The sequence below is a fragment of the Mesorhizobium sp. WSM3873 genome, assembly GCF_001672445.1.
GTDB lineage: Bacteria > Pseudomonadota > Alphaproteobacteria > Rhizobiales > Rhizobiaceae > Mesorhizobium.
The window spans coordinates 53,029-136,152 of sequence record NZ_LYTM01000011.1; the positions used below are offsets into that span (position 1 = coordinate 53,029).

An 83,124-nucleotide genomic window follows, 5' to 3' on the forward strand; every position below is an offset into this window, starting at 1 on the left:
TGTCATCTGCCTGCAGGGTGGCAAGGAAGCGGAGGCCGACAAGGTCTGGAACTATGCTTGCCGCAACCCGATCACCGAAGCGCTCTATCATTCCGTGCTGGCCGGCGAGCCTTGGCCAGATGACCCGCCGCCGGTTTCGAAGGAGCACAACCTCCCGGCTAAGACAGGCGATCTGCACAAAGACCTGACCCTGGAACTGGCGGCCGAGAAGGAAACGGTCGAGGGCTTCCTCAAAAGGCCGATCAGCACGCAGGAGCAGGCCGATCAGGCGGGCGTCTGGGCAAAGCGGCTCTCCGGCATCGCGAACAGGGCGGACGAACAATTCACCGTCGAGAAGCGCCCTTGGCTCGATGGCGGCAACGCCGTCGATGACAAATGGCGCGATCTGCGCACCGATTCCAAGGACCTGGCCAAGAAGCTGAAAAAGCATGGTGAGGCGTGGCTGAAAGAACTGGACCGCCTGGAGCAGGAGCGTCAGCGCAAGGCTCGCGAGGATGCCGATCGCATACGGCGCGAAGCAGAGGCGGCTCAGCAGCGGGCGGCCGACGCCGCGCGCGCGGCCGAGGAGAAGAAGGCCCAGCGCGAAGCCGACACTTCACCCGGCCTCGCATCTTCGTTCGCGCAGGAGAGCGAGCAGGAGGCCCGGCGGCTCGAAGCCGAGGCGGAGGCCAAGCGGCTGAACGATCGCGCAGCGGAAGCTGCGCGCGAGGCTCAAGCCCGTCCGGTCTTCGCCGGCAGGACCGGCGCCAAGATGTCCCTGCACACCTATTGGGTCGCGAACATCACCGACTACGACGCGCTGCTCATTGCGTTGAAAGACGAGCCTGAGGTCCGGGAGGCGGTCGAGAAGATCGCCGGCCGCATCGCGCGCAACAAAGACGCCGCCCTGCCGGCCGGCATGGAGCGGGTCCCAGACAAGAGGGCAGCATGACCGACCAGAAGATCGTCGCCGTGAAATTCGGCGAGAGCGACAAGACTTACGACTATTTCGCCGGCGCCTTCGACGTGGCTGTCGGCTCCCGCGTCATAGTGCCTGTTCGCGGACGCGAGACGTCCGTCACGGTCGCGGAGATCAAGGATCATTCCGACGCCGCCAACACAGCCATCCTCGCAATCGACGTGCGCACCGACGAGCAGCGCGCCGCCAAGCATCCGAACGGCCGGCACCAGTGGTCGCCCGACGGCACGCTGCTCGACGAGAACGGGAACCGGTCGATTTTCGACGACGTGGACAAATAGCCATGAGCTTGGTCCGCGTTGCCATCATCATTTTCTGGCTTCCCGTGATGATCAGCGCCGCTTGCAGACGGCTCTTCCGCGAAGTCCCCGCCGCCTTCTGGTTCGCCTGGAATGACATGCGCATCGAGCAGGATGAGATGCGCCGGACCTGGCGCGCCAACAGCTTCAACCCCGAGGATTGGAAATGAACGAACGGGCTCAGTTACCGGCCCTTATGGTCGGCGGCGCAATCAGCGCCATCATCCCTCAGTCGATCGAGGAAACGTGGCGTCTCGCCACCATGATCGTCGAGGCCGGTCTGGCGCCACAGGCGCTTGTCGGTCGCGAGCCGGCTGAGGATGCCGGCGACGACGCCTGGAAGCGTTGGGGCAAGAAGGGCACCAGCGCCGTGGCCATCGTCATCATGTCCGGCGCGGAGCTCGGCCTACCGCCCATGGTGGCGCTGCGCAGCTTTACCGTCATCGGCGGCAAGCCGGCGCTTTACGGCGACGGACTGATCAACGTCGTTCGAAAGTCGGGCAGAGCGAAATCGGTCGAGCTGGGCTATCTGCGCGATGCGACGAAAGAGGCGCTCCTCAATCTCGGCCTGCACAAGGATGTGGTTGCCCAGATGAACACCGTCGACGAGCGCACCATCGGCTGGTGCAAGGCGGTGCGGTCCGACACAGGGGAAATGAAGGTCGAGGCCTATTCGGTCGCGGATGCCAAGCAAGCCGGCCTCTGGGACGAACGCCCGACCCGTCGCGGCAAGGTCTGGAAAAACAACCAGCATGTGTGGGACGACGTGCCTAACGATTCCTCCTGGTTCCGCCACCCCAAGCGGATGAAGCAATGGCGCGCAGCTGGCTTCTGCCTGCGCGAGCTATTCGGCGACGTTCTTGGCGGCGTGCGAGATGAGTTCGAGGCCCGCGAGATCGCCGGCGATCTGATCGAGCACCACGACGACGAGCCGGCACCCAGGGTCAGGCTCACCCCGCCATCGCCGCCACCGGTGCCCAGCCTCGACGCCGTCGACCCTATCCCCGAGAACGGGTTCGACAAGGATGTCGAGGGCATGCACGACGGCGCAGAAGCCGCCGAGGAGGAGCAACCAGCGGCCTTCGACTACGGCAAGTTCTTCGAGGATTTCCAGATCGCCCTTCAAGGTGCGAAGTCGACCGCGGCCGTGGAGGAAATCTGGACCGAGTTCGACGTCGAGGCTCAATTCCACGACGACGAGAGCAGTCGCCAGCTGGCCGACAAGATCAAGGCGCGGCGGCTCGCTGCGCTCACTCCGCCGAGCGCGGGCTGATCATGGCCGGCCGGATCGCAATCCTTCCCGACCACGGCGCCCCGGTGCTCGGTCCGCCGGAGAACTGGCGGCCGCGCGCGCTGAGCGTCCGCGAGAAGCTTGAGATCGTCGTGCGCCAAGGGGGCAAAGAGCCCAGCGGCGCGCGGCTCAACCCGCTCGACGGTGTTCAGTTCGATCACGATCCGGCGCTGCAGCGGCGGCGCTGGGACCCGGAAGCGCATGACACCGTCCCGCCATCGTGCGCCCTCGAGTTCATCGTGGCCCTGAACAAGCCGACGCATGGCGTCAAAACCCCGGTCGACCAGCGCGAGATCGCGAAGACAAAGCGACTCGAGGGGCGCACTGGAAAGGGCAAGCGGAAACGGAAGATGCCGAGCCGGCCCTTCCCGAAGCTCCAAAGAGGTTTCCGATGAAGCGCGCCAGCTACGCCGAGCTCGTCGTCACGCCTGGGGTGGTCTTCATCGCGGACCGCTGCCGGCCGGACCTGCCCAGCATGACCAACGATGCCGAGCGCGTCGTCGAGCAAAAGGCGAGCTGCGGCTTCATACCCTTTACCCCTGACCAAAACGAGGAGACTGACCCATGCCTAACGAAGTAGCGCATCCCCCCAGGATTTCGGACCTCCAACTGCGCATCGCCCAGGCGCAGACGCAGGCGAAGATAGATTTGCTGGAGCGCGCCAACGAATCCCTGACGTCCCAGCTGACGGCGATCTTCGACGGCATCGGTCGCAATGAGCAGGTCGAGCTGATCTATCCGAACGGCGAGGTGGTGCTGATCACCAAGGCGCGGCCTCGCAGAGGCGAAGGCGGCGAGTGATGCCGATCATCTCCGTCTATATCGACGAACTGACCGCAGCTCGCATGAGTGCCATTTCGGCCGAGAAAGGCCGGTCGGTCGATGACCTGGCAGAGTGCGCGATGTCCGAAGCCGCGCTCGACTATTTCCGGCTTGCGCCGACCGGCTCGGATCCTGGTCGCGCCGACGGCGGCGCGAACATCATCACCACGCACACCAACATCGCGGGCACCTGATGAGCACGTTCTTCCTGGCCGCCGGCTTCATCATCATGCTCAGCGCTTGCGGCCGGCGCGCCTACCTCGATTTCACCGGTCGATGGGTGCCGATCGAGGGATGTGTCTTCGGCGCGATAGTCGCGTTCATCGGCGCGCTGCTGATCCTGATAGGTATTTTGCTGGCGGCGGCGCCGTGATGGAAGCTGCAACTGGACATGTCCAAATGCAAATGAGCCCCGACGAGGCGCTGACGAAGCTCTATGATCTGCTGACGGGGAAGAACGCGCCGAAGCCGGGAAGCTTCACCAGCCTCAACGAGGACCAGAAGCGGGAATATTTCCGCCTCGCCCGGCGGCGTAGCCGGGCCAGGGTGCGCGCCGCCCCGTCGGTCGCTGCCACCGCAGCCAACATCAATCAGGCGTTCGCCGACGCGGCGCTGATGATCCTCGCCACCGACGCGCCCGGCGCCCACCAGGTGCGTAAGGTGCTGCAGACGATCTTCGAGCAGCGGCCGGGTGTCCCAATCTCGGTCGAGAACAGGGCCAAGCAAGGCAAACTGAAACCCAAACTGATCGCCAGGAGCGAGTGATGGTCGACCTTCCGAAGCTGGCTCTCTCGGTGCGCCAGCCATGGGCGCATTGCCTCATGATGGGCTGGAAGCCGGTAGAGAACCGATCCTGGCGTGCTGGCAATCCAGGCCTGAATTTCCGCGGCGATTTCGCAATCCACGCCTCGACCGGCATGACGCGCGACGAATATGCGGACTGCGCTGATCTCTGCCAGTCTCTCGGTTTCCAATGCCCGCCGCCGGCCGAGCTCGAGCGCGGCGGGATCGTCGGTGTCGGCACCATTGTCGACATCGTGACCCAGTTCGACAGCCCGTGGTTTTTCGGTCCGAAGGGGCTCGTGATCGCTGACGCGTGTCCGGTCGAATTCATCCCAGTCGGCGGACAGCTCGGGTTTTTCGATTGGAAGCGCCTCGTCCCATTCGCCAAGAATGGCAAGCCCGTCGTGCCGGCTAAATGGATGCTGGCGCAAGCGCCCAAGGCTGCCACCTCAACGTCGCCTCTCGACACGCAAGGATCGCTCTTATGAGGCCATCACCTAGAAGTGAAGCAGTCCACGCAAAACGTGCACAGACAACATGGCCGAGCACGGATACTCCGAGGTTTCTTGGAGGATCTTACGAGATGCTTTTGTCCATTAGACATTGCATCGCTGCCGACCAAGGCCGTCTTTAGTAGCCCATTGATCGTTCGAAGCCAGTGCCACCGGAACCGATCCGAATTGAACAGTTTTGGGATAAGAACCCGCTGGTTTTGCCATGGATGGAGCAATTCCTTCCGATAAACCGCATGTGGCAAGACGCGTTTGCAAACTTATTTTGGACATTTATCGTAACCTGTGTCGGTTTGGCGCTGTTGTACTTTGTGTTCCCCAATAACGTCGTCACTGGAATAATGTGCGTATTGCCCGGCGGGTATCTGCTGGGAAGCTTTAATAAGCGAATGTCTCGTGCGCAGGCGAAATTCTTCCAAGCCAAGAGAGGCCAGGGAAGAACTGGCAAGGCCAGCGATGCAAGTAGCCCGAACGAGGTCAGATCCGACAGCCAAGCTGCCGATCAACGAATTCCATGAAATCCTACATCATCAACCTGGACCGCAGCCCCGGCAGGATGCAACGGATGGCGGACCGTCTGAACTCTATCGGAGCGGACTTCGAACGCGTTCCGGCGGTGGACGGACGTCTGCTTAGCGACGCCGAGATTTCGGACGTCCACAAGCCCGCCGCTGGCGCGGCTGCGATGACGCCAGAAGAAGTGGGATGCTTCCTGAGCCACCGCAAATGCTGGGAGCGGATCGTGTCAGGGCCGGACGCCTACGGCTGCGTTTTCGAAGACGACATGTTGATAGCGAAGCAAGCGGCCCCGTTTCTAGGTGAGAACACCTCGTGGATTCCCAAGGATGCCGACATCATCAAGATCGAGGCGGTTCCCGTCAGAGTTTGGCTCGACAGCTCTGTGTCTGCCCTACCCGGCGCCTTCAAACTTGCGCTTCTGCGGAGCTTTTCATTTGGGTCCGGCGGATACATCCTCTCGCGGGCAACGGCTGAGCGCCTTTTAGCGCTGACGAGAGTATTCTCGGATGCGGTCGACCATGCGAAGTTCAACCCCGCCTGTGGAATAGCCGGCAGCCTTAAATCCTATCAGATGATCCCGGCCCTTAGCATTCAAACACAGTGCTTCTATCCGAAAGGGTCCAGCCTGATCGAGCTGCCGGCGCTCGCCGTGCACAGCGATCCTCGCTTTCCCGGGAACCTGATGGAGAAGCCGTGGCTGGAGCGAAAGGTCTTGCAGGCGCTCCGTCGGCTGGGACACAGGTTGCGCCGGCATTGGCGAACCGAGGTCCTGTTTGCCGATCAAACAGGTGCTTTCTGCACCAAGACCTAGGAAAATTAAACCACCTTTTTGCTTGACTTCACTGTAACCAAAATGGTTACACTAAGAACCGATTTGGTAGCAAAGAGAAGCAGCATGAGCAGTTTGCCAGCAGTAGTCGTCGCCGGTCTAGGTCGCTGCTACCCCGGCATGATGAGATTCGATCTCGTCGAGACGCCGGCACCAATCGGGCACGCGCGCCCGTTACCAAGTCGATCCGAGGCGATCTGACCTCGACGACATGACCCCCGCCACGGAGAGTAGCATGGAAGACAAGAACTACATCGAGCTAACGGCCTCGATCGTCTCGGCCTATGTCGGAAATAACCCGGTGCCGGCCGCTCAACTGCCCGACCTGATCGCCAGCGTGAACGCCGCTGTGCGCAAGCTCGACGACCCGGCGGTCGTCAACGCGACCCCGCCGAAGGAGCCGGCGGTCAACCCCAAGAAGTCGATCCATCCCGATTTCATCATCTGCCTGGAAAATGGATTGAAGTTCAAATCGCTCAAGCGGCACTTGATGACTGACCACGGCCTGACGCCCGACGCCTACCGCGCGAAGTGGGGCCTGCCGTCGGATTACCCGATGGTGGCGGCGAATTATTCCGCCACGCGGTCGCGGCTAGCGAAAGCCTCTGGCCTCGGCCGCCATCCCAAGGCGCCGCCGATCCGCACCAAAGCGCCCGCGCGCCGCACCTTCCAGTAGGCGCACCATGAAAGTCGCCGCCGTCATTGAGCGACTTGCGAAGGGCGATTCCCTGCGCCTCGGCTTCTCCAGTGGCCAGAGGCGGTGGTGGTTCGAATGTCCTTATCAGGCCGTGCCCGAGCATGTCGTTCACTCGGCGGTGCGCGACGGGGCTGTCGCCGTCATTGAGGCGGGCGACAGCCTCTTCGGCTTCAAGGGAAATTCGCAGACCTGGTTGGTCGAGGAGGCCACCGATGGCGTTCACCGCTGATCAAGTCGAGAACCTGGCCCACAATCAAACGTGCGGCCACCTCCACCCCTTCACCTGCCCGAACCGCGGCGACGGCGAACACCGGGAGGCCTATGGCGACACGGGCGCGCTGGTGGCGACGGTGCGCGGCTGGATTTGCCCCTTCTGCGATTACACCCAGGATTGGGCGCACCATGGCATGCTCGCCGGCAAGGTGCCGAACCCGTTCCCGTTGCCCGGCCTTTCCCATCCAAGGTCGAAATGATGCTCGGCGATTCATGGGCCGGCTACGACGCCTGGAAGACCGAGCCGCCCGATTGGGTGATGCCCTTCCACACCCGTCGCTACGCCGACAAAACCCGTTGGCGCATGCACCGCGACCTCGGCCGTCATCCGTTCTTCGACGGCGACGAGTCCGAATACGAATACCTCTGCGAGGAATGGGACGAGCTGGCGCTCATCGATGCGCACGAGCGCGAGCCCGAGGAAGAAGATTTCGAGGAGATGGCTGCCGCGACCGGGAAGAGCGCATGAATGACCTTCCGCCCGAAGTGCTGACCGTGTCGCAGACGCCGGAATACTGGTCGTCGCTTTTTCGCGACAAAGGGTTGCGCATGTCCGCCAGGTCGTTGCGCGAGAAGGCGATCAAGACGGGGCTCTGCTACTGTGTCGACAGGCAGGTGCTGATCTCGCCGCGGCAGATCGATGAGTTGTTTTTGTGGAGTAAAGCGTCATGCCGCTCACGATCTATAAGCGCGGCCGGTTCTGGTGGCTCACCGGCACAGTCCCAACCCGGCAAGGCGAGCAACGCGTACACGAGAGCACGGGCGAAACTGACGAAGGCAAAGCGAACAAGGTCCGCCTGAATCGCGAGCTGCGCGCCCAGGAAGAGATCGACCTCGACCCGAAGGACCGCTTCACCTTCGCTCAGGCGGTTGAGTTCTACCTCGACGCCGGCAAAGACGAGCGCTTCATCCTAGAATTGCTTGAGCACTTCAAGGAGACCAGGATCTCCGACATGAGGGGCTCGGATGTGCGCGCCGCCGCGAAAGCGATCTATCCGAAAGCGGTCTACACGACCTGGAACCGCCAGGTGGTGATCCCGGCCCGCGCCGTCATCAACTTCGCCGCCGACGAGGGCAAATGCCGCGAGGTGCTGATCAAGGGCTTCTCGAAGAAGGATCGCGACGTCAAGGTTTCGACCGCGCCGCCCAAGCGCGCCGTCGATCGCTCTTACATCGACGATTTCCGTGAGGCGAGTGACGATCCCCGCCTCAGTGCCTTAATGCTGTTCATATTCCAGACCGGCGCCCGCATCTCAGACGCGATCAAGCTCGAAGACGATTCCCCCGACGTCGACCTGGTGAACAGGAAAGTGATCTTCCGCGACATGAAGAACGGCGAGGATGGTGAGGCGGACCTCACCGTTGAAATGGTCTATGAAATCCAGCAGCTCCGGGAATGGAAGCGGGAAAGGTTGGCGTCATGGGAGGCGCGCACTCCCTGGGGGAAAAATAGGCGAGGTGGCCCGCGCCATAGCGGGCGAGGCGCCAAGAAACCCAATAACCGGCTCTTCGGCTTCATGACCCGCTTTCTGCGCAAGGATATTATGCGTATCTGCGAAAAGGCCGGCATCCCCTATCTCGGCACCCATCAACCAGGCCGCCACAGCTTCGCGACCGAGATGATCGTGATGAACGGCGTCGATGTTGCCACCACGGCCCTCAAGGGCCGCTGGAAGACGAAGAAGCTCCTCGTCGAGAACTACATCCACGCCAAGAAGGGCAAGGGCGTCATCGACAAGGTTTTCGGAAAGAAGAAGGCTCGACGGCCGGCGAATGGCGACAGCGAGACGAAAAGCGGTGTCGCTTCAAAGAAGCGGTCGACGGCATCGTAACCAGACCGAACCAGATTGGCACCGAGACCTTACACCAGTCGAAAACGATGGGTCTGGCAACGATATGAATTTGCTTGGGAAAACGGCGCGGTTACAGTTTGGCCTCTCCCTTACCAAGGGAGTGCTCTACCACTGAGCTACCGCAGCCTGCGATGGCGGCGCTTCTGCCATAACGAACCGGCAAGCGCAAGGCCAAGAAAACCTTAAAACGACGCATGCCTTCGTGCGAAATCGCTGCGCGGTTTTCCCGCGGCATGTGTCGAATGCCGCGGCTGTGGAAGCCGCTTGCGAGCAGGCTTCAATGACACGGCGGCGCCACAATGTTAGCTATGCCTGAACCACAGCCGGCTATCCGCCGGCGAGGACCGGCGATGAACGACAAGGCAAATCCGCCGAAAAAACGCGATGGCGAGCGCAAGGACCGGCTGGCCGAGGCGCTGCGTGCCAACCTGCAGAAGCGCAAGGCGCAGGCCCGTTCGCGGCGGGATGGCAATCCCGACGATCGGCCGGAAGGATGGCCGACTGCTGGAAAAATGCACAAGGACTAACCGAAATCAGCCACACTGGGCGATCACACTCGGTCCACAGATGGGGAAATCCTATTTCTTGAACCGCACCGGCCGATAGTCTAGAGCCGGATATACTCAACCGATTGAAACCGGCCCGTCCGGGCCGAGGGGACGTTCTTTCATGGATCGCATCAGAATTGTCGGCGGCAATAAGCTTGCCGGAAGCATTCCGATTTCGGGCGCCAAGAACGCGGCGCTGCCGCTGATGATCGCCTCGCTGCTCACCGACGACACGCTGACGCTCGAAAACGTGCCGCATCTGGCCGATGTCGAGCAACTGATCCGCATCCTCGGCAATCACGGCGTCGACTATTCCGTCAACGGCCGGCGCGAGAAGCAGCAGGAGGGCTATTCGCGCACCATCAATTTCTCCGCCCGCAACATCGTCGACACCACCGCGCCCTACGAGCTGGTGTCCAAGATGCGCGCCTCCTTCTGGGTTATCGGCCCGCTGCTTGCCCGCATGGGTGAGGCCAAGGTGTCGCTGCCGGGCGGCTGCGCCATCGGCACGCGCCCGGTCGACCTCTTCCTCGAAGGCCTGCAGGCGCTGGACGCCGAGCTCGACGTCGACAACGGCTATGTCGTCGCCAAAACCAAGAACGGTCGTCTCCACGGCAACCGCTACGTGTTCCCGAAAGTGTCGGTCGGCGCCACCCATGTGCTGATGATGGCGGCCTCACTCGCCAAGGGCGAGACGGTACTCGAAAACGCCGCCCGCGAGCCGGAAATCGTCAATCTCGCCGAATGCCTGATCGCCATGGGCGCCAAGATCCACGGCGCCGGCACCTCCACCATCACCATCGAGGGCGTCGAGGCGCTGTCGGGGGCGCGCGTGCGCGTCATTCCCGATCGCATCGAGACCGGAACCTATGCCATGGCGGTGGCGATGACCGGCGGCGACGTGGTGCTGGAAGGCGCGCGCCCCGACCTGTTGCAGAGCGCGCTCGACGTCATTGCCGAGACCGGCGCCGAGATCACGCCGACCAATGCCGGCATCCGCGTCAAGCGCAACGGCGCCGGCATCGCACCGGTGGATGTGACGACCGCGCCCTTCCCCGCCTTCCCGACCGACCTGCAGGCGCAGTTCATGGGCCTGATGACGATGGCGAAGGGCAAGTCGCGCATCACCGAGACGATCTTCGAGAACCGCTTCATGCATGTGCAGGAGCTTGCCCGCCTCGGCGCCCACATTACGCTGTCCGGCCAGACGGCGATCGTCGACGGCGTCGCCAAGCTGAAGGGCGCGCCGGTCATGGCGACCGACCTGCGCGCCTCGGTGTCGCTGGTCATCGCAGGCCTTGCCGCCGAAGGCGAAACCACCGTCAACCGGGTCTACCACCTCGACCGCGGTTTCGAGCGCCTGGAGGAGAAGCTTTCCGGCTGCGGCGCGGTGATCGAGCGGATTTCGGGCTGACAAAGCGCCTCGGTTGCGCAGAGCGGAAAGACCGCATAACAGAAGATTGACTAATCAACCTTCAGGTGCGCATTCCGCATGGCCCTCAAGCTCATCGCGCTCGACGACCAGGATCTGAGCATCATCTCGGCCCACGTCCAGGACGCCGTGATGAAGGTCTCCGACCTCGAATACCTGCCGGCGGCCAAACGTTTCGTGCTGACCATGAACCGCTTCGTCTGGGAGGCGAGGTCCGGCTTCTTCCGCCAGCACAATGAACGGCGCCAGTGCGTGCTGCATTTCGACCGCGTGCTGGGCGCCAAGACCAGCGGCATCGCCCGCGACAAGCCGGCGGAGATACTGTCGCTCTTGGCGGTCAGCTTCGTCGCATTCAGCAAGCCGGCCGGCATCATCGAGCTGGTTTTTTCCGGAGGCGGCACGATCATGCTCGACGTCGAGTGCATCGAGGCGCGGCTCGCCGATGTCGGCGGCTCCTGGGAAGCCACCTCGCGCCCGGTTCACAGGACCTGAGCACCGACGATGGCCATCACGCTTAGCCAAACCGACGCCGATTTCGAGCTCCGTTTTTCGGCATTCCTCACCACCAAGCGCGAAGTGTCGGCCGACGTCGAAGCGGTGGTGCGCGACATCGTCGCGCGCGTGCGCGCCGCAGGCGACAAGGCGCTCATCGACTACACGCTGAAATTCGACAGGGCCGATCTCAACAGGCTCGGCATCGCCGTCTCCAGGGCCGACATCGAAAAGGCATACGCCGCGGCCGACCCAGCCACAGTCGCGGCGCTCGAATTCGCACGCGACCGCATCCGCTCCCATCACGAGCGGCAGAAGCCGAAAGACGACCGCTACACGGACGCCGCCGGCGTCGAGCTCGGCTCGCTCTGGACCGCGATCGATGCCGTGGGACTCTATGTGCCCGGCGGCACAGCGAGCTATCCGAGCTCGGTGCTGATGAACGCGGTGCCGGCCAAGGTCGCCGGAGTCGAGCGCATCGTGATCGTGGTGCCGGCCTCGGGCGGTGTCATCAATCCGTTGGTTCTGGTTGCGGCCGACCTTGCCGGCGTCTCCGAGATCTACCGCGTCGGCGGCGCGCAAGCCGTCGCCGCGCTCGCCTACGGCACCGAGACGATCCGGCCGGTCGCCAAGATCGTCGGGCCGGGCAATGCCTATGTCGCGGCAGCCAAGCGCCAGGTGTTCGGCAGCGTCGGCATCGACATGATTGCCGGGCCGTCGGAAGTGCTGGTTGTGGCAGACGCGGACAACGATCCGGACTGGATCGCCGCCGATCTGCTGGCGCAAGCCGAGCATGACGCGTCGGCGCAGTCGATCCTCATCACCGACAATGCCGAATTCGGCACGGCGGTGGAGCAGGCGGTCGAGCGCCAGTTGAAGAGCCTGCCGCGCGCCGCGACGGCCGCGTCGAGCTGGCGCGATTTCGGCGCCGTGATCCTGGTGCCGACGATCGAGGCTTCGCTGCCGCTGGTCGACCGCATCGCGGCCGAGCATGTCGAGCTCGCCTTCGACGACGCCGAGAACTTCCTCGCCGGGATGCGCAATGCCGGCGCCGTCTTCCTCGGCCGCCACACGCCGGAAGTCATCGGCGATTATGTCGGCGGCTCCAACCACGTGCTGCCGACCGCGCGCTCGGCGCGCTTCTCGTCTGGTTTGTCCGTGCTCGATTTCGTCAAGCGCACGTCGATCCTGAAGCTCGGCCCGGAGCAGCTCAAGGCGCTGGCGCCGGCGGCCATCGCGCTCGCCAAGGCGGAAGGGCTCGACGCCCATGCACGATCGGTGGCGATCAGGCTGAACATGTAGCGATGTCCGGCCACCACCAAAACCGCGACAGGCTGATCGACGTCGAGCTCGACGAATCGATCGGGCGTTCGACGCCCGATGTCGAGCATGAGCGGGCAGTGGCGATCTTCGACCTGATCGAGGAAAACAGTTTCCGGCCGGTCAACGACGATGGCGCCGGCCCATACAGGCTGAAGCTGTCGCTGGCCGAGTCGCGCCTGGTGTTCGCCGTCAGCCGCCAGAATGGCGCCGATGTGGTTACCCACATCCTGTCGCTGACGCCGCTTAGGCGTATCGTCAAGGATTACTATCTGATCTGCGAAAGCTATTATGAGGCGATCCGCTCCTCAACGCCCAGCCATATCGAGGCAATCGACATGGGCCGGCGCGGCCTGCACAATGAGGGCTCGCAGACACTGATGGACCGGCTCGCCGGCAAGATCGAGATCGACTTCGACACGGCGCGCCGGTTGTTCACGCTCGTCTGCGTGCTGCACTGGCGGGGGTAGTCCTGGCCGCGCTGCCGCATTCGCTTCTTTTTGTGTGCGGCATGAATGCCGTGCGCTCGCCGATGGCCGAGCAACTGGCGCGGCGGATGCTGCCCGCCACCACTTTCGTCGCCTCGGCCGGCGTGCGCAGCGGCGAGCGCGACCCCTTCGTCGACGCCGTGCTTGCCGAAGAGGGTCTCACGCTCGGCGAGCGGCAGCCGAGGACGCTTGACGAGCTGGAAGACGATTATTTCGACCTGATCGTGACGCTGGCGCCGGAAGCGCATCACGCCGCGCTCGAGCTTACCCGCTCGCTCGCCGTCGAGGTCGAGTACTGGCCGATGCCGGACCCGACCGACACCGGCGGCACGCGCGAGCATATCATGGCCGCCTATCGCGATGTTCGAGAGCGGCTGAAGACGCGCATAAGCCGGCGTTTCTTGCTTCCGGAAGCAAAAAACGCGACGGATTAAGCATGTTCACAAGCGGGCGATTATCATATAGGTTCCGCCGCAAATTCCGGCTGGAGTCGGACGAGTTCAGGTCTGTTCGACCTGAAATCGTCCGGCTCCAGATCAAGAGTAGAGCATGATGTCGTCCGAAAACCGCTTCACACTTTTCGGCATCATGCTCTAAGCCCCGGAACCGCCATCCAAGCAAAGGTATCGAATGCCGAAGGAAGAAGTCCTCGAATTTCCGGGCGTGGTCACGGAACTGCTGCCCAATGCGATGTTCCGGGTGAAGCTCGAAAACGAGCACGAAATCATCGCCCACACGGCCGGCCGCATGCGCAAGAACCGCATCCGCGTGCTGACCGGCGACAAGGTCCTGGTCGAAATGACGCCTTACGACCTGACCAAGGGCCGCATCACCTACCGCTTCAAGTAACAATTCGGCGCGAACCGCGATGAGCATTCTGCAGAAGCTCGTGCTTGCCTCGGGTTCGCCGCGTCGCATCGAGCTGTTGCAGCAGGCCGGCATCGAACCGGACCGCGTGCTGCCCGCCGATGTCGACGAGACGCCGCTGCGCGCCGAGCATCCGCGCTCGCTGGCGAAGCGCCTTTCCAAGGACAAGGCCGAGAAGGCGTTCGCCTCGCTGAAAAGCGAGGAAGACTATGCGCCGGCTTTCATCCTGGCCGCCGACACGGTGGTGGCGGTGGGACGGCGCATCCTGCCCAAGGCCGAGACGATCGACGACGCGGTGAACTGCCTCGGCCTGCTTTCCGGCCGCTCGCACCGGGTCTATTCCGGCATCTGCCTGATCACGCCGGGCGGCAAGCTCAGGCAGCGGCTGGTGGAGACCAGGGTGCGCTTCAAGCGACTGCCGCGCGAGGAGATCGACGCCTATGTCGCGTCGGGCGAATGGCGCGGCAAGGCCGGCGGCTATGCCGTGCAAGGCCTCGCCGGCTCCTTCGTCGTCAAGCTGGTCGGCTCCTACACCAATGTGGTCGGCCTGCCGCTCTACGAAAGTATCGCACTGCTGTCCGGCGAGGGCTTCAAGCCGCACAAGAACTGGCACGTCGCGCGGCCATGACCCCGGACGAAAAGGTCACGCCGCTGAGGCCGAAGCGCCCCTGCCCCGAATGCGGCAAGCCTTCGGTGCGGGAGCACTATCCGTTCTGCTCGACACGCTGCAAGGACATCGACCTCAATCGCTGGCTGAAAGGCGCCTACGTCATTCCCGGCCGCGACGACGCAGAGGAAGAAGACGGAGGCCCCAAGCAAGGCCCTTCGTCCACAGACGAGCAGTGAAGGCCCGTAGCAATACGCCGTTTCCCGGCGATTTTTCTTTATCAACACCTAAGCGCTGGACAGGGCGAATTCCCGTGCTATAACCCACGCGCTTTCGAGGGGGGCGCCACCCGGCGCTTCCGTGAAACCCGGCGGACGATCCCGTTAGCCGGCGCAGGCCCAGATAGCTCAGTTGGTAGAGCAGCGGACTGAAAATCCGCGTGTCGGTGGTTCGAATCCGCCTCTGGGCACCATCACCCTCTTCTCCCCGCATTCGCTTTCGCCGAAGCTTCTACGCTGCAGCAAGCAGCTGGTGTTGGCGATCTTTTTGCTAGCGATGGCGCAATTTGTCGGGATTAGGAGCGCTGCGCTGGAGCTGTTACGGCTGCACGCTTGCCAGCCGGTTTAGCCGTGCCCAGGTTCTTCGAGCTTTTCCAGTCTCGCGGACAGCCGGTCAAGGTCAGTTGTGCCCTGGCCGAAAAGGCTCATGGCCCTCATGGCGACCAACTGGCGGTCTTCCTCGCTTTCAAGTCCATGCCTTGAACAATAGCGATGGACAGCTTTTGAGAGGATTTCAAGTTGGGTGGAATCCAAAACACCATGCAGGGACATGCGTGCCTCCTGGCCAGGGGCGAAAGCACGATACCGCTTTCAAGCGTCCGCTTGCCTCACTACTCGGTACGAACGACAAAGGGGTGATACGCCTCTCCGGCAAGTCGCGCGCTAACAAATGAGGCCGTGATGAAAATCGCGCCTGAGCGGTTACGTCTTCTTGAGAAGGCGCGCCTGCCCAAGACGCGAAGCTGCGTCGATGCTGATCAAGTCAATGAGCTCGCGTGCTTGGCTGCGGGGATGCCGGTCCCGCGTGGCTGAAATCGCACCCGAAATTCCTTTTCGGTCTGCGACATTCCAGCAATCAAAGAGTTCTCAAGATGAAAATCGGGTTCGCGAGCCCCGGCGGCCCGGCTCGCTTGTCATGTGACAGCCATCATGGAGCCAAGAATATCAATCGGCACTTCGCGAACGTTTTCTCCGCTCCAGGCTTTTCGCCTTTCGGCGAGCGATTCTGAGTTCGCCAAGCGTCGGCTGCCACCACCCTCTCGATCGTTCCGCTGACCCGGCAGGACGCCGCGCCGGCCATGTCTTGATCAGTTCAGCCAAGGTCGGCGGCCGCCACCTCGCCCAAACGGCGCCGAAGCCGGTCTCCATCGACTGTGGGTAGAACGGCGCCGGCTCAGAGGGGTGAGCGAGCTCGCCTGAAATCCCGGTGAAGACAACAATGTCATACTGCACCGTCGCCACGGCGCGACCGAGCGGAGGCAGGTCTTCGGCTGGAACCGGATAGCGCCGGCGCCTGCGTTCGGCATGGCGCAGCCTGGCGGCCTTGTGCTCATCGGAGTGTTTACCAGCCTCCCGTCGGCGTTTCCTCTCCTCCGGCTCGGCGCGCTGGGCGGCTCTTTCGATGCTTGGCCAACGGCGCCGCAGCTCCTCATAAGCGCGAAAAGGCACCCGCCAGACCCGCAGTTCGTCGTCCCAACTCGCCCATGGAACCGCTCGCAGTTCCTCCAGCACGGTCTTCGAATAAGGCGTGCGAATGCGCAGGTCGTCCGCGACTTCCAGATAGTGGCTCGACAGTGGATCGAAGGCGAAGGCATCCCGCCCCTTACTGTCGTCATGGGCTGCGCGAGCCGCTGTCTCCTGTGCCAGCCAGCGCTCGATCCGCCGCGCCGCCGTTTTTCCGGGCACGAACCAGCTCCTGCGCTCGTCGCTCCACCTCGCGCGCGGAAACGCAAGCTGGAACCGCTCAACTGCCGCTCGATCGTACGCGAAGCGCGCTTCGGCACCAGGAGGCTTCTGCGGTTCGGAAGGGGCTTCGGATTTTTCCATCGGATTGCGCTCGCTGGCTCTGCTCGCAAGGAACGCCGCGCAAGTTCCTTGGGTTCAAGCCACACAGCGGAGACAAGCCGAACTGCTCGAGGAGCCGCGCGCTGAAACCTTCCCGGCATTCGACGGTTAATCCGGATCAGGAGAGGTCAGCCCATGGCGAGACGACGTGATGCAGATGAAACAGCGGCGAGCCGGCCCAGAAGGCCACGTTCGCGCCCGCTGAAAGGCGAAGAAACGGAAGTGAACCATATTGTGGAAACGCAAAACATCTCGCCGGCCCAGGCGCGGGAGCTGGTGCGGCGCCACGGAAACGATTGGCGCAAGATCGATGAGGCCGCCAAATCCTACAAGAAAGACAGCTAGTATTCCAAACCGAGTATCGGGGTGACTGCCCGGAGAGATCATCGGCCAAGATAACCGGATGACCAGGATCGCTACTTTCAACGTAAATGGCGTCAATGGGCGATTGCCGGTCCTCCTGAAATGGCTTGGCGAAACCGGCTATGACATCGTCTGCCTGCAGGAGCTCAAGACATCCGATGAGAAGTTCCCTGCCGAGGCGATCCGGCAGGCTGGTTACTGCGCCGTCTGGCATGGGCAGAAATCTTACAACGGCGTAGCGATTCTGGCCCGTGGGAAACAGCCGCAGGAGCGCAGGCGCGGACTGCCAGGCGACCCGGACGATACGCACAGCCGCTACATCGAGGCCGAGGTGGATGGGCTGGTGATCGGCTGCATCTATCTGCCGAACGGCAATCCCGCGCCTGGACCTAAATTCGATTACAAGCTGGCGTGGTTCCAGCGTTTGATCAGCTATTCCCAGACCTTGCTTAAAGAGGAAACGGTCCTGTGCGGCGATTACAACGTGGTGCCAACCCCGATTGATGCGGTGGTGCCGGCGCGCTGGTTGGGCGATGCAGTGTTTTTCCCGCAGAGTCGTGACGCTTACGCCGATTTGCTGAAGATGGGCTGGACGGATGCGGTTCGGCAGATCCATCCCGAGAAGGGGGTCTACACCTACTGGAACTTCTCCTACCGGGGCGGTTATGACCGGAGCTCCGGCCTGCGAATGGACCATCTCCTGATCAGTCCGGCACTTTCAAACCGGCTGCGAGGGGCGGGCGTCGATGCTGCGGTAAGAGCTTTGGAAAGGCCAAGCGATCATGCCCCGGCGTGGATCGAGCTGACCTGGCCTGGAAAGCTCGACTGAGGTTCCGATGGCCTGCCCAGGAGCGGCATCAGCCCGAGCGTATCACGCCGGGCTCATCGGTCTGTTCGTGTGCTTGTCCGACAGCTTGGGGCGCGGCCACAAGGTCCTGGAATCCGATCGTGGCGACCAGATACCCCGCTTCGTCGTAGATTCTCGTAACCCACGATGTCGGGTCGACGCCTTCGACAATCCCATCGAGCATCGCCTCCTTGGCCGCGCGTTTCGCCTCGGCCTTGGCGGCATCCAAATTTTCCATGTCGACCTGGATGGCCGGCTGCGCCGTACTTTCGATGAACTCAAAACGGAACTTCGGCATTGGTTTCTCCATTCGGCGCCGCCGGGAGCGGATCGGGCGGGCTCTCAATCTTGCCGTTGCTGGAAGTTTCGTCTCCGAGCACTGTTTCCGCGATGTATTGCTTGAGATCGCCGACTTCGTCGCCGATATCCTCAGCCAGTATTCCCAGGCCTTCGGCATCGGCGATGCATTGTTCGGCGAGCTTCTCGGCGGCGATTTCGGCCGGGATTGCAGCTGCGGCTTCCGCCTTGTGCTCGTCGATCCATTCCCCGACGAAATGTGCGGTCTTGTTCACGATGATATCCGGTTCCTGAGCGGAAACCGTGTCAGCGTCAGTTGACTTCGTGTCCATGTCTAAACCCGCCCTCTAGGATCCTTCTTCAACGCCGATTGCCTGCGAAGGATGCAGGCGTTGGTCGAAAGTTGTTATAGCTTCAGGCTTGCACTTCAGACTCCTGGCTCAAGGCTGGAACCTGCGTCAGGATCAACAGTTCTTGAGCATGGCAAATCACCCGATAACGAGTTTCCTCACCTCAATCGGCACTTTATCGTCCCGTCCCGCCGCATTCCTGGTGCTGCTGGCCCACGCAGCACTGTGTGTCGTTTTCGATCGGCAAAGTCTGAATTGGTATGGGGCGGCCACCCTGGCGCCTCCAGCGGGCGCGTGAAAGGTGAGATTTGGTCGGAACCGGCGGAGGCTGCTCAGCAGCCTCAAGTATTTGGCCGTCGCGCTTGTCGCCAGTCTGGTCACGCTGCTCGCGATCAACCTGATTCCGGAGACCCGTGTCATCCGCACCATCGTGCCGCACCGTTTCGATGCGGCAGATCCGCAATTCGCAAGGAGCATGAGCAGCTATTCGCAGGGGCAGATGTTCGAGGCGAACGCCGTGCAGACCCTCGTCAACGGCGACGAGATTTTTCCCGCCATGCTGCAAGCGATCCGTTCGGCCCGAAAGACCATCAACATGGAAACCTACATCTATTGGTCGGGCTCGGTCGGCTACGAGTTCGCCACGTCTTTGGCTGCGAAAGCCCGAGAGGGTGTCGAAGTGCGCGTACTCGTCGATTGGCTTGGCAGTCTTCCCTTCGATGAGAAGCTGATCCAAATCATGACGAGTGCTGGCGTTCGGTTCGAGCGCTATCGGCCGATCCACTGGTACACGCTCGACCGCGTCAACAACCGAACGCATCGCAAGCTGCTCATTGTGGACGGGCGGGTCGCCTTCACAGGCGGGGTCGGCATCGCGGACGACTGGCTGGGAGATGCGCGCAACCCCAATGAGTGGCGCGACACGCACTACCAGATCGAAGGGCCTGCTGTGCCCGGGTTCCAGGCGGCCTTCGCCGAGAACTGGCTGGAAACAGTGGGCGAGACGTTGCAGGGCGAGAACTTCTACCTGCCGCCCGAAGCCGCGGGTGCGCTCCGTGCCCAGCTGATCCTTTCTTCGCAGCCGAACGGCTCCGAAAACATGGAGCTGATGATGCTGGCCGCCATAGCCGCGGCCAAAGACCACCTGCGCATCGGCATGGCCTATTTCGTCCCGGACGACATCGCCCTGCAGCAGATATTGGACGCCAGAAAAAGGGGCGTCGCCGTCGACGTGATCGTTCCCAATTCCCTGACGGATGTTCCGATCGTCCGCAAAGCTTCGCGCTATTTCTGGGGCAAATTGCTCGAGGCCGGGGTGCGGATCTACGAGTTTCAGCCCACGATGTATCACCCCAAACTGCTGATCGTGGACGACGTCTGGGCGAGCTTCGGTTCCACCAACCTGGACCAGCGGTCTTTGCGTTTGAACGATGAGGCCACGCTCAACGTCTATGGCAAGGAATTCGCACGAACGCAGATCGACTTGTTCAACGAAGATCTGAAGCGCTCGAGGCAGATCAGCCTTGCCGAATGGAGATCGCGTCCCATGCGCGAAAAGTTCACCGATTGGCTGGCCAGCACGCTCCACGCGCAGCTCTAGTCAGCCCATGGAGCCGAACGCAAACACCAGCCGCTGCTTGTCTCTTCGGCCGCCCGTCACCCAGATCGGCGGAGTTGCCAACCCACCCCAGGTGAGCCAGGGTCGGCCGCCACGGGGCGGCTCTTGACGCCGAAAATCGCGCTTCCAATATTTCACCTCAGCGCCGCCGGCACATGCCCAATACCTTGCTGAGCATCTGTTTGGCCTGCCGGCGATTGGCGCATCAAGCGGAGGAAGGTCATGGGCCCAAATGTCTTCGGGGAGCCCGTTGGGGGTGCTTTGATTTCTCGGCAAAGCGACAACTGTGGTCACGACCACGGCGCGGCAGAACCAGGCGCAATGAGCACTGATGTGTTCGCTGAACCTGTCCTTGTTGATGACGTGCCATTCGGCGTGAGGAAAATCCGTTGCGCGATGGACGCCATCGAATTCCTGGAGGAGTGGCCGTTCGAGAAGCGGTGCCGCCTGCACGGTTTGGCCAGCGACGCTTGCTGCGCGGCATATGATGGCCGCGGGCCGGTCGCCGCGGCCAGGAAAGTGTTCGTCAGCTGGGCGATCCAGACCGGGATTTGCGCGAGCGCGCCTTGCCTCGAGCTCGACGCCGCCGAGGCAGCGGATCAAGTCACAGGCAGTGGCACGTCCTGATGAGGAAGAACACGCCGACCCCATAGGGAAGCAACAAAAGCAGCAGGGCCAGCCAGTAACCGGGCTGTGCGATCGGCGCGAAATCTGAACGAAGCTGCTCCATTGCCCGTCCAACGCAGGGCGGCACAGCTGGTTCCTCTACTGCACATGTCGCAAGACCAAGCAGCCGCGTACCTCCTGCTGTTGACGGCTGCAGCGATCGAGGAACGCTGGCCGCCTCCCAGGAGCGGTGATGGCACCGCCAGATCCTTGGTGCTGTTGGGCCGGACTTCGATATGGATGCACCTGCCACACGCAATTCTTGCAGTCCCTTTCTGGGCAGCAGGAACAAAGGGGCTCGTTGTCCGTTCGGTTTCGCGCAGCAAGAGCAGGATCAGCTTGCAGAACGGCGAGACCGGAGTTTCTGCCGCCAGATTTCTGTTTTCCCTTGTTGTCCGCGTTGAACAAGGTGTTCCGAAGCGCCATGCATTTCCGCCAGTGTCCGTCGGCCGCTCTTGGCCTCCTGCTCTTGGCCATCGCGGTGCTGCCGTACGATCCCGCTTGGGCGCAAGCGCCCTGCCCGACCGATCACGACAAACTGCTGTCGGCCTTGAAGGCCAATGTCAAGGCGAGTGGCGGGCCGGCAAATGGCGGCTTCGAGACCAATGAATGGGCCGCGATCGTTGCCCGTGACGGTACGGTCTGCGCCGTCGCCTTCAGCGGCCCTACCGTGGACGCGCAATGGCCCGGCAGCCGGCTGGTCGCGGCGGAGAAGGCCAACACGGCCAACGGGCTCAGCCTCGCGAATATGGCCCTGTCGACCGCCAATCTTTATGCCGGGGTGCAACCAGGCGGGCCGCTGTTCGGCCTGCAGGCCACCAACCCCGTCAATCAGGCGGCGGCTTACGCCGGCGACGCCAAGACATTCGGCAGCCCCAATGACCCGCTGATCGGCAAACCCATCGGAGGCGTGGTGGTGTTCGGCGGAGGCCTGGCCCTGTACGACGGCAAGGCGATCGTCGGCGGCCTCGGGGTCAGCGGCGATTCCTCCTGCGCCGACCACAACGTCGCCTGGCGCGTCCGCGCAGCGCTCGGCCTCGACAAGGTTCCGGCAGGCGTCAATCCCAATCGCAAGGACGCCATCATCTATGACCTCGACCCAGGCGGCAAAAGCGCATCCGGCTGGGGTCATCCGCTTTGCGCCGGGCGCGAGGCCGACATAGCGGCGGAACTGGGCGCCAGCGTCGGAGGCTCGGTCCCGAAATGAAGGCAGCGCGACAGCTGACGGCGAGGTGTGCGCAGTCCGGACGCGCTCGCCTCACCCGGGCTGCGCGGCAATATGCGGGATTAAGCATTGTTGGGGCGATGATGCTGGCCTGTCTCCCAGTTCTGATGGCCGCCTCGGAGTCGCCCTCGACGCCTGCGATCTCGCCGCCGGCCTCCGCCGCCCCGCCCGACGACGGCCAATGGACGATGCCAGCCAAGAACTACGCCTCGACCCGCTATAGCGAGCTCGCGGAAATCAATGCAGGCAACGTCAAGAACCTGCAGGTCGCCTTCACCTTCTCGACCGGCGTGAACAAGGGCCAGGAAGCGGCACCGCTGGTGGTCGGCAGCACGATGTATATCGTGACGCCCTTTCCCAACATCGTCTACGCGCTCGACCTCTCCAAACCTGGCGCACCGATCAAGTGGAAATACGAACCCAATCCCGAGCCCGCGGCACAAGGGGTGGCGTGCTGCGACGTCGTCAATCGCGGCGCCGCCTTCGCCGACGGGCGCATCTTCTTCAACACGCTGGACGGCCACACGATAGCGCTCGATGCGAACTCCGGCCAGCCGATCTGGAACACCCATATCGGCAACATCAATGTCGGCGAGACCCTCACCATGGCGCCGCTGGTGGTGAAGGGCAAAGTGCTCGTCGGCAATTCGGGCGGCGAGATGGGCGTACGCGGCTGGGTCAAGGCGCTCGACGCCGGCGATGGCCATGTCGTATGGACGGCTTTCAGCACGGGTCCCGACAAGGAGGTGCTGATCGGCCCGGATTTCAAGCCGCATTACGACATGGACAAGGGCAAGGACCTTGGTGTGACGACATGGCCGCCGGAGGCCTGGAAGATCGGGGGCGGCAATATGTGGGGCTGGATCTCCTATGATCCCGATCTCAATCTGATCTTCCACGGCACCGGCAATCCAGGCCCCTGGAACCCTGACCTGCGCCCCGGCGACAACAAATGGACATCGGGCATTTTTGCCCGCGATCCCGATACCGGAGCGGCTAAATGGTTCTATCAGTGGACGCCGCACGATCTGCACGACTATGACGGCATCAATGAGCAGATCCTGCTCGACATGAACTGGCAGGGCAAGCCGCGCAAGGTGCTGGTCCGGCCGGAGCGCAACGGCTATCTCTACGTCCTTGATCGCACCACCGGCGAGGTCCTGTCCGCAAAACCCTATGGCCCCGTCAACTCCAGCAAGGGTGTGGATCTCAACACGGGCAGGCTGATGGCAAACCCGGACAAGAAGACCGGGACCGGCAAGGTCGTCCGCGACATCTGCCCGACCGCCTCGGGGCTCAAGGACTGGCAGCCTTCCGCCTTCTCGCCGAAGACGGGCCTGCTCTACATCCCGCACAACAATCTGTGCATGGACGAACAAGGCGTCGAGGTGAACTACATCGCCGGCACACCCTATGTCGGAATGAACGTGCGCATGATCCCGGGCCCCGGCGGCAATCGGGGCGCCTTCACTGCCTGGGACATTGCCGCAGAGAAACCGGCCTGGAGCCTCAAGGAAAACTTCCCGGTATGGAGCGGCGCGGTCGTAACCGCCGGCGATATCGTCTTCTACGGAACCATGGAAGGCTGGTTCAAGGCCGTCAGCGCGAAGACCGGCGAACTGCTTTGGCAGTTCAAGACCTCCTCCGGCATCATCGGCCAGCCGGTTACTTATCGCGGCCCCGACGGACACCAATATGTCGCGATCCTGTCCGGCGTCGGCGGCTGGGCCGGCGCCATCGTCTCGGGCGATCTCGACCCGCGCGATGCCACTGCTGCGCTCGGTTTCGTCAACGCGATGAAGGACTTGAAAAACGTGACAACGGCGGGAGGCACGCTCTATGTGTTCCGACTGCCTTGATGCATTCAAACCGACGGCACTGGCGAAAAGATCCTCCCTGCGGGCCCTCGTGGCCGGTCTCGTCGCGTTGGTCTGGCTGGTTCTGGCCGGCGCGGCGGATGCGCGGGAACTGCGCGCCTGCGCCGATCCCAACAACATGCCGTTCTCCGACGCCAGCGGCGAAGGCTTCGAGAACAAGATCGCCGAGATCGTTGCGGCCGACCTTGGCGCCAAGCTTACCTACACCTGGTGGGCGCAGCGCCGTGGCTTCGTTCGCAACACGCTGAAAGCGGGGCTTTGCGATCTGGTGCTCGGAACGCCGGCAAATGTCGAAATGCTGCGCACCACCTCGCCCTATTACAGATCCTCCTACGTCTTTGTCGCACGACAGGATGGGCCGGACGTAACGTCCTTTGACGATCCACGGCTGCGCGACATGCGCATCGGCGTGCAGCTTATCGGCGATGACGGCGCCAATTCGCCGCCGGTCCAGGCGCTTGGCCGTCGCGGCATTGTCGGACATCTCGTCGGCTACCCGGTCTACGGCGACTATTCCGCTCCCAACCCCGCGGCGCGCATCGTCGAAGCTGTCGCGAGCGGCGAGGTCGACGTCGCCGTGGTCTGGGGCCCGCTCGCCGGTTACTTCGCTACGAAGCAAAAGGTGCCGCTCCGGATCACGCCGGTCACACCTCGCATCGATGGACCGCAACTGCCGCTGATGTACGACATCTCGATGGGCGTTCGGCGCGAGGACGATCGACTGCGCGGCGATGTGAATAGCGCGCTCGCCAGGCACAAGGCCGAGATCGACGCGGTTCTGACGCAATATGGCGTTCCGCTTCTCGACATCGCCGGGAGCCCGGTGCGATGAGGCTGGGTTTCGCGACGCTGCTGTCCGTGACGCTCGCCTTGGCGGCATGCCAGCGCGAGGAGCGGGACACGCGCCCGCAATCTTCGCTCGGCTCCGGCGGGCAGCCCACGCCCGTGACTACGCTGGAACCTGGCGGCCAAAGGCCCTCCCCCAGCAACAACAAGGCGGCGAGCTTCGAGGCGAACGCCTTTCATCTCAGCGAGGGCAAGCGCCTGTTCGGCTGGTTCAACTGTTCGGGATGCCACGCCAATGGCGGCGGCGGCATGGGCCCGGCGCTGATGGACCAGAAATGGATCTATGGCAGCTCGATGGAAAGCATTCACGCCACCATCCGCGACGGACGTCCGAACGGGATGCCGAGCTTCCGCAACAAGATCCCCGACGATCAGATCTGGGAACTGGCGGCCTTCGTGCGTTCGCTAAGCGGCAACGCGCCCTCTTCCGCTGCGCCACAGCGAAATGACGACATGATGCCCCATCCGTCGGAAAACCGCATGCCGGATGCCGCCACGCTGGGGAAGTCGCCGTGAAAGGCCTCGCCTCGATGGCGTTTGCCGCGGCAAGCGTCCTTTCTCTCCAGGGATGCGCGGGCTGGCAATCGGCCCTCGACCCGAAAGGCCCCGCGGCGAACGAGTTGGCATGGCTGATCTGGTTCTTCATAGGGCTTTGCTCGGTAGTGTGGGTGCTGGTGATGATCGCTCTCGCCGCACCGCTGTTGATGCGGCCACCCAGGCGCACCGAGCCGCTGATGCTCGACGCCAGCGCCGACCATCGCAAATTGCGCGTTGTGGTCATCGCTGTCGGGCTGACCGCAGCGACGCTGGTCGGGCTGACCCTGCTCAGCTTCTTGGCCAACAGGACGCTTGCGGCAATCGGCTCGAAAGCTGCGCTCACCATTCGGGTGACCGGGCACCAGTGGTGGTGGGAGGTGCGCTATGAGGATGCCACGCCGAGCCGCATCCTGACGACGGCGAACGAAATCCACATCCCCGCCGGCGAGCCGGTGCGGCTTCTTCTGACCTCGACCGATGTGATCCATTCCTTCTGGATCCCAAGTCTGGCCGGCAAGCTCGACCTCGTCCCCGGTCACATGAACGTGCTGGATATCAAGGCGGACAAGCCCGGAACCTATCGCGGCCAGTGCGCCGAGTTCTGCGGCGCGCAGCATGCGAACATGGGCACCTTTATCATCGCCGAGCCGCGGGCAAAGTTCGACGCCTGGTGGAACGACCAGCTGCAGCCGGCCGCAGCCCCGACGGGCGACGAGGCGAAGGCGGGCGCGGACTTGTTTCTCAAGCGTCCCTGCGTGATGTGCCACAAGATCGGCGGCACGCCCGCGGGCGGAACGGTCGCTCCGGATCTCACCCATATTGCCAGCCGGCAAACACTTGCCGCGGGAACCTTGACGATGAGCCGCGGCAATCTCGCCGCCTGGATAGCCGATCCGCAAGGCATCAAGCCCGGCTCCCACATGCCGGTGGTCGAGCTCAATGGTGACGAGCTCAACGCGATCGTCGCCTATCTCGAGGGCCTGAAATGAGCAGCGCGGATCTGACTAGCGAACGCGACCTGCCGCCGGAACGCGAGGCGACTGCCAAGGGCGACGTCGCCCCCGAACGTGATGGGCCGCGCGACACCGGCATGGACGATGCCAGCCTTCACCGCTGGCTCGCGCGCACATGGCGGACGCCGCCCGGCATCATCGGCGCGCTGTCCAGCGTCGATCACAAGGTCGTCGCAAGGCGCTATCTGATCACGGCATTCGGGTTTCTGTGCCTGGGCGGGCTGAACGCCGTCGCCATGCGCATCCAGCTTTCGGGGCCGCAACGGGGCCTGATCGGGCCGGACCTCTACAACCAGCTGTTCACGATGCATGGCGTAACCATGATGTTCCTGTTTGCCGTGCCCATCGTGCAGGCGACCGGCATCTATCTGGTGCCGCTGATGGTCGGCAGCCGCAACATCGCCTTTCCGCGCCTGAACGCGTTCAGTTACTGGATTTATGTCTCGGGGGGCCTCTTCGCCTGGGTGTCCTTCGCCCTTGCAATGGCGCCGGATGTCGGCTGGTTCGCCTATGTGCCGCTGTCAGGTCCCGAATTCAGTCCCGGCAAGCGCGCCGACGTGTGGGCGCAGATGATCACCTATACCGAGGTCTCATCGCTGGCGGTCGCCGTCGCGACCATCGTCACCGTACTCAAGCAGCGTGCGCCAGGCATGTCGCTGGACAAGATCCCGCTCTATGTCTGGGCGTTGCTGGTGACCTCATTCGTCGTCGTCTTCGCCATGCCGGCGGTGATGATCACCTCGACCTTCCTGATCCTCGACCGGCTGGTCGGAACGCATATTTTCAATCCAGCGGAGGGCGGCGATGCCCTGCTGTTCCAGCACCTGTTCTGGTTCTTCGGTCACCCCGAGGTCTACATCATCTTCCTGCCGGCGACAGGCATGGTCTCCGCGATCATCCCCGCTTTCGCTCGACGGCCGGCATTCGGCCATCTGGGGCTGGTCCTGTCGTTGATCGCGGTCGGCTTCCTGTCGTTCGGTCTCTGGGTCCACCACATGTTCGCGACGGGATTGCCGAAGCTCGGTGCAAGCTTCTTCACGGCATCCAGCATGTTGATCGCCATTCCCAACGGCGTGCAGATCTTTTGCTGGCTAGCGACCTTGTGGGACGGCAGACCGGTGATCCGCACGCCGTTGCTCTTCGTCTTCGGTTTCTTCTTCATCTTCGTCATCGGCGGTCTCACCGGTGTCATGCTGGCCTCGGTGCCGCTCGACCTGCAGGTGCACGACACCTATTTCGTCGTAGCGCATTTCCACTATGTGCTGATCGGCGGCTCGGTTTTCCCACTGCTGGGTGCCGCCTATTTCTGGTTCCCCAAGATCACCGGCCGCATGATGAGCGAGCGCCTCGGACGCTGGCATTTCTGGCTGGCCTTCATCGGCTTCAACGCGGCCTTCTTCCCGATGCACCTTGTCGGCCTGTGGGGCATGCCGCGCAGGGTCTATACCTATCCGGCCGAGCTTGGCTGGGGGAACATCAACCTGTTCATCACCGGCGGCGCGGTGCTCTTCTTCCTGAGCTTCGTGCTGTTCACCTTCAACCTCGTGCATGGCGCCTTGAAAGGCGCGCCGGCCGGCGACAATCCCTGGGATGCCGGCACGCTGGAATGGGCCACGTCTTCGCCGCCTCCAAGCTATAATTTCGCGCGCATTCCAATCGTCACGAATGTCGAGCCGCTCTGGGCCGAACGCGAGGCCCTTCCCGTCGCCACCGGCCTTCGCGTCGATGTGCGCGAGCTCCTCATCTCGACGGTGGCGGAAGCGCATCCCGATATCCGCGAGAAATCGGCGACGCCGTCGATCTGGCCCTTGTTCGCTGCGATCGCTGTCGGCGGCACCTTTCTGTATTCGATCTTCACGCCCTGGGCGATCGTCTGGGGCACCGCGCCGATCGCGATCACCCTGATCGGCTGGTTCTGGCCGAAAGATACGCCGGAGGACGAGGAATGAAGCAGCGTCCCGCCGCCGATCTGTCGGGCCTGCCAAGCTTCGGGGTTGGTCCGCGCAGCCCGACCTGGTGGGGTACGCTCGGTTTCATGGCGTTGGAAGGAATGGGCTTTGCGCTGGCGGCCGGCGCTTATCTGTATCTGGCGACCTTGTGGCCCAACTGGCGTCTGAGCGCCCCGGAGCCCAACCATTTGCCGGGAACGATCGTGACGCTGCTTCTTGTCGTCAGCCTGGTGCCGAACCACATCCTCAACCGCTACGCCAAGCAATGCGCGATCGGGCCGGTGCGGATCGGCATGGTGGTGATGTCGCTGCTCGGCAGCGCGCCGCTCATCGTGCGCTGGTTCGAGTTTCCGGCCCTGAACATCTATTGGGACACCAACGCTTATGGCTCGATGCTCTGGGTGCTGCTCGGGCTGCACACCATCCATCTGATCACCGATGTCGGCGACACGATCGTTCTGACAGTGCTGATGTTCACGCGCCACGCCTATAGCGGCCGGCGTTTCGGCGACGTCGGCGACAACGTCTTCTACTGGGATTTCGTGGTCTTGACCTGGATCCCGATCTATCTGCTCATCTACTGGGTCCCGAGGCTAGGCTGATGCGCGCGCTGCGTTTGGGAACGTCCTGGGGTGGTCTTGTGTCGGGGCCTCTGGCCTGGGCCATCTCTACGCAGCTGAATTACGCGCTGGTGCCCTGGCAATGTAATCGCCAGGTCCCGGTCGTGCTTCCCGTCGCACTGGTGCTCGCGGTGTTTTCGCTCCTCGGCGGCGCCCTATCGTGGCAGGCAAAGCGGCAAGGCGGCGCCGCCTTCAAACCGGAGCGTACACGCAGCACCGAGCGATTCATCGCTGGTCTCGGCATGCTTTCGGCTTTGCTGTTTGCCCTCGTCATCGTCATGCAGGGCAGCGCCGCGCTCATCCTCGACGAGTGCCTGCGATGAGCTTCGACGCGTTCTTCTCGACCTCGATCTGCTACGGCGCCGGCGCGCCCGAGGCCGGGTGGACGCTTGCGCTTCCCATCACGCTTCCGCTGGCCGCGCTTGCGCTCATCTATGCGACCGGCGCCAACCGGCTGTGGCGCCGCAGCAGCCGAGGCCGACCAGAGCGGATACGACAAACCTTGCTGTTCGTCGCAGGGTGGTGCGTGCTGACGGGAGCGCTGGTCAGCCCGATCCATGCGCTCGGCGAGCGGGTCTTTGCCGCTCACATGATCGAGCACGAGCTGCTTATGGCGCTGGCGGCTCCGCTGCTGGTTGCAGCCCGCCCCGGCGCGGCCCTGGTATGGGCATTACCGGTCGCGTTTCGGCAGAGAACGGGAAGGCTCACGCATGGCAAGATGCTGCAGGCGGTCTGGGCCTTCGCCAGCCGCCCTCTCAACGCAACAATCATCCACGCGATCGCCATCTGGATCTGGCACATCCCGTTCCTGTTCGAGGCAGCCCTGCAGCGGGGCGTGCTGCACTATACCCAGCATGCGAGCTTCCTCGGCACTGCCTTGCTGTTCTGGTGGGCGCTTCTGCCCCGTTCCGGTCGGCAGCAGGCCTATGGCAGCGCTGTCATGCATCTCTTCTTCACCTCGATGCACACCGGCCTGCTCGGCGTGCTGCTGCTGCTGTCGCCCAAACTCTGGTATCCGGAAAATGCCGGTGGCGCAGCGCTGTGGGGTTTAAGCCCGATCGAGGACCAGCAGCTTGCGGGTCTGGTGATGTGGGTTCCGGCTGGCCTGATCTATGGCGGAGCCGCTTTGCTGCTCGCCGGCCTCTGGATAAGCAAGAGCGGAACCAGGGAGGCGACGCATGCGCTCCGATCTGGCTAGACTGATCGCCGGCGCCCTCGCCGCCATGATCGTAGTTGCCGTAGCCGTCGCCGCCGTGGCCCTATGGGCCGACCGGCGTGATCGTGTCCGGCACGAGTCGGATGCGGCAACCGGCGGCGTGGGCGCGCGCGCCATTCCGATCATGACCGCGAACGGCTGCTCCGGCTGCCATACGATCCCTGGCGTGCCGGGCGCGCAAGGTCAGGTCGGCCCGCGCCTCGACGCCAGCCTCGCCGGCCGGGTCATTATCGGCGGCGTGCTGGCGAACAATCCGGAGAACCTGATCCGCTGGATACGCGGCGCCAGAGAGATTAATCCGCACACCGCCATGCCATCGACGAGGATCACCGAGCAGCAGGCGCGTGATATCGCGGCCTATCTCTATGCTTTGAAATGATTGAACCCCGCCGCGTCGGAACCCGGGCTGTCACGCAACCTTCGACAGGACGCTGATATCGCATCTGGCGAGGCCATATCGCCAGCGATGGTTCGTCGCCGCGACACGGCTCTGATAAAAAAGCGTTAGCTGTTCGCCCTCGATCATGACGGTCGAGTGACCGTTTTCTCCTGGCCCGCCTGGATCAAGAACCGGACCGATCGAAACGTAGGGTCCGGTAACCTCGGCGGCGATGGCGAAAAACACGCGTTGTCGGCTTCCTCGCGCTCCCCGCGGAAGGAAGCACGTGGCGTTGAGAAGCACGCGGCCATCGGGGAGCTCGACCAGTTGGGCGCCTTCGATCCCCCACTCGTAGTCGGGATCATCGCGCGTATTGTGGTGTGGGATCTCACTATGGTCGAGGATCCTGCCCAGCCGCTTCCAAGGTCCGAACCACGAGTCCGACTGGCTGCGCGCCAGGTAGACATCGGGTTGCGGCACACGACTGAATTTCGGCATGCCGGAATAGACGATGTAGCGCTTGCCGCCGATGATCGCCGGATGCGGATCATAGATCCCATCTTCGTCCGTGCCAGGGATCGACAGGATTGCCGGGTTGAGCACCACCCAGTTGAAGCCATCATTCGACACCGCGTGCTCACAGCGGCCGCCGGACTTCATGAACTCGGTCTGGATGAACATGTGGAAGACGCCGAGCTCGTAGACAACACCGGGCGCGGCAACGCCCGATCCTGTGACAGGAAGCTCGATGGGCTCGTGCTCCGTCCAGGGACCATGCAGCTCCGGCGCGGTTGCGTGAAGTATCTTCCAGCTCTCGGTTGTTACCGTGCCGCTCGAGCCGAAGACGTGCCAAAGCCTGCCGTCAAAGACGGGGCATGGATCCTTGAGATCATCCACCGCCTGCGGATGGAAGAGCGGGAACACATTCGTCTCGAACTCGATCTTCATCACTTGCCCCAGCAATTGCCGGCCGTTTGAGGCTCGTTTGGCTCCGGTCCAGGCGAATCGTTGGAGCCGTCGAACAGCTTAGCTGCCCATGCTACCGAAATACGGCCACCGAGTGACCGTCCCCAGGAACCTGCGTGCGAATCTTGGCTCCACCTCCCAAAGGGGCAGCAGCACCGCGGCGTGATCCTTCGCCGCTTTAACGGTTCGCGGCTGGAACAAGTTATTCGACGGAAAGTTAGACGGAAAGGTGGATCTCGTCTCCGCTGCCTGCGATTAACAAATGTTAATCGCAATATAATCTCGGCTGCCACTAGGGAAAATTTGTATGGACGCGGCAATAAGAATACCAACTCGCAGAAAAGCCACGAAGACGCAAGACTTGCTGATATGCTTCTCTCATTTACGATGGAATTTTGTCTATCAGCGTCCACAACATATTCTTACCTTGGCCGCGAAGGAACATGAGATTATCTATTTCGAGGAACCTGTTTTCGAGGAGCGCTCGCATCCCTCGATGCGTTTCTCAGAGGTGGCGCCGGCAATTCGGGTCGCGACTCCTCTGCTTCCAACTGGCACAAGCCCGGCCAGAGCTGATGCCGTGCAGCGCAAATATCTCGACCGGATCATCGCTACGACGCCGCACACTAACCTGACCGCCTGGTACTACACGCCCATGGCCCTACGCTTCAGCGCGCACATCAATTGCGATGTCTGCGTCTATGACTGCATGGACGAACTTTCGGCGTTCAAGAATGCGCCAACCGAGCTGGCCATGATGGAGCGAGCGCTCTTCGGGCGCGCCGACGTGGTCTTCACCGGCGGCTTGAGCCTCTTTGAAGCGAAGCGCTGCCAGCACCGTGCCATCTATCCGTTTCCGAGCAGCATCGACGTCAGCCACTTCCACAAGGCAAGGACACCCGGCAAGGACCCTGCCGATCAATTCGGCATTCCTCATCCACGGGTGGGCTTCGTCGGCGTCATCGACGAGCGCCTCGACATCGATCTCGTGGCCCAGGCCTCCAAGGCGATGCCAGACGTGCATTTCGTCATGCTCGGTCCGGTGGTCAAGATCGACCCGAGCAGCCTGCCGACAGCGGACAATCTGCATTGGCTCGGCGGGAAAGGCTATGCCGACCTTCCAGATTATCTGCGCCACTGGGACGCCGGCTGGATGCCGTTCGCGCTCAACGAGGCCACTCGCTTCATCAGCCCGACAAAAACGCCTGAGTTCCTCGCCGCTGGCCTGCCGGTGGTCTCAACAGCAATCGTCGATGTTGTGCGAACCTACGGCGCAGCCGGGCTCGTCGACATAGTGGACGCCGAGGACGTCGACACCAAGCTGCGATCCGTCCTTACCCAATCGCGCGAGGCGCGGCTTCAGCAGGTCGATGCCTATCTCGCGGACATGTCCTGGAAGCGCACATGGAATGGCATGGCCGCTCACATCAGGAACGCCAGTGCTCGGAAAAAGGTCGTCCCGTTCCGCAGGAGCGCCTGACCATGTTCGACTGGCTGATCGTCGGCGCCGGCTTCGCCGGCAGCGTTCTCGCCGAACGGATTGCCTCGCAGCGGGGAGAAAGCGTTCTCCTCATCGATCGCCGCAATCACATCGGTGGCAACGCCTATGACTGCTACGACGAAGCAGGCATCCTCATCCACCGCTACGGGCCGCACATATTCCATACAAATGCGCGGTCCATCGTGGATTATCTGTCACACTTCACGACATGGCGGCCGTATGAACATCGTGTGCTGGCGGCGGTCGACGGAATGCTTCTCCCGATCCCCATCAATCTCGATACGATCAACCGCCTCTATGGTCTCGATTTGGATCCGGTGGAACTGGAAGACTTCTTCGCGTCTCGCCGCGAGACCATCGAGGAAGTCCACACGGCCGAGGACGTCGTGGTCAGCACTGTCGGACGGGAACTCTATGAGAAATTCTTCCGCGGCTACACCAGGAAGCAATGGGGCGTAGACCCCTCCCAGCTCAGCAAATCGGTAACCGCCCGGGTTCCGACCAGGACCAACCGCGACGACCGCTACTTCGGCGACAGCTTCCAGCACATGCCCGCGAACGGGTACACGCGCATGTTCGAGCGCATGCTCAACCATCCCAATATCAAGATCATGCTGCAGACCGATTATCGTGAGGTCCGGGACCGGATTCCGTTCCGCAAGCTGATCTACACCGGCCCTGTCGACGAATTCTTCGACTGGAGACTTGGCCGCCTGCCGTATCGCTCACTGCGTTTCGAGCACGTGACCGTCGAATGCGAACAGTTCCAGCCGGTCGCTGTGGTCAACTATCCGCAAACGGAGGACTTCACCCGGATCACCGAGTACAAGCATCTGACCGGCCAGAAGAACGCCCGGACAAGCCTCACCTATGAATACCCGACCGACATTGGCGATCCGTATTACCCGGTGCCCCGGCCGGAAAACGAAGCGCTCTACAAGCAATATGAAGCCTTGTCCGCCAGTCGCCCGGATGTCTGGTTTGTCGGACGCCTTGCGACGTACCGCTATTACAATATGGACCAGGTCGTGGGTCAGGCTCTGGCTACTTTCGCCCGCATTCAGAAGACGGTCCCAATTGGAGGCGCCTTGCAGCCGGCAATGGCTGTGCCGGGCTAAAGCCGCTTGCTACTCCGGCATGCAAGGCTGCGTGGATCGAGAAAGCTTCTCAAACAGCCTCTGCTGCCTCGCCAGTTCATCGGCCATCGGCTGACGGGTGCGACGCGATCCATCCGCATGGATGACGGAGAAAAGGCCAACTTCGGCGTGGCGTGAATTGTCCCATCCCGGGTAAGCCGTGATCGGATAAAGGCAGATTCCCTCCACCGGCGCGCCTTGGCTCACGGCGTCCCGCACCTCGTCGCACACATAGTGAAGCCATGCCGGGCCCCCCGATCCCTCCGCACCGGTCTCCGCAATGTACATCGGCTGTCGGTAGCGCTGGGCGACCTCGACGAGCATTTCCGACAGAGCCCGGTATTCGTGATGCCCCATCGGGATTGTTGGCCCGTGCAGGTACCACTGATTGTGCGGATAGAAATTCAGACCGATGACATCGATGAGATCTTCGCTGCCCCCAAGCTGCGGCTCGACGCGCCCCATCAGCATGTCGTACGCTTCGAACTGTCCCTGTCGGACTTTTTCAGCCGCCCGCATCTCCGCGCGGCTTCGATCGCGCGGCGCGATGTGAATAAGCGGCTCGGCCCAGATGAACCGGCATTCTGGATCCGCTTGGCGCATGGCTCGTATGCCTTGCACGGCAGCCTTGACGAGGTGGCGTTTGAACCAACCCCTTCGCCTTGGGCCGGCCGGTGAAAAATAGCCCACTTCGACTGCCCAGGCGAAGAACGATATCTCGTTGATCGGGCAGACGAGCGCAGGCTTCCCGCTGACGGCCCGATGCAACCGGACAGCTTCCGCTGCGAAATCGGCATAGCGCTCGATCAGCTCCGTCCCGCCCTGGTCAAGATAATCGGGGGTTCCGTAGTGAAAGACATCCCAGATGACCTGAACGCCGGCGAGATTTGCCGCTTCGATCATCGGCGCCCAACTCGACCAATCGTACACGCCCGGCGCCTTCTCGATCAGGTGCCAGCGTAGCCCGTCACGAACAGTTCTGAGGCCAAGGTTCGCGCAGCCGCGATAGTCGCGTTCTGCGTGAGAATCATGGCCAGTCGCCCGCACGAGATCGAGACGCACGCCATCCTTTCGCCGGTGCGAGGAGCATTCGAAACCGCCCATGAAAAAACTGTCGAATGTGACCGCGCTGGCAGCCGGATTCACGTTTGGGCTAACGGCTTGCGGCACATTCCTACTCCTTGCATTGGCCGGCACGGTCGACCAACGGCCGAAACCCTCTTTGGGTTGGGCAAATTCTTCGTTCTTGCCGCGTGCTGAACGGCGTTCAGCCCAGCGTGATCTCCTGATCGTTCACAACCTCGGCCAGCCGACTGAGGAAACTCACGAGGCCGACTTCCGGATCGTCGTTGTCGCCTGTGAGCACGGAGATACCCCAACGCCCCAGCACGGCTTCTTCGACAGGGTCCCGGCTCGCCATGAAAATGAATGACGGCGGCCGATCCGCCTCGTAGCCCGATCGATTCCATGTCTGCCAAAGCCGATGCAACAGCAGCCGGATGTTCAGGTCCGACAAGCTATAGCCGACGAACAGAACCGTGCTGCCGAGCGCATCGGAACGAAATCGCACATCGAGCGGCGAATCGAAGGATAGCCGATCGAGATAGTCCGTTTCCGTAAGGACCAGCGAGGAATCGTCATCGAAGTCGCCGTGGAATTTCACGATGCACGCGACGTCCCGGCGAGCCTTCGAGACATCCCGAGCATTGGCCACCTTCACGTATGCGCGGCCGTGTATCTCAAAGGCGACTTCGAGGTTCCGGTCATAGTTGGTGGTGTAGATCACCGGAAAATCCAGCGCGACGATCAGACGATGCAGTTCGGACTCCCGAATCTTCTCCCTCGTCACGGTCCAGTGCCTGTCCATCCAACTGCGCAACGGCCCGATGCTGCCATGCTTGATCCGGTAATACTCGGCCAGGGTTTGGAAGCGATCACGCGGTCTCGCCCCATCCAGGCCGAGTTCGCTCGCCATGCGTTCAATCAGCTTCTCCCAGGAAGGCAGCCCCACGCTCATCGAAACACCAGCTCCGACAAAGAGCACCGCATTGCGCTCTCGGATCGCTTTTGCGAGTGGAATAATCGGGTCCTCGTTCATTGCCGAAGCTGAGCGGGCTGCCGCGGGCGGCGCATGACGCATAACTTCCGAACCCGAAGGTGGATGAAGTGTTCCCCGCTCAGCCGCGAAAATCTAGAAGACCGCCGATACTCCCGGTCGGTCTCGGCAAGGTCTCGGAGCTGCCATCGAGCAAGGCAAAGCAGAGACGGACGGGCTGGCTTCGGTCCCTCTCAGCATCGGCGGATCGCGAGCGCGACATCGGTCGCGAACGGTGGCACCTCCAGCTTCAACCTACCGTCCGCTTGCGCCCGCCATTCCGCCGCTTGCGTGCCGGCCGCAGTATCCCAGCCGACTATGCGGTAGCTACCCGGAGCCAGCCCAGGCAGGTCGATCATGACGGGCTCGGTTTGCACGTCGGCCTGCAGCATGCCGTTGGGCCCGATCGTTTCGCGGTGCACCAACCAGGCCACCGCCTGGGCATCGTCGCCGCAGGCTACCGCCGCGACATCGGGGCGGGAAACCCGCACCCGGCCGCAGAGATGGACACGTCGGAACCGACTCCAGTCGATCAGCGGCAGGAAACCCGCCAGCGAGCGCTGCGCCCGCCGCATGCCGGGTGTGAGCACATGCGGCGTGCGGTTCGGCCAGCGCATGCCGCCACCGGCACCGCCGGCAGCCAGGTGCGCCCATTGCATATGGCGGAAATATTCGTCGTCGAACGGCTCCGGCAGCGTGATCTTCTTGTCCTTGAAGGTATGGATCGGGCCATGTTCGCTGTCGAGGAACGGCCGGCCATCGCGAGTTTCGGCCAGGGCCTCGCCGACGATCCGCCCCAGGCCGAGCGCCGGGGCCACTGTGTCGCGGGGATGATCGATCGTGCCTTCCTCGTAGATGTGGAGGGAGGCGAAGTCGAGATCCGGATGCCGGAAGATAGGTTCGCGGAGCGGCATGTGCGCCCGCCAGCGAAGCTCCGGTCCGAAGAGCGAAACCGTTTGCGGGTGGGAGCGGCCGTAGAGCGAAATCTCCAGCCGGCGAACAAAAGCACCGAGATCGTGGATGAAGTCGCCGAAATAGTCGGCGCTGCCTTCGGCCTGCTCGGGATGGATCTCGTTCCAGAGGTCCCAAGCGAAGAGCGCGCCGCTGCCGCCCCATCTGCGCACCGCGAATTCCAGCCTTGCCTTGATGGCGCGGCGCGTGGCCGTGCAGACCAGAAAGCGCGAGGGCTGATCCAGCACGCCGCCGTTCCTCTGATTATAGGGGTGATGACGCCAGTGCCGCCACTGCCAAAATGTATCGAACGGGGTGAGCAGTATTCTCAAACCGTGCTTTTCACAGAGACGAAAAAGATCGTCCCACAGCCGCACGATAGCAGGAACGAAGCGACCGAGCGGCCGCTCGAAGTAGCGGTGGCGGACCTGAGCATATTCCAGCATCAGCCTGAGGCAGGTGACGCCGCTTTGCTTAAGCCAGCGGAGGTGAGCCTCCACGCCGGCTATGTCCTTGCGCCGGAACAGCCCATTTAGCTCAGGCCAGCTTATAGCGTCATTCTGCCCGATCGGCATCCACGGCTCGCCGTCCTCAGTGGCGAAATATGAGCCGGCCACTGTGATCCACTGCAGACCCGCGGACCGCACAGCGAGTAAGCGCTCCGCGTCACTGGTCGTGCTGTCCGTTAATCCCGTGTTGTCCAAGTGGCTTTCCGGTATTCCCCAAGGCACTCCAAACTGTCTCAGGGGAAAAATGTTCACCGGCGCCGGCGCAAAAATCGCAGCCCGCCCGGGCCTCATCGCCGAGAGAATGGCCCGTTATTAAAGAATGGCCAGCTGATCTGCTCCAGCTTCGTTCGACTGAAAACCCTAGCTAGGATCCGCTCGCCGCCATCCCGGCCGTAGGGGCCTGGGCAGGCCACCGAAAGCCAACCAGGTCAAGTCATAGCGACGAGTAGAGATTCGCCAGCGGGATCTCGCCAACCAGGAAGGCCGGCTTCAGGCGATCCTCTGCTGAAGCTGCGGCATGTCTTCGCTCTTCCGCAGACCCGTTGCGACGACCGACACCCGAAACTTTCCGGCCAACGCCTGGTCGAAGATGGCGCCGACGATAATGTCGGCGTCGGCGTCGACCTCTTCCCGTATCCGTGTCGCGGCTTCGTCGACCTCGAAGAGCGTCATGTCCGTGCCGCCGCAGATCGATACCAGCAGGCCTCTGGCGCCCGTCATGGAAGCCTCATCGAGCAGCGGGTTGGCGATTGCTGCCTCGGCCGCCGTCCTTGCGCGGCCCTCCCCCGAGGCTTCACCGGTTCCCATCATCGCCCGGCCCATGTCCCGCATCACCGACTTCACGTCGGCAAAATCGAGATTGATCAGGCCTTCCTTCACGATGAGATCCGTGATGCAGCCGACACCGGCGTAGAGAACACGGTCCGCCATAGCGAAGGCATCGGCAAATGTCGTCCTGGCGTCGGCGACCCTGAAAAGGTTCTGGTTGGGGATAACGATCACGGTGTCGGCGCTTTCGCGAAGGCGTTCTATGCCCTCTTCGGCTGCCTGGGACCTGCGGTTGCCCTCGAACGTGAAAGGCTTGGTAACGACGGCCACCGTCAAAATGCCGGCATCGCGCGCCGCACGCGCAATGACGGGCGCGGCGCCAGTCCCGGTGCCGCCGCCCATGCCCGCCGTGATAAAGCACATGTGCGTTCCCGCGAGATGATCCATGATCTCGTCGATGGATTCCTCGGCGGCCGCGCTGCCGACGTGGGGGAGAGATCCGGCGCCCAAGCCCTCGGTCACATGCGCACCCAACTGGATCAGCCGCGGCGACTTCGACATGGTGAGCGCCTGGGCGTCGGTATTGGCGACGACGAACTCGACCCCCTGCAGGCCTTCAGCGATCATGTTGTTGACGGCGTTTCCGCCAGCGCCGCCGACCCCGACAACGGTGATCTTAGGTCTCATCTCCAGGATTTCCGGCTTGGCAGTCATTGTGATCTCTCTACGGGACGCAGTGGCTGCGCCAGAGCAACTAGCAAACGAATCAGATGGTCCCGCCAAGATCAGGGAATCAGAGGACAGGCCTCGCCGCAAGGTCAAGCTGAGGGCGTCAAATCGCAAGTTTGCTTCAGGAGCGCCATGGTTCCCGAGCGCAACCCTGCGTGAACCGGTGCCGGTGCGGGGGGCGACGAAAGACAAATGGTTCAGTCGAAGCAGCCCGCGTCCTCTTCCCTGAGATACGTCCGGGCCGCTTCGGACCTTCGCGCGGCCAGCTGCCCTGAGGACCGCGATCCGTCGCAAGCAGAGCCGGAGACGTCCTGCTCACGAGGTTGATAAATCCCGCCGGTTCTCTAAGTTCGCCTTGGGGCACCTTGACTTCGCGCTGGTCCGGCAAATGATCGGACTTAGGCGCAAGAACGGTAATTCGTCGATGACAAGCGCGGTGTCGGGCACCTTGGCGGCCCTTTTGTGCTTTCTGGCCCTGACCGCTGCTGCTCCACGTGCGTTCGCCCAGCAACCGACCGTGCAGCCGGCCGGAGCGATCAAGCCGGACGAGAAGATAACCGAAATCAAGATAGGCTATTTACGGGCCTACGCGCCGCGCCTGACGCTTTCCCTGCTGGACGCCCCGCCGCGTGACGAAGGTGTCGCCGGCGCCAATGTCGCCATTGGCGACAACAACACCATGGGCAAGTTCATCAAGCAGAAATTCAGCCTCGATGTCACCGAGATAAAACCGGAAGCCGACGCGGTTCAGGCATTCAACGCGTTGATTGCCAAAGGCGAACGCTATGTCCTCGCGGACCTCTCGGCCAAGCAGCTGCTGTCGATCGCCGACATCGCCCGCGACAAGGGCGTGCTGATCTTCAACGTGGGCGCCACCGACGACAGACTGCGCGAGGAGGACTGCCGCATAAACGTCTTCCACATCGCGCCGACGCGAAGCATGCTCGCCGACGCTCTGGCGCAGTATCTGATGGTGAAGAAATGGCCGAACTGGGTGCTGCTCTACGGCTCGCATGACGAGGACCGCCTCTATGCCGACGCGTTGCGCCGCTCGGCAGCCCGCTTCGGCGGGCAGATCGTCGCGGAGAAGGAATTCAAGGATACCGGGACGGCGCGCCGCACTGACACCGGAGCCACGCAGATACAGCAACAGATTTCGGTATTCACGCAGGACCTGCCGGAGCATGACGTGCTGCTTGTGGCCGATGAAAGCGAGGTGTTCGGGAGCTACGTGCCCTACCGCAGCTGGACGCCGCGGCTCGTCGCAGGCACGGCCGGTCTTGTGGCATCGTCGTGGCATCCCGCGAGTGAACAGTGGGGCGGCATTCAAATGCAAAATCGCTTCCTGAAGACAGCAGGCCGGCGAATGATGTCCAAGGACATGTCGGCCTGGACGGCCGTGCGGGCCGTCGGCGAAGCCACTACGCGCACCAATGGCGACGATCCGAAAAAGATCAGCGATTACATCCGCTCGGACGACTTCTCGGTCGCCGCCTTCAAGGGACAGAAGCTGACCTTCCGCAAATGGAACCTCCAGCTTCGCCAGCCGATCCTGCTTGGCGATGCCACATCGGTCGTCTCGACATCTCCCCAGGAGGGCTATCTCCACCAGGTCTCCGAGCTCGACACCCTCGGCATCGATCAGCCGGAAACGAAATGCGTTCTCAAGTAGCGCCGATCGGGAGGAATTCGTGCAGAGCCGAGCTTGCATACTCGCCATTCTCGCAACCGGCGTCATGGCCGACCCGGCATCGGCCTACACGGCCTACGTCTCAAACGAGAAGGACAATACGATCACCGTCGTCGACACGGCGACGATGCAGGTGGTCAAGACCGTCGACGTCGGCCAGAGACCGCGCGGCATCACCATCTCGCACGACGGCAAGTTCATCTATTTGTGCGCCAGCGACGACAATACGATCCAAATCATCGATACCAGGACGCTGCAGGTCGTCGGCACGCTGCCCTCCGGCGACGATCCCGAATTGTTCGTGCTTCCGCCCGACGGCAAGACGCTCTATGTCGCCAACGAAAACGACAATCTGGTCACCGCGATCGACCTCGACAGCAAGCAAGTCACGTCCGAGATCCCGGTCGGCGTGGAACCCGAAGGCATGGCCGTCAGCCCCGACGGCAAGACCCTGGTCAACACCTCGGAGACCACCAGCATGGCGCATTTCATCGACACCGAGAGCCATGAGGTAACCGACAACGTGCTGGTCGACACGCGCCCGCGCTTCGCCGCGTTCAAGCCCGACGGCTCGCAGGTCTGGGTCAGTGCCGAGATCGGCGGCACCGTCAGCGTCATCGACAACGCCAAGCGCCAGGTCGTGAAGAGGATCAATTTCGCGATTCCCGGACTGCGGGCCGAAACCATCCAGCCGGTCGGCATCGCCATCAGCGCCGGCGGGAAGAAGGCTTATGTCGCGCTCGGCCCGGCGAACCACGTCGCAGTGATCAACACCGAAACCTACGAGGTGGAAAAATACATCCTCGTCGGACAGCGCGTCTGGCATCTGGACTTCACCCCCGATCAGAAGACACTGATTACAACGAACGGCAATTCCAACGACATCACTTTCATCGATACGGCGACCGAGGAGCCGGTTCAGTCGGTCACCGTGGGTCAGCAGCCGTGGGGGGTGGTCATATCGCCCAAATAGAAAAGCAGCCGGAAGATTAGGCCATGAAGCCGGGCCAAAGACGTCGAGCGCGCTAGATAAGCACCCTCAAGGAGCATCCATGCAGCATGCGAGGACGGCGAAAACGGGGAACGGAGCGGCGGCACTCGATGTCGCCGGCGTCAGCCATTCCTATGGCCCGAAGCGGGCGCTCAACGACGTCTCGTTCTCGATCGCGCCGGCGACTTTCACCGCCCTTCTCGGTCTCAACGGCGCCGGCAAGACGACCCTGTTCTCGCTGATCAGTCACCTCTACGACACGCGCCAAGGATCGATCCGCGTCTTCGGCCATGACGTCAGCCGTGCGTCCGGCGAGGCGCTCAGGCGGGTCGGCATCGTGTTCCAGGCACGCACGCTCGACCTCGACCTGAGCGTATACCAGAACCTCTCCTATCACGCCTCGCTGCACGGCATCGGACGGCACGAAGCCCGACAGCGCATTGCAGCGCTGATCGAGAGAGTCGACATGCAAGGCCGTGAGCATGACAAGGCTCGCAGCCTTTCCGGCGGCCAGATGCGGCGCATCGAGATCGCCCGGGCGCTGCTCCATCGCCCGTCCCTGCTGCTGCTCGACGAGGCGACGGTGGGTCTCGACATCCAGTCGCGCGCGGGCATTCTCGCCACCATCCGCAAGCTGGTCGAAACCGAGGGCATCGGCGTGCTTTGGGCCACCCACCTGATCGACGAGGTTGAAGACGGCGACCATGTCGTCGTGCTGCGGCAAGGTGACCTGGTCGCCAAAGGCAAAGTGGCCGACGTGGTCCAAGCGAGTGGCGCCGCGTCGATCCGCGACGCCTTTTCCAAACTCAGCCGCGGCGAAGCAGCCGGCCAGGCGGAGATCTCGCCATGAGCACTCCCGCAATGCCGGAAAAGGTCGCACCCGTCACGCCGGTGAAGTTCGGCGCGTTCGGCTTTCGTCACTACCTCATCTGCCTCAAAGGCGTCGTCGTGCGGGAAGGGCTGCGCTTCCTGCACCAGCGCGAGCGCTTCATCTCGTCGCTGGTGCGACCGCTCGTCTGGCTGTTCATTTTTGCCGCCGGGTTCCGGCAGGTGCTCGGTGTCTCGATCATCCCGCCCTACAAGACCTACGTGCTCTACGAGGTCTACATCACGCCGGGCTTGTGCGGCATGATCCTGCTGTTCTCGGGCATGCAGTCTTCGCTGTCGATGGTCTATGACCGTGAGATGGGCAATATGCGCATCCTGCTGGTCAGCCCATTTCCCCGCTGGTATCTGCTGGTGTCGAAGATGCTCGCCGGCGTTTCCGTTTCGATCGCGCAGGTTTATGCCTTTCTGATCGTTGCCTGGTTCTGGGGCGTCAAGGCGCCGCCGCTCGGTTACCTATGCGTGCTGCCGGCCCTGTTCCTGTCGGGGATGATGCTTTGCGCGCTCGGCATGCTTTTGTCCTCGATGATCAAGCAGCTCGAGAACTTCGCCGGGATCATGAACTTCGTCATCTTTCCCGGCTATTTCGCGTCGCCGGCGCTCTACCCATTATGGCGCATCCAGGAAGCGAGCCCGCTGCTTTACAAGCTCTGCCTCGCCAACCCCTTTACTTATGCCGTCGAGCTGATCCGCTTCGCCTTCTACGGGCAGGTCGATTGGGTGTCGCTGGGCGTCGTCGCCGGCTGCACGCTGCTGTTTCTCGGGGGCGCCATCATCGCTTATGACCCTTCGCGCGGCCTGATAACACGCAAGCAAGGCACGGGAGGAAACGGTTGATGGAACGGATGAGCCTGGTTCGCAGTGGTTGCGGCTGTCATGCTCATGCCCCACGGCGCCATGGCCGCGAAGTCGCCGGGGTGAGCTTGATCGAACGGGAGAGAGACGAAGCTAAGGAACTGATCCCTGAGCTAGGCAGTTGTGTTTTGTTCCTGTGTTTTTTGGCTGTTTGAGAACCCAGCGTTTCATTTGTCCGTTTGTGAGGTGATGGATGAGCCATCGCATTGCCCGCAGTGGCGCCAATGAGGACCGGTCCCTTCGGGCTGGCTAAAGAGGAGAATGCAATGAAGAAGAAGAGCTGGAAGAAACCGACGATGTGCCAGGTTGCCGCGGGCTTCGAGATTTCGCGGTATCTGCCTGCTGAAACGCCTCCCAGGAAGTAGGCCGCAGAGCTGCGTGGCCCTGGCTGCGGGGGCATGCATCCCCTTGCCGCTTGAGGTCGTCGAGACGGGGGCTGCCGCGGGAAGCGCGGGCGCGAAGCCGTTTGCCACCGAGAATTTGGCGTCGGTCAAATGGGCCGCAGAGCAGGCATCGCAATGCGCGTGAAGATCATAGGATCGGCGGCGGGAGGCGGCTTTCCGCAATGGAACTGCAACTATCGCCTGAGCCGCTCGGCTCGGAGCGGCATGGCCGGCGTGCATTCGCGGACCCAGTCGTCCATTGCCGTATCGGCTGACGGGACAGGCTGGGTTCTGTTCAACGCGTCGCCCGACATTGGCCGGCAGATTGCACAAACGCCCGAACTGCAGCCCGCGGCCGATGCGCCGCTGCGCTCGACGCCCATCCGCGCGGTCGTGCTGACGAATGGCGACGTCGACCATGTCGCCGGCCTGCTCAGCCTGCGGGAGCGGCAGCCCTTCGCAATCTATGCAACGGCACAGGTGCTGGCGACGCTGGCGGCGAATTCGATCTTCAACGTTCTCGATCCGGCGATCGTGCCGCGCCGCCTTCTGGCGCCAACGGAGGAACTGGCGATCTGCAACGCGGACGGCCAGCAGACCGGCGTGGTCGTCGACGCCTTTCCCGTGCCCGGCAAGATCGCGCTATATCTCGAGCAAAGATGCGATCCAAGTGCCGATTTCAGCTCCGACACGGGCGACACGATCGGCGTGCATATCAGCGGGGCTGGAAGTCGCGCCGCTGTCTTCTACATTCCCGGCTGCGCGGGCATAGATGCCGCCCTGCGCACGCGTCTGGCGGACGCCGCCTGCCTTCTGTTCGACGGCACAGTCTATACAGACGACGAGATGATCCTCGCCGGCGTCGGCCAGAAGACCGGTGCGCGCATGGGGCACATCGCAATGTCTGGAGAAGCGGGTTCGATCGCCGCCTTGGTCGATGTGAGGATCGGCCGCCGCGTCTTCGTCCACATCAACAATACCAATCCTGTTCTCGACGAGAGTTCCGCCGAACACGCGGCGGTCAGAGCGGCTGGCTGGGAGATCGGGAGCGACGGAATGGAGATCGAACTTTGAGCGACTTCCACGACGCGGCGCGACATGGTCTGTCCAAGAGCGAGCTCGAGGCCGTGCTGCGGCAGGTCGGCGCCGAGCGTTATCACAACCGCCATCCCTTTCATCACAGGATGACCAGTGGCGTGCTGACGAAGGCCGAAATGCAGGCCTGGGCACTCAACCGCTACTGCTACCAGGCCGTCATTCCGCGCAAGGACGCCGTGATCCTGGCACATGCCGAGGATCCGGCGTTTCGCGCCGCCTGGCGCAAACGCATCGAGGATCACGACGGCGAGGACGGCTGGAGCGGCGGCATCGCGCGCTGGCTGCATCTGGCGACCTCGCTCGGGCTCGATGCCGAAGCCGTCAAGAGCGAAAGGCTGGCGCTGCCGGCGACCCGCTTCGCCGTCGGCGCCTATCTTTCCTTCTGCACGAACCGCACGCTGCTCGAGGCGGTGGCATCGTCGCTGACCGAGATGTTCTCGCCGATCATCATCGGCGAGCGAGTGCCGGCGATGCTGGCCAAATACGACTACATCACCGAGGACACGCTGGCCTATTTCAGCCGGCGGCCGGAACAGGCAACGCGCGACGCCGACTTCGCCCTCGCCTATGTGCTGGGCCACGCCGACACGGCCGAGCGCCAGCAGCAGGCGATCGATGCGCTGGTGTTCAAATGCGATATATTGTGGGCCATGCTCGATGCGCTTCAACATGCCTATGGCGCGCCGGGAAACGTCCCTCCGGGCGCCTTCCAGCCGGAGGCAACCCGATGATGGCGCTGCGCGAGAGAGCCATCGTCTCCTTGCAATCGATGCCATCGCTGCCGAGGCACGTGCGTATACAATACGATCCCGTGCGGCAGGCCTTCGCCGTGCTTTCGCCGGAGAGGGTATTCTGGCCGAACGATATCAGTCTCGACATATTGCGCCGCTGCGACGGGCGGTCCACCGTCGGCTACATCATCGCTGGTCTTGCGGCCGATTACGATGCTGAACAGAAGGCCGTAGCGGCCGATGTCATCGCCTTCCTCCAGGAATGGTCGGACAAGCTGCTGGTGAAGCTATGAGCGAGCCGCTTCTGCCTCCGATCGGCATGCTGGCGGAACTGACGCATCGCTGCCCGCTGCAGTGCCCTTATTGCTCCAATCCGCTCGAATTGCTCAAGGCCAATCGTGAGCTCGACACCCAGACCTGGCTCGATCTTTTCTCGCAGGCCGCCGATCTCGGCGTTCTGCAGGTGCATCTGTCTGGCGGCGAGCCGACGCTGCGCCGCGATCTCGAGCAATTGATCGCCGGGCTTTCGGCGCGCGGTGTCTACACCAACCTCATCACCGCCGGCATCAACATTGCCGAGGGCCGGATCGCGGCCTTTGCCGAAGCCGGGCTCGACCACCTGCAGCTGAGCTTCCAGGGCGCCCGCCCGGCGACGACCGACCGTATCGGCAAACACAGCGGCAGCCACGAAAAGAAGCTGGAGACGGCACGCCGCGCCCGCGCGGCCGGGTTGCCGCTCACCATCAATGCGCCGATCCATCGCCACAACATCGAGGAAGTGCCGGAATTCATCGACCTGGCTCTTTCGCTGGACGCCGAGCGGCTCGAGATCGCCAATGTGCAGTATGCCGGCTGGGCGCTGGCCAATCGCAATACGCTGATGCCCGAACGCGCCGCGGTCGAACGGCAGGCGGAGATCGTCGCGGCGGCGCAAGCACGGCTTGCCGGCGTCATCAACATCGATTTCGTCCCGCCGGACTATTTCGCCGTCTATCCCAAGCCGTGCATGGGCGGCTGGGCGCGCGACGCCTTCATGGTGACGCCCGACGGCACGGTGCTGCCATGCCATGCCGCGCAGACCATTCCTGCGCTCCGCTTCGAGCGTTTCGGAGAGCGCTCGCTGGCCGAGATCTGGGCCGATTCACCGGCATTCAATGCCTTTCGCGGTACCGAATGGATGCTGGAGCCGTGCCGAAGCTGCGAGCGGCGCGAGATCGATTGGGGCGGCTGCAGATGTCAAGCGATGGCGATTGCCGGCGATGCCGCCGCAACGGATCCGGTCTGCATCAAATCGCCGATCCATGCCCGGGTGGGCATGCTCACCGATGAAACGCGGCGCGCCGCGGCAGACAGTGCGGCGGGCGAACCCTTCATTTACCGTCGGATAGGAGCTGTGGCGGAGCTCGCCTGACCGTCTTCCCCTAAGTGGTCCCCAATAGGATAGAACCGGAATTCGGCATGGCGGGATTTGTGCGAAAGCGCGTCGCCTGAATCCGTTCCAGCGCGACGCGCTTTAGAGAGGGTCGAGGCGCAGTTTGTCCCGGGCGATCTTCCAGGCGGATTCGACGTGGCGCCGTGCCGCGGCTTCCGCCTCCTGCGGCTTACGCGCCCGGATCGCATCCATAATCGCGTTCATCTCGGCGATCGCCGGCTCGCGACGGTTTGCCGAGGCGATCGTCATCGAACGCAGCTGGTTGATGCGCACATTCAACCCGCTGACGATCTCCCAGGCGACACGCTTGTCCGCAGCCTCGAAAAGCGCTTCGTAGAACTTCGTCGTCGCGCGCATCACCGCCGGCGGCTTGCCCGAGGCCCAGGCCTCGAAGAGCTCGCCGAGGGCGTGCTCCAGTACTGCCAGTTGGCCATTGGTGGCCGATTGCGCGCAGGCGCGCGCCGCGATGCCCTCGAGCAAAGCCCTGAGCTCATAGATCTCGTCGGTGCGGCCGATATCCGGTTTGGCCACAGCCGGACCATGCCCGGGGATCATCTGCACAAGGCCTTCAGCCTCCAGCTGCCGCAGAACCTCGCGCACAACCGATCGGCTGACTCCAAGCTGGTCGCAAAGCGGCCGCTCGACCAGCCTTTCGCCGGGCTGGAAGTGAAAATCCATTATAGCCTCGCGCATGCGCTCGAGCGCCAATGTTCTCAAGGTCTTGGCGCTGCGATCGATGCGAAGCGTGTCGTCGTGCATGTCTCTGCTCCTTGCCCGCCACGAAAACAGATTCCATGGCCGGTTGACAAGGTATTTGGCGCTCCATAGTATGGTATACCATAAGACGATAGAGGAAATGAGCACTTTCTCAGGCGCCACCCAACAGAGGTTTCCATGCAGCCGGCCATTCGCAAGATCGTCACCTACAGCGAGAACACGCTGATCGAAGGCGGCAAGGCAGCACCCAGGCCGCTGCGCCTGATCGGCGTCGCCGCCGTGCTGACGAACCCCTGGGCGGGTCGCGGCTTCATCGAGGATCTTTCGCCCGAGATCCGCGCCTTTGCGCCGGTGCTTGGAGAAACCCTGACCCGCGAGATCGTTGCCGCAGCCGGCTCGGCCGAGGCGATCGAGGGCTACGGCAAGGCCGCGATCTGCGGCACGTCGGGCGAGATCGAGCATGCCTCGGCGCTGATCCACACGCTGCATTTCGGCAATCATTATCGCCGCGCCGTCGGCGCCAAGACCTATCTCGCCTTCACCAATCTGCGCGGCGGGCCGAATACACCGATCATGATCCCGCTGATGGACAAGAACGACGAGGGCCGCCGCTCGCATTATCTGACCGTGCATTTCCAGATCGGCGACGCCCCGGCGCCGGACGAGTTGGTCGTGGCGCTCGGTGCTTCGATCGGCGGCCGTCCTCACCATCGCATCGGCGACCGCTATCAGGACCTCAAGGAAGTGGGCGACCTGCATGGTTGACGCCCCGCTTGATTGGACCCGGGCCACCGCGCCCGACGGCACCAGCTTCATCCGCGCCGGATCGGGCGCGCCGGTGCTGTTCATCCACGGCGTCGGCATGAACGCGACGATCTGGCAGCCGCAGATCGAGCGAATGGCGGATCATTGGGACGTCATCGCCATCGACATGCTTGGGCACGGCCGCTCGCCGCTGCCGCCGCAGGATCCGGAACTCGCCGACTATGCCGCGCAGGCGATCCGGCTGCTCGATCATCTCGGCCTCGACAAGGTTTCCGTCATCGGTCACTCGATGGGGGCTTTGGTCGCGCAGGAACTCGCGCTGCTAGCGCCGGAGCGCATCCGCAGTGTCGTTTCGCTCAACGCCGTGTTCCGGCGTCCGCCTGAACTCGCCGAAGCCGTGCGCGAGCGCGCGGCGGCGCTCACCGGCCACGGCGATGCGGCGGGGGTCGCCCAGACCATCGCCCGCTGGTTCGGCGATCCGGTTCCGGCCGAGCTCACGGCGGCGGCCGGGAAGGCGGCGGCAGCGTTGAGCGAGGTCGATCCCGAAGGCTACGCCCGCACCTATCGCCTGTTCGCCCGTGCCGACGGCGACCACGCCGAGCGCCTGCAGACCCTGGCCATGCCGGCCCTGTTCATCACCGGCTCCGAGGACAAGAACTCCTCGCCGGCAATGTCGGCCGCCATGGCCAGGCTCGCGCCGCATGGCCGCTGCACCGTTCTCGCCGGCCAAAGGCACATGATGGCGGTGGCAGCACCGGATCTCACCTCACGATGCATCGCCGAGTTCCTGAACGAAGGTGAAAGCCTGGAGCAAGGAGCAGCAGCGGACGCCAGCTTCGACAGCGGCGAGTTCCGGCGTGCGCTCGGCTCCTTCCTGACCGGCGTCACCATCGTCACCACGATCGGCGCGGAAGGCGAGCCGCGCGGGTTCACCGCCAACTCGTTCACATCGGTGTCGCTTGATCCGCCGCTGGTGCTGGTCTGCATCGCCCACAAGGCGCTCGGTCATCCGGTGTTCGCGACATCGAAGAGCTTCGCCATCAACATTTTGAACGAGACCCAGAAAGCGGCCTCCGGCATCTTCGCCTCCAAGGCAGCGGATAAATTCGCGTCGGTCGACTGGCGCCCGGGGAAGACCGGCAGTCCGGTTCTCGACGGCTCGGTCGCAACCTTCGACTGCGATCTGGAGCGGTTGGTCGAGGCGGGCGACCATTCGATCCTGATCGGCCGCGTCCGCGACTTCCAGCACAATTCCTCGCAGCCTCTCGGCTATTGCCGCGGCGCCTACATCACGCCCGGGCTCAGTCAGGAGGCGCTGGCCGCCGCCCAGCCCGGCACCGATGTCGGCGCCATCCTCGAAAACGGCGGCCGTATCCTGTTCCTGGAAACGCCAGACGGCTTCCTCGAACTGCCGCGCGGCCGGGGGCTGGGCTCGGCAAGCGACGGCAAGAGCCTCAACGGGCTTCTGGCCGCAAAGGCCATCGAGGCCCAGCTCGGCTTCCTCTTCGCCGTATGGGACGACGCGGGCAATCCCTCGCGCACCCATGTTTACTATCGCGGTACCTTCGACGTGCCGGCTTCCAGCGATCGAGTCATCCGGCTGATCGACATCGACGCGATCGACGGCTTGAAGATCGCCGATCCGGCCATCCGCTCGATGCTCACCCGCTATGTGCGCGAATGCACTGAAGACGCATTCGGCGTCTATGTCGGCAACGAGGTCGAAGGCGAGGTAAGGCCGCTCGCCAGGACCGCCGCCCTCAATATAGGTGACCAGGGATGAAGTTCTCGCTCTTCGTGCATATGGAACGCTCGGATCTCGCCAAGCCGCATTCGGAGTTGTTGCGCGAGCTGGGTGAGCTGGTCCTACTGGCGGAACAGGCGGGCTTCGAGACCGCCTGGATCGGCGAGCATCACGGGATGGAGTTCACCATCTCGCCCAATCCGTTCATCAACATCGCCTATCTTGCGGCCAAGACCAGCCGCATCCGCCTCGGCACCGGAACCATCATCGCGCCCTTCTGGCACCCGATCAAGCTTGCCGGCGAGGCGGCGATGACCGACGTGATTGCCGGCGGCCGGCTCGACATCGGCATCGCCCGGGGCGCCTACAGCTACGAATATCAGCGCGTCTTCCCCGGGCTCGATGCCTGGGGCGCCGGGCAGCGCATGCGCGAGATCATTCCGGCGATCCGAGGTCTCTGGGACGGCGACTACGAGCACTCCGGCGAATTCTGGCAGTTCCCGCCAACCACCTCCTCTCCCAAGCCCCTGCAAAAACCCTACCCGCCGATCTGGGTGGCGGCGCGCGATCCGAACTCGCACGACTTCGCTGTCGCCAACGGATGCAAGGTCCAAGTGACGCCACTGGCGTCCGGCGACGATGAGGTTGCAAGCCTGATGCAGCGGTTTAACGACGCCTGCGCCGCGCATCCTGAAATCCCGCGTCCGGAAATCATGCTCTTGATGCACACGTTCGTCGCCGAGGACGCCGCCGATGCCGATCGGCTGAGCCAGGATCTGTCGAACTTCTACTGCCAGTTCGGCGCCTGGTTCCAGAACAAGAAGCCGGTGCACCAGGGCATTTTGGAACCGCTGAGCGCCGAAGAGATCGCGGCCATGCCGCAATACGCGCCGGACAAGATGCGCCAGAACCTGGTGATCGGCGAGGCGCACGAGGTGGTCGCGCGGCTGAAAGCCTATGAGACGCTAGGCTTCGACCAGTACTCGATCTGGATCGACAGCGGCCTTTCGCACGCGCGCAAGAAGAAATCGCTGCAATTGTTCATCGACCGGGTGATGCCGGCCTTCATCTGATCGCGAACGAACGGGCAAGGCCATGACCGACGCCGCATTCAGGAACTTCATCGACGGCCGCTTCGACGAGCCGTCGGCCAGCTTCGACAGCATCGATCCGTCGACCGGCGCGCCATGGGCGAAGATGCCGGCGGCGGATGAAGCCGATGTCGACCGCGCCGTCGAGGCCGCGCATCGTGCGCTGCGCACCGGCCCCTGGGCGTCGATGACAGCAACCGCGCGGGGCAAGCTGCTGGTCAGGCTCGGCGACCTCGTGGCCGCCAATGCGGGCCGCCTAGCCGAGTTGGAGACGCGCGACACCGGCAAGATCATCCGCGAGACGCGCGCCCAGATCGCCTATGTCGGCGACTATTACCGCTACTATGGCGGGCTCGCCGACAAGCACGAAGGCGCGCATGTGCCGATCGACAAGGCCGATCTCGACGTCACCATCCGCCGCGAGCCGATCGGCGTGGTCGCCGCGGTGGTGCCGTGGAACTCGCAGCTCTTCCTCTCGGCGGTCAAGCTCGGCCCGGCGCTTGCCGCGGGCTGCACGGTGGTGCTCAAGGCCTCAGAGGACGGCCCGGCACCGTTGCTCGCCTTCGCCGAGTTGGTCAGCGAAGCAGGCTTTCCGGCCGGCACCGTCAATATCCTCACGGGCTTCGGCCAGGAGTGCGGACGGCGCCTGACCAGACATCCGCTGGTCTCGCGCGTCGCTTTCACCGGCGGCCCGGCCACGGCGCGCGCCATCGTCAGGAACACGGCGGAAAACCTCGCGCACACGACGCTCGAGCTCGGCGGCAAGAGCCCGGTCGTCGTCTTCGCCGACGCCGACCTCGACAGCGCCGCCAATGCGGTCGTCGCCGGCATCTTTGCGGCGACCGGACAGAGCTGCGTCGCCGGTTCGCGCCTGCTGATCGAGCGTACCGTAAGACAAGAATTCCTCGGTCGGTTGAAGCGCAAGGCCGAAGCGATCCGCATCGGCGATCCTCAGGATCCGGCCACCGAGATGGGGCCGCTCGCGACCCTGCGCCAGCGCGACCGGATCGAGACGATCGTCGCCGAAAGCCTCGCCGCCGGGGGCACGCTGGTCACCGGCGGCAGGCGCCCCGACGCCGGCGCCGGCTTCTACTATGCGCCGACGATCATCGATGCCGGTGATAGCAACCTGCCCTGCGTGCGCGAGGAATTGTTCGGGCCGGTGTTGAGCGTGCTCGCCTTCGACACCGAGGCCGAGGCATTGGCTCTAGCCAACGACACGCCCTTCGGTCTCGCCTCCGGCGTCTTCACCTCGAATCTCGGCAAGGCGCACCGCATGGCGCGCGACATCCGTGCCGGCGTCGTCTGGGTCAACACCTATCGCGCCGTGTCGCCGCTCGTTCCCTTCGGCGGCTACGGGTTGTCGGGTCTTGGCCGCGAAGGCGGGCTCGACGCCATCCGCGACTACACGCGCTCGAAATCGGTCTGGATCAAGACCTCGGACGAGCCGATTCCCGATCCCTTCGTCATGCGCTGAGAACGCATGCCGAGGGTGCAGCGACAAGAACAAGAAACGGAACAGAGAAATCAGAGGAGAATGACATGAGACTGATCTTAGCCGGCGTGCTCGCCGGACTGCTATCGGCAACCGCCGCCAAGGCCGACGAAATGGTATTCACCAGCTGGGGCGGCACCACGCAGGAAGCGCAGACCAAGTCCTGGGCCGAGCCGTTCGCGGCGAGCTCCGGCATCAAGGTGCTGCAGGACGGCCCGACCGACTACGGCAAGCTGAAGGCCATGGTCGACGCCAAGAACGTCACCTGGGACGTGGTCGACGTGGAAATGGATTTCGCCATCAAGGCCGCCAAGGACGGGCTGCTCGAGCCGATCGACTTCGCCGCCGTGCCAAAGGCCGATCTCGACCCGCGCTTCAGCAACGAGCACGCCGTCGGCAGCTTCTACTATTCCTTCGTGCTGGCCTGGAACAAGGGCGTGGTTTCGGGTGAACCGACAAGCTGGGCCGACATGTTCGACACCAAGAAGTTTCCCGGCAAACGGACCTTCTACAAATGGTCGGCGCCGGGCGTGATCGAGATCGCGCTGCTCGCCGACGGCGTGCCGGCGGACAAGCTCTATCCGCTCGATCTCGAGCGCGCTTTCAAGAAGCTCGACACGATCAAGTCGGATATCGTCTGGTGGGGCGGCGGCGCGGAGTCGCAGCAGCTCATCGCTTCGGGCGAGGCTGCCTTCGGGCAGCTCTGGAACGGCCGTGTCTTCGCGCTCGAGAAGGACGGCGCCGATGTCGGCGTCTCCTGGAACCAGAACCTCACCGCCGCTGACGTTCTCGTCGTGCCGAAGGGCGCCAAGAACAAGGACAGCGCGATGAAGTTCCTCGCCGCCGCGACCAGCCCGACCGGCCAGGCGAAATTCGCCGAGGCAAGCGGCTACGCGCCGATCAACACCAAGGCCAAGGCGGAAATGCCCGCCGACGTGGTGAAAGGGCTGCCCGACGCGCATGTCGAGGGTCAGATCAATCTCGACATGAACTACTGGGCCGAGCACCGCGACGAGATCGCCACGCGCTGGTACGCCTGGCAGACCAAGTAGCGCCACAGCAAGCCGGGGGCGCGGCAAGCCGCTCCCCCTTCGGGACGACGGGAACCGCTCGATGCAAGCACACTCCCTCAGCCGCGGCTCGATTGCCGGCCTGCCGGCCGGCAGCGGCGGCGCCCTGCCGGCCCTGGTGCTGGTCGGCCTGTTCTTCGTCGTGCCGGTGGTCGCGCTCTTGCTGCGCAGCGTCACCGATCCCGAGCCCGGCCTGCAGAACTATGCCGCGCTGTTCGGCAGCGGCACTTATGTGCGGGTGTTTCTCAACACCTTCCTGGTCGCGGCCGTCGTCACCGTCGTGACCATCCTCGTCGCGTTTCCGGTCGCCTGGATGCTGGCGATAATGCCGCCGGCGCTCGGTTCGGTCGTCTTCGGCATCATCATCCTGTCGATGTGGACCAATCTCCTCACCCGCACCTATGCCTGGATGGTGCTTTTGCAGCGCACCGGTGTGATCAACCGGGCGCTGATGGGGCTCGGCGTCATCCACGAGCCGCTGCCGCTCATCAACAATTTGACCGGCGTCACCATCGGCATGGTCTACATCATGCTGCCCTTCATGATCCTGCCGCTGGTCGGCACGCTGCGCGCCATCGATCCGATGACGCTGCGCGCCGCCGCCCTTTGCGGCGCTAGCCCGTCGCAGGCATTCCGCCGCATCCTGCTACCGCTGTCGCTGCCCGGCATCGCCGCCGGCGGGCTGATGGTCTTCGTCATGTCGCTCGGCTATTTTGTGACGCCCGCGCTGCTCGGCGGCACATCGAACATGATGCTCGCCGAAATGATCGCCCAGACGGTGCAGTCGCTGCTCAACTGGGGGCTCGGAAGTGCTGCGGCCTTCGTGCTGCTCGCCGTCACCATGGTGCTCTACGCGATCCAATTGCGCATGGTCGGCGCCAGGCGCCTCGCCGGAGAGCTCTAAGATGCTCCTCGACTACGACCGGCTCGGATGGCTGCGTGCGGCGCTCGCCGGCTTCACTGCGCTCATCGCGGCTTTTCTTCTGTTACCGGTGGTCTTCATCGTCCTGTTGTCGTTCGGCTCGTCGCGCTGGCTGGCCTTTCCGCCACCCGGCTGGACGCTGAAATGGTATCAGGAACTGCTCGCCGACCCGGCCTGGGTCGACGCCGCTTTGACCAGCGCGAAGATCGCCGCGATGGCCGCCATCCTCGCGGTTCTGATCGGCCTGCTCGCCTCCTTCAGCCTGGTCAGGGGCGAGTTTCGCGGCCGGCAGCTCCTGCGCGGCCTGCTGCTGACGCCGATGGTGCTGCCGGTGGTGGTTTTCGCCATCGCCATCTACGGCTTTTTCCTGCGCATCGGGCTCGCCGGCACGACGATCGGTTTCGTCATCGCCCACACGATCCTGGCGCTGCCCTTCGCCATCATTCCGATCGCCACCGCGCTCGAAGGTTTCGACAAATCCATCGAGGACGCGGCGATCGTGTGCGGGGCCAGTCCGCTGCAGGCAAGGCTCAGGATCACCCTGCCTTCGATCCGCATCGGCATCTTCTCGGCGGCGATCTTTTCCTTCCTCGCCTCATGGGACGAGGTGGTGGTGGCGATCTTCATGGCGAGCCCGACCCTGCAGACCTTGCCGGTGAAGATCTGGGGCAGCCTGCGTGCCGATCTGAGCCCGGTCGTCGCCGCCGCCTCCAGCCTGCTCGTCGGCCTCACCCTGTGCCTGATGATCGTCACCGCACTCCTTCGCAGAAGACTGTCCAGATGACCCGGCCATTCCTGTCCATCCGCGCGGTGAGAAAGGCGTTCGGCGCCTTCGTCGCCGTCCACGACGTCACCATCGATGTGCCGAAAGGCGAATTCCTGACCTTTCTCGGGCCGTCAGGCTCCGGCAAGTCGACGACGCTCTATGCGATCGCCGGTTTCCAGGATCCGACGTCTGGCGACGTGCTTTTGGAAGACAAGTCGCTGCTTTCGGTGCCGTCGCACAAGCGCAACATCGGCATGGTGTTCCAGCGCTACACGCTGTTCCCGCATCTGAGCGTCGCCGAGAACGTAGCCTTTCCGCTGCGGGTGCGCCGCCGGCCGGATGCCGAAGTGAAGCGCAAGGTCGCCGATATGCTGGCGCTGGTGCGCCTGGAAAAATTCGCCGAGCGCTATCCCGGCGCGCTGTCCGGCGGCCAGCAGCAGCGCGTGGCGCTTGCCCGCGCGCTCGCCTACGATCCCCCGATCCTGTTGATGGACGAGCCGCTGTCGGCTCTGGACAAGAAACTGCGCCAGGAAATCCAGGCCGAGATCCGCCGCATCCACCGCGAGACCGGCGTCACCATCCTCTATGTCACGCACGACCAGGAGGAGGCGCTGCATCTTTCCGACCGCATCGCCTTGTTCAAGGAAGGCCGCATCGAGCAGATCGGCACCGGCGAGGACCTTTATCTCAGACCAGCGAGCGAGTTCGTCGCCGGCTTCATCGGCAATTCCAACTTCCTGCCGGCGGAGCACCTCGAAACAGAGAACGGCGTTGCCTTGGTGCGGCTGGCCGATGGCTCGCTCGTCAAGGGCGTGAAAGCCACACAGGGGCTCGGCCGCGGCCAAAAGGCCAGGCTGATGGTGCGGCCGGAAGCGTTCCGCCTGACGCCCATGGAGGGGAATGCGTCGCTTGCCGTCGAGATCGTCGACACCGCCTTCTTCGGCGATCGCCGGCGCGTCGTGGCGCGCACGGGGTCGGGCGACGAGATCGACATCAGGCCAACTTCGGATACAGCCGAACCGGGCGGCACCGATGCCGCTTCGGGACGGCAGATTTTCTTCGATCCCGCTACGGCCTTCCTGTTTCCGGTCTGAAGCCGGGCTGGGTCATCCCCGCGAATGGCCCGCCGCCATCCAGTGCCGCGTCGTCACAACCGCGTCCGTTTCGCGCTACGACCGGAACGCCTCTATGCGGCACAACCAGGTGAGGTCGAGCTATGATTGGCACCCGCTGGACCCGCGGTCGCGCGTAGAAGGCACGCCGGCAGGCGATCGCGGGCCGCAATGCTGGTCGAAGAAATCTGCAAGGCGATGAAGATCGGTTAGGTCGTGTGCCGCCGTGCCGATCAGCACGATCGCTGCAGAGACGTCGGCCATCCTCCTGTTGGATGCGCCGCCTTGATTAGAGGTTCACGCAGACCGGCCATAGGGGACGGTGCAGCAGGCGAGTACGCATCGCATGGCCTTCTCCTCTGCGCTGAGCCCGCCGAGATCGAGCATTTCCAGATCCCCGCTCAGCCGGGGACGCGCTTGACCGTCATCCTCATGTCATCCGGCCGCGTGGGCGATGAAGAGATCGAGTAGTTGCGTGCGACCGGAGCGCCGTCGATCAGCAGATTCTGCATGATGAACTGGCCAGCTTTGAACTGGCTCGACTGCCCGCCCTTTGGCGAGAAGACGAACGTCTTTACCTCGTGTCTCCTGAATGATGCGGCGATAGATCTGCGTCAGACGCTCCCTGAAGCGGTTGGATCGGCAGGATGAGAAAAAACAACTGAAGGCGTTCATCAGCTGGCTCGCGTTTAACGAGCCGAGCTTGCCAGCGGGCTTTCGTTCGATGTAGGAGGCGCTTCAGGCGTCTACGATCGACTTTATCGATCAACTCTCCAGCGACATGACGGCAAGGTGAAGCGCGCGGACGCCTTTCTTAATGATCGGCTCATGTCGGCGTCGGGCGAGGACCGCCGTGTAGACGGGCTGATGCAGAGTTGGAGCTTCTTCCACGATGTGGGAGGGGCGCTCGGCGGCGAAGCGTCGCGCATCGTCGGCGCGCATGTAGCATGTGCCGCCGGCCCGCCGCAGCATATTGTCCGCAAGCGTCTCGGAGCCCATCGAAAGCCGGCACGCAGTCAGGTTTGGCAGCGCCTCGGCATGAGCCTTCTCGAGCGCCACCGTGTAACCCGGCCGGATGTAACTTTCGGGGCTTACATCGCAAAGCCTTCGCGCCGTGGTCGAGACCATCACATATTCTTCGACCATGAGCTGGTCATATGTGATCTCGGGCAGGTAGCGCGGAGCGTAAACAACGGCAATATCAAGGTTTCCCAGGCTTAGATCCGATATCATCTGCGGCGAATAATCGGATTCGACGTGGATCGAGGACCGGGGCAAGACTTGCAACAGCATTTCCAGCCAACCAGGCAGGATCGAGCGGGTCATCCCGACCTGGGCAGCGACCCGCAGGCTCCCCTCGAACCTGTTGAAGGCGCGCACATCGTGACGCGCCTGGGACCAGGTCGACAGCATCGACCGCGCGTAGGTCTCAAACCGCCGCCCTGCCGCCGTTGGCTCGGCACCGGCGCGTCCGCGGTGGAAGAGCTCGGATCCAACGGCGGTTTCCAGGTTCTTGATACGGGTGCTGACCGTCGATTGCGTCAGTCCGAGGCGCTCCGCCGACCGGTTGAAGTTCCGCGATTCGATGATGTCCAGAAAGGTTTCGACCTGTTCCAGCTGCATGGGCCAGCCAATCGATTTTTACGATCGTATCCGCCCGATCATACGCTTGATCCAAACACTGACAAGGCAGAAGTTCGATGAAAGCAACCCAGGGCCTCCAGCGCGCCCGCATCATTTAGAGGGACAAGTGTTCATAGTCGATTGCGATTGCCACAATTACTGGTCCAGCGCGACGGTGCTGGAGCCCTACCTGACCGGCGTCTGGAAAGACATGTTCATAGAAGGCGAGAAGACCGGCCCCGTCGGCGCCTTTCCACACGGCCATCGCCCATGGTTTCATCCGCAGGATTTCTCCCGCAAGGATGTGCGGCCGAAGGTCGAGGCGGACAATTACCTGATCATGAAGGAGAAGCACCTCGATAAATACAATATCGGAGTGGCAATCCTGACTGGCGACGAGCCGATCGAGGCTTCGACGCTGGCAAATCCCTATTATGCCAGCGCGCTGGTAAGCGCCTATAACGACTATCAGATCAATGAATGGCTGCCGAAAGACAGCCGCTTGATGGGCTCCATCGTCATCGCGCCGCAGGACCCACGCCTTGCGGCGGCGGAGATCCGGCGGCTCGGCGCGCATCCCCGGATGGCGCAAGTTCTGGCCTCCCAAGGCTCGGTGCGGCCGTATGGCGATCCGTTCTATCACCCGATCTTCGAGGCCTGTGCCGAGGTCGGCTTGCCGTTCGCCATACATCTTGGCGGGCATGGCGGCATCAACTGGAATGCCGTCGCGCCGGCGCCCACCACTTTCTTCTGGGAGACCCATGCGATCCTGCACATGTCGGCCATGTCGCATGTCGCGAGCATGATCGCGCATGGTGTGTTCGAGAAATGGCCGGATCTTTACTTTGTCGTCATCGAGTGCGGCATCGCCTGGGTGCCGTCGGTGCTCTGGCGACTTGACGCCGACTACAAAGCCCTGCGCAAGGAGACGCCATGGCTGAAGATGCTGCCGTCGGAATATTGTCGACGCAACATACGCTTCTCCACGCAGCCGTTGGAGCAACCGTCGAACGTCAAACACCTCTGGGCGATCCTGGAGGCGATGGACGGGGAGAACACGCTGCTGTTTGCGTCCGACTACCCGCATTGGGATTACGATGACGTCAACACGCTGCACATCCCGCCGGAATGGCGCGGCAAGGTGCTCGGCCAGAATGCGCTCGATGTCTACAAGCGGATCCCCCGCCCGCAAGCCGCCGCGGCAGCGTGACGAGGACCAAATGGCTGAGAAGACGTATATTTGTCGCGCCGACGAGATCCAGGTCGGGACGCCATTCATCGCCAAGGTGCGCAGCCTGTCGATCGGCGTGTTCCGGATCGGCGATAGTTTCCATGCGCTGCTGAATGTTTGCCCTCACCGAGGCGCTCCGCTTTGCGAAGGGCCGCAATGCGGAACGACCGCTCCCGTCGAGGGACCCGAATTCATCTACCACCGTGAGAACGAAATCGTTCGCTGCGCCTGGCATGGGTGGGAGTTCGACATCCAGACGGGTGCGGCCCTGGTCAACCCGTCCGTTCGCGCGCGGACGTTCCCAGTCACGGTCGAGGCCGGGAGCATTTACGTGACGGCCTGATCAGAGCGGCGCGCGCCTTGGCGACCGGTTAGGCGCCGTTACCCGAAGCTGCCGTCTTATGCGCACGGCTCTTGGCATGCTGCTGCTGGCGCCGATCGCATCGGCATCCGCTGCAATAGGCCGCTGACGGTCGGCGGCGGTTTTTTCGCGACAAACCGCTGGGCTATGGCGAAGACGCATTTGCGGCTTGGCAGGTCAACATGTGGCGTTAGAAATGGGAAGCTGGTGCCGACCGGCGATACGGCATGCGTCCCTTCTATGACGCCTCCGCCGGCCACACCCCAACCAAGGAGCATTCCATGACCTGGAGCGGCGTGTTTCCAGCAGTGACGACCAAGATGCAGGCTTCCGGCGCAGTCGACCTGAAAGCCACGCAAGCCAGCATCGAGCGGCTTGTTCAGAACGGCGTGTCGGGCGTGATCGTCCTGCCCATGCTTGGCGAGAATGCCACGCTGACACAGGCCGAGCGCGATGCCGTGGTTTCAGCAGCCAGGGAAGTCGTGGCGGGACGGGTGCCGCTGCTCTCCGGTCTTGCGGAATTGTCCACCGACGACGCGCATGCGGCGGCTCGCAACTACCAGAAGCTCGGAGCCGAGGGGCTGATGACCTTCCCCAGCCTCGCCTATCGCACCGACCGCCATGAGACCGTGGCATGGTACAAGACCGTGGCCGAGGCCAGCGATCTGCCGGTGATGATCTACAACAATCCGCTCGCCTACAAGGTCGACGTCGACGTCGAGACGCTGAAGGCGCTGGTCGATGTTCCCGGCATCGTCGCCATCAAGGAAGAGACCGGCGATATCCGCAGGGTAACCCACCTGTTCAACGCCTTCGGCGACCGTTTCGACATCTTTTGCGGTGTCGACGATCTTATCCTTGAAAGCCTGACGCTCGGTGTTGTCGGCTGGGTGTCGGGCATGACCAATGCATGGCCGGCCGAGTGCGTATCGCTGTTCAACGCCGCCCGCGGCGGGGATTTCGCGGCAGCGCTTCCGCTCTACCGGCTGATGACGCCGGCATTTCATCTCGATACGGACGTCAAGCTGGTGCAGTACATCAAATTCGCCGAGCATCTGGTGTACGGCGCTCCGGAACACGTTCGAAAGCCGCGCCTGCCGATCGGCGGCGAGGAACGGTCGAAGGTGGAAGCGGTCATCAGGAAGACGATTTCCGATCTCGCAGCGCTGAAACGTGTTTGAAAAACGTTTGCAGGTGACGGCGCTGCGGACCGCCGAGCAGTCGGCCATGGTCAACTGCCGGTTCGCACCCGCACCTTTTCGGCGAAGGCCTCCACCTCGCCCTGGCGAGGTTGCTTGCCGGTGTGCGTGAGCAGGTAGGCCGGCGTCAGAGACAGACGGTTGCTCACCGGCTCGACGATCTCGAGCGAGTAATAGCCGATCTGCGTGAAGTACAGCACGCGCGCCCGCACGAAGGCTTCCGTGTCTGCGTAACCGTGCCGCAAAAACATCGCCCGGATGGCATCGACCCGCGCATCGTCTTCCTCGTTCACGATACGATGGACCTTGGCGGACTGGCGCGACCAGGCACGCACCGCGAAATCCAAGCGCGGATTGAACAGCCTCTCATCCAGCCAGCACTCGAAGACATTGAGCACGGCCTCAATTATCGACGCGGCGGGCCGGCCGGCCTGCTCGAGGATGAAACGGGTGTTGTTGTTGCGCCAATAGTCGAGAAGCTGATCGAGCAGGTCCTGACGGCTCTTGAAATACCAGTAGAAACTGGAACGGGAGACGTTCAGCTTCTGCCCGAGCGCGAGGACGCGCACCGCCTCCACGCCCTCTGAGATCAGCGTCTCCAGCGCGAGCTTCATCCAGTCCTCGCGCGTCACCTTGGTGTTGCCGATCAGACCGGACCGTCGCACGACTGCATCTGCACTGGAATCGGAAGGCATGTCGGGCCGGCCAGGTTTGAATGCCGGCTAGATAGACCTGAAACCGCCCCCGCTACAATACTTGCACCTGTTCGAGCCACTCCCAGAGATACGGGGCAAGGCCCCGGTCGACGTGCACACGCGCCCGATCGGGGTTGCCGAACCGGTAGAAGAGAACGCCGGCGCCGGCAAAAAGGATCGAAGCCGAGGGACTTGCCTGCCTCGGATCGAGCGCCGTGCCCGTGGCGACCAGACCGGCCAATCCCGGCCCTTTCATCTCGAATACATGCAGCCCGGCATCCATGACCGTGACCGCGAAACCGGCCGCGTGCCAGCCGGCCGCGACGGGTAATGGCCGTCCGCTCACGGCGAGAATGCGATCGCGCGCGATGCGCACCATGTATTTGTCGCCGTTGGCAACCGTGCCGGCTTCGACCCCTTCCCCCGCGAGACCCGAAGCCTGCGCCCAAGCCGTCAGGTCGCCGCTGACCAGAAGCTGGTTCAGCCCGTCCAATGTGCGCACGCTAATCCCGTCCGTGTTCAGGACCGCGGTGGTCCAGTCAGGCGCTGGGGGCCATTTTTCGGCAAGGTTACGCATGCAGGCGGCTCCCTTCCGGATCGAAGGCGCAGGGCGCGACGATGGTGGCCCGGCGCAGGACGCCGAGATGTTGAACGTCGATCGTTTGGCCATGCCGCGCGGCACCCCGTTCGATGAGCGCCAGGGCGACCGGACGCCCGAGGGTCGGGCTTTGATAGCTGGAGGTGACGAAGCCGATGCTCCGGAGCCGGTCGCCGCTTTTCTCCACACCATGCGCGCCGGTCGCCAGCGGCGCCTCGCCTTCGCCGACAGCCAGGCCAACAAGCTGATTGCGATCGGTTCGGCTCGCCGCTTCGGTGAAAAGCGAGCGCCGGCCGACGAACTCACCTGTACGCTTGGTCCGCGGTCCCGCGACGCCGAGGTCGTGCGGCATGACGTTGCCGTCGGTGTCCTTGCCGATCACGATGAAGCCCTTCTCGGCGCGCAGGATCATCAGGGATTCAAGCCCGAGCAGCACGGCGTCGAACGCGCGGCCCTCCTGCTGCATTCTTGCCCAGAGCGCCTCGGCCCGGTCGGCGCGGATGGAGATCTCGTAGCTCCGGTCGCCGGTGAAGGAGACCCGGGCAATGCGCACCTCGTCGCCGGCAAAGCGGCGGGCGGTAACCGCCATGTGCGGCAGGCTAGCATCGTCCAGCGCGATACCAAGATCGAGCGCCTCTATCAGCCCGCGCGCTTTCGGACCCGAGACGGTCAAGGTGGCGTATTGCGCGGTGGCGTTGTGGATATAGACCGCATCGCGGCCGAAACGATCCTGCCGCCACTCTTCGAGACGCGCGTGGACAGCGGCGACATGCGACGACGAGCAGGAGACGATGAAGCGGTGCTCGTCGAGACGAACCAGCACGCCGTCATCGAAGACGACGCCATTTTCCGACAGCATGAAACCGTAGCGGCAATGGCCCGGTTTCAGGGTCGACATGGTGTTGTAATAGATGAAGTCGACGAATTCGGCCGCGCGTGGACCGATCACCTCGATCTTGCCGAGCGTCGAGCCGTCGAAGAGCGCAACGGACTGCCGGGCGCGCCGCGCATCCTCCTGGATCTTGGCTCCGGCTTCGCCGCTTCCGTAATAGGCCGGCCTCAGCCAGCCGCCATATTCCTGGAACACTCCGCCTGCTGCGCGATGGTTGGCCTCCAGCGGCAGGCGACGGACCGGGGCGTGCATGCTGCCGCGATGCGCTCCCGCCAGGCTGGCGAACGGCACAGGCGTGAAAGGCGGCCGGTAGGTGGTGGTGCCGACATCCGAGATGGCGCGGCCGGTAACCGCGGCCAGCAGCGCCAGACCGTTCAGGTTCGACGTCTTGCCCTGGTCGGTCGCCATGCCAAGCGTCGTATAGCGCTTCAGGTGCTCGACGGAGACGAAATTCTCCCGCGCCGCCAGTTCGACGTCCTTGGCGGTGACGTCGCTCTGGTAGTCGATCCAGACGCGGCCCTTGGCTTTGGGCTTCGGCCATAGGCTGACGACGCCAAGCTTTGCTTCCTCACCCGTGCTGCGAGGTGCCGGCGACGCTGAGCCGAACCCGCCGAGGGCCGCTAGGCCGCTGGCCAAAGTTTCGGAAAGCGAGACCGTGCCGGCGACGGCGCCGGCTACGCCGATCCCCTCGATCGCTTCTGCGGGAATGAAAGCCGACAGTTGATCGCTCCAGGCGAGCTTGCCTTTTGCCTGCGAGAACAGATGCACGGTGGGTGTCCAGCCGCCCGAGACGAGCAGGCAATCGGCCGCAAGGGCGGTACCGTCGTCGAGCAGAACACTCTGAACGGCGTTGCGGCCGCGCGCCGCTGCAATGGCGCGTCCGGCGAGGACCCGAATACCGCTCTTCGCCTGTACGCCACCCTCACGCCGGCAATCAACCACCGTCACCGAAGCGCCGGCCGCAGCCAGCGCCGAGGCCGGCTCGTAGGCGCTGTCATTGTTGGTTGCGACCACGATCTGCCGGCCCACAAGGACGCCATGCCTGCGCAGGTAGCTCAACGCCGCGTCAGCGGAGAGTATGCCCGGAAGGTCGTTGTTGGCGAACGGGACCGGCCGCTCGATCGCGCCCGTCGCCAGCACGATGCGGCGCGGGCGCACGCGCCACAGCGTATCGGGTCGGCCGTCGCGGTGAATCTGGTTGAGAGCGACCAGATTGTGATCATAGAGGCCGAAGGCGGTCGTATCGCTGAGCACGAGATGCCCGCTGCTCTTCAGCCGGGCCACCGTCGCATCGACCCATTCCGTACCCTTGACACCGCCGACTGCGCCTGCACGGTGGCGCAGCGACCCGCCGGGATGCGTCCGCTCGTCGACCAGCACGACCGAGTGCCCGGCTGCCGCCGCGCCGGTTGCCGCGGCGAGGCCGGCCGGTCCGGCGCCGACCACCAGGACGTCGCAATGGTGGTTGATCTGGTCCGAGACGTGACGCGGCTTCCAATTGCGGTCGACGACGCCGAGCCCGGCCATGGCGCGGATGCGCGGCTCGAACAGGTGCCAGTCCGGCCACATGAAGGTCTTGTAGTAGAATGCGGCGGGCAGGAAACGGGCAAGGCGGTCCAGCACCGCGTTGCGGTCGGCAGCCGCCGTCGGCGAAGCATTGACGGTTCTGACGACGAGGCCGTCGATTGCCGGCACCGTCGTCGCCCGCGCATTCGGCACGTGGCCGGCGGGACCCTCGACATCGACCAGCGCATTGGGTTCCTCCACGCCGGCGCCCCAGATGCCGCGCGGCCTATGATATTTGAAGCTGCGGCCGACGATCGCCTGGCCGCTTGCGAGCAAGGCGGAAGCGATCGTATCGCCGGCAAAGCCTTCGATGCGGCTGCCGTCGAAGGTGAAGGAGAGCGGCCGGGCGCGATCGATGTCGCTGCCGCCATTGGCAAGACGCGAAGCGCTCATGCGCCATGCTCCGCGTCGCCGAGCACGGAGGAACCCGACACCTTGTGATTGACGCTGTCGCGGCTCATCGCAAAGAACTCGCCGCAGGTCAGGTGCATCCAGATCTCGCGAGTCGGACCCTTCGGGTTGTTGCGCATGTGGAGATAGCCGGCCCAGCGCTCGGCCGTCACGTCGTCGCCGTCGGGCCGCAAATTGCCGGCCTCTCCGCCATAGTGAAATTCGCTTTCTTCGCGCGGCCCGCAGAACGGACAGGGAAAGAGCTGCATCTTTGCTATACCTTCAATGGGCAATGCCGGAGCCGGCAGCCTCGTCGATTAGCCGGCCGCGGGCGAAGCGGTCGAGATCGAAAGGCCGGCTGATGTCGTGGTGCCTGCCGGTTGCAAGCAAATGGGCAAGCAGCGTGCCGCCGGCGGGAATCGCCTTGAAGCCGCCCGTGCCCCAGCCACAATTGAGGAAAAGCCCGGGCAACGGCGATTCGCCGATGATGGGCGAGGAATCGGGGACGACGTCGACGATGCCTGCCCATTGCCGCATCATCTTCAGCTGGCCGAATATCGGGAACATTTCGAGCATGCCTGCGATCACGCCTTCCAGCACCGGCAAGTTGCCGCGCTGGCCATAGGACGGGATGCGGTCGAGCGCGCCGCCGATCACCAGTTCGCCCTTGTCCGATTGGCTGACATAGACGCCCGTATCCGGCGAGATCACCACCGTGTCGATGATGGGCTTGACCGGCTCGGACACGCAGGCCTGCAGCGCATAGGAATTGACCGGCAGCCGGAATCCCGCCTTCGCCGCCAGCACCGAGGAGTGGCCGGCCACCGCCATCCCCGTACGCTCTGCCCGGATTGCGCCGCGCGATGTGACGACCCCGCGGCAGCGCCCGTCCTCGATGATAAAGTCGCTGATCTCGCAGTTCTGAATGATGTCGACGCCGAGACGGCTGGCGGCGCGCGCATAGCCCCAGGCGACAGCGTCATGACGGGCAGTGCCGCCGCTCGGCTGCCAGGTGCCGCCATAGACGGGGTAGCGGGCATCCGGGCCGAAATTGTAGATCGGCACCACCCGGCGCACGTCCTCGACCGAGAACAATTCGCAATCGATGCCGTTGACCTGGATGGCGTTGACGGACCGGGCAGCGGTTTCCATTCCCGCTTCGCTATGCGCGAGGGTGAGAATGCCGCGCGCGGAAAACATCACATTGTAGTTCAGATCCTTCGATAGCCTCTTGTAGAGACTATGCGCCAGTCCGTAGATCGCCGCGCTTTCAGGATAGAAGTAATTTGAGCGGACGACGGTTGTGTTGCGGCCGGTGTTGCCGCCGCCGATCCAGCCTTTCTCGAGCAACGCCACATTGGTGACGCCGTGGTTCTTTGCGAGATAGTAGGCCGTAGCGAGGCCGTGGCCGCCACCGCCGATGACGATGGCGTCGTAATGCGGTTTGGGCTCCGGCGAGCGCCAGGCCTTCTCCCAGCCTGTCTGGCCGGCGACGCCTTCCTTGAATAGCGAAAGCGCTGAATAGTGCCTTGTCATGCGCTCAGGCCCGCATCACGTGAGCGATATGCAAGGGTGCCAAGAACCGCTGAGACGCCAGATCGGCGGCGCCGTACCAAAACCGGCGCAATCAACTCGCCCCGTCCTCGAAAGTCCATAACCCATCCCGTTCTGCCGCGGTTCGACAAGAGTCGCCGAGCTTCGCGCGGCGCGAACTTAGCTTGAATGGACACCTGTGTCCATTGGGCAATCGAGATCGCGCGTCGTACGAGCGCCGTATCGGCCATCTAAGCAAAGTGAAATGCATTTGCGCGTGTCAGGCGCATGGCGGATTTCATTTGCTTGGTGATCCTCCTCCCATGGGGCAAACTCCCGCCGGGCTGTCAGGAGGAGAAATGAGAGCACGCGCAGCGACGGTCGGAGATCTCGAGGATGTTTTCCGCGGCCTGTCCAAGCGAATGTCGGACGAGTACCTGGCGGCCGGCAAGGACAGCAAGGCCGCCTACGACAATCTGATGATGAACCTGAAGGAAGGCCGGGCCCATGCGCTGGTCGAGGGCGCGCAGGCCGTCGCCTTTATCGCCTGGCATGAGCATGGCGACGCGGCCGACACGCTGTTTGCCGCGCAGGAGGACTTCTTCAGAGCGGCAACCGTTCGCTTCTGCAGGCGTCACATCCGCCACATCCAGGCGCTCGCCGGCAACCTGCCCGTGCACTCGCGCAGCTGGCTCGATGGACCGGACGTCGCAAAATGGTTTCGGCTCATCGGCTATGTCGAGCGGGGACAGGAGAATGGCGCCACCCTGTTCGAACTGCCGCCGGCGCCCAATGGGTGACACGGGTTATTCGCGCAGCGGCTTGCACCGCGCAGCAATTGGCGGGATGGTGTGGAAGGCAGCCGGGGGCGCTGGCAGGCCGGAGATGCATGGCTGCTGGAAATCAAAATGGTGCGAGCTTGTTTGGCCCTTGTCGCCCTTGTTGCCCTTGTTGCCCTTGCGAGGCCAACAGAAGCAGGCGAGCGAGCGGCTGCTCTCTTCGACCGCTCCGATCTGGCGTCCGCGTATTCGGGTGAGTCCGACCTCGTAACCGCCTATACGACCGGGATGGCCCGGTACCGTCTTCAGCTCATGGCGCGTACCGGCACCGCCAATCTCGCCGCCCCTCTCGAACCTTTGGCCCTGCGGCCGGAATTTCGCCAGCGGACATGGCGCTCGGCCGATGGCAACCTGCTACAGGGCTTCGCCGGCAAAGGCGGCTTCCGGCTGACTGTCGGCAACTGCCTTGCCCGCCTCTGCGCGGCCAGCGAATGCAGCGAGGCCGGCTGGCCGGTCTATGCCTGCAGCGACGGCCATAAGCGCAAGATGTCGGTGAAGAGCTTTGTGACGGCAACCTTCGACGGCCTCCCTTACCGGCGGTTGAGCGCTACGCCGGAACCGTGATTTGATTGCGGTCGGCGACTGGATCGACACCACAGGAGCCCTTCAGCCAGTTGATGAGAAGCATGGCGCGCGGATCGCCGGTGGCGGTGAGCACCAGGATCAGTGCGTCGAGGAGGGCCGCCAGCGCGACGCCGGCTTCTCTAGTCGACATTCACCGGTCAGGTTGCGCCGGCGTCGCCCGGCATGGCATCTGTCGGCCGATGACACGCAAGCCCCTACGACAGCTTCCCGAATTCCCGCGACGACCGGTCGCTGGAAAAGTCAGCCTCAACCGAGCGCTCTCGAAGCTAGGATTCTGCTCGCGCAAGCAGGCCGAGCTGATGATCGCCGAAGGACGCGTGCGCGTTGCCGGCAAGGTGGCGCGCGACCCGTCGCTGCGCGTCGATCCGGATCGCGACCGCATCACAGTCGATGGCGGACAGGTCGGCGCGGAACGAAAAGTGTATCTTATGCTCAACAAGCCGCGCGGGCTGGTCACCACGCGCGACGACCCCGAAGGACGCGGCACCGTCTATGACTGCCTTGCCGATCTCGACCTGCCCTTCGTGTCGCCGGTCGGGTCTCGACAAGGCGAGCGAAGGTCTGCTGTTGATGACCAACGACACGCGCTGGGCGAACCGTTTGCTCGATCCTGCCTCGCATGTCGCCAAGACCTATCATGTGCAGATTGCTTCCGTGCCCGACGAGAAGATGCTCGAGCGGTTCCGCCAAGGCGCTGTCGTCGACGGGGAATTGCTGACGGCGAGCTCGATCGCGCTCTTGCGCAGCGGCGGGCGCACGGCCTGGCTGGAGATAGTCCTCGACGAAGGCCGCAACCGCCAGATCCGCCGCATGCTCGGCGCCTTCGACATCGGTGTGCTCAGGCTGGTACGGGTGGCGATCGGGCGGCTGCAGGTGGGTGATCTCGCGAAGGGCAAGGCGCGGCATTTGACGGCCGAGGAGCTGGCGATACTTGCCGCTTAACAGGGGCCGGAACTACTTTTGGTTCCAGCGGCGGATGACCGGCTCGGTCAGGTCGTGCTCGTAGCCGAGGATGCTGAGGCTCGCGGTATCGAGGACGAAATGTTCGCCGCCTTCCGGCGGCAGGCCGATCCAGCACGCCGCAAGCACGCGCAGGAAATGCGAGCTCGAGAAGATGAGCACATTGCCGGCCACCGTCCGGATTTCGGCCACGATCGCATTGGCCCTGGCGCCTACATCGGCTGCCGTCTCGCCGCCCGGGCAGCCGTCGCGAAACAACTGCCAGCCCGGACGTCCGGCAAGGATTTCCTTCGTTGTCACGCCTTCATAGGCGCCATAATCCCATTCCTGCAGGTCGGCCTTCTTGAGCGCGCGCTCGCCGAAGCCGGCCAGCCGGCAGGTGTCGAAGGCGCGCTGCGACGGGCTCGACCAGACCGCCTGGAAGGTGTGCTCCTTGAGGCGGTCGGCGACGCCGCCTGCGGCCTGTTCGCCTTTCGCGGTCAACGGAATGTCGGTGCGGCCGGTATGCTTTCCCGATGCGCTCCATTCCGTCTCGCCATGGCGGACAAGGTAGATCTCGGGAAACGCGCTGCTCATCCGCCGGCCCTCACGCTTGGATGCACCGGCAAGAATGCCGGCCCGCGCCACCCTATGCGGCGTCCGACAAAAAGAACAGGCCGCGGCGGAGCCACGGCCTGTTTCGGCTTGGGTGGACGCTCTTTGTCTGCGCAACTCCGGCTCGAAGGCTACGGTGAAGTCACCGAGGCAATTTTCCCGGAATTGCTTCGGTCCCTCAGGCCGGCTGCAGGCCGCCTGAGAGCGCGAGGTCTGCCTCCTCCGGCATCTGGCCGGCCATGGCGGCGGCGAACTGCTTCTGGTCGAGCTCGCCTTCCCAGCGCGCCACGACGATGGTCGCGACGGCATTGCCGACGAAGTTGGTGAGCGCGCGGCACTCCGACATGAAGCGGTCCACGCCGAGGATCAGCGCCATGCCGGCAACCGGCACCGAAGGCACGACCGAAAGCGTGGCCGCCAAGGTGATGAAGCCGGCGCCGGTGATGCCGGCGGCACCCTTGGAGCTCAGCATGGCAACGAGCAGCAGCAGGATCTGGTCGCCGAAGGTGAGCGGCGTATCGGTCGCCTGGGCGATGAACAGCGCTGCCAGCGTCATGTAGATGTTGGTGCCGTCGAGGTTGAAAGAATAGCCGGTCGGGATGACGAGACCGACCACCGAGCGATTGCAGCCGGCGCGCTCCATCTTGGCCATCAGGCCGGGAAGTGCTGCCTCCGACGAGGAAGTGCCGAGCACCAGGAGCAGCTCTTCCTTGATGTAGCGGATCAGCGCGAGGATGGAGAAGCCGTTGTACCATGCCACCGCGCCCAGCACGATCAGCACGAAGAGCAGCGACGTCAGGTAAAAGGTGCCGATCAGGAAGGCGAGATTGGCGATCGCGCCGATGCCGTATTTGCCGACGGTGAAGGCCATGGCGCCGAAGGCGCCGATGGGCGCAGCCTTCATCAGGATGGCGACGAGGCGGAAGATCGGCGCCGTCAGCGCCTGCAGGAAGTCGACCACCGGACGAGCGCGCTCGCCGACCAAAGCGAGAGCGACGCCGAACAGCACCGAGAAGAACAACACCTGCAGGATGTCGCCCTGGGCGAAGGCGCCGGTTATGGTGTCGGGGATGATGTTCAGCAGGAAGCCGACGATCGTCGCATCATGGGCCTTCTCGGTGAAGGTCGAGACCTTCGAGGCGTCGAGCGTCGCCGGATTGATGTGCATGCCGGCGCCGGGCTGGACGACATTTGACACGATCAGGCCAACGATGAGCGCCAGTGTCGAGAAGACGAGGAAATAGATCATCGCCTTGCCGGCGACCCGGCCGACCTTCTGCAGGTCGGAGACGCCGGCGATGCCGGTCGCGACGGTGAGGAAGATCACTGGCGCGATCACCATCTTGACCAGCTTGATGAAGGCATCGCCGAGCGGCTTCAACGAGGCGCCGATGTCAGGATAGAAATGGCCGAGCAGGATGCCGGCGGCGATCGCCGCCAGGACCTGCACGTAAAGATGCCGATAAAAGGGAACTTTGCCGCGCGGTTCCGCGGCAGCGATTGCCGTCTGCATGATGTCCTCCGTTCGGCCCCGATCGAGAAGCTCGACCTCCCGGGGCAGTTGACCTTCACAGCCTCGCGGCTGCTGCGGATGCATTTGCAACGGCCGTGCCAGATTGCGCCTTGAGGCGTCGAGCATTGATTTTGTTTGGTTTTCTGACGCAACGCGCTTTGCCATTCGACAGCGCAGTGCGGCGATCCGCATAGCTCGAATTGTGCTTTGTGCGAAATCATGCACAAATGGGCGATGCTGCAACGCCCCGCCGCTGCCCTCGCTTGGACGCCCGAACTGCTCGCCGGGCGGGCGCGGCGCGCCTGGCTGCTGTTCGCGGCGGTGGCGCTTCTCATCGTTTTTGCAGCCCTTTATGGCGCCGGCCTCTACGGGCGCTCGACCGAGATCGAGGCGCTGTCGGCGCAAGGGCGGACCGACGCCAATCTCAAGGTGGCACTGCTGCGCGCGGTGCTGGAAAATCCGCGCGCGCTGCCGCTGCTTCTGTCCGAAGACCAGCAGGTGCATGACGCGCTCGCTGAGCGCAGCCCCGCCTCGATCGACGTGCTCAACCGCAAGCTCGAAGGGCTGGTTTCGGGCACCAAGGCCTCGGTGCTTTACGTCACCGGCCCGGACGGGCTGGCCATCGCTTCCAGCAACTGGCGCGAGCCGGTAAGCTTTGTCGGCAATGACTACGGTTTTCGCGCTTATTTCTCCGGCGCCATGCAATCCGGCACGGCCGAGTATTTCGCGCTCGGCAATGTCAGCAAGCGCCCGGGCCTCTACATTTCGCGCCGTGTCGGGAATGCGGCGGCCCCGTTCGGCGTCGTCGTGGTCAAGATGGAGTTCGACCAGCTCGAAGCCGACTGGCACGAGGCGAACCGCCCGGCCTATGTCAGCGACGAGCATGGGGTGGTGCTGATCACCAGCGTGCCCTCCTGGCGCTTCATGACGACGGCGCCGCTGGCCGCTCCAGTCGCGGCCGACATCCGCGCCAGCCAGCAGTTCGGCGAGGCTCCGCTGGTGCCGTTGCCCATCACGAGGCCGCAACCGCTCAGCCCCGACGTCGCGTTGGTGCACGCCATCACGCCCGGCGGCAGCGACGCGGAGTATCTGCGGCTATCCACCGCCGTGCCGTCGACGCCATGGCGCCTCGACTATCTCGTGCCGGCGGAAGCGCCGATCGCGGCGGCGCAGCGCGAAATGCGTTTGTTGGCCCTCGGCGTCCTTGTCCCGCTGCTCGCTTTGGCCGCTTATCTGTTGTGGCGCCGGCAGTCCGCGCAGATGCGGATCGCTGCCGAGCAGGCGGCGCGCGCCGAACTCGAACGGCGCGTCGTCGAGCGCACGCAGGACCTCAGCCTCGCGCGCGACCGGCTGCAGGCCGAGATCGCCGACCACCGCAGCACCGAAGCCAAGCTGCAGGTCATGCAGCAGGAGCTGGTGCAGGCCAACCGCCTGGCGACGCTCGGCCAGGTTGCCGCGGGCGTCGCGCATGAGATCAACCAGCCGGTGGCGACCATCCGCGCCTATGCCGACAATGCGCGCGTTTTCCTGGAACGCAAGCAGACGGCGCCGGCGGAGGAAAATCTCGGCGCCATCGCAGCGCTGACCGAACGCATCGGCTCCATCACCGAGGAGCTGAAAGCTTTCGCCCGCAAGGGTCGCACCGCCGCCGAGCCGGTCGAGTTGCGCAGCGTCATCGAAGGCGCCGTGGTGCTGCTCAGGAGCCGCTTTGCCGGCCGATTGGACGCGCTGGCGATCACGCTGCCGCCGGCGACGCTGAAAGTGATGGGCAACCGGCTGCGGCTGGAGCAGGTGCTGATCAACCTGTTCCAGAACGCGTTGGAAGCGCTCGAGGGGCGTGACGGTGCTCGGGTCGAAGTGTCCGCCGCGGAAACCGCCGACGGCGTCGCGCTGATCGTGTCCGATAACGGACCGGGGATTCCGCCGGCGATCCTGAAATCGCTGTTCACGCCTTTCAATACCTCGAAGGAAAAGGGCTTGGGGCTCGGGCTCGTCATCTCGAAGGACATCGTCGCCGACTATGGCGGGCGTATCGAGGTGACGAGCAACGGGAGCGGCACCCGCTTCACCATCCATCTCTCGAAGGCTGACCCGACATGACAGACGGCAATCCGGTCATCCTGATCGATGACGATAGCGACCTGCTCAAGGCGACGAAGCAGACGCTCGAACTTGCCGGTTTTGCCGTGTCTGCCTTTTCCTCGGCAAGCGAGGCACTCGCCGGCCTCGATGCCGGCTTTGCCGGCGTCTTGGTGTCAGACATCCGCATGCCCGAAATGGACGGCCTGCAGCTTTTCGACGTCGTGGTCGACCTTGACCCGGATATCCCCGTCATCCTCGTCACCGGACACGGCGATATCGCCATGGCGGTCAAGGCGATCAAGGACGGCGTCTATGACTTCATCACCAAGCCCTTCGCCGCCGACCGGCTGGCGCAAAGTGTATGGCGCGCCGCGGAAAAGCGCCGTCTTGTTATGGAGAACCGCGCCTTGCGCGAAGCGGCCGAGCAAGCGCAGGAAGGCCTTCCGCTGATCGGCCAGACACCGGCTATGGAGCGGCTGCGCCGCACGCTGAGACAGATCGCCGACACCGATGTCGATGTGCTGGTTACCGGCGAGACAGGCTCGGGCAAGGAGGTGGTGGCGAGCCTGCTGCATCGCTGGAGCCGCCGCGCCAAGGGCAATTTCGTCGCGCTCAATTGCGGCACGTTGCCGGAGACGGTGATCGAAAGCGAGTTGTTCGGTCATGAGGCCGGCGCCTTCACCGGCGCGCAGAAGAAGCGCGTCGGCCGCATCGAGCATTCGAGCGGCGGCACGCTGTTCCTCGACGAGATCGAAAGCATGCCGCCCTCCACTCAGGTGCAGATGCTGCGCGTGCTCGAAATGCGCGAGGTGACGCCACTCGGCACCAACGAAATCCGGCCCGTCGACCTGCGCGTCGTTGCCGCCGCCAAGGTCGATCTCGGCGATCCCGGCCAGCGCGGCAATTTCCGCGAAGACCTCTATTATCGGCTCAATGTGGTGACGCTTTCGATCCCGCCGCTGCGCGAGCGCCGGGACGACGTGCCGCTGCTGTTCGGGTACTTCGCCGAGCGCGCCGCTGCCCGCTTTCATCGCCAGGTGCCCGCGGCGCCGGCCGCCGTCCAGCGCCATCTGCGCGAACACGACTGGCCGGGCAATGTCCGCGAGCTCGCCCATTTTGCCGAGCGCTTCGTGCTCGGTCTGGAAGAGATCGGCAGCAGCCCCGCCGCTCAGCCGACGGATTTGGACGTCTCGATGCCCTTGCCGGAACGGCTGGAGCGCTACGAGGCCGAGATCATCCGCGAGACACTTGGCCGCAATGGCGGCGATGTCCGGCGTACGATCGAGGCGCTCGGCATTCCGCGCAAGACCTTCTACGACAAGCTGCAGCGGCACGGCATCGTGCGCAGCGATTTTTCCAGAGAGATCAAGCTTGTGGAACCCGATCGAAGCCCCCGGCGTTGAGGCTATCCAGGAAACCGTGGCACGTTGGCACCAGCCGGTTGGCGAACGCATGATGGCGGTGGCGTTGCCGGTTGCACTTGGCAAGCGTTGATGGTTTGTTGCCGCTCAGCGGAGAACGAATGATGCGCGAATCCCTCGGTCAAGACGAATACGGCTCGGCCAGCCCCTTTAATCCGGACGATCTGCCGAATCTCAACGCCATGGGACCGGCGATGGGCAGCGGCAATGATTTCGAGAAATATGCCGTTGCCGTCATCATCGTGTTCGGCGCGCTGATCATCGGCGGCCTGATGGCCGCCTCGATGACCTTCGGCCACCGCAACGGCTTCCTGTTTGCGTTGGGCGGCGCCACTTCGGCCTGGATTTCGGGCAACGCGCTGCTGATTGACCGGCCGCGCATTTATGCGCTGTTCGTCGGCATCGCGGCGGTGCTGCTGATTGCCTCGACCATTACCCTCGTCGTGTAGTCAGTAGCCCAGCGCCTCGCCGGAAGCGGCGCGGCTGTCGATGGCTCCGTTGTAGCGGGCGCCGCCACCTTTCTCGATCTCCGCCAGGCTCTTGCCGCCGACAAGGATGCCGGCCGCCTGGCCCCAGGTCTGGTCGCTGAGATCGAGATGATAGCCCATGCCGGCAAGCAGCCTTTCGGTGTCGGGAGAAAGCCCGAAAGGCTCGACGTAGACGGTGTCGGGCAGCCATTGATGGTGAATGCGCGGGGCGTCGATCGCCTCCTGAATGTTCATGCCGTGGTCGATGACGTTGACGATCGCCTCCAGCGTGATGGTGATGATGCGCGAGCCACCCGGGCTGCCGATGACCATGAACGGCTTGCCGTCCTTCACAACGACGGTCGGGCTCATCGAGGACAGCGGCGTCTTCTTCGGCTGGATCGCGTTGGCCTCGCCTTGGACCAGTCCGTAGAGGTTGGGCACGCCAGGCTTCTGGGTGAAATCGTCCATTTCGTTGTTGAGCAGGATCCCGGTGCCGTCGGCGACGACGCCGGCGCCAAAGGAACCATTGAGCGTATAGGTGACGGCTACCGCGTTGCCGTCCTTGTCGATGATAGAATAATGGGTGGTTTCCTTCGACTCGCCGAAGCCCTTGGGCATCAAGTCCTTCGAGACGCCGGCGCGGAACGGATCGATCTTGTCGCGGATGTCCTTGGCATAGCCCTTGTCGAGCAGTTTCGAGACCGGATTGTCGACGAAATCCGGATCGCCGAGCGCCGAATTGCGGTCGACATAGGCATGACGCATGGCCTCGACCATGACGTGGACGGTCTCGGCCGAGCCGGCTCCGAGATAGGACAGCGGATAGCCTTCGAGCACATTGAGGATTTCGCAGATGATGACGCCGCCCGAACTCGGCGGCGGCGAGGAGATGATCTCGTAGCCGCGATAGGAACAGGTCACCGGCTTCAGCTCGCGCACCGCGTATTGCTCGAAATCGCCTTTGGCGAGGATGCCGCCCTTGGCGCCGCTCGCCTTGACGATCGCGTCGGCAATCGGCCCCTTGTAGAAGGCATCGGGGCCTTTCTCGGAGATCGCCGAGAGCGAGGCCGCAAGGTCCGACTGAACTAGCTTCTCGCCGATGCCATAGGGCTTCCCGTCTTTTTTCAGAAAAATAGCGGCCGCTGCCGGATCCTTGGCCAGCCGGTCGGCGCCGCCGGCGAAGGAGGCCGCGTCGCCCTGGTTGAGGACGAAGCCGTCCTTGGCATAGGCGATCGCCGGGGCCATGAGATCCTGTCTGGACAAGGTCCCGTATCTCTCGCGCGCCATCTCGAAGCCGGCCACCGAACCAGGCACGCCGACGGCGAGATAACCGTCGAGGCTGGCACCTTTGATCGGCTTGCCCTCCTTATCGAGATACATCGTCTTGGTCGCCGCAAGGGGCGCGCGCTCGCGGAAATCGATGAAGGTCGAACGGCCGTCCTTCAAGCGGATGGTCATGAAACCGCCGCCGCCGATATTGCCGGCATTCGGATAGACGACGGCCAGCGCATAGCCGACGGCGACCGCCGCATCGACGGCGTTGCCGCCCTTCTTCAGCACGTCGATGCCGACTTCGGTGGCGAGATGCTGGGCGGTCACCACCATGCCGTGCTCGCCCTTGGCGGGAGCCGGCGAAGCCGCAAAAACGGCGGCCGATGGTGTGAAGGCAACAGTGAGCGCAAAGCTGACGGCGATCAGCGTCCGGCGGGTGAGATGCATGGTGGGTCTCCAAGGCGGGGGGACACCCAGGAAAGACCGTTGGAGCGCGTTAGTCCAATAACAATTGGAGTAGCGTTGGGCAGAGCCCCTCACCTGCCCCCCGAATTGCGAAGGGCAATTCGGGGCAGTCCGACCTCTTCCCGCGGGGGAAGGAGCTCGTCAGCGCCGACGCCAACCTCTTCTGCCTTGGGAGAAAGGCGGCCGCGAAGCGGCCGGATGAGGGTGTCAGACGATCCCGCCGCCACCGCCGGCGACGCCCGGCCGCTCCGCCGCGACCTTCGCCCGGTAGCCGGCCTCGCGATAGGCGGCGACCGGATCAATGGCGCCGCCGGTTCTCAGCCGCGCCATGGCGAGGATCGGCTCGACATCGGTGCGGTAGGCGGTCTTCAGCGTCTGCGTCGCCATCAGCGCGTCGTTCGCTTCCTGAAAACCGTCCAGCGCCTTGCGGTCGACCAGCAGCGCCTGCGCATAGGCGCGCTGCACCTCGACCGCGGACAGCATCAGGCTTTCGATCGGATCGGTGACGTTATGGCTCTGGTCGAGCATATGCGCGGGATGGAAGCCCTTGGCACCCGAAAGCTCTGCATCGACCAGCTCGTTGAAGACCAAAAACAGCCGGTAAGGATCGATCGAACCGGCGTCGAGATCGTCGTCGCCATATTTGGAATCGTTGAAGTGGAAGCCGCCGAGCTTGCCGAATTGAATCAGCCGCGACACGATCATCTCGATGTTGACGTTGGGCGCGTGGTGGCCGAGGTCGACGAGGCAGAAGGCCTTGTCGCCGAGCTCCTTGGCGATGATGTAGTTCGTGCCCCAGTCCTGCACGACGGTCGAATAGAAGGCCGGCTCGTACATCTTGTGCTCGGTAAACAGCCGCCAGTCGTCCGGCAGGCCGGCGTAGATTTGCCGCATGGCGTCGAGATAGCGCTCGAAGGCCTTGGCGAAACTGACCTGGCCGGGGAAGTTCGAGCCGTCGCCGATCCATACCGTCAGCGCCTTCGACCCAAGCGTCCTGCCGATCTCGATGCATTCGAGATTGTGCTCGACCGCCTGGCGGCGCGTGCCGGCATCGGCGTGCGACAGCGAGCCGAATTTGTAGGAGAGCTTCTGGTCCTTCGCGTCGGAAAAGGTGTTGGAGTTCATCGCATCGAACCCGAGCCCGAAACGCGCCGCCGCCTGCTTCAGCCGGTTCGGATCGGCCTTGTCCCACGGGATATGCAGCGAGACGGTAGGCGTCGCTTGCGTCAGCTGGCTTATGACGGCGCAATCCTCGATCTTGTCGAAGATGTCGCGCGGCTCGCCGGGGCCGGGAAAACGGGCAAAGCGCGTGCCGCCGGTGCCGACGCCCCAGGACGGGATCGCGACGCCGAATTTTTCGACTTGGTCGCGGATCGCATCAATGGCGATGCCGCGCCGGTCGAGGCGCTCGCCGAGCCAGGCGTAGTCGCGCTCGAGGGCGGGTTGGCGAGCTGAGTTGTGGTTGGCGACGAGGTCGGCTGCGATGATCTGTTCGGACATTTTTTCCTCCCAATTCGTCTGCGCTGCCCCTCATCCGCCTACCGGCACCTTCTCCCCGTATAGTCACGGGGAGAAGGGACGCGCTCCAGCGCTGGCGCCCCCTCTCCCCGTTCTTACGGGGAGAGGGTAAGGGTGAGGGGCAGCGCTGGCTTTGACAATTTACCGCGTAAAGCTCTGCGCGTTGCCGGCGTCGACATTGACGATGTTGCCGGTCGACTTGGCCGACATGTCGGAAGCGAAGAAGTAGATCGCTTCGGCGATATCTTCCGGAAATACCGAGCGTTTCAGCATCGAACGCGACCGGTAATGCTCCTCGAGATCGTCGGTCGACATCTTGTAGGCGGCGGCGCGCTGTTCCTTCCATTCGCCGGTCCAGATCTTGGAGCCGCGCAGCACGGCGTCCGGATTGACGACGTTGACCCGGATCTGCGCCTCCGCACCCTCAAGCGCGAGACAGCGCGCGAGATGGATCTCGGCCGCCTTGGCCGTGCAGTAAGCGGCGGCGTTGGGCGAAGCGGCAAGGCCGTTCTTGGAGGCGACGAAGACGACATTGCCGCCGATCTTCTGCGCGCGGAACAGCCGGAAAGCCTCGCGCGAAACGAGGAAATAGCCGGTCGACAGGATGTCCATATTCTTGTTCCACAACGCCAGCGTCGTTTCCTCGATCGGCGCCGAGGAGGCCAGGCCGGCATTGGAAACCAGAATGTCGATGCCGCCGAACTCGACCGAAGTTTCGGCAAAGCCCGACGTGACCTGATCTTCCGAGGTCACGTCGATCCGCACCGGACGGACGAAGTCTTTGCCGTAGGCTTTCGACAGCTCTTCGTGAGCGCCGGCAAGGGCGGCCTCATCGATATCGGCCAGCACGACGCAGGCGCCTTCGCGCAGCAGCCGGTTGGCGGTGGCGCGGCCGATGCCGCCGGCGCCGCCGGTGACCAGGGCGATCTGTCCCGCCAGCGCCTTCGGCTTCGGCAGGCGCTGGAGCTTGGCTTCTTCCAACTGCCAGTATTCGATGTCGAAGGCCTCCTGTGCCGGCAAGCCGACATAGGACGAGACCGTCGAGGCGCCGCGCATGACGTTGATGGCGTTGACGTAGAACTCGCCGGAGATGCGCGCCGTCGCCTTGTCCCCGGCGAAGGTGAACATGCCGACGCCCGGCATCAGATAGACGACCGCGTTCGGATCGCGGATGGCGGGCGAGTCCTTATGTTTGCAGCTGTCGTAATAGGCCTGGTAGCCGACGCGATAGGCCTCAATGTCGTCGGCGAGGCGCGCGATGACGGCATCGACATCCGGCCTTGCCGGATCGAACTCGATCACCAATGGCCGGATCTTGGTGCGCAGGAAATGGTCCGGACAGGACGTGCCCAGGGCCGCCAGCGGGCGCAGGTCTTTCGAATTGACGAATTCGAGCACTGCTGGCTGGTCGTCGAAGTGGCCGAGCTTATGGCTCTTTTCCGAGATCAGGCCGCGGATTCTGGGCATGAGTTTCGCGGCAATGGCACGCCGTGCCGGTGCCTCGAGCGCCTTCACCACCTCGCCGCCGAAAATCGCCTTGCCCTGGGATTTGCGCTCGAACCAGTCGATCGCCTGATTGATCACCGAGATCGTCGTTTCGTAACATTCCTTCGGCGTGTCGCCCCAGGTGAACAGGCCGTGGCTTTCGAGAACCACCCCCTTGGCGTCGGGGTTCTCGCGGCAGAATTTCTCCAGCCACAGCCCAAGCTCGAAGCCCGGCCGCTTCCAGGGCAGCCAGCCGATGGCCTCGCCAAACACCTCTTTCGTGATCGCTCTGGAGTCCTTCGCCGCGGCTATCGCGATAATGGCATCGGGATGCATGTGGTCGACGCAAGCCTTCGGCACGAAGGCATGCAGCGGCGTGTCGATGGAAGCCGCGCGCGGATTGAGGTTGAAGGTGCAGTGGGGCAGGTAGCCCACCATCTCATCCTCGTGGTCGACGCCGCGATAGAGGCTCTTCAGCGCGCGCAGCTTGTCCATGTAGAGGGTCGCGAACCCGTCGAGCTTGATCGAAGCGCTGTCGCCGCCCGAGCCCTTGACCCACAGCACCTCGACGTCCTCACCGGTCAGCGGGTCTTTCTGCCAGACCTTGGACGAGGTGTTGCCGCCGCCATAATTGGTGACGCGCTTGTCTGAACCCAGCGTGTTCGAGCGATAGACCAGAAGCTCGGGACCGCTCATCCCTTCAGCCTTTGCGTCGTCCCACAGATTGGCGAGGCGCGAGCCAGAGCGCTTGTCGAGCATAGGTATCCTCCCTTGGGACGCTAAAATGCGCAGTCCAATTTGGTTGGAATGTCTACGCAACAGGACCTCTTGTCAATCATAAACGATCACGATCGATCATATTGCACTGCACAATGAAAATATGTGATCGGAAATGATTGACACTGCGCGTTTTCTGGTGCCTGATAGCCAGGCAGGGAGGAACCATGCACGAAAAAGAGCGCCACAGGATCATTCTGTCCGCCGTCCAGGAAAAGCCTGTGGTGACGGTGCAGGAAATGGTCGACCTGACGGACTCCTCCGAGGCGACGATCCGGCGCGATATCGCGGCGCTGCATGTGCAAAAACGCCTGCGCCGGGTGCGCGGCGGCGCCGAGGCGATCTCACCGCCGCAAGTCATCGGCCTTGCCGGCCGGCCCTTCTCGGTCAACGAAACGCTGAACGCCGCGCAGAAGCGGGCGATCGCGCGGGAAGCGGTGAACCTTTGCAAGGACGGCGAGCCAATCATCATCAATGGCGGCACCACGACCTTCCAGATGGTGCATTTCCTGACCGGCCGCCGCATGCCGATCTTCACCAACTCGTTCCCGATCGCCGAGCATCTGCTCAAGCACTCGAAGAACATGGTGATGCTGTCGGGCGGCACGATCTATCGCGAGCAGAACATCATCCTGTCGCCCTTCGACAATGACGTGACGCGCAATTTCTATGCGCGGCGCATGTTCATGGGCGCTCAAGGGTTAGGCCCGCTCGGCTTGATGGAAGGCGACCCGCTGCTGATCCAGGCGGAGCAGAAACTGATCGACCAGGCCGACGAGCTGGTGGTGCTGGTCGATTCCTCGAAATTCCGCATGCGCTCCAGCCTGATCCTGTGCGGGCTGTCGCGCATCACGACCGTGATCACAGACGACGGCATCGACGACCGCGAAGCCAAGATGCTGGAAACCGCGGGTGTGGCGCTGATCGTCGCCCGCAAACAGTCAAGCGACAAGGAGGAATCTTCACTGCAGGCCTGAGGACAACTCGCGCCCGCAGCGGCGATGGAATGCAACGCTCAAGGGAGGATATTCGAATGAGCTTTTTGAAGAAACTGCTGGTCACGGCGGCCTTTTCCGCCGCCATGTTCGTGAATGGCGCCTATGCCGAGAACGTCAAGATCGCGCTGGTCGTGAAGTCGCTCGGCAACGGCTTCTTCGACGCCGCCAACAAGGGCGCCGAGGAAGCGGCCAAGGAACTGGGCGACGTCGACGTGATCTATACCGGTCCGACCAAAGCGACGGCGGAGGCGCAGATCGAGGTGATCAACTCGCTGATCGCGCAGAAGGTCAATGCCATCGCCGTCTCGGCCAATGACGCCGATGCGCTGGTGCCGGTGCTGAAGAAGGCGATGGATCGCGGCATCACCGTGATCTCGTGGGACTCCGGCGTCGCCAAGGAAGGCCGCCAGCTCCACCTCAACCCGTCCGACACCAATTTGATCGGCGAGACCATCATCAAGCTCGCCGCCGACTACCTGCCGGAAGGCGGCGATGTCGCCATCCTCTCGGCATCCTCGACCGCCACCAACCAGAATGCCTGGATCGAAGCGGCCAAGAAGGTGCTGCCGGAGAAGTTCCCGAAGATCAAGCTGGTCGCCACCGTCTATGGCGATGACGACTCCGCCAAGAGCACCGACGAAGCCAAGGGCCTGTTGAAGTCCTATCCGAACCTCAAGGCGATCATCGCGCCGACCACCGTCGGCGTCGTTGCCGCCGCGCAGGTCGTCACCGACGAGAACCTGATCGGCAAGGTCAACGTCACCGGCCTCGCGCTGCCGTCGGAGTTCAAGAAGTTCATCGACAACGGCGCCAGCCAGGCGGTCGCGCTGTGGAACCCGATCGACCTCGGCTACTCGGCGATCTATCTCGCGCATGACCTGGCGGTGAAGAAAGAAGAGGCCAAGCCCGGCGCCACGCTGTCGATCGGCCGCGTCGGCAAGGTGACGCTCGACGACACCAACTCGACTGCGATGGCTCCGCCCTTCCAGTTCGACAAGACCAACATCGAGAAGTTCTCAAAGATCTATTGATCTGAGGAGCTTGCACCCTCCCCCTTGTGGGGAGGGTCGGCGAGGCGGTGTCGCGAAGCAAAACTGGCGAGACGGGGCGGGGGTGACGACACCTCCATGCACCAGGAC

Annotated in this window: 91 protein-coding genes, 1 tRNA gene and 1 pseudogene (1 of these 93 only partly in view); 70 read left to right on the forward strand and 23 right to left on the reverse strand. The window is 63.5% G+C overall.

Going from position 1 to position 83,124, the window contains the following annotated elements; translation table 11 throughout:
- The 27 genes from A9K71_RS09440 to A9K71_RS09565 all read left to right on the forward strand — a co-directional run.
- Positions 1–931: the 3' portion of a hypothetical protein gene (locus A9K71_RS09440; RefSeq protein WP_156752623.1), read on the forward strand. Its footprint begins 251 nt before the window's first position; 931 of the gene's 1,182 nt are visible here — the last part of the coding sequence; its start codon lies beyond the left edge, outside the window; the stop codon is at positions 929–931.
- The gene (locus A9K71_RS09445) at positions 928–1,239 is read left to right on the forward strand and encodes a hypothetical protein (protein ID WP_066993734.1); all 312 of its coding nucleotides are present in this window, start codon (positions 928–930) and stop codon (positions 1,237–1,239) included. Before A9K71_RS09440 ends, A9K71_RS09445 begins: the two co-directional genes overlap by 4 nt.
- 2 nt (positions 1,240–1,241) lie before the next feature.
- Complete coding sequence (locus tag A9K71_RS09450; protein WP_066993738.1) at positions 1,242–1,427, forward strand: hypothetical protein; 186 nt, start codon at positions 1,242–1,244, stop codon at positions 1,425–1,427.
- On the forward strand, positions 1,424–2,530 hold the full coding sequence (locus A9K71_RS09455) for a hypothetical protein (RefSeq protein WP_066993741.1): 1,107 nt from the start codon (positions 1,424–1,426) through the stop codon (positions 2,528–2,530). The genes A9K71_RS09450 and A9K71_RS09455 overlap by 4 nt, the downstream gene beginning before the upstream one ends.
- Positions 2,531–2,532: 2 nt before the next feature.
- A complete protein-coding gene (locus tag A9K71_RS09460) occupies positions 2,533–2,943 on the forward strand; it encodes a hypothetical protein (RefSeq protein ID WP_066993744.1) in 411 nt (136 codons plus the stop codon).
- Positions 2,940–3,128: a hypothetical protein gene (locus A9K71_RS09465; protein ID WP_066993747.1), complete on the forward strand. Its 189-nt coding sequence runs from the start codon at positions 2,940–2,942 to the stop codon at positions 3,126–3,128. The genes A9K71_RS09460 and A9K71_RS09465 overlap by 4 nt, the downstream gene beginning before the upstream one ends.
- A complete protein-coding gene (locus tag A9K71_RS31325; RefSeq protein ID WP_143749646.1) occupies positions 3,113–3,349 on the forward strand; it encodes a hypothetical protein in 237 nt (78 codons plus the stop codon). The genes A9K71_RS09465 and A9K71_RS31325 overlap by 16 nt, the downstream gene beginning before the upstream one ends.
- A complete protein-coding gene (locus A9K71_RS09470) occupies positions 3,349–3,564 on the forward strand; it encodes a hypothetical protein (protein ID WP_066993750.1) in 216 nt (71 codons plus the stop codon). Before A9K71_RS31325 ends, A9K71_RS09470 begins: the two co-directional genes overlap by 1 nt.
- The gene (locus tag A9K71_RS09475) at positions 3,564–3,743 is read left to right on the forward strand and encodes a hypothetical protein (RefSeq protein ID WP_066993753.1); all 180 of its coding nucleotides are present in this window, start codon (positions 3,564–3,566) and stop codon (positions 3,741–3,743) included. The genes A9K71_RS09470 and A9K71_RS09475 overlap by 1 nt, the downstream gene beginning before the upstream one ends.
- A gap of 26 nt (positions 3,744–3,769) precedes the next feature.
- Complete coding sequence (locus A9K71_RS09480) at positions 3,770–4,135, forward strand: hypothetical protein (protein ID WP_156752624.1); 366 nt, start codon at positions 3,770–3,772, stop codon at positions 4,133–4,135.
- Complete coding sequence (locus A9K71_RS09485) at positions 4,135–4,641, forward strand: hypothetical protein (protein ID WP_066993759.1); 507 nt, start codon at positions 4,135–4,137, stop codon at positions 4,639–4,641. The genes A9K71_RS09480 and A9K71_RS09485 overlap by 1 nt, the downstream gene beginning before the upstream one ends.
- 538 nt (positions 4,642–5,179) lie before the next feature.
- A complete protein-coding gene (locus A9K71_RS09495) occupies positions 5,180–5,995 on the forward strand; it encodes a glycosyltransferase family 25 protein (protein ID WP_066993766.1) in 816 nt (271 codons plus the stop codon).
- 253 nt (positions 5,996–6,248) lie between these two features.
- Positions 6,249–6,689 carry a MucR family transcriptional regulator gene (locus A9K71_RS09500; protein ID WP_280940538.1) on the forward strand — a complete coding sequence of 147 codons (441 nt, stop codon included), beginning with the start codon at positions 6,249–6,251 and terminating at the stop codon, positions 6,687–6,689.
- 7 nt (positions 6,690–6,696) lie between these two features.
- Positions 6,697–6,939, forward strand: a complete 243-nt coding sequence (locus A9K71_RS09505) for a hypothetical protein (protein ID WP_066993772.1) — start codon at positions 6,697–6,699, stop codon at positions 6,937–6,939.
- Positions 6,923–7,183 carry a hypothetical protein gene (locus tag A9K71_RS09510; protein ID WP_066993774.1) on the forward strand — a complete coding sequence of 87 codons (261 nt, stop codon included), beginning with the start codon at positions 6,923–6,925 and terminating at the stop codon, positions 7,181–7,183. The genes A9K71_RS09505 and A9K71_RS09510 overlap by 17 nt, the downstream gene beginning before the upstream one ends.
- A complete protein-coding gene (locus tag A9K71_RS09515; RefSeq protein WP_066993777.1) occupies positions 7,180–7,452 on the forward strand; it encodes a hypothetical protein in 273 nt (90 codons plus the stop codon). Before A9K71_RS09510 ends, A9K71_RS09515 begins: the two co-directional genes overlap by 4 nt.
- A 199-nt stretch (positions 7,453–7,651) precedes the next feature.
- The gene (locus A9K71_RS09520; RefSeq protein WP_066993780.1) at positions 7,652–8,815 is read left to right on the forward strand and encodes a tyrosine-type recombinase/integrase; all 1,164 of its coding nucleotides are present in this window, start codon (positions 7,652–7,654) and stop codon (positions 8,813–8,815) included.
- 371 nt (positions 8,816–9,186) lie between these two features.
- Positions 9,187–9,363, forward strand: coding sequence for a hypothetical protein (locus tag A9K71_RS32010; protein ID WP_197504213.1), 177 nt, complete (start codon positions 9,187–9,189; stop codon positions 9,361–9,363).
- 142 nt (positions 9,364–9,505) lie between these two features.
- Entirely contained in the window at positions 9,506–10,798 is a 1,293-nt protein-coding gene (murA, locus tag A9K71_RS09525; protein ID WP_066993783.1) for a UDP-N-acetylglucosamine 1-carboxyvinyltransferase, read from the forward strand.
- 78 nt (positions 10,799–10,876) lie between these two features.
- On the forward strand, positions 10,877–11,308 hold the full coding sequence (locus A9K71_RS09530; RefSeq protein WP_066993786.1) for a DUF2948 family protein: 432 nt from the start codon (positions 10,877–10,879) through the stop codon (positions 11,306–11,308).
- A gap of 9 nt (positions 11,309–11,317) precedes the next feature.
- Entirely contained in the window at positions 11,318–12,610 is a 1,293-nt protein-coding gene (hisD, locus tag A9K71_RS09535) for a histidinol dehydrogenase (protein WP_066993789.1), read from the forward strand.
- Positions 12,611–12,612: 2 nt separating this feature from the next.
- Complete coding sequence (locus A9K71_RS09540; protein WP_066993793.1) at positions 12,613–13,098, forward strand: UPF0262 family protein; 486 nt, start codon at positions 12,613–12,615, stop codon at positions 13,096–13,098.
- Positions 13,086–13,550: a low molecular weight phosphatase family protein gene (locus A9K71_RS09545; protein ID WP_082980425.1), complete on the forward strand. Its 465-nt coding sequence runs from the start codon at positions 13,086–13,088 to the stop codon at positions 13,548–13,550. The genes A9K71_RS09540 and A9K71_RS09545 overlap by 13 nt, the downstream gene beginning before the upstream one ends.
- 196 nt (positions 13,551–13,746) lie before the next feature.
- Entirely contained in the window at positions 13,747–13,965 is a 219-nt protein-coding gene (infA, locus tag A9K71_RS09550; RefSeq protein WP_006200926.1) for a translation initiation factor IF-1, read from the forward strand.
- Between the two features lie 19 nt (positions 13,966–13,984).
- The gene (locus A9K71_RS09555) at positions 13,985–14,611 is read left to right on the forward strand and encodes a Maf-like protein (RefSeq protein ID WP_066993800.1); all 627 of its coding nucleotides are present in this window, start codon (positions 13,985–13,987) and stop codon (positions 14,609–14,611) included.
- A complete protein-coding gene (gene yacG / locus A9K71_RS09560) occupies positions 14,608–14,829 on the forward strand; it encodes a DNA gyrase inhibitor YacG (protein WP_066993803.1) in 222 nt (73 codons plus the stop codon). The genes A9K71_RS09555 and yacG overlap by 4 nt, the downstream gene beginning before the upstream one ends.
- Before the next feature lie 157 nt (positions 14,830–14,986).
- Positions 14,987–15,062, forward strand: a tRNA-Phe gene (locus A9K71_RS09565).
- Between the two features lie 151 nt (positions 15,063–15,213).
- Here A9K71_RS09565 and A9K71_RS09570 read toward each other — a convergent pair.
- Positions 15,214–15,420 carry a hypothetical protein gene (locus A9K71_RS09570; RefSeq protein WP_066993806.1) on the reverse strand — a complete coding sequence of 69 codons (207 nt, stop codon included), beginning with the start codon at positions 15,418–15,420 and terminating at the stop codon, positions 15,214–15,216.
- Between the two features lie 393 nt (positions 15,421–15,813).
- On the reverse strand, positions 15,814–16,695 hold the full coding sequence (locus A9K71_RS09575; RefSeq protein ID WP_066993809.1) for a hypothetical protein: 882 nt from the start codon (positions 16,693–16,695) through the stop codon (positions 15,814–15,816).
- A 153-nt stretch (positions 16,696–16,848) separates the two neighbouring features.
- On the opposite strand from A9K71_RS09575, the gene A9K71_RS09580 reads away from it, so the two are divergent.
- Together A9K71_RS09580 and xth are read left to right on the forward strand one after the other, a co-directional pair.
- The gene (locus A9K71_RS09580; protein ID WP_066993812.1) at positions 16,849–17,058 is read left to right on the forward strand and encodes a hypothetical protein; all 210 of its coding nucleotides are present in this window, start codon (positions 16,849–16,851) and stop codon (positions 17,056–17,058) included.
- Between the two features lie 58 nt (positions 17,059–17,116).
- On the forward strand, positions 17,117–17,905 hold the full coding sequence (gene xth / locus A9K71_RS09585) for an exodeoxyribonuclease III (protein ID WP_066993815.1): 789 nt from the start codon (positions 17,117–17,119) through the stop codon (positions 17,903–17,905).
- A 28-nt stretch (positions 17,906–17,933) separates the two neighbouring features.
- On the opposite strand, the gene A9K71_RS09590 is transcribed toward xth, so the two are convergent.
- A complete protein-coding gene (locus A9K71_RS09590) occupies positions 17,934–18,221 on the reverse strand; it encodes a hypothetical protein (RefSeq protein ID WP_066993818.1) in 288 nt (95 codons plus the stop codon).
- Positions 18,202–18,495 (reverse strand): DUF768 domain-containing protein, encoded by a 294-nt coding sequence (locus A9K71_RS09595; RefSeq protein WP_164748151.1) that lies wholly within the window; start codon positions 18,493–18,495, stop codon positions 18,202–18,204. Before A9K71_RS09595 ends, A9K71_RS09590 begins: the two co-directional genes overlap by 20 nt.
- A gap of 424 nt (positions 18,496–18,919) precedes the next feature.
- Here A9K71_RS09595 and A9K71_RS09600 point away from each other — a divergent pair, with 424 nt between their 5' ends.
- From A9K71_RS09600 to A9K71_RS09655, 12 genes are all read left to right on the forward strand, one after another.
- Entirely contained in the window at positions 18,920–20,170 is a 1,251-nt protein-coding gene (locus tag A9K71_RS09600; protein WP_245299573.1) for a phospholipase D-like domain-containing protein, read from the forward strand.
- Between the two features lie 339 nt (positions 20,171–20,509).
- Positions 20,510–20,815, forward strand: a complete 306-nt coding sequence (locus A9K71_RS09605; RefSeq protein ID WP_170950352.1) for a DUF982 domain-containing protein — start codon at positions 20,510–20,512, stop codon at positions 20,813–20,815.
- A gap of 463 nt (positions 20,816–21,278) precedes the next feature.
- The gene (locus tag A9K71_RS09610) at positions 21,279–22,061 is read left to right on the forward strand and encodes a heme-binding protein (protein WP_066993986.1); all 783 of its coding nucleotides are present in this window, start codon (positions 21,279–21,281) and stop codon (positions 22,059–22,061) included.
- Between the two features lie 101 nt (positions 22,062–22,162).
- Positions 22,163–23,938 (forward strand): methanol/ethanol family PQQ-dependent dehydrogenase, encoded by a 1,776-nt coding sequence (locus A9K71_RS09615; RefSeq protein WP_066993983.1) that lies wholly within the window; start codon positions 22,163–22,165, stop codon positions 23,936–23,938.
- Positions 23,919–24,788 carry a substrate-binding domain-containing protein gene (locus A9K71_RS09620; protein WP_066993826.1) on the forward strand — a complete coding sequence of 290 codons (870 nt, stop codon included), beginning with the start codon at positions 23,919–23,921 and terminating at the stop codon, positions 24,786–24,788. The genes A9K71_RS09615 and A9K71_RS09620 overlap by 20 nt, the downstream gene beginning before the upstream one ends.
- The gene (locus A9K71_RS09625; protein WP_066993828.1) at positions 24,785–25,318 is read left to right on the forward strand and encodes a c-type cytochrome; all 534 of its coding nucleotides are present in this window, start codon (positions 24,785–24,787) and stop codon (positions 25,316–25,318) included. Before A9K71_RS09620 ends, A9K71_RS09625 begins: the two co-directional genes overlap by 4 nt.
- Positions 25,315–26,328 (forward strand): cytochrome c oxidase subunit II, encoded by a 1,014-nt coding sequence (gene coxB, locus A9K71_RS09630; protein ID WP_245299574.1) that lies wholly within the window; start codon positions 25,315–25,317, stop codon positions 26,326–26,328. The genes A9K71_RS09625 and coxB overlap by 4 nt, the downstream gene beginning before the upstream one ends.
- A complete protein-coding gene (ctaD, locus tag A9K71_RS09635) occupies positions 26,325–28,301 on the forward strand; it encodes a cytochrome c oxidase subunit I (protein ID WP_082980428.1) in 1,977 nt (658 codons plus the stop codon). Before coxB ends, ctaD begins: the two co-directional genes overlap by 4 nt.
- Positions 28,298–28,903: a cytochrome c oxidase subunit 3 gene (locus A9K71_RS09640; RefSeq protein ID WP_066993832.1), complete on the forward strand. Its 606-nt coding sequence runs from the start codon at positions 28,298–28,300 to the stop codon at positions 28,901–28,903. Before ctaD ends, A9K71_RS09640 begins: the two co-directional genes overlap by 4 nt.
- Complete coding sequence (locus A9K71_RS09645) at positions 28,903–29,244, forward strand: hypothetical protein (protein WP_066993834.1); 342 nt, start codon at positions 28,903–28,905, stop codon at positions 29,242–29,244. Before A9K71_RS09640 ends, A9K71_RS09645 begins: the two co-directional genes overlap by 1 nt.
- Entirely contained in the window at positions 29,241–30,119 is an 879-nt protein-coding gene (locus A9K71_RS09650) for a cytochrome c oxidase assembly protein (protein ID WP_066993837.1), read from the forward strand. Before A9K71_RS09645 ends, A9K71_RS09650 begins: the two co-directional genes overlap by 4 nt.
- The gene (locus tag A9K71_RS09655) at positions 30,100–30,516 is read left to right on the forward strand and encodes a c-type cytochrome (protein WP_066993840.1); all 417 of its coding nucleotides are present in this window, start codon (positions 30,100–30,102) and stop codon (positions 30,514–30,516) included. Before A9K71_RS09650 ends, A9K71_RS09655 begins: the two co-directional genes overlap by 20 nt.
- Positions 30,517–30,546: 30 nt before the next feature.
- Here A9K71_RS09655 and A9K71_RS09660 read toward each other — a convergent pair whose 3' ends face one another.
- Positions 30,547–31,464, reverse strand: a complete 918-nt coding sequence (locus A9K71_RS09660) for a hypothetical protein (protein ID WP_066993843.1) — start codon at positions 31,462–31,464, stop codon at positions 30,547–30,549.
- 325 nt (positions 31,465–31,789) lie between these two features.
- On the opposite strand from A9K71_RS09660, the gene A9K71_RS09665 reads away from it, so the two are divergent.
- Both A9K71_RS09665 and glf read left to right on the forward strand, forming a co-directional pair.
- Positions 31,790–32,962, forward strand: coding sequence for a glycosyltransferase (locus tag A9K71_RS09665; protein ID WP_066993846.1), 1,173 nt, complete (start codon positions 31,790–31,792; stop codon positions 32,960–32,962).
- Between the two features lie 2 nt (positions 32,963–32,964).
- Positions 32,965–34,101: a UDP-galactopyranose mutase gene (gene glf, locus A9K71_RS09670; RefSeq protein WP_066993849.1), complete on the forward strand. Its 1,137-nt coding sequence runs from the start codon at positions 32,965–32,967 to the stop codon at positions 34,099–34,101.
- Between the two features lie 9 nt (positions 34,102–34,110).
- Here the strand turns inward: glf and A9K71_RS09675 are convergent, their stop codons facing one another.
- The 4 genes from A9K71_RS09675 to ftsZ all read right to left on the reverse strand — a co-directional run bounded on the left by A9K71_RS09675 (position 34,111) and on the right by ftsZ (position 39,156).
- Complete coding sequence (locus A9K71_RS09675) at positions 34,111–35,289, reverse strand: beta-glucosidase (RefSeq protein WP_082980429.1); 1,179 nt, start codon at positions 35,287–35,289, stop codon at positions 34,111–34,113.
- 97 nt (positions 35,290–35,386) lie between these two features.
- Positions 35,387–36,217 (reverse strand): SIR2 family protein, encoded by an 831-nt coding sequence (locus A9K71_RS09680; protein WP_066993852.1) that lies wholly within the window; start codon positions 36,215–36,217, stop codon positions 35,387–35,389.
- A 191-nt stretch (positions 36,218–36,408) separates the two neighbouring features.
- A complete protein-coding gene (locus tag A9K71_RS09685) occupies positions 36,409–37,665 on the reverse strand; it encodes a hypothetical protein (protein WP_197504214.1) in 1,257 nt (418 codons plus the stop codon).
- Positions 37,666–38,163: 498 nt separating this feature from the next.
- Positions 38,164–39,156: a cell division protein FtsZ gene (ftsZ, locus tag A9K71_RS09690; protein ID WP_066993858.1), complete on the reverse strand. Its 993-nt coding sequence runs from the start codon at positions 39,154–39,156 to the stop codon at positions 38,164–38,166.
- A gap of 439 nt (positions 39,157–39,595) precedes the next feature.
- Here ftsZ and A9K71_RS09695 point away from each other — a divergent pair, with 439 nt between their 5' ends.
- From A9K71_RS09695 to pqqE, 8 genes are all read left to right on the forward strand, one after another.
- Positions 39,596–40,843: an ABC transporter substrate-binding protein gene (locus tag A9K71_RS09695; protein ID WP_066993993.1), complete on the forward strand. Its 1,248-nt coding sequence runs from the start codon at positions 39,596–39,598 to the stop codon at positions 40,841–40,843.
- 19 nt (positions 40,844–40,862) lie between these two features.
- Positions 40,863–41,834, forward strand: a complete 972-nt coding sequence (locus A9K71_RS09700; RefSeq protein ID WP_082980430.1) for a YVTN family beta-propeller repeat protein — start codon at positions 40,863–40,865, stop codon at positions 41,832–41,834.
- Positions 41,835–41,913: 79 nt separating this feature from the next.
- Entirely contained in the window at positions 41,914–42,702 is a 789-nt protein-coding gene (locus tag A9K71_RS09705) for an ATP-binding cassette domain-containing protein (RefSeq protein WP_066993864.1), read from the forward strand.
- 11 nt (positions 42,703–42,713) lie between these two features.
- On the forward strand, positions 42,714–43,574 hold the full coding sequence (locus A9K71_RS09710; RefSeq protein ID WP_066993867.1) for an ABC transporter permease: 861 nt from the start codon (positions 42,714–42,716) through the stop codon (positions 43,572–43,574).
- Positions 43,575–44,110: 536 nt separating this feature from the next.
- A complete protein-coding gene (pqqB, locus tag A9K71_RS09715; protein ID WP_066993999.1) occupies positions 44,111–45,049 on the forward strand; it encodes a pyrroloquinoline quinone biosynthesis protein PqqB in 939 nt (312 codons plus the stop codon).
- Positions 45,046–45,804 (forward strand): pyrroloquinoline-quinone synthase PqqC, encoded by a 759-nt coding sequence (gene pqqC, locus A9K71_RS09720; RefSeq protein WP_082980432.1) that lies wholly within the window; start codon positions 45,046–45,048, stop codon positions 45,802–45,804. The genes pqqB and pqqC overlap by 4 nt, the downstream gene beginning before the upstream one ends.
- The gene (gene pqqD / locus A9K71_RS09725) at positions 45,801–46,097 is read left to right on the forward strand and encodes a pyrroloquinoline quinone biosynthesis peptide chaperone PqqD (protein WP_066993870.1); all 297 of its coding nucleotides are present in this window, start codon (positions 45,801–45,803) and stop codon (positions 46,095–46,097) included. Before pqqC ends, pqqD begins: the two co-directional genes overlap by 4 nt.
- Positions 46,094–47,215 (forward strand): pyrroloquinoline quinone biosynthesis protein PqqE, encoded by a 1,122-nt coding sequence (gene pqqE, locus A9K71_RS09730; protein WP_066993873.1) that lies wholly within the window; start codon positions 46,094–46,096, stop codon positions 47,213–47,215. Before pqqD ends, pqqE begins: the two co-directional genes overlap by 4 nt.
- 102 nt (positions 47,216–47,317) lie before the next feature.
- Here pqqE and A9K71_RS09735 read toward each other — a convergent pair whose 3' ends face one another.
- Positions 47,318–47,995 (reverse strand): GntR family transcriptional regulator, encoded by a 678-nt coding sequence (locus A9K71_RS09735; protein WP_066993876.1) that lies wholly within the window; start codon positions 47,993–47,995, stop codon positions 47,318–47,320.
- A gap of 135 nt (positions 47,996–48,130) precedes the next feature.
- Between A9K71_RS09735 and A9K71_RS09740 the strand changes: the two genes are divergently transcribed.
- From A9K71_RS09740 to A9K71_RS09775, 8 genes are all read left to right on the forward strand, one after another.
- A complete protein-coding gene (locus A9K71_RS09740; protein ID WP_066993879.1) occupies positions 48,131–48,718 on the forward strand; it encodes an amino acid synthesis family protein in 588 nt (195 codons plus the stop codon).
- Positions 48,711–50,501 carry an alpha/beta fold hydrolase gene (locus tag A9K71_RS32855; RefSeq protein ID WP_066993882.1) on the forward strand — a complete coding sequence of 597 codons (1,791 nt, stop codon included), beginning with the start codon at positions 48,711–48,713 and terminating at the stop codon, positions 50,499–50,501. Before A9K71_RS09740 ends, A9K71_RS32855 begins: the two co-directional genes overlap by 8 nt.
- Positions 50,498–51,535: an LLM class flavin-dependent oxidoreductase gene (locus A9K71_RS09750; RefSeq protein WP_066993884.1), complete on the forward strand. Its 1,038-nt coding sequence runs from the start codon at positions 50,498–50,500 to the stop codon at positions 51,533–51,535. The genes A9K71_RS32855 and A9K71_RS09750 overlap by 4 nt, the downstream gene beginning before the upstream one ends.
- 22 nt (positions 51,536–51,557) lie before the next feature.
- Positions 51,558–53,030, forward strand: a complete 1,473-nt coding sequence (locus A9K71_RS09755) for an aldehyde dehydrogenase (RefSeq protein WP_066993887.1) — start codon at positions 51,558–51,560, stop codon at positions 53,028–53,030.
- 65 nt (positions 53,031–53,095) lie between these two features.
- Positions 53,096–54,100 carry an ABC transporter substrate-binding protein gene (locus tag A9K71_RS09760; RefSeq protein WP_066993890.1) on the forward strand — a complete coding sequence of 335 codons (1,005 nt, stop codon included), beginning with the start codon at positions 53,096–53,098 and terminating at the stop codon, positions 54,098–54,100.
- 61 nt (positions 54,101–54,161) lie between these two features.
- Positions 54,162–55,022, forward strand: coding sequence for an ABC transporter permease (locus A9K71_RS09765; protein WP_066993893.1), 861 nt, complete (start codon positions 54,162–54,164; stop codon positions 55,020–55,022).
- Position 55,023: 1 nt separating this feature from the next.
- Positions 55,024–55,824, forward strand: coding sequence for an ABC transporter permease (locus A9K71_RS09770; RefSeq protein WP_066993896.1), 801 nt, complete (start codon positions 55,024–55,026; stop codon positions 55,822–55,824).
- Positions 55,821–56,900, forward strand: a complete 1,080-nt coding sequence (locus A9K71_RS09775) for an ABC transporter ATP-binding protein (protein ID WP_066993897.1) — start codon at positions 55,821–55,823, stop codon at positions 56,898–56,900. Before A9K71_RS09770 ends, A9K71_RS09775 begins: the two co-directional genes overlap by 4 nt.
- 453 nt (positions 56,901–57,353) lie before the next feature.
- Here the strand turns inward: A9K71_RS09775 and A9K71_RS30170 are convergent, their stop codons facing one another.
- The gene (locus tag A9K71_RS30170) at positions 57,354–57,593 is read right to left on the reverse strand and encodes a hypothetical protein (RefSeq protein ID WP_245299575.1); all 240 of its coding nucleotides are present in this window, start codon (positions 57,591–57,593) and stop codon (positions 57,354–57,356) included.
- A 90-nt stretch (positions 57,594–57,683) separates the two neighbouring features.
- Positions 57,684–58,541 carry a LysR family transcriptional regulator gene (locus A9K71_RS09780; RefSeq protein ID WP_066993899.1) on the reverse strand — a complete coding sequence of 286 codons (858 nt, stop codon included), beginning with the start codon at positions 58,539–58,541 and terminating at the stop codon, positions 57,684–57,686.
- A 127-nt stretch (positions 58,542–58,668) separates the two neighbouring features.
- On the opposite strand from A9K71_RS09780, the gene A9K71_RS09785 reads away from it, so the two are divergent.
- The 3 genes from A9K71_RS09785 to A9K71_RS09795 all read left to right on the forward strand — a co-directional run bounded on the left by A9K71_RS09785 (position 58,669) and on the right by A9K71_RS09795 (position 61,314).
- A complete protein-coding gene (locus A9K71_RS09785; protein ID WP_066993902.1) occupies positions 58,669–59,751 on the forward strand; it encodes an amidohydrolase family protein in 1,083 nt (360 codons plus the stop codon).
- Between the two features lie 10 nt (positions 59,752–59,761).
- Entirely contained in the window at positions 59,762–60,115 is a 354-nt protein-coding gene (locus tag A9K71_RS09790) for a Rieske (2Fe-2S) protein (protein WP_066994002.1), read from the forward strand.
- Positions 60,116–60,414: 299 nt separating this feature from the next.
- Entirely contained in the window at positions 60,415–61,314 is a 900-nt protein-coding gene (locus A9K71_RS09795) for a dihydrodipicolinate synthase family protein (protein WP_066994004.1), read from the forward strand.
- Positions 61,315–61,364: 50 nt separating this feature from the next.
- Here A9K71_RS09795 and A9K71_RS09800 read toward each other — a convergent pair whose 3' ends face one another.
- From A9K71_RS09800 to A9K71_RS09820, 5 genes are read right to left on the reverse strand one after another with little or no spacing between them, the layout of a single operon-like run.
- Positions 61,365–62,027 carry a TetR/AcrR family transcriptional regulator gene (locus tag A9K71_RS09800; RefSeq protein WP_066993905.1) on the reverse strand — a complete coding sequence of 221 codons (663 nt, stop codon included), beginning with the start codon at positions 62,025–62,027 and terminating at the stop codon, positions 61,365–61,367.
- Positions 62,028–62,079: 52 nt separating this feature from the next.
- Positions 62,080–62,604: a hypothetical protein gene (locus A9K71_RS09805; RefSeq protein WP_066993908.1), complete on the reverse strand. Its 525-nt coding sequence runs from the start codon at positions 62,602–62,604 to the stop codon at positions 62,080–62,082.
- The gene (locus A9K71_RS09810) at positions 62,597–65,476 is read right to left on the reverse strand and encodes a sarcosine oxidase subunit alpha family protein (RefSeq protein WP_066993911.1); all 2,880 of its coding nucleotides are present in this window, start codon (positions 65,474–65,476) and stop codon (positions 62,597–62,599) included. Before A9K71_RS09810 ends, A9K71_RS09805 begins: the two co-directional genes overlap by 8 nt.
- Positions 65,473–65,742 carry a sarcosine oxidase subunit delta gene (locus A9K71_RS09815; RefSeq protein ID WP_066993915.1) on the reverse strand — a complete coding sequence of 90 codons (270 nt, stop codon included), beginning with the start codon at positions 65,740–65,742 and terminating at the stop codon, positions 65,473–65,475. The genes A9K71_RS09810 and A9K71_RS09815 overlap by 4 nt, the downstream gene beginning before the upstream one ends.
- A 13-nt stretch (positions 65,743–65,755) precedes the next feature.
- Positions 65,756–67,009 carry a sarcosine oxidase subunit beta family protein gene (locus tag A9K71_RS09820; RefSeq protein ID WP_066993918.1) on the reverse strand — a complete coding sequence of 418 codons (1,254 nt, stop codon included), beginning with the start codon at positions 67,007–67,009 and terminating at the stop codon, positions 65,756–65,758.
- Between the two features lie 356 nt (positions 67,010–67,365).
- On the opposite strand from A9K71_RS09820, the gene A9K71_RS09825 reads away from it, so the two are divergent.
- Together A9K71_RS09825 and A9K71_RS09830 are read left to right on the forward strand one after the other, a co-directional pair.
- Positions 67,366–67,806, forward strand: a complete 441-nt coding sequence (locus tag A9K71_RS09825) for a hypothetical protein (protein WP_066993921.1) — start codon at positions 67,366–67,368, stop codon at positions 67,804–67,806.
- Between the two features lie 108 nt (positions 67,807–67,914).
- A complete protein-coding gene (locus tag A9K71_RS09830) occupies positions 67,915–68,409 on the forward strand; it encodes a hypothetical protein (RefSeq protein ID WP_066994007.1) in 495 nt (164 codons plus the stop codon).
- On the opposite strand, the gene A9K71_RS30175 is transcribed toward A9K71_RS09830, so the two are convergent.
- Entirely contained in the window at positions 68,393–68,560 is a 168-nt protein-coding gene (locus A9K71_RS30175; RefSeq protein ID WP_156752628.1) for a hypothetical protein, read from the reverse strand. The two genes, A9K71_RS09830 and A9K71_RS30175, sit on opposite strands and share 17 nt — an antisense overlap.
- A 49-nt stretch (positions 68,561–68,609) precedes the next feature.
- Here A9K71_RS30175 and A9K71_RS09835 point away from each other — a divergent pair.
- A pseudogene (locus A9K71_RS09835) lies at positions 68,610–69,372 on the forward strand (pseudouridine synthase).
- Between the two features lie 12 nt (positions 69,373–69,384).
- On the opposite strand, the gene A9K71_RS09840 reads toward A9K71_RS09835, so the two are convergent.
- The gene (locus A9K71_RS09840) at positions 69,385–69,966 is read right to left on the reverse strand and encodes a histidine phosphatase family protein (protein ID WP_066993924.1); all 582 of its coding nucleotides are present in this window, start codon (positions 69,964–69,966) and stop codon (positions 69,385–69,387) included.
- A gap of 196 nt (positions 69,967–70,162) precedes the next feature.
- A complete protein-coding gene (locus A9K71_RS09845) occupies positions 70,163–71,497 on the reverse strand; it encodes a dicarboxylate/amino acid:cation symporter (protein WP_066994010.1) in 1,335 nt (444 codons plus the stop codon).
- 234 nt (positions 71,498–71,731) lie between these two features.
- Here A9K71_RS09845 and A9K71_RS09850 point away from each other — a divergent pair, with 234 nt between their 5' ends.
- The 3 genes from A9K71_RS09850 to A9K71_RS09860 all read left to right on the forward strand — a co-directional run bounded on the left by A9K71_RS09850 (position 71,732) and on the right by A9K71_RS09860 (position 75,449).
- Complete coding sequence (locus A9K71_RS09850; protein WP_156752629.1) at positions 71,732–73,597, forward strand: sensor histidine kinase; 1,866 nt, start codon at positions 71,732–71,734, stop codon at positions 73,595–73,597.
- The gene (locus A9K71_RS09855) at positions 73,594–74,982 is read left to right on the forward strand and encodes a sigma-54 dependent transcriptional regulator (RefSeq protein ID WP_066993930.1); all 1,389 of its coding nucleotides are present in this window, start codon (positions 73,594–73,596) and stop codon (positions 74,980–74,982) included. Before A9K71_RS09850 ends, A9K71_RS09855 begins: the two co-directional genes overlap by 4 nt.
- Before the next feature lie 212 nt (positions 74,983–75,194).
- On the forward strand, positions 75,195–75,449 hold the full coding sequence (locus tag A9K71_RS09860) for a hypothetical protein (RefSeq protein WP_170950361.1): 255 nt from the start codon (positions 75,195–75,197) through the stop codon (positions 75,447–75,449).
- On the opposite strand, the gene ggt is transcribed toward A9K71_RS09860, so the two are convergent.
- From ggt to A9K71_RS09875, 3 genes are all read right to left on the reverse strand, one after another.
- Entirely contained in the window at positions 75,450–77,189 is a 1,740-nt protein-coding gene (ggt, locus tag A9K71_RS09865; RefSeq protein ID WP_066993936.1) for a gamma-glutamyltransferase, read from the reverse strand.
- Positions 77,190–77,414: 225 nt separating this feature from the next.
- On the reverse strand, positions 77,415–78,707 hold the full coding sequence (gene rhaI, locus A9K71_RS09870) for an L-rhamnose catabolism isomerase (protein ID WP_066993939.1): 1,293 nt from the start codon (positions 78,705–78,707) through the stop codon (positions 77,415–77,417).
- A 159-nt stretch (positions 78,708–78,866) separates the two neighbouring features.
- Complete coding sequence (locus A9K71_RS09875) at positions 78,867–80,969, reverse strand: bifunctional rhamnulose-1-phosphate aldolase/short-chain dehydrogenase (protein ID WP_066993944.1); 2,103 nt, start codon at positions 80,967–80,969, stop codon at positions 78,867–78,869.
- 185 nt (positions 80,970–81,154) lie between these two features.
- On the opposite strand from A9K71_RS09875, the gene A9K71_RS09880 reads away from it, so the two are divergent.
- Both A9K71_RS09880 and rhaS read left to right on the forward strand, forming a co-directional pair.
- The gene (locus A9K71_RS09880) at positions 81,155–81,964 is read left to right on the forward strand and encodes a DeoR/GlpR family DNA-binding transcription regulator (RefSeq protein WP_066993950.1); all 810 of its coding nucleotides are present in this window, start codon (positions 81,155–81,157) and stop codon (positions 81,962–81,964) included.
- 56 nt (positions 81,965–82,020) lie between these two features.
- Complete coding sequence (rhaS, locus tag A9K71_RS09885) at positions 82,021–83,016, forward strand: rhamnose ABC transporter substrate-binding protein (RefSeq protein ID WP_066993953.1); 996 nt, start codon at positions 82,021–82,023, stop codon at positions 83,014–83,016.
- The last annotated feature ends 108 nt before the right edge of the window (positions 83,017–83,124 follow it).

What these genes read in the sequence shown, in the direction of transcription:
- A9K71_RS09445 (WP_066993734.1), top strand. Translation starts at nt 928, where the DNA reads ATGACCGACCAGAAGATCGTCGCCGTGAAATTCGGCGAGAGCGACAAG.
- A9K71_RS09450 (WP_066993738.1), top strand. Translation starts at nt 1,242, where the DNA reads ATGAGCTTGGTCCGCGTTGCCATCATCATTTTCTGGCTTCCCGTGATG.
- A9K71_RS09455 (WP_066993741.1), top strand. Translation starts at nt 1,424, where the DNA reads ATGAACGAACGGGCTCAGTTACCGGCCCTTATGGTCGGCGGCGCAATC.
- A9K71_RS09460 (WP_066993744.1), top strand. Translation starts at nt 2,533, where the DNA reads ATGGCCGGCCGGATCGCAATCCTTCCCGACCACGGCGCCCCGGTGCTC.
- A9K71_RS09465 (WP_066993747.1), top strand. Translation starts at nt 2,940, where the DNA reads ATGAAGCGCGCCAGCTACGCCGAGCTCGTCGTCACGCCTGGGGTGGTC.
- A9K71_RS31325 (WP_143749646.1), top strand. Translation starts at nt 3,113, where the DNA reads ATGCCTAACGAAGTAGCGCATCCCCCCAGGATTTCGGACCTCCAACTG.
- A9K71_RS09470 (WP_066993750.1), top strand. Translation starts at nt 3,349, where the DNA reads ATGCCGATCATCTCCGTCTATATCGACGAACTGACCGCAGCTCGCATG.
- A9K71_RS09475 (WP_066993753.1), top strand. Translation starts at nt 3,564, where the DNA reads ATGAGCACGTTCTTCCTGGCCGCCGGCTTCATCATCATGCTCAGCGCT.
- A9K71_RS09480 (WP_156752624.1), top strand. Translation starts at nt 3,770, where the DNA reads ATGCAAATGAGCCCCGACGAGGCGCTGACGAAGCTCTATGATCTGCTG.
- A9K71_RS09485 (WP_066993759.1), top strand. Translation starts at nt 4,135, where the DNA reads ATGGTCGACCTTCCGAAGCTGGCTCTCTCGGTGCGCCAGCCATGGGCG.
- A9K71_RS09495 (WP_066993766.1), top strand. Translation starts at nt 5,180, where the DNA reads ATGAAATCCTACATCATCAACCTGGACCGCAGCCCCGGCAGGATGCAA.
- A9K71_RS09500 (WP_280940538.1), top strand. Translation starts at nt 6,249, where the DNA reads ATGGAAGACAAGAACTACATCGAGCTAACGGCCTCGATCGTCTCGGCC.
- A9K71_RS09505 (WP_066993772.1), top strand. Translation starts at nt 6,697, where the DNA reads ATGAAAGTCGCCGCCGTCATTGAGCGACTTGCGAAGGGCGATTCCCTG.
- A9K71_RS09510 (WP_066993774.1), top strand. Translation starts at nt 6,923, where the DNA reads ATGGCGTTCACCGCTGATCAAGTCGAGAACCTGGCCCACAATCAAACG.
- A9K71_RS09515 (WP_066993777.1), top strand. Translation starts at nt 7,180, where the DNA reads ATGATGCTCGGCGATTCATGGGCCGGCTACGACGCCTGGAAGACCGAG.
- A9K71_RS09520 (WP_066993780.1), top strand. Translation starts at nt 7,652, where the DNA reads ATGCCGCTCACGATCTATAAGCGCGGCCGGTTCTGGTGGCTCACCGGC.
- A9K71_RS32010 (WP_197504213.1), top strand. Translation starts at nt 9,187, where the DNA reads ATGAACGACAAGGCAAATCCGCCGAAAAAACGCGATGGCGAGCGCAAG.
- murA (WP_066993783.1), top strand. Translation starts at nt 9,506, where the DNA reads ATGGATCGCATCAGAATTGTCGGCGGCAATAAGCTTGCCGGAAGCATT.
- A9K71_RS09530 (WP_066993786.1), top strand. Translation starts at nt 10,877, where the DNA reads ATGGCCCTCAAGCTCATCGCGCTCGACGACCAGGATCTGAGCATCATC.
- hisD (WP_066993789.1), top strand. Translation starts at nt 11,318, where the DNA reads ATGGCCATCACGCTTAGCCAAACCGACGCCGATTTCGAGCTCCGTTTT.
- A9K71_RS09540 (WP_066993793.1), top strand. Translation starts at nt 12,613, where the DNA reads ATGTCCGGCCACCACCAAAACCGCGACAGGCTGATCGACGTCGAGCTC.
- infA (WP_006200926.1), top strand. Translation starts at nt 13,747, where the DNA reads ATGCCGAAGGAAGAAGTCCTCGAATTTCCGGGCGTGGTCACGGAACTG.
- A9K71_RS09555 (WP_066993800.1), top strand. Translation starts at nt 13,985, where the DNA reads ATGAGCATTCTGCAGAAGCTCGTGCTTGCCTCGGGTTCGCCGCGTCGC.
- yacG (WP_066993803.1), top strand. Translation starts at nt 14,608, where the DNA reads ATGACCCCGGACGAAAAGGTCACGCCGCTGAGGCCGAAGCGCCCCTGC.
- A9K71_RS09570 (WP_066993806.1), bottom strand. Translation starts at nt 15,420, where the DNA reads ATGTCCCTGCATGGTGTTTTGGATTCCACCCAACTTGAAATCCTCTCA.
- A9K71_RS09575 (WP_066993809.1), bottom strand. Translation starts at nt 16,695, where the DNA reads ATGGAAAAATCCGAAGCCCCTTCCGAACCGCAGAAGCCTCCTGGTGCC.
- A9K71_RS09580 (WP_066993812.1), top strand. Translation starts at nt 16,849, where the DNA reads ATGGCGAGACGACGTGATGCAGATGAAACAGCGGCGAGCCGGCCCAGA.
- xth (WP_066993815.1), top strand. Translation starts at nt 17,117, where the DNA reads ATGACCAGGATCGCTACTTTCAACGTAAATGGCGTCAATGGGCGATTG.
- A9K71_RS09590 (WP_066993818.1), bottom strand. Translation starts at nt 18,221, where the DNA reads ATGCCGAAGTTCCGTTTTGAGTTCATCGAAAGTACGGCGCAGCCGGCC.
- A9K71_RS09605 (WP_170950352.1), top strand. Translation starts at nt 20,510, where the DNA reads ATGAGCACTGATGTGTTCGCTGAACCTGTCCTTGTTGATGACGTGCCA.
- A9K71_RS09610 (WP_066993986.1), top strand. Translation starts at nt 21,279, where the DNA reads ATGCATTTCCGCCAGTGTCCGTCGGCCGCTCTTGGCCTCCTGCTCTTG.
- A9K71_RS09615 (WP_066993983.1), top strand. Translation starts at nt 22,163, where the DNA reads ATGCTGGCCTGTCTCCCAGTTCTGATGGCCGCCTCGGAGTCGCCCTCG.
- A9K71_RS09620 (WP_066993826.1), top strand. Translation starts at nt 23,919, where the DNA reads ATGTGTTCCGACTGCCTTGATGCATTCAAACCGACGGCACTGGCGAAA.
- A9K71_RS09625 (WP_066993828.1), top strand. Translation starts at nt 24,785, where the DNA reads ATGAGGCTGGGTTTCGCGACGCTGCTGTCCGTGACGCTCGCCTTGGCG.
- ctaD (WP_082980428.1), top strand. Translation starts at nt 26,325, where the DNA reads ATGAGCAGCGCGGATCTGACTAGCGAACGCGACCTGCCGCCGGAACGC.
- A9K71_RS09640 (WP_066993832.1), top strand. Translation starts at nt 28,298, where the DNA reads ATGAAGCAGCGTCCCGCCGCCGATCTGTCGGGCCTGCCAAGCTTCGGG.
- A9K71_RS09645 (WP_066993834.1), top strand. Translation starts at nt 28,903, where the DNA reads ATGCGCGCGCTGCGTTTGGGAACGTCCTGGGGTGGTCTTGTGTCGGGG.
- A9K71_RS09650 (WP_066993837.1), top strand. Translation starts at nt 29,241, where the DNA reads ATGAGCTTCGACGCGTTCTTCTCGACCTCGATCTGCTACGGCGCCGGC.
- A9K71_RS09655 (WP_066993840.1), top strand. Translation starts at nt 30,100, where the DNA reads ATGCGCTCCGATCTGGCTAGACTGATCGCCGGCGCCCTCGCCGCCATG.
- A9K71_RS09660 (WP_066993843.1), bottom strand. Translation starts at nt 31,464, where the DNA reads ATGAAGATCGAGTTCGAGACGAATGTGTTCCCGCTCTTCCATCCGCAG.
- A9K71_RS09665 (WP_066993846.1), top strand. Translation starts at nt 31,790, where the DNA reads ATGGACGCGGCAATAAGAATACCAACTCGCAGAAAAGCCACGAAGACG.
- glf (WP_066993849.1), top strand. Translation starts at nt 32,965, where the DNA reads ATGTTCGACTGGCTGATCGTCGGCGCCGGCTTCGCCGGCAGCGTTCTC.
- A9K71_RS09680 (WP_066993852.1), bottom strand. Translation starts at nt 36,217, where the DNA reads ATGAACGAGGACCCGATTATTCCACTCGCAAAAGCGATCCGAGAGCGC.
- ftsZ (WP_066993858.1), bottom strand. Translation starts at nt 39,156, where the DNA reads ATGACTGCCAAGCCGGAAATCCTGGAGATGAGACCTAAGATCACCGTT.
- A9K71_RS09695 (WP_066993993.1), top strand. Translation starts at nt 39,596, where the DNA reads ATGACAAGCGCGGTGTCGGGCACCTTGGCGGCCCTTTTGTGCTTTCTG.
- A9K71_RS09705 (WP_066993864.1), top strand. Translation starts at nt 41,914, where the DNA reads ATGCAGCATGCGAGGACGGCGAAAACGGGGAACGGAGCGGCGGCACTC.
- A9K71_RS09710 (WP_066993867.1), top strand. Translation starts at nt 42,714, where the DNA reads ATGCCGGAAAAGGTCGCACCCGTCACGCCGGTGAAGTTCGGCGCGTTC.
- pqqB (WP_066993999.1), top strand. Translation starts at nt 44,111, where the DNA reads ATGCGCGTGAAGATCATAGGATCGGCGGCGGGAGGCGGCTTTCCGCAA.
- pqqD (WP_066993870.1), top strand. Translation starts at nt 45,801, where the DNA reads ATGATGGCGCTGCGCGAGAGAGCCATCGTCTCCTTGCAATCGATGCCA.
- pqqE (WP_066993873.1), top strand. Translation starts at nt 46,094, where the DNA reads ATGAGCGAGCCGCTTCTGCCTCCGATCGGCATGCTGGCGGAACTGACG.
- A9K71_RS09735 (WP_066993876.1), bottom strand. Translation starts at nt 47,995, where the DNA reads ATGCACGACGACACGCTTCGCATCGATCGCAGCGCCAAGACCTTGAGA.
- A9K71_RS09740 (WP_066993879.1), top strand. Translation starts at nt 48,131, where the DNA reads ATGCAGCCGGCCATTCGCAAGATCGTCACCTACAGCGAGAACACGCTG.
- A9K71_RS32855 (WP_066993882.1), top strand. Translation starts at nt 48,711, where the DNA reads ATGGTTGACGCCCCGCTTGATTGGACCCGGGCCACCGCGCCCGACGGC.
- A9K71_RS09750 (WP_066993884.1), top strand. Translation starts at nt 50,498, where the DNA reads ATGAAGTTCTCGCTCTTCGTGCATATGGAACGCTCGGATCTCGCCAAG.
- A9K71_RS09755 (WP_066993887.1), top strand. Translation starts at nt 51,558, where the DNA reads ATGACCGACGCCGCATTCAGGAACTTCATCGACGGCCGCTTCGACGAG.
- A9K71_RS09760 (WP_066993890.1), top strand. Translation starts at nt 53,096, where the DNA reads ATGAGACTGATCTTAGCCGGCGTGCTCGCCGGACTGCTATCGGCAACC.
- A9K71_RS09765 (WP_066993893.1), top strand. Translation starts at nt 54,162, where the DNA reads ATGCAAGCACACTCCCTCAGCCGCGGCTCGATTGCCGGCCTGCCGGCC.
- A9K71_RS09770 (WP_066993896.1), top strand. Translation starts at nt 55,024, where the DNA reads ATGCTCCTCGACTACGACCGGCTCGGATGGCTGCGTGCGGCGCTCGCC.
- A9K71_RS09775 (WP_066993897.1), top strand. Translation starts at nt 55,821, where the DNA reads ATGACCCGGCCATTCCTGTCCATCCGCGCGGTGAGAAAGGCGTTCGGC.
- A9K71_RS30170 (WP_245299575.1), bottom strand. Translation starts at nt 57,593, where the DNA reads ATGAACGCCTTCAGTTGTTTTTTCTCATCCTGCCGATCCAACCGCTTC.
- A9K71_RS09780 (WP_066993899.1), bottom strand. Translation starts at nt 58,541, where the DNA reads ATGCAGCTGGAACAGGTCGAAACCTTTCTGGACATCATCGAATCGCGG.
- A9K71_RS09790 (WP_066994002.1), top strand. Translation starts at nt 59,762, where the DNA reads ATGGCTGAGAAGACGTATATTTGTCGCGCCGACGAGATCCAGGTCGGG.
- A9K71_RS09795 (WP_066994004.1), top strand. Translation starts at nt 60,415, where the DNA reads ATGACCTGGAGCGGCGTGTTTCCAGCAGTGACGACCAAGATGCAGGCT.
- A9K71_RS09800 (WP_066993905.1), bottom strand. Translation starts at nt 62,027, where the DNA reads ATGCCTTCCGATTCCAGTGCAGATGCAGTCGTGCGACGGTCCGGTCTG.
- A9K71_RS09805 (WP_066993908.1), bottom strand. Translation starts at nt 62,604, where the DNA reads ATGCGTAACCTTGCCGAAAAATGGCCCCCAGCGCCTGACTGGACCACC.
- A9K71_RS09810 (WP_066993911.1), bottom strand. Translation starts at nt 65,476, where the DNA reads ATGAGCGCTTCGCGTCTTGCCAATGGCGGCAGCGACATCGATCGCGCC.
- A9K71_RS09815 (WP_066993915.1), bottom strand. Translation starts at nt 65,742, where the DNA reads ATGCAGCTCTTTCCCTGTCCGTTCTGCGGGCCGCGCGAAGAAAGCGAA.
- A9K71_RS09820 (WP_066993918.1), bottom strand. Translation starts at nt 67,009, where the DNA reads ATGACAAGGCACTATTCAGCGCTTTCGCTATTCAAGGAAGGCGTCGCC.
- A9K71_RS09825 (WP_066993921.1), top strand. Translation starts at nt 67,366, where the DNA reads ATGAGAGCACGCGCAGCGACGGTCGGAGATCTCGAGGATGTTTTCCGC.
- A9K71_RS09830 (WP_066994007.1), top strand. Translation starts at nt 67,915, where the DNA reads ATGGTGCGAGCTTGTTTGGCCCTTGTCGCCCTTGTTGCCCTTGTTGCC.
- A9K71_RS30175 (WP_156752628.1), bottom strand. Translation starts at nt 68,560, where the DNA reads ATGTCGACTAGAGAAGCCGGCGTCGCGCTGGCGGCCCTCCTCGACGCA.
- A9K71_RS09840 (WP_066993924.1), bottom strand. Translation starts at nt 69,966, where the DNA reads ATGAGCAGCGCGTTTCCCGAGATCTACCTTGTCCGCCATGGCGAGACG.
- A9K71_RS09845 (WP_066994010.1), bottom strand. Translation starts at nt 71,497, where the DNA reads ATGCAGACGGCAATCGCTGCCGCGGAACCGCGCGGCAAAGTTCCCTTT.
- A9K71_RS09850 (WP_156752629.1), top strand. Translation starts at nt 71,732, where the DNA reads ATGCTGCAACGCCCCGCCGCTGCCCTCGCTTGGACGCCCGAACTGCTC.
- A9K71_RS09855 (WP_066993930.1), top strand. Translation starts at nt 73,594, where the DNA reads ATGACAGACGGCAATCCGGTCATCCTGATCGATGACGATAGCGACCTG.
- A9K71_RS09860 (WP_170950361.1), top strand. Translation starts at nt 75,195, where the DNA reads ATGGGCAGCGGCAATGATTTCGAGAAATATGCCGTTGCCGTCATCATC.
- ggt (WP_066993936.1), bottom strand. Translation starts at nt 77,189, where the DNA reads ATGCATCTCACCCGCCGGACGCTGATCGCCGTCAGCTTTGCGCTCACT.
- rhaI (WP_066993939.1), bottom strand. Translation starts at nt 78,707, where the DNA reads ATGTCCGAACAGATCATCGCAGCCGACCTCGTCGCCAACCACAACTCA.
- A9K71_RS09875 (WP_066993944.1), bottom strand. Translation starts at nt 80,969, where the DNA reads ATGCTCGACAAGCGCTCTGGCTCGCGCCTCGCCAATCTGTGGGACGAC.
- A9K71_RS09880 (WP_066993950.1), top strand. Translation starts at nt 81,155, where the DNA reads ATGCACGAAAAAGAGCGCCACAGGATCATTCTGTCCGCCGTCCAGGAA.
- rhaS (WP_066993953.1), top strand. Translation starts at nt 82,021, where the DNA reads ATGAGCTTTTTGAAGAAACTGCTGGTCACGGCGGCCTTTTCCGCCGCC.